Annotated in this window: 100 protein-coding genes; 42 read left to right on the top strand and 58 right to left on the bottom strand. The window is 72.5% G+C overall.

Features of this window, described 5'->3' with window-relative positions; all coding sequences use genetic code 11:
• Window positions 1–101: 101 nt before the first annotated feature.
• The 3 genes from ACLBYG_RS12775 to ACLBYG_RS12765 all read left to right on the top strand — a co-directional run bounded on the left by ACLBYG_RS12775 (window position 102) and on the right by ACLBYG_RS12765 (window position 3205).
• A complete protein-coding gene (locus tag ACLBYG_RS12775; protein WP_447681692.1) occupies window positions 102–1511 on the top strand; it encodes an MFS transporter in 1410 nt (469 codons plus the stop codon).
• Window positions 1512–1587: 76 nt separating this feature from the next.
• Window positions 1588–2139, top strand: coding sequence for a Uma2 family endonuclease (locus ACLBYG_RS12770; RefSeq protein ID WP_447681691.1), 552 nt, complete (start codon window positions 1588–1590; stop codon window positions 2137–2139).
• Window positions 2140–2191: 52 nt separating this feature from the next.
• The gene (locus ACLBYG_RS12765) at window positions 2192–3205 is read left to right on the top strand and encodes an adenosine kinase (RefSeq protein ID WP_447681690.1); all 1014 of its coding nucleotides are present in this window, start codon (window positions 2192–2194) and stop codon (window positions 3203–3205) included.
• Between the two features lie 54 nt (window positions 3206–3259).
• Here ACLBYG_RS12765 and ACLBYG_RS12760 read toward each other — a convergent pair whose 3' ends face one another.
• Complete coding sequence (locus tag ACLBYG_RS12760) at window positions 3260–4885, bottom strand: methyl-accepting chemotaxis protein (RefSeq protein WP_447681702.1); 1626 nt, start codon at window positions 4883–4885, stop codon at window positions 3260–3262.
• On the opposite strand from ACLBYG_RS12760, the gene ACLBYG_RS12755 reads away from it, so the two are divergent.
• Window positions 4794–5060, top strand: a complete 267-nt coding sequence (locus tag ACLBYG_RS12755) for a hypothetical protein (RefSeq protein WP_447681704.1) — start codon at window positions 4794–4796, stop codon at window positions 5058–5060. The two genes, ACLBYG_RS12760 and ACLBYG_RS12755, sit on opposite strands and share 92 nt — an antisense overlap.
• 71 nt (window positions 5061–5131) lie before the next feature.
• On the opposite strand, the gene ACLBYG_RS12750 is transcribed toward ACLBYG_RS12755, so the two are convergent.
• From ACLBYG_RS12750 to ACLBYG_RS12715, 8 genes are all read right to left on the bottom strand, one after another.
• Window positions 5132–6103, bottom strand: coding sequence for an NADPH:quinone oxidoreductase family protein (locus ACLBYG_RS12750; protein WP_447681689.1), 972 nt, complete (start codon window positions 6101–6103; stop codon window positions 5132–5134).
• Window positions 6104–6158: 55 nt separating this feature from the next.
• A complete protein-coding gene (locus ACLBYG_RS12745) occupies window positions 6159–8246 on the bottom strand; it encodes an ATP-binding protein (protein WP_447681688.1) in 2088 nt (695 codons plus the stop codon).
• Window positions 8247–8466: 220 nt separating this feature from the next.
• Complete coding sequence (polA, locus tag ACLBYG_RS12740) at window positions 8467–11625, bottom strand: DNA polymerase I (RefSeq protein ID WP_447681687.1); 3159 nt, start codon at window positions 11623–11625, stop codon at window positions 8467–8469.
• A 22-nt stretch (window positions 11626–11647) separates the two neighbouring features.
• Window positions 11648–12007, bottom strand: coding sequence for a HepT-like ribonuclease domain-containing protein (locus ACLBYG_RS12735; protein ID WP_447681686.1), 360 nt, complete (start codon window positions 12005–12007; stop codon window positions 11648–11650).
• Window positions 11988–12284, bottom strand: coding sequence for a nucleotidyltransferase family protein (locus ACLBYG_RS12730; protein ID WP_020092532.1), 297 nt, complete (start codon window positions 12282–12284; stop codon window positions 11988–11990). Before ACLBYG_RS12730 ends, ACLBYG_RS12735 begins: the two co-directional genes overlap by 20 nt.
• Before the next feature lie 60 nt (window positions 12285–12344).
• Window positions 12345–13826 carry a UdgX family uracil-DNA binding protein gene (locus tag ACLBYG_RS12725; RefSeq protein ID WP_447681685.1) on the bottom strand — a complete coding sequence of 494 codons (1482 nt, stop codon included), beginning with the start codon at window positions 13824–13826 and terminating at the stop codon, window positions 12345–12347.
• Window positions 13826–15037 carry a putative DNA modification/repair radical SAM protein gene (locus ACLBYG_RS12720; protein WP_447681684.1) on the bottom strand — a complete coding sequence of 404 codons (1212 nt, stop codon included), beginning with the start codon at window positions 15035–15037 and terminating at the stop codon, window positions 13826–13828. Before ACLBYG_RS12720 ends, ACLBYG_RS12725 begins: the two co-directional genes overlap by 1 nt.
• Before the next feature lie 76 nt (window positions 15038–15113).
• Window positions 15114–15650 (bottom strand): regulatory protein RecX, encoded by a 537-nt coding sequence (locus tag ACLBYG_RS12715; protein ID WP_447681683.1) that lies wholly within the window; start codon window positions 15648–15650, stop codon window positions 15114–15116.
• A 224-nt stretch (window positions 15651–15874) separates the two neighbouring features.
• Between ACLBYG_RS12715 and ACLBYG_RS12710 the strand changes: the two genes are divergently transcribed.
• From ACLBYG_RS12710 to grpE, 3 genes are all read left to right on the top strand, one after another.
• Entirely contained in the window at window positions 15875–17293 is a 1419-nt protein-coding gene (locus tag ACLBYG_RS12710) for a TAXI family TRAP transporter solute-binding subunit (RefSeq protein WP_020092536.1), read from the top strand.
• Between the two features lie 51 nt (window positions 17294–17344).
• Window positions 17345–20137, top strand: coding sequence for a [protein-PII] uridylyltransferase (locus tag ACLBYG_RS12705; RefSeq protein WP_020092537.1), 2793 nt, complete (start codon window positions 17345–17347; stop codon window positions 20135–20137).
• A 103-nt stretch (window positions 20138–20240) separates the two neighbouring features.
• Window positions 20241–20855 (top strand): nucleotide exchange factor GrpE, encoded by a 615-nt coding sequence (grpE, locus tag ACLBYG_RS12700; protein ID WP_026604829.1) that lies wholly within the window; start codon window positions 20241–20243, stop codon window positions 20853–20855.
• Window positions 20856–20873: 18 nt separating this feature from the next.
• On the opposite strand, the gene ACLBYG_RS12695 is transcribed toward grpE, so the two are convergent.
• The 3 genes from ACLBYG_RS12695 to ACLBYG_RS12685 form a co-directional block, all read right to left on the bottom strand.
• On the bottom strand, window positions 20874–21245 hold the full coding sequence (locus ACLBYG_RS12695; RefSeq protein ID WP_056526870.1) for a hypothetical protein: 372 nt from the start codon (window positions 21243–21245) through the stop codon (window positions 20874–20876).
• A gap of 185 nt (window positions 21246–21430) precedes the next feature.
• On the bottom strand, window positions 21431–22168 hold the full coding sequence (locus ACLBYG_RS12690; RefSeq protein WP_447681682.1) for an outer membrane protein: 738 nt from the start codon (window positions 22166–22168) through the stop codon (window positions 21431–21433).
• A 35-nt stretch (window positions 22169–22203) separates the two neighbouring features.
• Window positions 22204–22332: a hypothetical protein gene (locus ACLBYG_RS12685; protein ID WP_020092541.1), complete on the bottom strand. Its 129-nt coding sequence runs from the start codon at window positions 22330–22332 to the stop codon at window positions 22204–22206.
• Between the two features lie 474 nt (window positions 22333–22806).
• Between ACLBYG_RS12685 and ACLBYG_RS12680 the strand changes: the two genes are divergently transcribed.
• Window positions 22807–23652 carry a DUF6502 family protein gene (locus ACLBYG_RS12680; RefSeq protein WP_447681681.1) on the top strand — a complete coding sequence of 282 codons (846 nt, stop codon included), beginning with the start codon at window positions 22807–22809 and terminating at the stop codon, window positions 23650–23652.
• An 11-nt stretch (window positions 23653–23663) separates the two neighbouring features.
• Window positions 23664–24998, top strand: coding sequence for a DUF5666 domain-containing protein (locus ACLBYG_RS12675; RefSeq protein ID WP_447681680.1), 1335 nt, complete (start codon window positions 23664–23666; stop codon window positions 24996–24998).
• A gap of 172 nt (window positions 24999–25170) precedes the next feature.
• Here the strand turns inward: ACLBYG_RS12675 and ada are convergent, their stop codons facing one another.
• Window positions 25171–26235: a bifunctional DNA-binding transcriptional regulator/O6-methylguanine-DNA methyltransferase Ada gene (gene ada, locus ACLBYG_RS12670; protein WP_447681701.1), complete on the bottom strand. Its 1065-nt coding sequence runs from the start codon at window positions 26233–26235 to the stop codon at window positions 25171–25173.
• A gap of 179 nt (window positions 26236–26414) precedes the next feature.
• On the opposite strand from ada, the gene ACLBYG_RS12665 reads away from it, so the two are divergent.
• Window positions 26415–27401, top strand: a complete 987-nt coding sequence (locus ACLBYG_RS12665) for an alginate O-acetyltransferase AlgX-related protein (RefSeq protein WP_447681679.1) — start codon at window positions 26415–26417, stop codon at window positions 27399–27401.
• A gap of 145 nt (window positions 27402–27546) precedes the next feature.
• Here ACLBYG_RS12665 and ACLBYG_RS12660 read toward each other — a convergent pair whose 3' ends face one another.
• Window positions 27547–28293 carry a YebC/PmpR family DNA-binding transcriptional regulator gene (locus tag ACLBYG_RS12660; protein ID WP_056526849.1) on the bottom strand — a complete coding sequence of 249 codons (747 nt, stop codon included), beginning with the start codon at window positions 28291–28293 and terminating at the stop codon, window positions 27547–27549.
• A 229-nt stretch (window positions 28294–28522) separates the two neighbouring features.
• Between ACLBYG_RS12660 and ACLBYG_RS12655 the strand changes: the two genes are divergently transcribed.
• Both ACLBYG_RS12655 and ACLBYG_RS12650 read left to right on the top strand, forming a co-directional pair.
• On the top strand, window positions 28523–29563 hold the full coding sequence (locus ACLBYG_RS12655) for an SDR family oxidoreductase (RefSeq protein WP_091679417.1): 1041 nt from the start codon (window positions 28523–28525) through the stop codon (window positions 29561–29563).
• A 34-nt stretch (window positions 29564–29597) separates the two neighbouring features.
• A complete protein-coding gene (locus ACLBYG_RS12650) occupies window positions 29598–30572 on the top strand; it encodes an MBL fold metallo-hydrolase (protein WP_447681678.1) in 975 nt (324 codons plus the stop codon).
• On the opposite strand, the gene ACLBYG_RS12645 is transcribed toward ACLBYG_RS12650, so the two are convergent.
• From ACLBYG_RS12645 to ACLBYG_RS12630, 4 genes are read right to left on the bottom strand one after another with little or no spacing between them, the layout of a single operon-like run.
• Entirely contained in the window at window positions 30533–31321 is a 789-nt protein-coding gene (locus ACLBYG_RS12645; protein WP_447681677.1) for an HAD-IA family hydrolase, read from the bottom strand. The two genes, ACLBYG_RS12650 and ACLBYG_RS12645, sit on opposite strands and share 40 nt — an antisense overlap.
• Window positions 31315–32001 carry a ribulose-phosphate 3-epimerase gene (gene rpe / locus ACLBYG_RS12640; RefSeq protein ID WP_091926234.1) on the bottom strand — a complete coding sequence of 229 codons (687 nt, stop codon included), beginning with the start codon at window positions 31999–32001 and terminating at the stop codon, window positions 31315–31317. The genes ACLBYG_RS12645 and rpe overlap by 7 nt, the downstream gene beginning before the upstream one ends.
• A 20-nt stretch (window positions 32002–32021) precedes the next feature.
• A complete protein-coding gene (locus ACLBYG_RS12635; RefSeq protein ID WP_091926233.1) occupies window positions 32022–32882 on the bottom strand; it encodes a phosphoribulokinase in 861 nt (286 codons plus the stop codon).
• Between the two features lie 23 nt (window positions 32883–32905).
• Complete coding sequence (locus tag ACLBYG_RS12630; RefSeq protein ID WP_447681676.1) at window positions 32906–33961, bottom strand: class 1 fructose-bisphosphatase; 1056 nt, start codon at window positions 33959–33961, stop codon at window positions 32906–32908.
• 182 nt (window positions 33962–34143) lie between these two features.
• Between ACLBYG_RS12630 and ACLBYG_RS12625 the strand changes: the two genes are divergently transcribed.
• Together ACLBYG_RS12625 and ACLBYG_RS12620 are read left to right on the top strand one after the other, a co-directional pair.
• Complete coding sequence (locus ACLBYG_RS12625; RefSeq protein ID WP_447681675.1) at window positions 34144–35091, top strand: LysR family transcriptional regulator; 948 nt, start codon at window positions 34144–34146, stop codon at window positions 35089–35091.
• On the top strand, window positions 35088–36332 hold the full coding sequence (locus tag ACLBYG_RS12620; protein ID WP_447681674.1) for an NAD(P)/FAD-dependent oxidoreductase: 1245 nt from the start codon (window positions 35088–35090) through the stop codon (window positions 36330–36332). The genes ACLBYG_RS12625 and ACLBYG_RS12620 overlap by 4 nt, the downstream gene beginning before the upstream one ends.
• 336 nt (window positions 36333–36668) lie before the next feature.
• Here the strand turns inward: ACLBYG_RS12620 and ACLBYG_RS12615 are convergent, their stop codons facing one another.
• From ACLBYG_RS12615 to ACLBYG_RS12605, 3 genes are all read right to left on the bottom strand, one after another.
• Window positions 36669–37910, bottom strand: coding sequence for an MFS transporter (locus tag ACLBYG_RS12615; RefSeq protein ID WP_175556284.1), 1242 nt, complete (start codon window positions 37908–37910; stop codon window positions 36669–36671).
• Between the two features lie 81 nt (window positions 37911–37991).
• Complete coding sequence (locus ACLBYG_RS12610; RefSeq protein ID WP_447681673.1) at window positions 37992–38906, bottom strand: amino acid ABC transporter substrate-binding protein; 915 nt, start codon at window positions 38904–38906, stop codon at window positions 37992–37994.
• Window positions 38907–39023: 117 nt separating this feature from the next.
• Window positions 39024–39659 (bottom strand): glutathione S-transferase family protein, encoded by a 636-nt coding sequence (locus tag ACLBYG_RS12605; protein ID WP_447681672.1) that lies wholly within the window; start codon window positions 39657–39659, stop codon window positions 39024–39026.
• Between the two features lie 196 nt (window positions 39660–39855).
• Here ACLBYG_RS12605 and ACLBYG_RS12600 point away from each other — a divergent pair, with 196 nt between their 5' ends.
• The 4 genes from ACLBYG_RS12600 (at window position 39856) to ACLBYG_RS12585 (ending at window position 44366) form a co-directional block, all read left to right on the top strand.
• Window positions 39856–40236 (top strand): response regulator, encoded by a 381-nt coding sequence (locus tag ACLBYG_RS12600; RefSeq protein ID WP_020092557.1) that lies wholly within the window; start codon window positions 39856–39858, stop codon window positions 40234–40236.
• A 72-nt stretch (window positions 40237–40308) separates the two neighbouring features.
• Window positions 40309–42282 (top strand): AI-2E family transporter, encoded by a 1974-nt coding sequence (locus ACLBYG_RS12595; protein WP_447681671.1) that lies wholly within the window; start codon window positions 40309–40311, stop codon window positions 42280–42282.
• A gap of 132 nt (window positions 42283–42414) precedes the next feature.
• A complete protein-coding gene (locus ACLBYG_RS12590; RefSeq protein ID WP_447681670.1) occupies window positions 42415–44034 on the top strand; it encodes a hybrid sensor histidine kinase/response regulator in 1620 nt (539 codons plus the stop codon).
• Window positions 44035–44051: 17 nt separating this feature from the next.
• Complete coding sequence (locus ACLBYG_RS12585) at window positions 44052–44366, top strand: hypothetical protein (protein WP_012320505.1); 315 nt, start codon at window positions 44052–44054, stop codon at window positions 44364–44366.
• Window positions 44367–44416: 50 nt separating this feature from the next.
• On the opposite strand, the gene ACLBYG_RS12580 is transcribed toward ACLBYG_RS12585, so the two are convergent.
• Together ACLBYG_RS12580 and ydiJ are read right to left on the bottom strand one after the other, a co-directional pair.
• Window positions 44417–45319, bottom strand: a complete 903-nt coding sequence (locus ACLBYG_RS12580; RefSeq protein WP_447681669.1) for a ketopantoate reductase family protein — start codon at window positions 45317–45319, stop codon at window positions 44417–44419.
• An 8-nt stretch (window positions 45320–45327) separates the two neighbouring features.
• Window positions 45328–48411 (bottom strand): D-2-hydroxyglutarate dehydrogenase YdiJ, encoded by a 3084-nt coding sequence (gene ydiJ / locus ACLBYG_RS12575; RefSeq protein ID WP_447681668.1) that lies wholly within the window; start codon window positions 48409–48411, stop codon window positions 45328–45330.
• 124 nt (window positions 48412–48535) lie between these two features.
• Between ydiJ and ACLBYG_RS12570 the strand changes: the two genes are divergently transcribed.
• The 6 genes from ACLBYG_RS12570 (at window position 48536) to rpmG (ending at window position 53976) form a co-directional block, all read left to right on the top strand.
• Window positions 48536–48874 (top strand): hypothetical protein, encoded by a 339-nt coding sequence (locus ACLBYG_RS12570; protein WP_447681667.1) that lies wholly within the window; start codon window positions 48536–48538, stop codon window positions 48872–48874.
• Window positions 48875–49011: 137 nt separating this feature from the next.
• Window positions 49012–51333 carry a ribonuclease R gene (gene rnr, locus ACLBYG_RS12565; RefSeq protein WP_447681666.1) on the top strand — a complete coding sequence of 774 codons (2322 nt, stop codon included), beginning with the start codon at window positions 49012–49014 and terminating at the stop codon, window positions 51331–51333.
• A 23-nt stretch (window positions 51334–51356) separates the two neighbouring features.
• On the top strand, window positions 51357–51821 hold the full coding sequence (locus tag ACLBYG_RS12560; RefSeq protein WP_447681665.1) for a DUF983 domain-containing protein: 465 nt from the start codon (window positions 51357–51359) through the stop codon (window positions 51819–51821).
• Window positions 51778–52521, top strand: a complete 744-nt coding sequence (locus ACLBYG_RS12555) for an NUDIX hydrolase (protein ID WP_447681664.1) — start codon at window positions 51778–51780, stop codon at window positions 52519–52521. The genes ACLBYG_RS12560 and ACLBYG_RS12555 overlap by 44 nt, the downstream gene beginning before the upstream one ends.
• 50 nt (window positions 52522–52571) lie before the next feature.
• Window positions 52572–53702 (top strand): MFS transporter, encoded by a 1131-nt coding sequence (locus tag ACLBYG_RS12550; protein WP_447681663.1) that lies wholly within the window; start codon window positions 52572–52574, stop codon window positions 53700–53702.
• A 106-nt stretch (window positions 53703–53808) separates the two neighbouring features.
• The gene (gene rpmG, locus ACLBYG_RS12545) at window positions 53809–53976 is read left to right on the top strand and encodes a 50S ribosomal protein L33 (protein WP_020092568.1); all 168 of its coding nucleotides are present in this window, start codon (window positions 53809–53811) and stop codon (window positions 53974–53976) included.
• 390 nt (window positions 53977–54366) lie between these two features.
• On the opposite strand, the gene ACLBYG_RS12540 is transcribed toward rpmG, so the two are convergent.
• The 5 genes from ACLBYG_RS12540 to ACLBYG_RS12520 form a co-directional block, all read right to left on the bottom strand.
• On the bottom strand, window positions 54367–55284 hold the full coding sequence (locus ACLBYG_RS12540; protein WP_020092569.1) for a LysR family transcriptional regulator: 918 nt from the start codon (window positions 55282–55284) through the stop codon (window positions 54367–54369).
• Between the two features lie 76 nt (window positions 55285–55360).
• The gene (locus ACLBYG_RS12535; RefSeq protein WP_447681662.1) at window positions 55361–57022 is read right to left on the bottom strand and encodes an OFA family MFS transporter; all 1662 of its coding nucleotides are present in this window, start codon (window positions 57020–57022) and stop codon (window positions 55361–55363) included.
• Window positions 57023–57239: 217 nt separating this feature from the next.
• Window positions 57240–57926 (bottom strand): metal ABC transporter permease, encoded by a 687-nt coding sequence (locus tag ACLBYG_RS12530; RefSeq protein ID WP_447681661.1) that lies wholly within the window; start codon window positions 57924–57926, stop codon window positions 57240–57242.
• A gap of 311 nt (window positions 57927–58237) precedes the next feature.
• The gene (gene acnA / locus ACLBYG_RS12525; RefSeq protein WP_447681660.1) at window positions 58238–60937 is read right to left on the bottom strand and encodes an aconitate hydratase AcnA; all 2700 of its coding nucleotides are present in this window, start codon (window positions 60935–60937) and stop codon (window positions 58238–58240) included.
• 436 nt (window positions 60938–61373) lie between these two features.
• Window positions 61374–62192, bottom strand: coding sequence for a hypothetical protein (locus ACLBYG_RS12520; protein WP_447681700.1), 819 nt, complete (start codon window positions 62190–62192; stop codon window positions 61374–61376).
• 129 nt (window positions 62193–62321) lie between these two features.
• Between ACLBYG_RS12520 and ACLBYG_RS12515 the strand changes: the two genes are divergently transcribed.
• On the top strand, window positions 62322–63722 hold the full coding sequence (locus ACLBYG_RS12515) for a leucyl aminopeptidase family protein (RefSeq protein WP_447681659.1): 1401 nt from the start codon (window positions 62322–62324) through the stop codon (window positions 63720–63722).
• 117 nt (window positions 63723–63839) lie between these two features.
• Here ACLBYG_RS12515 and ACLBYG_RS12510 read toward each other — a convergent pair whose 3' ends face one another.
• From ACLBYG_RS12510 to ACLBYG_RS12500, 3 genes are all read right to left on the bottom strand, one after another.
• Complete coding sequence (locus ACLBYG_RS12510) at window positions 63840–65012, bottom strand: M20 aminoacylase family protein (RefSeq protein ID WP_020092575.1); 1173 nt, start codon at window positions 65010–65012, stop codon at window positions 63840–63842.
• Window positions 65013–65111: 99 nt separating this feature from the next.
• Complete coding sequence (cueR, locus tag ACLBYG_RS12505) at window positions 65112–65573, bottom strand: Cu(I)-responsive transcriptional regulator (protein WP_056526064.1); 462 nt, start codon at window positions 65571–65573, stop codon at window positions 65112–65114.
• On the bottom strand, window positions 65570–68044 hold the full coding sequence (locus ACLBYG_RS12500; protein WP_447681658.1) for a heavy metal translocating P-type ATPase: 2475 nt from the start codon (window positions 68042–68044) through the stop codon (window positions 65570–65572). Before ACLBYG_RS12500 ends, cueR begins: the two co-directional genes overlap by 4 nt.
• 174 nt (window positions 68045–68218) lie before the next feature.
• On the opposite strand from ACLBYG_RS12500, the gene ACLBYG_RS12495 reads away from it, so the two are divergent.
• Entirely contained in the window at window positions 68219–68830 is a 612-nt protein-coding gene (locus ACLBYG_RS12495) for a glutathione S-transferase family protein (RefSeq protein ID WP_447681657.1), read from the top strand.
• Here ACLBYG_RS12495 and ACLBYG_RS12490 read toward each other — a convergent pair.
• From ACLBYG_RS12490 to ACLBYG_RS12440, 11 genes are all read right to left on the bottom strand, one after another.
• Window positions 68812–70083, bottom strand: a complete 1272-nt coding sequence (locus tag ACLBYG_RS12490) for an ATP-binding protein (RefSeq protein WP_447681656.1) — start codon at window positions 70081–70083, stop codon at window positions 68812–68814. The two genes, ACLBYG_RS12495 and ACLBYG_RS12490, sit on opposite strands and share 19 nt — an antisense overlap.
• 19 nt (window positions 70084–70102) lie before the next feature.
• On the bottom strand, window positions 70103–71191 hold the full coding sequence (locus ACLBYG_RS12485; protein ID WP_447681655.1) for a lysylphosphatidylglycerol synthase domain-containing protein: 1089 nt from the start codon (window positions 71189–71191) through the stop codon (window positions 70103–70105).
• Window positions 71192–71343: 152 nt separating this feature from the next.
• Window positions 71344–71973 carry a uracil-DNA glycosylase gene (locus tag ACLBYG_RS12480; protein WP_447681654.1) on the bottom strand — a complete coding sequence of 210 codons (630 nt, stop codon included), beginning with the start codon at window positions 71971–71973 and terminating at the stop codon, window positions 71344–71346.
• Window positions 71963–72721, bottom strand: a complete 759-nt coding sequence (locus tag ACLBYG_RS12475) for a PIG-L deacetylase family protein (RefSeq protein ID WP_447681653.1) — start codon at window positions 72719–72721, stop codon at window positions 71963–71965. Before ACLBYG_RS12475 ends, ACLBYG_RS12480 begins: the two co-directional genes overlap by 11 nt.
• A gap of 40 nt (window positions 72722–72761) precedes the next feature.
• Complete coding sequence (locus tag ACLBYG_RS12470; RefSeq protein ID WP_091679479.1) at window positions 72762–74000, bottom strand: glycosyltransferase family 4 protein; 1239 nt, start codon at window positions 73998–74000, stop codon at window positions 72762–72764.
• A gap of 85 nt (window positions 74001–74085) precedes the next feature.
• Window positions 74086–74958, bottom strand: coding sequence for a sugar phosphate isomerase/epimerase family protein (locus ACLBYG_RS12465; RefSeq protein ID WP_447681652.1), 873 nt, complete (start codon window positions 74956–74958; stop codon window positions 74086–74088).
• Complete coding sequence (locus ACLBYG_RS12460) at window positions 74955–76556, bottom strand: YcaO-like family protein (RefSeq protein ID WP_447681651.1); 1602 nt, start codon at window positions 76554–76556, stop codon at window positions 74955–74957. Before ACLBYG_RS12460 ends, ACLBYG_RS12465 begins: the two co-directional genes overlap by 4 nt.
• Before the next feature lie 226 nt (window positions 76557–76782).
• The gene (locus ACLBYG_RS12455; RefSeq protein ID WP_447681650.1) at window positions 76783–77778 is read right to left on the bottom strand and encodes a Gfo/Idh/MocA family protein; all 996 of its coding nucleotides are present in this window, start codon (window positions 77776–77778) and stop codon (window positions 76783–76785) included.
• Entirely contained in the window at window positions 77778–78959 is a 1182-nt protein-coding gene (locus tag ACLBYG_RS12450) for a class I SAM-dependent methyltransferase (protein WP_447681649.1), read from the bottom strand. Before ACLBYG_RS12450 ends, ACLBYG_RS12455 begins: the two co-directional genes overlap by 1 nt.
• Before the next feature lie 44 nt (window positions 78960–79003).
• Window positions 79004–79933: a hypothetical protein gene (locus ACLBYG_RS12445; RefSeq protein WP_447681648.1), complete on the bottom strand. Its 930-nt coding sequence runs from the start codon at window positions 79931–79933 to the stop codon at window positions 79004–79006.
• 222 nt (window positions 79934–80155) lie between these two features.
• Entirely contained in the window at window positions 80156–81346 is a 1191-nt protein-coding gene (locus ACLBYG_RS12440) for an inositol-3-phosphate synthase (RefSeq protein ID WP_447681647.1), read from the bottom strand.
• Between the two features lie 349 nt (window positions 81347–81695).
• Between ACLBYG_RS12440 and ACLBYG_RS12435 the strand changes: the two genes are divergently transcribed.
• From ACLBYG_RS12435 to ACLBYG_RS12405, 7 genes are all read left to right on the top strand, one after another.
• Complete coding sequence (locus ACLBYG_RS12435) at window positions 81696–82952, top strand: transglycosylase SLT domain-containing protein (RefSeq protein ID WP_447681699.1); 1257 nt, start codon at window positions 81696–81698, stop codon at window positions 82950–82952.
• Window positions 82953–83246: 294 nt separating this feature from the next.
• Window positions 83247–83483 carry a DUF6894 family protein gene (locus tag ACLBYG_RS12430; RefSeq protein ID WP_020092591.1) on the top strand — a complete coding sequence of 79 codons (237 nt, stop codon included), beginning with the start codon at window positions 83247–83249 and terminating at the stop codon, window positions 83481–83483.
• Between the two features lie 141 nt (window positions 83484–83624).
• Window positions 83625–84686, top strand: coding sequence for an MBL fold metallo-hydrolase (locus ACLBYG_RS12425; RefSeq protein WP_447681646.1), 1062 nt, complete (start codon window positions 83625–83627; stop codon window positions 84684–84686).
• A 153-nt stretch (window positions 84687–84839) separates the two neighbouring features.
• The gene (locus ACLBYG_RS12420) at window positions 84840–86459 is read left to right on the top strand and encodes an ABC transporter substrate-binding protein (RefSeq protein ID WP_354455615.1); all 1620 of its coding nucleotides are present in this window, start codon (window positions 84840–84842) and stop codon (window positions 86457–86459) included.
• A gap of 98 nt (window positions 86460–86557) precedes the next feature.
• Window positions 86558–86803 carry a hypothetical protein gene (locus ACLBYG_RS12415; RefSeq protein WP_091926210.1) on the top strand — a complete coding sequence of 82 codons (246 nt, stop codon included), beginning with the start codon at window positions 86558–86560 and terminating at the stop codon, window positions 86801–86803.
• Window positions 86804–86997: 194 nt separating this feature from the next.
• Window positions 86998–87411, top strand: coding sequence for a histidine kinase (locus ACLBYG_RS12410; protein WP_042675620.1), 414 nt, complete (start codon window positions 86998–87000; stop codon window positions 87409–87411).
• Window positions 87412–87748: 337 nt separating this feature from the next.
• Window positions 87749–88063 carry a hypothetical protein gene (locus tag ACLBYG_RS12405; RefSeq protein WP_447681645.1) on the top strand — a complete coding sequence of 105 codons (315 nt, stop codon included), beginning with the start codon at window positions 87749–87751 and terminating at the stop codon, window positions 88061–88063.
• 58 nt (window positions 88064–88121) lie between these two features.
• Here ACLBYG_RS12405 and pcaD read toward each other — a convergent pair whose 3' ends face one another.
• The gene (gene pcaD / locus ACLBYG_RS12400) at window positions 88122–88919 is read right to left on the bottom strand and encodes a 3-oxoadipate enol-lactonase (RefSeq protein WP_427508669.1); all 798 of its coding nucleotides are present in this window, start codon (window positions 88917–88919) and stop codon (window positions 88122–88124) included.
• Between the two features lie 89 nt (window positions 88920–89008).
• The gene (locus ACLBYG_RS12395) at window positions 89009–89281 is read right to left on the bottom strand and encodes a DUF2061 domain-containing protein (RefSeq protein ID WP_020092598.1); all 273 of its coding nucleotides are present in this window, start codon (window positions 89279–89281) and stop codon (window positions 89009–89011) included.
• A 207-nt stretch (window positions 89282–89488) separates the two neighbouring features.
• Between ACLBYG_RS12395 and ACLBYG_RS12390 the strand changes: the two genes are divergently transcribed.
• A complete protein-coding gene (locus ACLBYG_RS12390; RefSeq protein ID WP_091926206.1) occupies window positions 89489–89758 on the top strand; it encodes a hypothetical protein in 270 nt (89 codons plus the stop codon).
• Here ACLBYG_RS12390 and ACLBYG_RS12385 read toward each other — a convergent pair.
• Window positions 89745–90125, bottom strand: coding sequence for a hypothetical protein (locus tag ACLBYG_RS12385; protein WP_447681644.1), 381 nt, complete (start codon window positions 90123–90125; stop codon window positions 89745–89747). The genes ACLBYG_RS12390 and ACLBYG_RS12385 overlap by 14 nt on opposite strands.
• Window positions 90126–90239: 114 nt before the next feature.
• Between ACLBYG_RS12385 and ACLBYG_RS12380 the strand changes: the two genes are divergently transcribed.
• Window positions 90240–90668: a DUF1810 domain-containing protein gene (locus ACLBYG_RS12380; RefSeq protein ID WP_447681643.1), complete on the top strand. Its 429-nt coding sequence runs from the start codon at window positions 90240–90242 to the stop codon at window positions 90666–90668.
• A 4-nt stretch (window positions 90669–90672) separates the two neighbouring features.
• On the opposite strand, the gene ACLBYG_RS12375 is transcribed toward ACLBYG_RS12380, so the two are convergent.
• Both ACLBYG_RS12375 and ACLBYG_RS12370 read right to left on the bottom strand, forming a co-directional pair.
• A complete protein-coding gene (locus ACLBYG_RS12375; protein WP_447681642.1) occupies window positions 90673–93132 on the bottom strand; it encodes a PBP1A family penicillin-binding protein in 2460 nt (819 codons plus the stop codon).
• A gap of 160 nt (window positions 93133–93292) precedes the next feature.
• Window positions 93293–93955, bottom strand: coding sequence for an HdeD family acid-resistance protein (locus ACLBYG_RS12370; RefSeq protein ID WP_447681641.1), 663 nt, complete (start codon window positions 93953–93955; stop codon window positions 93293–93295).
• A 194-nt stretch (window positions 93956–94149) separates the two neighbouring features.
• Here ACLBYG_RS12370 and ACLBYG_RS12365 point away from each other — a divergent pair, with 194 nt between their 5' ends.
• Window positions 94150–95427: an HlyD family secretion protein gene (locus ACLBYG_RS12365; RefSeq protein ID WP_447681640.1), complete on the top strand. Its 1278-nt coding sequence runs from the start codon at window positions 94150–94152 to the stop codon at window positions 95425–95427.
• The gene (locus ACLBYG_RS12360) at window positions 95424–97088 is read left to right on the top strand and encodes a DHA2 family efflux MFS transporter permease subunit (protein ID WP_447681639.1); all 1665 of its coding nucleotides are present in this window, start codon (window positions 95424–95426) and stop codon (window positions 97086–97088) included. Before ACLBYG_RS12365 ends, ACLBYG_RS12360 begins: the two co-directional genes overlap by 4 nt.
• Window positions 97089–97156: 68 nt before the next feature.
• Here ACLBYG_RS12360 and rimM read toward each other — a convergent pair whose 3' ends face one another.
• Genes rimM through ACLBYG_RS12335 form a run of 5 tightly spaced genes read right to left on the bottom strand, consistent with a single transcriptional unit; the run spans window position 97157 to window position 100375 of the window.
• Entirely contained in the window at window positions 97157–97852 is a 696-nt protein-coding gene (rimM, locus tag ACLBYG_RS12355; protein WP_447681638.1) for a ribosome maturation factor RimM, read from the bottom strand.
• Between the two features lie 12 nt (window positions 97853–97864).
• Window positions 97865–98227, bottom strand: coding sequence for a 30S ribosomal protein S16 (rpsP, locus tag ACLBYG_RS12350; protein WP_020092607.1), 363 nt, complete (start codon window positions 98225–98227; stop codon window positions 97865–97867).
• Window positions 98228–98234: 7 nt separating this feature from the next.
• Window positions 98235–98567: a chorismate mutase gene (locus ACLBYG_RS12345; RefSeq protein ID WP_012320554.1), complete on the bottom strand. Its 333-nt coding sequence runs from the start codon at window positions 98565–98567 to the stop codon at window positions 98235–98237.
• A complete protein-coding gene (gene ffh / locus ACLBYG_RS12340; protein WP_447681637.1) occupies window positions 98564–100138 on the bottom strand; it encodes a signal recognition particle protein in 1575 nt (524 codons plus the stop codon). Before ffh ends, ACLBYG_RS12345 begins: the two co-directional genes overlap by 4 nt.
• 18 nt (window positions 100139–100156) lie before the next feature.
• Complete coding sequence (locus ACLBYG_RS12335; protein ID WP_026604841.1) at window positions 100157–100375, bottom strand: glutathione S-transferase; 219 nt, start codon at window positions 100373–100375, stop codon at window positions 100157–100159.
• A gap of 299 nt (window positions 100376–100674) precedes the next feature.
• On the opposite strand from ACLBYG_RS12335, the gene ACLBYG_RS12330 reads away from it, so the two are divergent.
• Both ACLBYG_RS12330 and ACLBYG_RS12325 read left to right on the top strand, forming a co-directional pair.
• Complete coding sequence (locus tag ACLBYG_RS12330; RefSeq protein ID WP_447681636.1) at window positions 100675–101304, top strand: ATPase; 630 nt, start codon at window positions 100675–100677, stop codon at window positions 101302–101304.
• A gap of 426 nt (window positions 101305–101730) precedes the next feature.
• Window positions 101731–102768, top strand: coding sequence for an aromatic ring-hydroxylating oxygenase subunit alpha (locus ACLBYG_RS12325; protein WP_447681698.1), 1038 nt, complete (start codon window positions 101731–101733; stop codon window positions 102766–102768).
• A gap of 7 nt (window positions 102769–102775) precedes the next feature.
• On the opposite strand, the gene ACLBYG_RS12320 is transcribed toward ACLBYG_RS12325, so the two are convergent.
• Window positions 102776–103510, bottom strand: coding sequence for a class I SAM-dependent methyltransferase (locus tag ACLBYG_RS12320; protein ID WP_447681635.1), 735 nt, complete (start codon window positions 103508–103510; stop codon window positions 102776–102778).
• A 75-nt stretch (window positions 103511–103585) separates the two neighbouring features.
• On the opposite strand from ACLBYG_RS12320, the gene trmD reads away from it, so the two are divergent.
• Both trmD and ACLBYG_RS12310 read left to right on the top strand, forming a co-directional pair.
• Window positions 103586–104350 (top strand): tRNA (guanosine(37)-N1)-methyltransferase TrmD, encoded by a 765-nt coding sequence (gene trmD, locus ACLBYG_RS12315; protein WP_132367184.1) that lies wholly within the window; start codon window positions 103586–103588, stop codon window positions 104348–104350.
• Window positions 104351–104701: 351 nt separating this feature from the next.
• Window positions 104702–105871 carry a phosphoserine transaminase gene (locus ACLBYG_RS12310; RefSeq protein ID WP_447681634.1) on the top strand — a complete coding sequence of 390 codons (1170 nt, stop codon included), beginning with the start codon at window positions 104702–104704 and terminating at the stop codon, window positions 105869–105871.
• A gap of 215 nt (window positions 105872–106086) precedes the next feature.
• On the opposite strand, the gene ACLBYG_RS12305 is transcribed toward ACLBYG_RS12310, so the two are convergent.
• The 3 genes from ACLBYG_RS12305 to tesB all read right to left on the bottom strand — a co-directional run bounded on the left by ACLBYG_RS12305 (window position 106087) and on the right by tesB (window position 109206).
• Window positions 106087–107586, bottom strand: coding sequence for an ammonium transporter (locus ACLBYG_RS12305; RefSeq protein WP_091679542.1), 1500 nt, complete (start codon window positions 107584–107586; stop codon window positions 106087–106089).
• A gap of 81 nt (window positions 107587–107667) precedes the next feature.
• Window positions 107668–108006, bottom strand: a complete 339-nt coding sequence (locus tag ACLBYG_RS12300; protein WP_010683623.1) for a P-II family nitrogen regulator — start codon at window positions 108004–108006, stop codon at window positions 107668–107670.
• 300 nt (window positions 108007–108306) lie between these two features.
• The gene (gene tesB / locus ACLBYG_RS12295) at window positions 108307–109206 is read right to left on the bottom strand and encodes an acyl-CoA thioesterase II (protein WP_091976800.1); all 900 of its coding nucleotides are present in this window, start codon (window positions 109204–109206) and stop codon (window positions 108307–108309) included.
• A 98-nt stretch (window positions 109207–109304) separates the two neighbouring features.
• Here tesB and ACLBYG_RS12290 point away from each other — a divergent pair, with 98 nt between their 5' ends.
• Window positions 109305–110570, top strand: a complete 1266-nt coding sequence (locus ACLBYG_RS12290; protein WP_447681633.1) for an FAD-dependent monooxygenase — start codon at window positions 109305–109307, stop codon at window positions 110568–110570.
• Window positions 110571–110601: 31 nt separating this feature from the next.
• Here ACLBYG_RS12290 and ACLBYG_RS12285 read toward each other — a convergent pair whose 3' ends face one another.
• The gene (locus tag ACLBYG_RS12285; protein WP_447681632.1) at window positions 110602–111555 is read right to left on the bottom strand and encodes a phosphatase PAP2 family protein; all 954 of its coding nucleotides are present in this window, start codon (window positions 111553–111555) and stop codon (window positions 110602–110604) included.
• Window positions 111556–111629: 74 nt separating this feature from the next.
• Window positions 111630–112676, bottom strand: coding sequence for an acyltransferase family protein (locus ACLBYG_RS12280; RefSeq protein ID WP_447681631.1), 1047 nt, complete (start codon window positions 112674–112676; stop codon window positions 111630–111632).
• Window positions 112677–112714 lie beyond the last annotated feature (38 nt).

The following is a 112714-nucleotide window of genomic DNA, read 5'->3' as shown; positions in this document are numbered from 1 at the left end:
CGGCTCCGCCGCGCGGCCCGCGTCGCGCCCCCTTGCGCGCTGCACGCTTCCGCGGCACTGCGCCGGCGGGGCGCCGCGGCGCCGAGACGAGGCTCACCGGCATGGCGACGCGTACGGCAGTCCGGGCTTCCGACGAAGGTCTCGATCCCGGCGCCATCCTGGCCCGTCTCGACCGGCTTCCGGCGACGCCGACGGTCTGGCGCCTCGTGATGCTGCTCGGGCTCGGCTTCTTCTTCGAACTCTACGACCTGCTGTTCACCGGCTACGTCGCGCCGGGGCTCGTCAAGGCCGGGATCCTGACGCCGACGACTCCGGGCCTGTTCGGTGCCAGCGGCGTCGCGAGCTTCGTCGCGGCCCTCTTCACCGGCCTGTTCATCGGCACCATCGCCTGCGGCTGGCTCGCCGACCGGTTCGGCCGGCGGGCGATCTTCACGTGGTCGCTGCTGTCCTACACCGCCGCCAACGTGGTGATGGCCTGCCAGAGCGACGCCTTCGGCCTCAACCTCTGGCGCCTGATCGCGGGAATCGGCCTCGGCCTGGAGATGGTGACGATCGGCAGCTACCTGTCCGAGCTGGTGCCGAAGGCGATCCGGGGCCGGGCCTTCGCCCTGTGCCAGGGCATCGGCTTCACCGCCGTGCCGGTCGTGGCGTTCCTGTCCTACCTGCTGATCCCGGCGGCACCCCTCGGCATCGACGGGTGGCGCTGGGTGGTGCTGATCGGCGCCTCGGCGGCGATCGTGGTCTGGTGGATGCGGGCGGGCCTGCCGGAGAGCCCGCGCTGGCTCGTCGAGCACGGCCGTCTGGCGGAGGCCGAGGCGGTCTTGCGGCGGCTGGAGGCGCGGATCGCGGCCGAGCACGGCGGCGCGCTTCCCGCACCGGCCGCGCCGGAGCCGGTGCAGCCGCGCGGCGCGTTCCGCGACATGTGGGTCCAGCCCTACCGGCGCCGCGCCCTGATGATGGCGGGGTTCAACGTCTTCCAGACGGTCGGCTTCTACGGCTTCGCCAACTGGGTGCCGACCCTCCTGGTTGCCCAGGGCATCACGGTGACGTCGAGCCTCGCCTACACGGCGCTGATCGCGCTCGCCGCCCCGGTCGGGCCCTTGATCGGCCTCGCCATCGCCGACCGGTTCGAGCGCAAGCACGTCATCGTGGCCGCCGCCCTCCTCTACATCGCCTGCGGCCTGGCCTTCGCGCAGACGCGGGACGTCACCGTCATCGTGGCGCTCGGCATCGGCCTGACGCTGGCCTCGAACGTGATGTCGTACAGCTTCCACGCCTATCAGGCCGAGCTGTTCCCCACGGGCATCCGGGCCCGGGCGGTCGGCTTCGTCTATTCCTGGAGCCGCTTCTCGGCGATCTTCACCGGCTTCGTCATCGCGTTCGTGCTGCGGGAGGCCGGGACGCCGGGCGTGTTCCTGTTCATCTCGGCGGCGATGCTGGCCGCGGGCCTGCTCGTCGGGCTGCTGGGTCCCCGGACGCGGGACGTCGCGCTGGAGAAGATCGCGGGGTGAGGCCCGTGAGGAGCACAGCTCCCGGCAAGCCGAATCCGTGCTAACCTCGGGCATGGTCGCTCAGCCGAGATCCCGGATGACGGTCGACGAGTTTCTCGCCTGGGCCGAGGGGCAGCCGGGGCGCTTCGAGCTGGTCGATGGCGAGGTGTTCGCGATGTCACCGGAGCGGGCCGGACATGCGTTGGTCAAGTTCGCAGCACAGACAGCCCTGAATCGCGCGATCAGAGCCTCCGGTGTCGTCTGCCACATGATGCCCGACGGCATGACGGTCCGCATCGACAGCACGACGACGTTCGAACCGGATGCGCTGGTCTATTGTGGGCCCCGGATGGATCTCGATGCCGTCGAAGTGCCGGATCCCGTCATCGTCGTCGAGGTTCAGTCGCCGGGCACACGCGCGGTGGACTCGGGCCTCAAACTGACCCGCTACTTCGGTCTGGAGAGCGTCATCCACTATCTGATCGTGGATCCGGTGAAGCGCCTCGTCATCCATCACCGCCGCGCGCAGGGCGGCCTGATCGAGACCCGCATCGCGACCCGGGAGACGCTGGACCTGACGCCCCCCGGCCTGCGCCTGCCCGTGCCCGAGCTGTTCGCCGACCTCGCGCCCGCCGACGACGGCGCTTGATCCGATCCGAGGCGGATGCCACAGCGGCGCGAACGCGAATCAGGACGCCCGGATGACTGCACCCCTCGATCTCCTCGTGCTCGGCAACGCGATCGTCGACGTGATCGCCCGCACGGACGACGCCTTCCTGTCGACGCAGGGCGTCACCAAGGGCGCGATGCAGCTCATCGACGAGCCGCGGGCCGAGGCGCTGTTCCAGGCGATGGGACCGGCGACGATCGTGTCGGGCGGCTCGGGCGCCAACACCGCGGTCGGCGCGGCGCTCCTCGGGGCCAAGACCGGCTTCGTCGGCAAGGTCCGGAACGACGAGCTCGGCGGCCTGTTCAGCCACGACCTCAAGGCGACCGGCGTCGACTTCGCCGTCCCGGCCGCCGCCGAGGGGCCGGCCACCGCCCGGTGCTTCGTGCTCGTGACGCCGGACGGCGAGCGCACGATGAACACCTATCTCGGCGCCTGCCAGGGGCTGTCGCCCGACGACGTCGACAAGGCGCTCGTGAGCTCGGCCCGCGTCGTCTATCTCGAGGGCTACCTGTGGGATCCGCCGGCCGCCAAGGACGCGTTCCGCAAGGCCGCGCAGCTCGCCCATCAGGCGGGCAACGCCGTCGCGCTGACCCTCTCTGACGCGTTCTGCGTGGGCCGCTACCGCGACGAGTTCCTGGGCCTCGTGCGGGACGGCAGCATCGACATCCTGTTCGCCAACATGGCCGAGCTGCAGAGCCTCTACGAGACCGAGGATCCCGAGGCCGCCGTGGCGGCCCTGCGCGACGAGCGCAACGCCCGCGGCCGGCACCTGCTCGGCCTCGTCACGCGCTCGGCCGACGGCGCCCTGGTGGTCCAGGGCGGCGAGGTCCGGGCCGTCGAGGCGAGCCCGGTCCAGACCGTGGTCGACACGACCGGCGCGGGCGACCTGTTCGCCGCCGGCTTCCTGGCCGGGCACGCCCGCGGGCTCGACAACGTCGCCAGCGCCCGCCTGGGCACGCTCGCGGCCGCCGAGGTCATCCAGCATATCGGCGCCCGCCCGCAGGCGGACCTGGTCGGCCTGGCCAAGGCGCGCGGGCTCCTCTGAGCCGGCGCGCCGGGCGTGCGGCCGGAGGTCCGCGACCGCGCCGATCCGGCGCACTCAGGCCGCGCGGACGGTCGCGAGGAAGCGCGTCACCTCGTCCCTGAGGTGGCCGGACCGGTTCGACAGCTCCGAGGCTGCCGTGAGAACCTGATCGGCCGCCGCTCCGGTCCCCTTCGCCGCGTCGGCGACGCCCGTGATGGTGCTGGTGGCGTCCGCTGCCCCCTGGGCGGCCTGGGAGACGTTGCGGACGATCTCCTGCGTCGCGGCGCCCTGCTGCTCCACGGCGCTGGCGATCCGCGTCGCCACCGCGCTGAGTTCCTGGACCCGACCGCCGATGCGTCCGATCGCCGTGACGGCGTCGCCGGTGGAAGACTGGATCCGGGCGACGTGGCCGCCGATCTCGTCGGTTGCCCGCGCGGTCTGACCGGCCAGTTCCTTGACCTCCGCGGCCACGACGGCGAAGCCGCGGCCCGTCGCGCCGGCCCGCGCCGCCTCGATCGTGGCGTTCAGCGCGAGGAGATTCGTCTGCTGGGCGATGGTCGAGATCAGGGTCACGACATGACCGATCTGGATCGCCGCCCCGTTCAGCTCTTGGACCAGATGCGCGGTCGCCTCCGCGTCCGCGACCGCCGACTGTGTCAGTTCCGTCGAACCCGCGACCTGGCGGCCGATCTCCTGGACGGAGGCGCCGAGCTCCTCGGCCGCCGCCGCCGCGACGCTGACGGTGCTGGCGGCGCGTTCGGCCGCGCTCGCCACCCGGATGGAGCGATCGGCGGTGTCGGCGGCTGCCTCGTTCATGGCCGAGGCCGTGTCCTGCAGCGCGGCGACGGCGGCCGAGACCGTGCCGATGATGCCGCCGACCGTGCCCTCGAAGGCGTCGGCGATCCGGTGCATGCCGCTCCGCCGCTCCGCCTCGGCCGTGGCGCGGGCCTGTGCGGCGTCGTGCTCGAGCGTGCGCGCCCGGATCAGGCCGTCTTTGAAGACCTGGACGGACGCCGCCATGACGCCGATCTCGTCCCCGCGCTCGGAACCGCCGACGGCCGCGTCGAGGTCGTCGGCCGCGAGCCGACCCATGGTTCCGGCCAGGGACCGGATCGGGCGGGCGACCCGGTGCCAGACCCACCAGACCGCCGCGCCGGTCATGAGCAACCCGATGACCGCGAGCGCGACGGTGACGGACCACGCCGTCCGGAACGCGTCCTCGGAGCGCTGGACCGAGACGTTCGTGCCCTCGGCGGTGACCTGGGCGAGATCCGCCAGGGCATCGAAGGCGGCCACGAGCGGCGGGCGGGCGGGCGCGATGGCGTCGCGGGCCGCGTTCCGGTCGCCGCGCCTGAGCGGGGCGAGGATCGCCTCCTGGTCGGTGCGATAGACCTTCCACCGCCCCTCGAACGCGTCCCAGAGCGCGCGCTCCCGGGGCGTCGTCGCGCGCGCGCGATAGCTCTGGAAGGCCTCGGGGATGGACTGATCCATCTCGACGAACTCGGCATCGAGGGCCCGGTTCTCACCGTCGTCGACGGCGATCACCTTGCGGATCGTCGTCGTGTGGTACCGCAGCATCAGGAATCGAATCGTATGGAGATCGTTGTCCTTGCGCACCCAGACGTCGCGGGTCTCCACGGCGGCGGCGTTGATGGCCTGTATCTGCATCAAGCCGACGGCCGAGCTTGCCAGGAAAAGCAGAAAGCCGACGATCGAGGGGAGTATCAGCTTCGATACGATACTTTTTCGCAGTCTCATCTCGGGCACCACAGAGGACGACACCGTCGCGTCGGGATGCATGAAGATGAAAGACAGATTTTTCCGCAACCTCTACTGCGGCAGCGATCTGCGCCGCAGATCGGCGCGGAACGCATAGCGCGTCGCCCGCCGACGCCGCGCTGCGGGTCGCGCGCCGATCCGGGCTGAGGCGGGCGGCCGCGCCCCGGGTCAGGGCCGCAGGAGAACCTTGCCCACCGCCGCGCGGCGGGTCAGGAGGCCGAAGGCCTCCGGGTACTCCGCCATCGGATAGACGCCGTGGACCTGCGCGGTGAGCCTGCCCGCGGCGACCCAGTCGAGGAGCCGGCGCTGATCGGCCCGGTGCGCCTCCGGCTCCCGGTCCAGGAAGGCGCCCCAGTGGACGCCCTGCACGTCGAGTTCCTTGAGGAGCATCAGGTTCAGCGGCAGCCGCGGGATGGCGCCGGCGGCGAAGCCGATCACGAGGAAGCGCCCGCGCCAGCCGAGCGCCCGCAGGGCCGGCTCCGCGTAGGCGTCGCCGACCGCGTCGTAGACCACGTCGATCCCGCCGCCCGAGATCCGGCGCAGCTCGTCCTTGAGCGTCGCCGGGTCGTAGACGACGCCCGCCTCGGCGCCGTGGGCGCGGGCGACCGATAGCTTCTCCTCCGAGGAGGCGCAGGCGATCACCCGGGCGCCCATCAGCCGGCCGAGCTCGACGGCGGCGAGGCCGACGCCCCCGGAGGCGCCGAGGACCGCCAGCCACTCGCCGGGCCGCAGGCGCGCGCGGTTCGCCAGGGCGTGCAGCGAGGTGCCGTAGGTGATGGTCAGCCCGGCCGCCTGCTCGTCCGGCACGGCGTCCGGCACCGGCGTGAGCCGGGCGGCGTCGAGGGCGATCAGCTCCGCGCAGCAGCCGTGCCCGGCATGGACGATCACCCGGTCGCCCACGGACACGCCCGCGGCGCCCTCGCCCAGCGCCTCGACCACGCCGACCCCCTCGCCGCCCGGCGAGAACGGCAGGGTCGGCTTCACCTGGTAGCGCCCGGCGGTGATCAGCGTGTCGAAGAAGTTCAGGGCCGCCAGCCGCATCCGCACCAGCGCCTGCCCGGGGCCCGGCACCGGGTCGGGCCGCTCGACGATCTCCAGATGCTCCGGCCCGTCGAGCTTCGTGCACAGCAGCGCCCGCATGGCGTCCCTCCTCCCCGGCGTGTCCCGGCCGATCAGGCCCGAACCGACCGTGCGGTCAAGCCGTTCCGATCATCTCGCGGATGCGGGCGCCCAGCACCTCCACCACGAACGGCTTGGTGATGACCTGCATCCCGGCCTCGAGGGGCCCGTTGCCGAAGACCGCGCTCTCGGCGTAGCCGGTGACGAACAGGACCTTGAGGCCCGGGCGCGTGAGCCGCCCGGCCTCGGCCATCTGGCGCCCGTTCATGCCCCCCGGCAATCCGATGTCGGACACCAGCAGGTCGATGCGCACGTCGGATTGCAGCACTTTGAGGCCGGCCGCGCTGTCGGCGGCCTCGATCGCCGTGTAGCCGAGATCCTCCAGCACCTCGGTGACCAGCATGCGCACGGTCGGCTCGTCGTCGACCACCAGCACGGTCTCGCCCGGCGCGGCCAGCGGCGGCGCGCCGACGGCGGCGTGCGCGTCCTCCTCGGCGACCGCGCCGCGGTGGCGGGGCAGGTACAGGCAGACCGTCGTGCCCCTGCCGACCTCCGAGTGGATCCGCACCTGGCCGCCGGATTGCTGCGCGAAGCCGTAGATCATCGACAGGCCGAGGCCGGTGCCCTGCCCCAGGGGCTTCGTGGTGAAGAACGGCTCGAACACCTTGCCGACGATCTCCGGCGCCATGCCGCTGCCGGTGTCGGTGACGCACAGCGACAGGTACTGGCCCGGCGGCATGTCGTGGCGCCGGGCGGCGCGCTCGTCGAGCCACGCATTGGCGGTCTCGATCGTGATGCGGCCGCCCTCCGGCATCGCGTCCCGGGCGTTGATGCACAGGTTGAGGAGCGCGTTCTCGAGCTGCGGCGGGTCGACCAGGGCCGGCCAGAGGCCGGGCGGCGCCACGACCTCGACCACCACGGCGGGGCCCACGGTGCGGCGGATCAGCTCCTCCATGCCGGCCACCAGCCGGTTCACGTCGGTGGGCTTCGGGTCGAGGGTCTGGCGACGCGAGAAGGCGAGCAGCCGGTGGGTCAGCGCCGCGGCCCGTTTCGAGGCCCCCTGCGCGGCGTTGATGTAGCGGTCGACGTCCATGACGCGGCCCTGGCCGAGCCGGGTCTGGATCAGCTCCAGCGAGCCGGAGATGCCGGCGAGCAGGTTGTTGAAGTCGTGGGCGATGCCGCCGGTCAGCTGGCCGACCGCCTCCATCTTCTGTGACTGGCGCAGGGCCTCCTCGGCGGCGGCCAGGGCGTCGGCGCGCTCGCGCTCCGCGGTGAAGTCGCGGCCGACGGCGTTGATGACGCCCTCCCCCGGCCGGGCCGCCCAGCTGATCCAGCGATAGCCGCCGTCCCGGTGGCGGTAGCGGTTGTCGAAGCGCGCGAGGCTCGACCCCGCGGAGAGCTGGCGCGCGCCCTCGACGGTGCGGTCGAGATCGTCCGGGTGGACGAAGGCGATGAGCTTGGTTCCGATCAGCTCGTCCGGGCCCCAGCCCAGCACCTCGGTCCAGGCCGGGTTCACCGCGGTGATGGTCCCGTCGAACAGGCAGCGCAGCATCATGTCGGACGAGAGCGTCCACAGGGCGTTGCGGTCGGCCGTGCGCTCCTCGACCTGCTGCGCCAGCGTGGCGTTGAGTTGGCGCAACTCGGCCAGGGCGGCCTCCAGCCGGCCCTGGCTCTCCTTGAGGGCGGCGTCCGCCAGGACCCGGCCGGTGGTCTCGTTGGTGAGGATGAACAGGCCGGCGACCCGGCCCTCGGCGTCGAGAACCCGCGAGTACGAGAAGGTCCACCACGTCTCGCGCGCGCCCCGATCGGTGTCGAGCTGCCACGGCAGGTCGACGAAACGCTCCGGGCGGCCCGCCATGGCGGCGTCGATGATCGGTTTGGCCTGATCCCAGGCATCGGCCCAGACCACGTCGAACCGCTCGCCCATCGCCCAGGGCAGCCGCGGACCGAGCAGCGGGAAGTAGGTGTCGTTGAAGAAGAAGTGGAGGTCGGGCCCCCAGGCCAGGATCATCGATTCCGGCGAGTTGAGGACGAGCGACAGGGCCGCGCGGAACTCCGCCGGCCATGTCTCCGGAAGCCCCAGGGGATGACCCGACCAGTCGCGCGCGCGGATCATGCGCGCGGCCTCACCGCCGCCGGAGAGGAAGGGGAAGGAGTCGGTCACGGGCTCTGAGCAATGCAGGTCATGGGCGTACGGCGTATGACCGTCTTCGGCGGCATCTCCAAGATGCCCGGTCGCGGTTCGACGACGTCGTCTCAGCGCGCCGCCGTCCTCGCGGGCGGAGCGAAGCGACCCAGGGCTACGGGACGTCGGAAAGCGCGGCGCCGGCTGGATCGCCTCGCTCCGCTCGCGAAGACGGCCGGCTGAGCCTCGGTCCGACTCGTCAATGCGCCTCCTGCCAGTTGCCCGCCGCGTTGGCCTCGACCACCAGCGGCACCTTCAGGGTCAGGGCCGGCGCCGGCGCCTCCTCCATGACGCCGCGGATGATCGGGATCGTCCGCTCCACCTCGTCCTCGGCCGCCTCGAACACCAGCTCGTCGTGCACCTGCAGCAGCATGCGCGCCCTGAGCTTCTTCGCGGCGAGGGCCGCCTCCATCCGCGTCATGGCCCGCCGGATGATGTCGGCGGCCGAGCCCTGGATCGGCGCGTTGATCGCCTGCCGCTCGACGCTGGCGCGCTCGGATGGGTTGTTGGAGCGGATCTGCGGGTAGTGGCACACGCGGCCGAACAGGGTCGTGACGTAGCCCTTGTCGCGGCAGCTCTTCTTGGTGGTCTCGATGTAGTCCCGGATGCCCGGGAACTGCTCGAAATACTGCTTGATGAACGCCGAGGCCTCCTCGCGGCCGATGCCGAGCCGGTCGGCGAGGCCGAAGGCCGAGATGCCGTAGATGATGCCGAAGTTGATGGTCTTCGCCCGGCGCCGCAGGTCGGGGGTCATCGCCTTGAGCGGCACGCCGAACATCGCCGAGGCCGTCGCCGCGTGGATGTCGATCCCGTCCTCGAACGCCTTCCGGAGTTCCGGGATGTCGGCCATGTGGGCCAGCAGCCGCAGCTCGATCTGCGAGTAGTCGGCCGAGATCAGCCGGTTGCCGGGCGCCGCCACGAAGGCGCGGCGGATCCGGCGACCCTCCTCGGTGCGGATCGGGATGTTCTGCAGGTTCGGCTCGGAGGAGGACAGCCGCCCCGTGGTGGTCGCCGCCAGCGAGAACGAGGTGTGGACCCGCGCCGTCTCGCGGTCGGCATGGGCCTGGAGCGCGTCCGTGTAGGTGGATTTCAGCTTCGAGAGCTGCCGCCATTCCAGGATCTTCTTGGGCAGCTCGTGGCCCGCCTGGGCCAGCTCCTCCAGCAGGGTCGCGGGCGTGGCCCACTGGCCCGACGGCGTCTTCTTGGCCCCCGGCAGACCCATCTTCCCGAACAGGATGTCGCCGATCTGCTTCGGCGAGCCGACCGAGAATTTCTCCCCGGCATCCTCCTGGATCTCTTCCTCCAGGCGGACGAGGATCTGCGAGAAATCCCCGGACAGGCGGCTCAGCATCTCCCGGTCGACGCGGATGCCGCGCTGCTCCATCCGGGCGATCACCGGCAGCAGGGGCCGCTCCAGGGTCTCGTAGACGGCGACCCGGTGCTCGGCCACGAGGCGCGGCTTCATCATCCGCCACAGGCGCAGGGTCACGTCGGCGTCCTCGGCCGCGTAGGCGGTGGCCTTGTCGATGGCGACGCGGTCGAAGGTCACCTTGTTGCGGCCGGTGCCGGCCACGTCCGAGAAGGTGATCGGCTGGTGGCCGAGGTGCCGGCGGGCCAGCTCGTCCATGCCGTGGCCGCCCTTGCCGGCGTCGAGCACGTAGGAGATCAGCATCGTGTCGTCGAACGGCGCGACCTCGATGCCGTAGCGGGCGAGCACCACCCAGTCGTACTTGAGGTTCTGGCCGACCTTCAGGACGCCGGGGTGCTCGAGGAGCGGCTTCAGCCGGGCGACGGCCTCCTTCAGGGGGATCTGGCCCGGCACCGGCTCGACCACGTCGGAGGGCGCGGCGCCCTCGCCGAACAGGTCGGTGGCGTCCGCCTGCACCTTGGCGGCCTGGACGTGGGCGAGCGGGATGTAGCAGGCCCGGCCGGTGGCGACCGCCAGCGAGACGCCGACGAGGCCGGCCCTGTGGGCATCGAGCGAGTCGGTCTCGGTATCGACCGCGATCACGCCGGCCTCCTCGGCCTCGGCGATCCAGGCGTCGAGCTGCTCCAGCGACGAGACCGTCTCGTAGGCGGCGGTGTCGAACGGCGCCACGGATTCCGCGGCCCGGGCCGCCACCACGTTGCCGGGCGTCGCCTCGACGGGCGCCCGGGGCTTGGCGGGCGCGTCCGGCAGGTCGAGATCGGCGAAGGGATCGATCTCGCCGCCCTCCGGCGGGGCGGCGCCCGGCGGTCGCTCGGCCCCGGCGGCCGCGGTCTCGGGATCCGGCGGCACGGAATCGCCGAAGAACGGCACCGCGTCGCTGCCGCCGGCGGCGTTGCCGTAGCCGTGCGGCCGGGCGCCCGGCAGGAGGCGCGGATCGGGCTTCACCGCCTCGGGATCGACGTGCAGCATCTGGGCGATGCGGCGCGTCAGCGTGTTGAACTCCATCGCCTTCAGGAAGCCGACCAGCTTCTCGGGATCGGGCTGGGGCACGCCGAGGTCGTCCAGCGGCACCGGGACGGGCACGTCCTCCATCAGCGCCACGAGCCTGCGCGACAGCTTGGCCTGATCCACGTTGGCGAGCAGCGTCTCCCGCCGCTTGGGCTGCTTGATCTCGCCCGCCCGCTCCAGCAGGGCCTCGAGGCTGCCGAACTCCTTGATCAGCGCCGCGGCCGTCTTCAGGCCGATGCCGGGCACGCCCGGCACGTTGTCGGAGGTGTCGCCGATGAGCGCCAGCGCGTCGCCGATCTGGTTCGGCTGCAGGCCCTCCCACTTGGCGACGATCGCCTCGACGTCGAGGTTGCGCTCGGGCCGGTAGCCGGGCTTGCCCTTGGCACCCGACTCGAAATCGTAGAACCGCACCTGCGGCCCGACGAGCTGCATCAGGTCCTTGTCGGACGAGACGATGATGACGCCCGCGCCCCGCGCCTCGGCCTGGCGGGTGTAGGTGGCGATGAGATCGTCGGCCTCGTAGCGCTCCAGCTCCACCGCGTGCAGGCCGAAGGCGCGCACCGCGTCGCGCATCAGCGGCATCTGGCGCTTCAGGTCGTCTGGCGCGTCCGGGCGGTGGCCCTTGTAGTCGGGGAACATCTCCTTGCGGAACGAGCCCTCCGACTTGTCGAAGACGATCCCGAGATGGCTCGGCATGGTGCCGGCGGCGCCGTCCTGCAGGAACTGCGCGATCTTGGTGCAGAACAGCCGCACGGCGCCGGTGGGCAGCCCGTCGGAGGGGCGCGAATTGTACTTCTGGTCCTGGTTGATCGACTGGAAATAGGCCCGGAAGATGAAGGACGAGCCGTCGACCAGGATCACCTGATCGCCGGGTCCGACGGGCTTGGTCTCGGGGCTCGAGTCGGGCTTCGAGTCGGTCATGGGCTCAGGCGGCTCGGGGCGATCAGGAGTCGGGCGCGCGGGCGATTTCGGCGCGGCAGGCCGCGACGAGAACGGGCAATTCGTGGTGGACGGTGAGCCAGACGATGTCCAGCGTCACCCGATGATAGCTGTGGCGATAAAAGTTCCCCGCATCCGCGATCTGACGCCACGGCACGGCGGGATATCGGGCTCTCGTCTCGGCGCTCAATCGGCGGCTCGCCTCCGAGATGATCTCCAGGCAGCGCACGATCGCGAAGTGGGTGCGTTCGTCTGCCTCGAACGTCTCGAGCGTGAATCCCGCCACGAAGCGGGCAACGCGCTCCGCGTTGGCGATCATGTCGGCGCAGGCGGCCCGCTCGCGTTCAGAAGGCGGAAATGGCATCGCGCTCCGCGTGCGTGCGAACCCGATCCTTCAGGGCCGCCCGATCCGCCACGTCGACCCGGATCGGAAAGAGATCATCGATGAAGTGGCACAGGCCGACATAGCCGAAGAGACCGCCCACGACGGACACATCGATCTCGATCATCACGTCGAGATCGCTGTCGGCCCGCGCCTCCCCCCGGGCAACCGAACCGAACAAGGCCGCGTGCAGCACGCCGCGGCGGCGCAGTTCCGCCTCGTTGGCGCGCAGGATGTCGAGGGCGGCGAGCTTGTCCATGGCGGCGGGACCGGAGGGAATCGGCGGCCGTCAGCATAGCAGAAGCGCGGCAGAGGAGGATCAGGCCGCCAGCTCGCGCCCGAGCGCCTCCACCCGGCGCAGGTCGTCCACGAAGGCCGCGTAGGCCTCCGCCTTCGCCTCGTCCGGCAGCCGGAGCAGGTAGGACGGGTGGACCGTGATGAAGCCCTGGAATCGGTTGTCGTGCCGGTCGAAGCGGAACGGGCCGCGCGCCCGGGTGATCGGGATCGCCTTGCCGGTCAGCGCCAGCACGGCGGTCGCGCCGAGCGCCACGACGAGCTTCGGACCGACGAATTCGAGCTCCCGGTCGAGCCACCACCGGTAGTGGCTGACCTCACCGGCTGTCGGCTTCTGGTGGATGCGGCGCTTGCCGCGCTCCTCGAACTTGAAGTGCTTGACCGCGTTCGTCAGGTAGCTCGCGCCCCGGTCGATCCCGGCCTCCGCCATGGCGCGGGAGAGCAGCTGGCCGGCGGGCCCGACGAAGGGCCGGCCCTGCCGGTCCTCCTGGTCGCCGGGCTGCTCGCCCACGAAGGCCACCGTGGCACCGACCGACCCCTCGCCGAGCACGGCCTGGGTGGCCCCCGGCACCAGCGGCTCGGTCCGGCGGATGATCGCGTTCAGCTCGTCGAGGCTCTTGGGATCCTGGTCGGCCATGGCGGCGACGGCCCGGGCGGGTTCGCGGCGTGTGGGCATGGTCGGCTCCCTCTCGATCATGGCTACGGTGCGCCCGGCCGCCGCCCGGACCAGGGCGGGGATCGCGGCCGTCTCGGGCATGTTGTGCCAGTACTTCTTGGGCATCTCCGCCCGCATGGCCTTCAGGTTGGTGCGGGCCGGGTTGAACGTGCTCTCGTAGTAGGTCTGCCAGCCCGCCTCGAAGCCGTCGCCCTCGGGGAGCTGCGCCCGGTCCCCGGCCGGCCCGAAGGTCAGGGTCTCGGTGTCCCAGTGGGCGGATCCGTCGGGGGTCAGGATCGACCAGCGCATCCCGCGGAAGCGGTTCACGAAGAACGGCGCCGCCGCCTCGAGGATGTGGTGGTCCGGCTCGAACCACGCGACGTAGCGCTCGCCGTCCGGTCCCTCCGCCCGGCGGAAGCGCAGGAAGGCGTGCATCTTGTGGAGGTCGCGCCCGATCGCCTTCGCCATCCGGTGCAGGCGGTGGACCAGCGGGTCGCTGCCGACCTCCATCAGGTGGCGCTCGCCGCGGCAGACCCGCCAGACCAGCGCGTAGAGCAGGCCGTAGCGCTCCGGATCGCGGTGAGGGATCACCTGCGGGATCAGGCTGGCGACGGCCTTCGGCAGGACGAGCGGCGCTCCGGCGGCCGGCTCCCCGTCGCCGCTGAACAGGCCGGGCGAGTCCGTCACCGACCACGTCACGGCTCCGGGCGCGACGCCCTGCGCGACGAGGCTCCGGACGGCCTTGCGGAAACCGTCGAGATCGGCGCCGGGGCGCAGCGTGACGGCGCGCGCCGACCGTGGATCCGCCCCGTCACCGCGGGGCGAGGGACGCGGCGCGTGCCCCGCCCCCATCAGAACAGGCTCAGCTGCGCCGCGGGCTCGACCAGCCGCGCCCGGAGGTCGAGGCGGTCCGTGAGCGCGACGGGGCGATGATCGGCGGCGACGAGGAACGGCCGCGCCCGCTTCAATCCGGAGGTCAGCCGGGCGACGTCGTCGAGGCGCAAGGTCGCGTGGCGGCGCGCCCGGATGATCTTGTCGACCGCCCGCGCCCCGAGCCCCGGCACCCGCAGCAGCCATTCCCGGTCGGCGCGGTTCACGTCCACGGGGAACTTGTCCCGGTGCTTGAGCGCCCAGGCGAGCTTCGGGTCGATGTCGAGGGCCAGCATCCCGCCCTCGGAGGCGTCGGCCACCTCGTCGGGGGTGAATTCGTAGTACCGGAGCAGCCAATCGGCCTGGTACAGGCGGTGCTCGCGCTGGAGCGGCGGCGGCTTCGGCGGCAGGATCGCCGACCCGTCCGGGATCGGACTGTAGGCGGAGTAGTAGACCCGCTTCAGCCCGACGCTGCCGTAGAGGAGCGCACTCTTGCGGATCAGGGCCTCGTCGGTGGTGGCGTCCGCGCCGACGATCACCTGCGTCGAGTGGCCGGCCGGCGAGAAGCGGCGCTTCTCGGCCTTGGCCTGCACGATGCGCTCGCCGATCTGCGCCATTGCCCCCTGGATCGCGGCGCCGTCCTTCTCGGGCGCGAGCCGCTCCAGGCTCGCCTCGGTCGGCAGTTCGACGTTGATCGAGAGCCGGTCGGCGTAGAGACCGGCCTCCTCGATCAGCCAGGGGCTCGCCTCCGGGATCGACTTGAGATGGATGTAGCCGGCGAAGCCGTGGTCGCGCCGGAGCGACTTCGCCACGCGGGTCAGCAGCTCCATCGTGTGATCCGGCGACTTGATGATGCCGGAGGAGAGGAACAGCCCCTCGATGTAGTTGCGCCGGTAGAAGTTCAGGGTGAGGTTCACGACCTCCTCCACGGTGAACTTCGCCCGCCGCACGTTCGAGGAGCGCCGGTTCACGCAGTAGGCGCAGTCGAACAGGCACCAGTTCGTCAGCAGGATCTTGAGGAGCGAGACGCACCGCCCGTCGGGCGTGTAGGCGTGGCAGATCCCGGCCCCGGTGGTCGATCCGAGCCCGTCCTTGCCGGCCGCCCGCTTCGGCGCGGCCGAGGAGGCGCAGGAGGCGTCGTACTTGGCGGCGTCCGCGAGGATGCGCAGCTTCTTGGCCAGGGTCTCGTCCATCGAACAGACAATGAACAACGCGGCCGAAGGTGCAAGGCCGGCGCGGCGTTCACCCCGGGCCGCGATGCCGCACCCGTCACGCGGGCTCGTCGGATTCGCCCGGATCCCGGTCGACCACACGGCGGGCGAGGCCGTAGGCGAAGCCGGCCCGGGCCAGGGCGGCGAGGTCGCGGTCGCGGTGCGTCGCCCGCTGGTCCGGGCGGCGATACGGTCCCAGGCGTCGCCGCTTGGCGTAGGCCTGGGCGGCCTGCTCCTCGATCGCGTCCGCCTCCCCATCCGGCAGGGCTTCGCGCTCCGCCAGCATGGCGGCCTCCACGACATCGCGCGGGACCCCCTTGGCGGCGAGCTTGGCCGAGACGCCGCGGGTCGAGGTGCCGCGACGCCGCAGGGTGGCGAGGCGGGTGTCGGCGAAGCGCGCGTCGTCCACGAGGCCGGCCGACAGCGCCCGCGCGACGGTCGCCGTCACGAGGTCGGCGAAGCGTTCGGGATCCTCGCCCCGGGCCCGCGCCCGCTTCTGGACGCGGCGCGCGAGCGTCCGGCGCAGCATCTCGGTCGAGGCGCTGTAGCGCTCCAGATAGTGGAGCGCCGCACGCTCCAGCCAGGCCGGGCTCACGGGGCCGGGCGGCTTGATCTCGCGATCGCGACCTTCTGGCGCGGATCCTGCAACGAATGGAGATTTCACCGGTTCTTCACGATCTCGACAGGTTTGCGTTCCATGACTCGGGTATGGAACGCGCGCAACGCGACAGGCTCGGCCATGGCCCGAACCACCGTTCTTCGCCCGGCACTCCGCAGGGCCGATGGCGCCTGCGGCTGCACGGCGCGGCGGCCGTACTGATGCGGCGCGAGTGGCTCCTGGTCCTGGTGGCCCTGGGGCTCGCCGCGGCCGCGGCCGCGATCGTCTACCTGTCGCGCCCGAACACCCTGACGGTGGCGGTCGGCCCCCAGGACGGGCCCGAGGCCGCGCTGATCGAGGCCTATGCCGGCGCCCTCGACCGGGCGCGGGAAGACGTCCGTCTCAAGGTGGTGCGCTACGGCGACGTGCGCGACAGCGCCCTGGCACTCCAGCGCAACAAGGCCGACCTCGCGGTGGTGCGGCCGGACGTGTTCCTGCCCGAGAACGGGCTGACCCTGGCGATCCTGCACGACGAGGCGCTGGTCATCGCGGCGCCGGAGGCGGCCGATCTCGACGACGTGCCGGCCCTGGCGCGCAAGCGGCTCGGCATCGTGGTCCGCCACAGCGCCGACCTGTCGTTCCTCACGAACCTGCTCTCCTTCTACGACCTCGTGCCGGACATCGTGGGCGAGGACGCGCCGGAGGCCGGCCACGCCGCCGAGGCGGAGCCCGGCCACGTGGTCGTGGTGCCGCTGAAGGTCGGCGACGTCACGGCCGCGCTCACCGAGAAGCGGGTCGACGCGGTGGCGGTGATCGCGAGCCCGGCCTCCAAGCCGGCGGCCGCGGTCGTCCGCGCCGTCGAGCTGGGCGCGCCGGACCGCAAGATCGGCTTCGTCTCGATCCCGGACGGCGACGCGATCTTGCAGCGCTTCCCCGAGCTGCAGTCGGTGACGATCCCGGCCGGCACCTTCGGCGGCCGCCCGAAGCGGCCCGACGAGGAGGTCAAGACCGTCGGCGCCTCCTATCGCCTGATGGCCCGCGGCACGGTCAGCCGCGTCGCGGTCGCCTCGGCGACGCAGCACCTGTTCGAGTGGCGCTCGCGGCTCGCCTCGACCGCGCCGGTGGCCAAGCTGATGAAGGCGCCGGACTTCGACACGACGGTGGCGGCGACCTCGGCGCGCCTGCCGAACCACCCCGGCGCCGTCGACTATTTCGAGCGCGAGCAGCAGACCTTCCTCGACCGCTACGAGGACTACATCTACCTGTTCGCCTTCTTCGGCGGCACGATCGGCTCCGGCTTCGCGTGGCTCGGCCAGCGCCTCGCCCGCAAGCGCCGGGAGCGGGTCGATTTCGTCCTCGACCGGCTCCTCGACATCATGCGCGAGGTGCGCGCGGCGACCAGCGCCGCCGAACTCGACGCGATCGCGATCGAGACCGACGGACTGGTGGCGGACGTGGTCTGCTACGCCCGCGAGCGCAGCATCGACGCGCGCACGGTCAGCGCGCTGATCCTGGCGGTCGACGGCGTCCACGCGGCCATCGCCGACGCGCGGCGGCAGACGAGCGAGACCGAGCCGCGGGCGGCGACCCGCAACCGCACGGCGCGGCTGCTCGCCCTCGATCTGCCGGCCGCGGAGTAGCGGCGGGCGCCGCATGGCTGGCGGCTTAGGGATATCATGCTAACGGGAACCATGTTCGATCCCGTCGCCGCCCTCGACACGGTTCTCGAGAACCTCGACCGCGAGGCCCGCGAGCCCACGAAGCTCCGGGCCGCGCTGGTGCCGCAGCTGCGCCGGGTGATCGAGGAGGGCCACCGGGCCGCCGAGGCGCAGCTCCTCGAAGACCGCAACGGGCTGCTGTGCGCGCAGACCCTGTCGAATCTCACCGACGCGGTGGTCCGGGCGATCCACGACGCCGTGGTCTGGCGGCTCTATCCCAACGACAACCCGTCGACCGGCGAGCAGCTCGCGGTGGTCGCCACCGGCGGCTACGGCCGGGGCACGATGGCGCCGGGATCGGACATCGATCTGCTGTTCCTGCTGCCCTACAAGCAGACCGCGTGGTCCGAGAGCGTCGTCGAGGGGATGCTCTACGTCCTGTGGGACCTGAAGCTGAAGGTCGGCCACGCCACCCGCTCGGTCGAGGAGTGCCTGCGCGAGGCGCGGGCCGACATGACGATCCGGACGGCCCTCCTGGAGGCGCGGTACCTGTTCGGCACCCGGGTGCTCTACGAGGAGCTCGTGACGCGCTTCGACGCCGAGCTGGTGGTCGGGTCCGCCGCCGAGTTCGTCGAGGCGAAGCTGCGCGAGCGCGACCTGCGCGTCTCCAAGGCCGGCACCTCGCGCTACCTCGTCGAGCCCAACGTCAAGGACGGCAAGGGCGGCCTGCGCGACCTCAACACGCTGTTCTGGATCGCCAAGTACACCTACCGGGTCCGCGACCAGATCGAGCTCGTCAGCGCCGGCCTGTTCACCCCGGAAGAGTACGCGCTGTTCGAGCGCTGCGAGGAGTTCCTGTGGCGGGTACGCTGCCACATGCACTTCGCCACGAAGCGCGCCGAGGAGCGCCTGTCCTTCGGTCTGCAGCCGCGGATCGCCGAGCGCTTCGGCTACGAGGCCCGGGGCGGCCTCTCCGGCGTCGAGCGCTTCATGAAGGCCTATTTCCGCATCGCCAAGGATGTGGGCGATCTCACCGCCATCGTCTGCGCCGAGCTGGAGGCGCGCCACGCCAAGCGCACGCCGGTTCTCGACCGCTGGATCGGCCGGTTCCGCGACCGGTTCCGGGCGACCGCCATGGAGGCGGAGGATTTCTGGATCGACCACGGCCGGGTGAACCTGCGCGCGGAGGACGCCTTCGAGCGCGACCCGGTCAACCTCATCCGGCTGTTCTGGCTCGCCGACCGGCACAACCTCGCGATCCATCCGGACGCCAAGCGGCTGGCCAACCGGTCCCTGCGCCTCGTCAACCCGTCGCTGCGCGTGGACCCCGAGGCGAACCGGCTGTTCGTCGAGATCCTGACCTCGCGGAACGCGCCGGAGGAGGCGCTGCGCGAGATGAACGAGGCGGGCGTGCTCGGCCGCTTCATCCCGGATTTCGGCCGCATCGTCGCGATGATGCAGTTCAACATGTACCACCACTTCACGGTGGACGAGCACCTGCTGCGCACGGTCGGCGTGCTGGCGGACATCGAATCGGGCCGGGCCCAGGAGACCTACCCGCTGGTCTCGCGCCTCGTGCACTCGATCCACAACCGCACCGCGCTCTACGTCGCGATCCTGTTGCACGACATCGCCAAGGGCCGCCCGGAGGACCACTCGATCGCCGGCGCCGCCATCGCCGAGAAGCTCTGCCCGCGCTTCGGCCTGAACCAGGCCGAGACCGAGACGGTGCGCTGGCTCGTGGAGCACCACCTGCTGATGTCGATGACCGCGCAGAGCCGCGACCTCTCGGATGCCAAGACGATCGAGCGCTTCGCCGCGAGCGTGCAGAGCCTGGAGCGGCTGAAGCTCCTGACCATCCTGACGGTGGCCGACATCACCGCCGTCGGCCCCGGCGTCTGGACCGCCTGGAAGGGCACCCTGGTCCGCACCCTGTACGACGAGACCGAGGTCTACCTCTCGGGCGGCCATTCCGAGATCGCCCGCACCGACCGGGTGCGCCTCGTGCAGATGGGCCTGCGGGAACAGCTGCCCGGCTGGGGCTCGGAGGAGTTCGACGCCTACGCGGCCCGCCACAGCCAGGCCTACTGGCTCAAGGTCGACGGCACGCGCCAGCTCAAGAACGCGATCTTCCTGCGCGACGTCGTGCGCGACGGGCGGACCAGCGCGACCGACGTCGCCCTCGATCCCGTCCGGGGCGTGACAGAGATCACGGTCTACTCGCCGGACCATCCCCGCCTGCTCGCCATCGTCACCGGCGCCTGCGCGGCGGCCGGCAGCAACATCGTCGACGCGCAGATCTTCACCACCACGGACGGGTTCGCCCTCGACACGATCTTCATCTCGCGCGCCTTCGAGCGGGACGACGACGAGCTGCGTCGGACCAAGCGCATCACCGCGGCGATCGAGCGGGCGCTGAAGGGCGAGATCAAGATCGCCGACCTCGTGGCCGACAAGCACCCGCCGACCAGCACCCGTGCCAAGACCTTCCCGGTGCCGCCGGACGTCATCATCGACAACGCCTTGTCGAGCCGGGAGACCGTGGTGGAGATCACCGGCCTCGACCGGCCGGGCCTGCTCTACGAGCTCACCACGGCCTTCAGCCGGCTGTCGCTCAACATCACGTCGGCGCATGTGGCGACGTTCGGCGAGCGCGCCGTGGACGTCTTCTACGTCACCGACCTCACCGGCACGCGGGTGACGCAGCCTGACCGGCAGGCCGCGATCCGGGCCGCCGTGATGGACGTGTTCGCCCACGACGTCGCGACGCTGAAGGCCGAGGGTCTGGAGGCGCTGGTGGCAGCGCCGCCGCCGCGCGAGGCGTGAGCGTACGGGTTGATTTCGCGGCCCCGTGGCCAGATATCAGCGCCGATTCCATCATCCCTCACCGATTCCCGCCCACGACTGAAACGTGATGACGAGCAACGACATGCCCCAGGATGACCAGCGCCAGACCACGGTCGAAGCCGGTGCCGGCGCGGCCCAGGATCCCGCGCCCGCGGGTCAGGGCAGCGAGTCGGCCACCGTCGATCCGGTCGCGGAGGCCCTGGCCCTGCTGACCGCCGAGCGCGACGAGCTCAAGGACCGGACGCTGCGCACCCTCGCCGAGATGGAGAACCTGCGCCGCCGGACGGAGCGCGAGGTCGCCGACGCGCGCGCCTACGCGGTGACCAACTTCGCCCGGGACGTGCTCAACGTCGCCGACAACATCCGCCGCGCCCTCGACAGCGTCCCGGCCGACGCGAAGGCCACGGCCGACGGCGCCCTGAAGGGGCTGATCGACGGGATCGAGCTCACCGAGCGCGACCTCGGCAAGACCCTCGAGCGCCACGGCGTGAAGATCGTCGAGCCGCAGGGCCAGAAATTCGACCCGAACCGCCATCAGGCGATGTTCGAGGTGCCGAACGCGGAGGTTCCGGCCGGCACCGTCGTGCAGGTCGTGCAGGCGGGCTACGTCATCGGCGAGCGCGTGCTACGCCCGGCCCTGGTGGGCGTCGCCAAGGGCGGCCCGAAGGCAGCCGCCAACCCGGCCGACGCCGCCTGAGCTGTCCCGCGGTGCGCCCTACTGGCAGGGCAGCGCCGCGGCGAAATCCGAGATGAACTGCGCGGTCTGGCGGGTCTGGGCCGGCGCGGCCGGATCGCGGGCGACGAGCCCCGCCTCGACGCGGAGGCGGCCGTTGCAGGCGCAGGTCGGCAGCGTTCCCGCGGCCGGCTCGGGCGAGCACGCGTCGTGGTGCGCGCAGGCGAGATCCAGCGCGTCGATCGGCGGGTAGCCGGGCCCGCGGCTGCCGGGGCCGCAGAAATTCCCGTAGATCAGGATGGCGCCGCGCCCGTCGGGCCCGGGCGGCACGATCTCCTGCGCCCGCGCCGGGACGGTGCAGGCCGCGAGCGCGACGGCGAGCAGCATTGTCGTGAGGGAGGTCGAGCTGGGCATGCTCACGGCCGATCCTGTCGGAGAGAATCCGCGGTCCCGCGGGGCTGCACCCGCGCGGTATCCGGCCTCACCGACATCCCTCGGCCGTGGACAGGCTCGCGCGGCCGACAGATTCGCGAAGCCGAATGCAGGGCATTGCGACCCAGCTTGACCGCTCCGTCAAGCTATCGTTCAACGAATATTGCTCAGAATCGGTAATTCACACCGGCCCGAACCACCGCAAAACCGGAGTCCTGTTTGCCGGCACCATAAAACGCGGGAACACTGGCGTTGTAGTACGTGGCGGCGTTCGTTCCGCGGCCGAGATGGAGGTAGAGCGCCTCCACCTTGGCGGAGAGCTTCTCGGTGAAGGCGTACTCGATGCCGCCGCCGGCCGCGTATCCGGTCCGGTCGGTCGACGGCAGGGTGTAGGGGTAGGCGCCCGCGTCCGTCGCGCGCGCCCCGCCGCCGTAAGCGAAACCGCCGGTCCCGTAGACGAGGACCCGGTCGAACGCGTAGCCGAGCCGGGCGCGGACCGTGCCGAAATAGTCGAGGCTCGGTCGGACGCTGTAGTACGGCGTGGTGCCGAGATAGGCGGCGTCCGCCTTGGCGAAGGCCGCGCCCTGGATGTCGGCCTCGACGCCGACGACGACGCCGGAGCCCGGCGTGAACTGGTAATTGTAGCCGATCTGGCCGCCGCCGGCGAAGCCGCCTGACCGGCCGCCGCCCGTGACGGCGCCGTAGGTCGGGTCGGTGAAGCCGCCGCTCCCGGTCGGGAACGCGTATCCCGCATTCACGCCGGCATAGAAGCCCGTCCAGGTGAAGACCGGGAGCGACGGCAGTGGCGGCGGCGGCGCGCGGCGGGGCAGGTCGGCCGCCTGGGCGGCGAGGGCCAGGCAGCCGCATGCGGCGCCCGCGAGGGCTGCGGAGGTTCGTGCGTTCATGGAAATCTCGTTCGGCGCGCGGCGGAGCCGCGGGATCAGAGGGCCAGGAGGAGCAGCCCGACGACGGTCACGGACAGGATCAGGCAGAGAGCGAGATCGAGAATGGCCGCTCCACCGCAGGTCGGCGCGGTTCGTGCGCGGTCGATACCGGACAGGGCGATCACGAGCGGACCTCGCGGTTCTCTTCCGTGCGTGCCGCGACCCTCACGGTTCTCGCGGCGCGTCGGGGCCCGACGGCGCCCGAGGGTGCCGCCGCCCCGCCTGAGGGGGTGGCGGGAGCGGCGGCCTGCGGCGCCCTCGGTGAACCGGCGCGGTGGACCGTTTCCGCGACGGCGACCCCGAGGACGGGCAGCGTGAGCGCGGCGACGACGCAGACGAGGCGTCGGAGCCGCGGAAGGGGATCACTCAGGCTTGCCCGTCGCGCCTGGGCGGCGGGAAGCGTGAGCGGCGGCAGGGGCCTCGCCACGAGCGTTCGCGTATCAATCGTCATCGGCCGGCCCCGCATTTCGTGGGAAATTTGACCACGAAGCCGTTTTACGTGTGCAAAAATCCCACGTCAACGCGAAATCGAGGGACGAGCGTGCGCCTTCGCACGCGGTGGGATTGTGTCCCACAGCATGAGCCGTCACGATGCGGCCATGTCTGACACTGCCGATACCCCGCGGGAGGGCGCCAGCCTGCACGCGCCGCTGGCGCGGCTGCTGCGCCCCCTCGTGCGCCTGCTCGTCGCCCGCGGCATCACCTTCCCGGCGCTCACCGACCTGCTGCGCGAGCTCTACGTGAACGTCGCCGAGTACGACTTCGCCCTCGCCGGCAAGGAGCAGACAGACAGCCGCGTCTCCCTGCTCACCGGCATCCACCGCAAGGAGGTCCGGCGCCTGCGGGGCGCCGGTGCTCCGGTCAGCGCCGTCCCGGCGGTCGTCTCCCGCACCAGCCGGATCATCGCCCGCTGGATCGCCGACCCGGCCTTCACCGACGCGCAGGGCCAGCCCCTGAGACTTCCGCGGACGGCCGAGGGCGGCGCATCCTCGTTCGAGTCGCTGGTCGCGGGCGTGACGCGGGACCTGCGGCCGCGCGCCGTCCTCGACGAGTGGCTCGATCGCGGGCTGGCCTTCACGGATCCGCAGGACCGGATCGTGCTGGCCGAGGCCGCCTACGTACCGAGGGGCGACGGCGCCGAGGGGCCCCAGCTCTACTATTTCGGCCGCAACCTGCACGACCATATCGCGGCCGCCGTCGCCAACATCTTCGGAGACGCGCCGCGCTTCCTCGAGCGGGCGGTCCACTACGACGGGCTCTCCAAGGACCTCGCGACCCGGCTCGAGGCGCGCGCCCGCGAGATCGCCATGGAGGCGCTGCAGCAGGCCAACCGGGAAGCGCACGCCGCCTGCCAGACCGATCCCGGCGGCACGCATCGCTGGAACTTCGGCCTGTACGTCTACACCGAAGCGGCGCCGCCGGCGCGGCGAGCGGACGAGCGGTGAGAGGCCGGCCGGTGCGTGCCACGCTCAACCGCCGGTTCGTCCTGCGCCTGCTCGCGGGCGCCGCGACCGTGCTGCCCGGCACCGTCCGGTCGCAGGAATCCCCGCGCGATCAGGGCATCGGCGGGACCGGCATGATGCGGACCGACGCGCCGAAGAGCGGGCCCCTCGGCGAGGGCGACCGCGGCATCGGCGGCACCGGCGTGATCGGTACGATCCGACGCTTCGGCTCGATCGTCGTCAACGACCTGCGCATCGCCTATCCGCCCGAGGTGGAGGTGCATATCGACGGCACGGCCGCGAAGGCCGCCGACCTGAAGATCGGTCAGGTCGTCCACGTGGTGGCGCGGCCCGAGGGCGGCGGACTCGCCACCGGACGGATCGACGTCACGAGCGAGGTGGTCGGGCCGGTGGAATCGGTCGCGCCGGGGCGGCTCGTGGTGCTCGGCCAGAGGGTCTCGACCACGGGTCTCGGCGGCGCGTGGCGGCCGGGCGCGCGGGTCGCGGTGAGCGGGCTGCGCCGGCCCGACGGCGTGATCGTGGCGAGCCTGATCGAGCCGCGGGACACCGGTCCCGACCGCGTCGCCGGGCCGGTGCGGCGGGTCGCGGGCGGCCTCGGGATCGGCGGCCTCCGCCTCGCGGGCGCCGACGCCCTGCCGCCGGGCCGGCGCGCCCTGGTGACGGGCCGTGCGGCGAACGGCGTGCTCACCGTGACCAACGCCGCGCAAGTCGGCCTGCCCTTCCCGCCGGGTCTGAAACAGGTCTCGATCGAGGCCTATATCGGCCGGGATAGCGGCAGGCTCGACGTCGGCGCGGGCTACGCCGTCGCGGGTCGTCCGGGCGCGCAGGTTCCGCGCACCGGGAGCGTGCGGGCGGTGCTGACCGCGGCGATCGCGCGGGACGGGGACCTGACGGTGGAGCGGCTGCGGATCGAGGACCGCATCGCGCCCGAGCCGCAGCGGCCGGACGCCCCGCGGTTCGAGCGGGAGCGCGACCGGCTCGACCTCCGCAACCTCCCCGACGAGGCGCCCGGCCGCTTCGGCGCCGAGCCCGGAGGCCGCCAGGGCGGCCTGGGCGGCATCGGCGAACCGCGCGGCCCCGCGATCGACACTCGGCCGGGGGGCGCGGTCGTCCCCGGATCGGAGGGCACCGGCGGATTCGGAGCGCCGCGCGGCGGCTTCGGCGGCACGCCGCCGGCAGGCCCCGGGGCGTTCCCGGGCGGCCCCGGGGGCTTCGGCGGCTCGCCCGGGGGCCCCGGCCCGGGCCCGGGCGGAGGCGGCTTCGGCGGCGGTGGTTTCGGCGGCGGCGGTTTCGGCGGGCCTGGCGGTCCTGGCGGCGGCCGGCGCTAGAGCCGCGCCCGGTCGGGACGACAATGTAGCCGGGCCCGTGCCGGGCGAGGCGCGGGTCCCCCCTGCGGGAGAGGGGTGTGGGGCGGCTGTCTCGACCGGATCGGCCTTCGTCCCGCACCGTCGCAACGCTTCGGAGGCGGCTCTAGAGCAGACCGCGCGGGACGGAGGGACTTCAGCCCTCCGCCTCCCGGTCGAGCAGCGCGCGCTTGCGCGCGACGCCCCAGCGATAGCCCGACAGGGCGCCGTCCGAGCGGACGACACGGTGGCAGGGGATGGCCACCGCGACGGGGTTCGCCCCGCAGGCCTGCGCGACCGCGCGCGTCGCCGTCGGCAGGCCGATCGCCCGGGCGATCTCCGCGTAGGTCGCGGTGGATCCCACCGGGATCTTGCGCAGCGCCGTCCAGACCCGCTGCTGGAACGCCGTGCCGCGGATGTCGAGGGGCAGGTCGAGGCCGGTGCCCGGCGCCTCCACGAGCCCGATGACCCGCGCCATCCAGCCCTCGAAGGCCGGGTCGCCGCCCTCGATCTCCGCGGCGGGGAAGCGGTCCTGGAGATCGTGCAGGAGCGGCTCGGGCGCGTCCCCGAGGAGGATCGCGCAGACGCCCGCCTCGGTGGCGGCGACGAGGATCGCGCCGAGGCTGCAGGCGCCGATGCCGAACCGGATGCGCAGGCCCGCGCCGCCCGTCCGGTAGGCGGCGGGCGCCATGCCGAGGCGCGGCGCGCCCGCCGCGTAGAACCGGCTCGCGGCAGCGTAGCCGGCCTCATACAGCGCCTCCGTCACCGAAGCGGCCCCGGGCAGCCGCCGCGCCACGGCGGCGGCACGGTGGGCTGACGCGTAGGCTCTGGGGGTCACGCCGGTGGCGTCCTTGAACACCCGGTGGAAGTGGTAGGCGCTCAGGCCGGCGGCGCGGGCGAGCGCGGCGAGGGACGGAACCGTCTCCGCCGTCTCGATCAGGCGGCAGGCGCGGGCGACCGCCTCGGCCCGGCGCTCGGCGAGGGCGGGCTCGTCCGGGCGGCAGCGGCGGCACGGCCGGAAGCCGGCAGCCTCGGCCTCGGCGCAGGTCCGGTGGAAGCTGACATTCTCGGGCCGCGCCGCGCGCGCGCCGCAGCTCGGGCGGCAGTACACGCCCGTGGTGCGGACCGCGTACACGAAGGTGCCGTCGGCCCGCGGGTCGCGGGCGGCGAGGGCGGCCCAGCGCTCGGCATCGCCGGGGTCTGTGGCGGGAACGGGGCTCATGGCGGCCGCACTATGCGGCTTGGCGCGGGCGTTGAGGAGGGGCATGACGGGGCCTGCCGGGTGGTGGATGACGCGTGCGGCACTCTGTCGGTCCGCCGCCGCTCCGGCATCCCGCGCCTTGCGGCCGAATTCGACATCCGGCGGCCGCCGGAACGGGCGACCCGCCTCACGAGTGCGCCATGGCTTCGAGCACGCCCGATCACATCCATGTCGGCCAGGACGGCTGGCTGTTCCTGAAAACGGGAACGAACGACGTGCTCGGCCAGTATGAGCGGCCGGAGGAGACGACCGAGCTGATCTGGCAGTGGCGCAGCCTCGTGACGACGCGGGAGCGGCGCCTGCGCGCCCAGGGGATCCTGTACCGCCACGTCGTCGCCCCGGAGAAGCTGATGATCTACGATCACCGGCTCGACGGGCTCACCATCCGGCCGAGCGCGTCGCCGGCCTACCGCCTCCTCCACAGCGAGCCGCCGGCGGGCCGCTTCCCGGGTCCGGTCGGGCTGTACGCGGCCTGGCGCCGGCGGAAGCGCTGGCGGCAGACCTGCGTCGATCTGGTGACGCCGATGCGGGCGCAGCGCGACGCGGCCGACCTCTACTGCCGGACCGACACCCACTGGTCCGCCGACGGCTGCTATCTCGCCTACGCGGAGATCTGCCGGGCGCTGGGCGCCGAGCCGCGGCAGGACCTGCGGGACCGGCCGTCCTTCGAGACCGACCACGACGGCGATCTGGGGAGCGCCTTCGATCCACCCCGGCGGGCGCGCTCGCGCACCGTCCTGATGCAGCAGGACGCGGTCCGGACCTACGGCAGCCCGATCGTCGAGGCCCGGGAGAAGGCCGGCCTGCTGCACACGCTGCATGTCGGCGCGCACGTGATCTACGGGAACACCGAGGCCACCGACCCGCGCCGGCTGGTCTTGTTCGGCGATTCCTTCTCGCACGTCATGCCGTACATGCTGACGATCATGCTGGCCGAGACGTTCCGCGAGGTGCACTTCGTCTGGAGCACCTCGCTGGACTGGCCGTATATCGAGCGCGTCCGGCCCGACATCGTGCTGACCGAGGTGGCCGAGCGCTTCATGGTGCAGCTGCCCGACGACACCTTCTCGGTGGAGCGCTACGCGCAGGACCGCTTCGGGGCCGAACTCGCGGCCGCGGGCGCCTGACGGGCGAGCCCAGAACTCCGGAGGGCGAACACGCCGCCTCCCGACTTCGCCATTCCGGGATTGCCGAGCGGGATCCGGAGCGCGAGCGGGCGCCCGGCATGGCTGCGACCGGAACTGTCCGTTCCCGGCTCGCCGGCCGTACCCCTCACGCCTGCAGCTTGGCCACCAGCGCGTCCGACAGGGCGAAGTTCACGTAGACGTTCTGGACGTCGTCCTGATCCTCGATCACCTCGACGAGGCGGATGAGCTTCTCGCCGGTCTCGTCGTCGACATTGATGGTGTTCTGCGCCTTCCAGATCAGGCCCGTGCGCGCGGGCTCGCCGAAGCGCGCCTCGAGGGCCTTGGTGACCTCGCCGTAGGAATCCTGGGCGCAGATGACCTCGTGTCCGTCCTCGCCGGAGCTGACGTCGTCGGCGCCGGCCTCGATCGCCGCCTCCAGCATCGTGTCGGCGTCGGCCACGGAGGCCGGGTAGGCGATCACGCCGACGCGGTCGAACATGAAGGCGACGGCCCCGGTCTCGGCGAGGCTGCCGCCGGACTTGGTGAAGGCCGAGCGCACGTCCGAGGCGGTGCGGTTGCGGTTGTCGGTCTGTGCCTCGACGATCAGCGCGGCGCCGCCGGGCCCGTAGCCCTCGTAGCGGATGTCCTCATAGTTCTCGCCGTCGGCGCCGGCGGCCTTCTTGATGGCGCGCTCGATATTGTCCTTGGGCATGTTCTCGGCGCGGGCCGCCAGGATCGCGGCGCGCAGGCGCGGGTTCATCGCCGGGTCGGGCGTGCCGAGCTTGGCCGCCACCGTGATCTCGCGGGCGAGCTTGCCGAACACCTTCGAGCGGACCGCGTCCACCCGGCCCTTCCGGTGCATGATGTTCTTGAACTGCGAATGGCCTGCCATGACGGTTCGGACTTTTGTTCGTTGGCGCGGGCGGGCGTGCGGGACCCCGCCGTCGCGGCTGTGAGGTCGCGCCGTATATAGGCCGCCGCCTTCGGACGAAGCAACGCGGCCGCTGCCGGTCGGCGCGACACGGGCCGACACGGCCCCGCGGGCTTCGCAATCCCGTGACCGCGGAAAAAGTCGCCGTCTCGGGCGTTGGCGCTGGACTTCACGCGCAGCTGGGAACCCGATGTCGAGCCGGAACGGACGCAGCACGGTCATGGTCACGGGCGCGAGCGCCGGCGTCGGCCGGGCTGTCGCCCACGAATTCGCTCGGCACGGCTGGAACGTGGGGCTGATCGCGCGCGGCCCGGCGGGGCTGAGGGGCACGATCCGCGATGTCGAGCGGGCCGGCGGCCGGGCCCTGGCCTTTGCGGCCGACGTCGCCGACGCGGAGGCCGTCGCCCAGGCCGCCGACGCGCTAGCCGAGGCGTTCGGCGGCATCGACGTCTGGGTCAACAACGCGATGGTGACGGTCTACGCGCCCGTTCAGGAGACGAGCCCGGACGAGTTCCACCGCGCCACCGCGGTGACCTATCTGGGGCAGGTGCACGGCACGCTGGCGGCCCTCCGCCACATGGTCCCGCGCGACCGGGGCACGATCGTGCATGTCGGCTCGGCGCTCGCCTACCGGTCGATCCCGCTCCAGGCGAGCTACTGCGCCGCCAAGGCCGCCGTGCGGGGCTTCGTCGATTCCCTGCGCAGCGAGTTGCTCCACGACCGCAGCCGAGTCCGCCTGACGATGGTACAGCTTCCGGCCGTGAACACGCCGCAATTCGACTGGGCGCGCTCGCGGCTGCCACGCAAGCTCGAGCCGGTGCCGCCGATCTACCAGCCGGAGGCCATCGCCCGGCACGTCTTCCGGGCGGCGCACGACGCGCCCCGGGAAATGTGGATCGGGGCCTCGGCCTGGAAGGCGATCATCGGAAACATGCTGATCCCGGGCTGGATCGACGGCTACCTCGCCCGGCACGGCTATCGCGGAGAGATGACCGGCGTGCAGGCGCAGAAAAACCGACCCGACAACCTCTACGACCCGGTGGACACCGATCCCGGCGCCCACGGCCGCTTCGACTCCCGCGCGACCAGCGACGTCGCGGCGGCCGACCCGCGCTGGCTCAAGTTCGGGATCGCGGCCGCGCTCGGCCTCGTGGCCGGGACGATGCTGTTCGCCACCGAGGCGCACGGGCGGGCGGACGCCCGCGCCGATCGCCGGCCGGGCCGACGCTAGGACACGGGCCAACGCGGGTTTCAAGGAGGATCCGATGCCGGGCACGAACCGTCGCGATCTGGTGCGGGCCGCGCTCGCCGGAGGGGCCGTCCTGGGTCTCGGCGGCCGCGCCCGCGCCACCGCACCCTTCGGCGGAGCGCAGGCGCCGGGCTTCTACCGGACACGTATCGGCAGCTGCGAGGTCACGATCCTCAACGACGGGGCGCGCAGCTTCCCGATGCCGGACCGCTTCGTGCGCAACGTTCCCCGGGACGAGGCGCTCGGCGCCGCGCGGGCGGCCTACATGCCCCCCGGCCAGGTGACGGTGCCGTTCAACCCGACGCTGATCAACACGGGCGCGAAGCTCGTCCTGATCGATACCGGCAACGGCCCGGTGCCGGGCGCGCCCGTCGGCCGCCTCGCGGCGAACCTCGCGGCGGCCGGGATCAGGCCCGAGGACATCGACCTCGTCCTGCTCTCGCACCTCCATCCCGACCACACGAACGGCCTCAAGCGGGCGGACGGGTCCCTCGCCTTCGCGAACGCCGAGATCCGGGCCGCCGCACCCGACTGGGCGTTCTGGATGAGCGACGCCAACATGGCCCGCGCCGCCGACCCGGTGACGCAGGGCTACTTCGCCAACACCCGCCGGGTGCTCGGCGACCTGAAGGACCGGATCGGCACCTTCGCGTGGGACGAGGAGATCGTGACCGGGATCACCGCCCTCGCCGCCCCCGGCCACACGCCGGGGCACACGGCCTTCGCGGTCGCCTCGGGCGCGGACCGTCTGCTGATTCAGTCCGACGTGACCAACATCCCGGCCTTCTTCCTGCAGCACCCGGACTGGCACGTGATGTACGATCACGACGCCGATCAGGCGCAGGCGACGCGCCACCGCTTCTACGACATGGCCGCGTCCGAGAGGGCCCTCGTGGTCGGCTACCACTTCCCTTTCCCGTCGCTCGGCCACGTGGAACGGGACGGACCGGGCTACCGGCTCGTGCCCATCGCCTGGACCGGCGTGCTCTGACCGTCCTGGGATTCGTGCCACCGGATCAGGGAGGCCAGATCCACGACCCCGCCCGGCCATTCGACGCCCGCGAGGTGCCGGTGCGGCCGGTCCGGCTCGCCGAGATCCGAGACGGCCGAGAAGGCGCCGTCGAGCCGGTGGCTCTCGGTGTAGCGGCTCCGGGTCGCCAGCACCGGCAGCCCGGCGGCTCGGGCCGAGCTGATGCCGGCGGCCGAATCCTCGAAGGCCACCGCCTCGGAGGCCGGAATCTCCAGGCCGGCGAGCGCCAGCAGGAACACGTCGGGGGCGGGCTTCTTGCGGCTCGCCTCGTCGCCGGCCGCGATCACGTCGAAGGGCGCGGCGTCCGGCGGGAAATTGGCGGCGAGGAGCCGGTCGACGTTCGGGCGGCTCGTCGTGGTGGCCACCGCGAGCCGGATTCCCGCGGCCCGGGCCTCGGCGATCAGCCGGGCGATCCCGGGGCGCAGCGGCAGGCCGTTCCGCGCGACGAGGTCGCCGTAGGCGCGCGTCTTGATGGCGTGGATCTCTGGCGCGCGGGCGTGGAGCGCGGCGGCTTCCGCCGGGTGCTCGGTGTCGATGTAGTGGCCGAGCCGCTCCTTCCCGCCCATGACGGCCAGCAGGTCGGCGTAGAGCGCCTCGTCCCACCGCCAGGGCAGGCCGAGCTCCGCGAAGGCGCGGTTGAACGCCTGCCGGTGCAGGTCCTCGGTCTCGGCGAGGGTCCCGTCGACGTCGAAGATCAGCGCCCTCAGCACGACAGGTCGCGACCGGAGGCGCCCTCCGCGCCCTCGCGGATCGCCGCGATTCGCTCGGCGTAGGCGCCCGGGCCGCCGCTGAAGACCGCGTTGCCGGCCACGAACGTGTCGGCGCCGGCGCGGCTCGCGACCTTGACCGTCTCGGGGTCGATCCCGCCGTCGACCTGGATGCGTATGTCCCGGCCCGCCACCATGGCGCGCACCCGCGCCACCGATTCCATGGCGCCCTTGATGAAGCTCTGGCCGCCGAAGCCGGGATTGACGGTCATCACCAGCACGAGATCCACGAGGTCGAGCACCGGCTCGACCATGGCGGCCGGCGTGCCCGGGTTGATCGCCACGCCGGCGCGCTTGCCGAGGTCGCGGATGGTCTGGAGCGAGCGGTGGATGTGCGGCCCGGCCTCGGCGTGGACCGTGATGCCGTCGGCCCCCGCCTGCGCGAAGGCCGCGAGGTACGGATCGGCCGGCGCGATCATCAGGTGCACGTCGAAGTACTTCTGCGTGTGCGGTCGGAGCGCTTTCACCACCGGCGGCCCGAAGGTGATGTTGGGCACGAAATGCCCGTCCATCACGTCGAGATGGATCCAGTCGGCCCCGGCCGCGTCCACGGCGCGGGTCTCTTCGGCCAGCTTCGAGAAGTCGGCGGACAGGATCGACGGGGCGATGACGGGTGCGAGCATGGGAGGCTTTCGGGATCGGCTCAGGCCAGCCGGCGGCGGCGCTCGACGAGCTGCATGATCATCGGCGTCAGGATCAGCTGCATCGCCAGGTCGAGCTTGCCGCCGGGGATCACGATGGAGTTGGCCCGGCTCATGAAACTGTCGTGAATCATGGAGACGAGATACGAGAAGTCGATCCCCTTCGGGTCCTTGAAGCGGATCACGACCATCGACTCGTCGGCGGTGGGGATCCAGCGGGCGATGAACGGGTTCGACGTGTCGACCGTCGGCACCCGCTGGAAGTTGATGTCGGTGAACGAGAATTGCGGGCAGATGGTCTGCACGTAGTCGGGCATGCGCCGCAGGATCACGTCGGTCACCGCCTCGGTGGAGTAGCCGCGGAACGAGCGGTCCCGGTGCAGCTTCTGGATCCATTCGAGGTTGATCACCGGCACGACGCCGATCTTCAGGTCGGCGTAGCGGGCGATGTCGACGTCCGGGTCGGCCACGCAGCCGTGCAGGCCCTCGTAGAACAGGAGGTCGGAATCGGGCGGGAACGTCTCCCAGTCCGAGAAGCTGCCCTCCGGGATGCCGTAGGCCTGCGCGTCGTGCTGGTCGTGGGCGTAGTGACGGGTCCGGCCCGTCCCGGACTCGGCGTAGCTGCGGAACACCGCCTCCAGCTCCGGCAGGAGGTTGGCCCGCGGCGCGAAGTGGGACAGCGTCGGCTCGTTCGCCATCATCGCCCGCATCGTGTCGCGGTCGAAGGCGTGGAAGCCGTCACCCTCGATGAAGACCGCCCGCACGTCCTCGCGGCGGAAGATCTGCTCGAAGGTGTTGCGCACCGAGGTGGTCCCGGCCCCGGAGGAGCCGGTCACCGAGATGATGGGGTGCCGCGCCGACATGCCTTTACGACTTCACGGTGCGGCTATGACCGCATCAGGCCGCGCTGGCCGAAGAGCGGCGAGCGGCCGGCATCGGGCTTGCCGCCGGCATAGTAGGTGGCGACGCACGCCACTTCCTCGGTGGAGCCGCAGACCAGCGGCGCCCGCTCGTGGATCCCGGTGGCCACGAGGTCGAGGATCCGCGTCTGGCCGTCGGTCGCCGCGCCGCCGGCCTGCTCGACCAGCATGGCCACGGGCGCGACCTCGTAGAGCAGCCGCAGGCGGCCGCGGGCGTAGTTCTTCCGGGCGTCGCCCGGGTAGAGGAACACGCCGCCGCGGGTCAGCACGCGCTGGATGTCGGCCACCAGCGAGGCGAGCCAGCGCATGTTGTAGTCCTTGTCGCGCGGCCCCTCGGTGCCGCGCTGGCAATCCTCGATATAGGCCTTCACCGGCGCGTCCCAGTGCCGGGCGTTGGAGGCGTTGATGGCGAATTCCTTGGTGGAGGCCGGCACCGACATCGCCGGGCTCGTCAGCTTGAACCGGCCCTCGGCGCGGTCGAGCACGTAGGACTGGGTGCCGTCACCGAGCGTCAGGATCAGCGCCGTGGCCGGGCCGTAGGTGACGAAGCCCGCGGCGATCTGCGTCGAGCCGGGGGTGGTGAACGAGGCCAGCGGGTTCGCCGGATCCTTGATCGATGGCCTGATGCCGAAGATCATGCCGACGGCCATGTTCACGCCGATGTTGGAGGAGCCGTCGAGGGGGTCGATGGCGACGGCGAGCGGGGCGTCCAGGTTCAGACGCATCACCTCCTCGGCCTCCTCGGAGGCGACCTCGGCGACCGGGGCGCCCCGCAGCGCCGCGGTCACGCTCTCGTGAGCGATGACGTCGAGGGCCTTCTGGACGTCGCCGTCGCTGTTGTGATCGCCGGCCGCCGCGAGGTCGCCACCGAGCGCGCCGCGCCCGATCCGCTCGCTGATCTCCACCGCCGACCGCGCCACGGCCGCGACCACTGCGGCGGCGTCCTTCAGCGCCGGATTGGCGTCCACGGCCTGCACCAGGCAGGTCTCGAGGGGCGTCCCGATCGCCGCTGATATTGCCATCGGCCTACTCCTCCTGCTCGGATCCCGTCCGCGGGGATCGCGCGTTCCGCGCCGGCTCTGTAGCGGCCGCTTGGCTGCCAAGATAGCGGTCTCTGTCTCCGGATCGACAGGAACCCGCGGCGGGGCCTTCAAGATTTCTGTGCGATCTTGTGCCATAGGACGAAAAAAACGAGATGTCCGCCATGCGCAACCTCTCCCTCAAGCAGCTTCAGGCGGTCGCTGCCGTGGCCCGCCTCGGCACCATGACCCGGGCTGCGCAGGAGCTGAACGTCACCTCGGCCGCCCTCTACGCGCGCATCCGCCAGCTGGAGGAGGAGGCCGGGCTGCTGCTGTTCGACCGGACGCCGGGGGGCCTCAAGCCGACGGATGCCGGCCGCGAGATGCTCTGGGCGATCGACAGCATCAACACGGTGCTGGAGACCTGCACGGACCGCCTGCGCACCCTGCGCGGCGCGGAGGGCGGGCGCGTGGCGCTCGGCGTCGTCTCCACCGCCAAGTACTTCGCCCCGCAGGTGATCGCGGGCTTCGTCAAGAAGCATCCCGGCGTCGAGATCAGCCTGTCGGTGCGCAACCGCGGCCAGACCGTGGAGGCGCTGCGCGGCTACGAGATCGACTTCGCCCTGATGGGCCGCCCACCCCGGGACTTCCCGATCGAGGCCGCCACCTTCGGGCCGCACCCGATCGTGCTGATCGCGCCGCCCGGCCATCCCCTGGCGGGCCGGACCGACCTGAACCGCGAGGACCTCGCGGACCAGCCGTTCTTCCTCCGAGAAGAGGGCTCGGGCACCCGCATGGTCTTCGAGGAGTTCATAAGCGGCGTCCTGGTCAAGCGGGCGCCGCTGGACATCGACACCGGGTCGAACGAGACCATCAAGCAGGCGGTGATGGCCGGGCTCGGGATCGCGCTGCTCTCGGTGCATTCCGTGGCGGCCGAGCTGGAGAGCGGGCGCCTCGTCCTCCTCAACGTCAGGGGCCTGCCGATCCGGCGCGACTGGTACGCGGTCCGGCGCGCCGACAAGGTGCTGGGCCCGGCCGCCTCCGCGGTCTGGTCCTACCTGATGTCGGAGGGCGCGCGCTGCCTGCCGGGCGTCGCCCAGAGCGGTCTGGTGCTGGCGGGAGCCAAGGCGTGAGCGCCGCTGCCGGCGTCGTCGTGGCCGGGGCCGGGCAGGCCGGCTTCCAGCTCGCCGCGTCCCTGCGGGAGGGCGGGTTCCGCGACCCGATCACCCTGGTGGGCGACGAGACCGCCCTGCCCTACCAGCGGCCGCCGCTCTCGAAGGCCTACCTGGCCGGCAAGACCGACCGGGATGGCCTGTTCCTGCGCCCGCCCGGCTTCTTCGCCGAGCACGCCATCGCGCACCGCCCGGGGCTCCGCGCCGTCGCGATCGACCGGGACGCGCGCCGCCTGCAGCTCTCGGACGGCACCGACCTCCCCTACGACCACCTCGTGCTCGCCACCGGCGCGCGCAACCGCCCCCTGCCGGTCCCGGGCGCCGAACTCGCGGGCGTGCGCCAGCTGCGCGGCCTCGCGGATGCCGACGCCCTGAAGGCGGCGGTCGCCGAGGCCCGGGCGATCGTGGTCATCGGGGCCGGCTTCATCGGTCTCGAATTCGCCGCCGTCGCGGCCGCGCGCGGCCTCCCGGTGACGGTGATCGAGGCGGCCGAGCGGCCCATGGCCCGGGCGGTCTCGTCCGAGATGGGCGAATTCTTCCGCCGCGCCCACGCCGCAATGGGCGTGCGCTTCGCCTTCGGGACGGGCGTGACGGCGATCGTCGGGCGGGACGGCCGCGCCACCGGCGTCGCCCTGGCGGACGGCAGCGAACGCGCGGCCGACCTGGTCCTCGTCGGGATCGGCGTCCTGCCGAACCGGGAGCTCGCCGCGGAGGCCGGCCTGCCGGCCGAGGACGGCGTGCGGGTCGACGCGTTCCTGGCGACGCCCGACCCGACCATCTCGGCGATCGGCGACTGCGCCCGCTTCCCCATCCCCTTCGCTCACGGGGTGACGCCGGACGGGACGGTGCGGATCGAGTCCGTGCAGAACGCCATCGACCAGGGCCGCTGCCTCGCGGCCCGCCTCACCGGCAAGCCCGCCGCCTACGGCGCGCTGCCGTGGTTCTGGAGCGACCAGGGTCCGCACAAGCTGCAGATCGCGGGCCTGTCGGGACCCGGCGATGCCGGCGTCGTCCGCGGGACCGGCGACGCCTTCTCGGTCTTCCGCTTCCGCGACGGGCGCCTGAGCGCGGTGGAATCCGTCGACCGCGCGGGCGACCACATGATCGCGCGGCGCCTGCTCGCGGCCGGGACGCCGCTGACGCCCGACCAGGCGGAAGATCTAGGCTTCGACCTCAAGGCGCTGGCGATGGGGCGGGTCTGAGAGCTGCTCCGCGTCATCGCGAGCGTAGCGAAGCGACCCAGAGCAGCGCGACATCGGGAGGCGTGGCGCGACACTGGATTGCTTCGCTGCGCTCGCAAGGACGACCTCGCGCGGTTCAGACTAGCTCTCGGAAAACCATGGAACGGCTGGACGCCGCTCTGAATCGTCCGAGCACCATGCCCTTTCCCGGGCGCCTGGAGCACCAGCGGAATGCGACCCGGGATCCAGCGCGAAACGTCGCGAAGCGTCGATATGCGGTGCCGCTTTCGCGGCGCTTCGTGTGCTGGTTCCCGGATCGCCTTCCACTGCGTTGCGGGCGTCCGGGAAAAGGCGCGCTCAGCCGGTAAACGGGACTGGTCCCGGCTTCTGCCGCAGGGCGATGGCGGTGGCGATCCCGAGCGCCAGGATGGTGACGGCGCATCCGAGCAGCGCCCCGAGCTGGCCGAAGCGGAGCAGCGCCTGCCCGATCACCGCGACGCCGAGCGCCTGGCCGCAGAAGAACGAGAAGGCGTGGAGTGCCACCGCGGAGGCGCGGGCCTTGGGCGCGACCTCGGTGACCTGCGTCTGGTAGGTGTTGTGCAGCATGTAGAAGCCGAGGCCCATGGCGGTGAGCGCGGCGCAGTCGACCTGCCAGGAGCCCGCGAGCCCGACCACGGTGAGCGACGCGCCGCAGATCAGGCCGCCGCCGATCAGCATCCGCGGCAGGCCGAGCAGCCGGACGAGCAGCCCGACCAGGGCAGAGTAAAGCAGGCCGCCGACCGCGAACCCCGCCAGAACCAGCCCGGCCTCGCGCGGGCCGCCCTCCCCCCGCGCCTCGATCAGCGGGGCGAGGTGCGGGAACACGCCGAAGATCGCGATGGCCTCGATGAACACCGCCGAGAACAGCACCCGCGCCCGGGGATTGCCCAGGATCGTGCGGTAGCGCGTCACCGCCTCGCCAAAGGCGGGGCGGCGGGCCGGGGCCCGGCCGGCCCGGTCGAAGCCGAGGACGGTCGCCGCGCAGGCCAGGGCGGCCACCGCGGCGGTGACCGCGAAGACGCCGCGCCAGCCGATCGCCGCCTCGATCAGGCCCGCGAAGGTCGAGCCCGAGAGCTGGCCGAGGATCACCGCCACGAGGAAGCGCCCGATCGCCACCTGGCGGCTCTCCATCGGCACGCGGTCGCCCAGGAGGGCCAGCGAGAGCGGGATGCAGCCGCCCGCGGCCGCCCCCGCCAGCATGCGCAGGCCGAACAGGCTGCCGATATCCGGCGCGACGCTGCACAGGGTCAGCGCCACGGCGAGCACCGCGAGGCAGGTGCTCATCACCCGCTCCTTGCCGAGCGCGTCGCCGATCGGGCCGAGCACCGGCTGAATGAACGCGTAGGGCAGCGCGAAGGCGGTGGAGAGGAGCGCCACCGTGTGGGCGTCGCTCGCGAGATCCCGGGCGAGCACGCCGACGAGGGGCTCGACCGAGCGGAGCGCGAAGGTGCTGCCGAACCCCGCGCAGGCCAGCACGACGATCAGGCGCGGGATCGACGTGGCCGGCGGCGCGGCGACGGCCGCGCTGGACGGGAGAGCCGGCTCTGTGCTGTCGGTCATGGCACGCTTCGCGACGCGGGCGGGATCAGACCCGCGGCATCGCATCTCCCTCGCCCGAGCGGAACCCCGCCGCGCGACAGATCAGTGCGCGTAGAACGCGGGATCCGAATTGTCGGTCGGGTGCGCGAAGGCCCAGCGCAGGGCCGACGACAGCGGCACGTTGTAGTTGAGGCCGCGCGGCGGCACGGGCTTCAGGAACCAGCGGTCGTAGAGCACCGTGATCTCGGGGCTCCGGTAGAGATCGGCCGTCGCCCGGTCGACCACCGCCTTGAAGGCCGGGTCGTCCTTGCGCAGCATGATCCCGTAGGGCTCCGGATTGGACAGGGTCTCCTCGCTGACCGCGTAGGCGGCGGGCTCCTTGGACTGGGCCGCGACCACGCTGAGCTGCACGTCGTCCATGACGAAGGCCGAGGCCCGGCCGGTCTCGACCATGAGGAACCCCTCCGGGACGTCCTTGGCGGCGATCACCGTGATGCCGAGCTTGCGCTCGTTGTTGGCCTTGATCAGCATCAGGATGTTGGTCGAGCCGGCGACCGACGAGACCGTCTTGCCGCGCAGGTCGTCCAGGCCGGCGATGTGCTGGTCCTTGCGGGAGACGAAGCGGGTCGCCGTGAGGAAGTGCGTGTTGGTGAAGTCCACCTGCTTCTTGCGCTCGGCGTTGTTGGTGGTCGTCCCGCACTCCAGATCGATCGTGCCGTTGGTCATCAGCGGGATGCGGGAGGAGGAGTTGACGAACTCCATCCCGACCTCGAGGCCCGGCATCTTCAGTTCGCGCTTCACCGCGTCGGCGATCCTCAGGCAGATGTCGACCGCGAAGCCGACGACCTTCTGGTTCTGGTCCAGGTAGCTGAACGGGGTCGCGGTATCGCGCACGCCGAGGACCAGCCTGTTGCTGTCGTGGATCTTCCTGAGGGTTCCGGTGAGATCGGCGGCCCGCGCGGCCCCCGCGGGGGCGCCGAGGAGGAGCGCGGCGATGAGGGGAGCGAGCAGACGCATGGGCCGACGGGTTCCGGTCGCGCGAGGGGCCGTCCGCGGGGTGCGCCGGCGGCGGGAGACCGGACCGCGCGCCGGGGCCGGCCCCCGGCGCGAGCCCCAGCAAGAGTCCGGCCGCGGTCAGGTCGACGCGGCCGCCTGGTGCGCCTCGGCGAGCTGCGCGTCCGCGGCCGCGACCTTCCGCGAGGCCGGGCGGGACCGGATGCGCTCCACGTAGGCCGCCAGCACCGGGTCGGGCGCGACGAGGCCGAAGCCCGTCGTCCAGCCGAGGGCGCCGCCCCACAGCACGTCGGCGGCGCTGAAGCGCGCGCCGAGCAGGTACGGGCCGGGCGTCAGGGCCTCCTTCACCCGGGCGATGACGCTGTCGTAATCGGCGTAGGCCGACATGGCGCGCGGGCCCGGCTCCCGCTTCAGGTACCGGTCGATCACCGCGGGCTCGAAGCAGGAGCCGTAGAACACCATCCAGCGCAGGTAGGTGGCCCGGTCGGACTCGGTCGGTGCCGGGGCGAGCCCCGCCTCGGGGAACAGGTCGGCGAGGTAGAGGTAGACGGCCGCCTGCTCGGTCACCAGGGCGTCGCCGTGGCGGATCGCCGGCACCTTCGCCATCGGGTTCACGGAGCGATAGGCGTCCTGGAGGTGCTCGCCGGCGCGCATGTTGAGCGCGTGCAGCCGGTACGGGACCCCGAGTTCCTCGAGCAGCACGCGCACGCCCGACGAGCGGGTGTTGGGCGAATGATAGAGCTCGATGTCAGGCATAGTGGTTGTCCCGCCCCGTCCGAGGATTGTCGATTCGTTGGCGTCCACGCTCTTACCCGCGGACCAACGGGTCAACCGCGGACCGGAGCGCCACTTCCTCAGGGACCGGAATCGCGGCAGGAACGTTGGGCGATTGTGCGTTGCCGCGCGTTGGGCTTCCGACCGGCACGACGCGAGCCGGGGGTTACGAGTTCTGATGGCGAAGATACTGCTGGTCGAGGACCACGAAGAGATCTGGGATTTCCTCTCGCGCCGCCTCAAGCGGCGCGGCTACGAGGTGATGCTCGCGCATGACGGCGAGGCCGGCGTCCGGCAGGCGCGCTCGGGCCAGCCCGACGTGATCCTCCTCGACATGAACCTGCCGGTCCTCGACGGCTGGTCGGTCGCCCGGACGCTGAAATCCGGTACCGACACCCGGGCGATCCCGATCATCGCGCTCACGGCCCACGCCATGTCGGGCGACCGCGACAAGGCCATCCAGGCCGGCTGCGACGACTATCACCCGAAGCCCGTCGATTTCTCGAAGCTGCTCAGCCAGATCAGCGCCGCCCTGGGCGAGACCGCGCAGGCGAGCTGACCCGGCAGCGGACGCGCGACCTGCGGCCCCGAGATCTGCGGCCCCGAGACCTGATGTGAGTGGAGCGTGTCCGTGAGCGAGGATCCCGTCACTGCCCAGCGCCTGCGGCAGGGCCTGCCGATCTTCGTGGCGCTGGCGTCGCTCCTCCTCGTGGTCGCCACGATGGCGGCCCTCTACCTCGGGCGCGAGATCCTCGTGCCGGTGACGCTGGCGATCCTCTTGAGCTTCGTCCTCGTGCCGGCGGTGCGGATGCTGCGGCGGCTGCGCGTGCCCCGCGCGCCCGCGGTCCTGCTCGTCGTGGTGATCGTCTTCGGCGCCCTGTTCGGCATCGGCAGCCTGATCGCCAGCGAGGCGTCCCAGCTCGCCTCCGACCTGCCGCGCTACACGCAGGTGATGCGCACGAAGATCAAGGATCTGCGCGGGGCGACGGCCGGGACCGGCACGCTCTCGCGGATCGTCGACATGGTGCAGGATCTCAGCGCCACCCTGCAGCCGCCGCCGGCCGCGGAGGTCCGCGGCGAGCCGGGATCGCGCACGCACCCGCTCACGGTCGAGCTCACCCCCGCCCGCGCGAGCGTCGTCGACACGCTTCAGACCTTCGCCGGCCCGATCCTGCACCCGCTGGCGACGACCGGCCTGATCCTGATCTTCACGATCTTCATCCTGCTCCAGCGCGAGGACCTGCGGAACCGGGCGATCCGGCTCGCCGGCGGCTCGGGCGACCTGCGGCGCACGACGGCGGCGATCGACGACGCCACGAGCCGGCTGAGCCGGTTCTTCCTGGCCCAGCTCGCCCTCAACATCGCCTTCGGGCTGGTGATCGGCATCGGCCTCTGGCTGATCGGCGTGCCGAGCCCGACCCTCTTCGGCGTGCTCGCCGCGATCCTGCGGTTCGTGCCCTATATCGGCGCGGCGATCAGCGCCCTGCTGCCGCTGATCCTCGCGGCCGCCGTCGATCCCGGCTGGAGCATGGTGATCGCCACCGCGGCCCTGTTCCTCGTGGTCGAGCCGATCTGCGGCCACGTGATCGAGCCGCTGCTCTACGGGCACTCCACCGGCCTCTCGCCGGTCGCCGTCATCCTGGCCGCGACGATCTGGACGTTCCTGTGGGGCCCGATCGGCCTCGTGCTGGCCACGCCCCTCACCGTCTGCCTCGTGGTGCTCGGCCGGCACGTGGAGCGGCTCTGGTACCTCGACGTGCTGCTCGGCGATCAGCCCGCCCTGTCGCCGCCCGAGATCTTCTACCAGCGCATGCTGGCCGGCGACCCGGTCGAGGCGATCGATCAGGGCTGGCAGTTCCTGAAGGAGCGCGCCCTCGTCACCTACTACGACGAGGTCGCCCTCGCGGGCCTCCTGCTGGCGCAGGAGGATCTGTCCCGCGGCACACTGGATCGGGAACGGCAGGCGGAGGTCGGTGCCGCGATCGGGACGGTGGTGGACCGCCTCGGCACGGCGCCGGTCGGGCGCCGCGCCCGGCGGGGATCCGGCCGCGGCCCCGACACCGAGACCGCGGCGGCGCTGGCCGCCGTCGGGCCCGACCGGCAGGTGGCCGGCATCGTCCTCGAGCGCGAGGATCTCGCGCCCAACTGGCGCGGCGAGACGCCGGTCCTGTGCGTGTCGAGCCGCGGCCCGTTCGACGAGGCGGCGACGCTGATGCTGAGCCAGATCCTCGCGCGCCACGGGCTGGCCTCGCAGATCCTGTCGATGGCGGCGATCCGCGCCGGGGAGCGGCCCGAGAACCCGGACGCGCTGGCGCTGATCTGCTTCTCCTACCTGGAGCCGGTGAGCCTGTCGCAGATCCGGTTCACCGTCCGGCAGGCCCGGGCCGCGGTGCCGGGTGTCCGCATCCTGGTCGGCTTCTGGCGCGAGCGCGATCCCGCGACCCTGGAGCGCCTGCGCCGAGCGACCTCGGCGGACTTCCTGGTGACGTCGCTGAACGAGGCGCTGTCAGCGGTGCTGGGCGCCTGCCGCGAGGCCGCGCCGCCCCGGCTCGTCCCGGTCCCCGTGGGCGCGCCTTCCGAGGCGGCGCGGCCGGCCGCGGCATGAGCCCTTCGCGCGACACCGCCGCTGGGGATACAAGGTCGACTTCGGCCGTCCGGCCGCTAGTCTCGCGCACGCCTCGCGTGATCGACCGCGCGCAGAGGTCTTTCCCGGCCAGGAAGGTGACGACCGCCTCGCATGTCTGAGACGCCAGAAACACCGCCCTCCGGGCCGAGTCCGCCGATCCGGGACGGCGCCCCGAGCGACATCACCGATCGCAAGAGCGACATCTTCTTCGCGGCCGTCGAGACGACGCGGATGCCGATGATCGTCACCGATCCGCGCCAGCCCGACAACCCGATCATCTTCGCCAACCGGGCGTTCCTGGCGATGACCGGCTACACGCCGGAAGAGCTGATCGGGCGCAACTGCCGCTTCCTCCAGGGTCCCGACACCGACCGCGAGAGCGTCGCGCAGGTCCGCGCGGCGATCGCCGAGAAGCGCGAGTTCGCCACCGAGATCCTGAACTACCGCAAGAACGGCTCGACCTTCTGGAACGCCCTGTTCGTCTCGCCGGTCTACAATGCCGACGGCGAGCTCGTGTACTACTTCGGCTCGCAGCTCGACGTCTCGCGCCGCCGCGACGCCGAGGAGGCGCTGGGTCAGGCCCAGAAGATGGAGGCGCTCGGCCAGCTCACCGGCGGCATCGCGCACGATTTCAACAACCTGCTGCAGGTGATCGTCGGCTACGTCGACATCCTGGCGGCCGGACTGGAGAAGCCCGACGCCGACCGCGCGCGGCTCGGCCGCGCCACCGAGAACATCCGGCAGGCGGCCGAGCGCGCCACGACGCTGACGCAGCAATTGCTGGCCTTCGCCCGCAAGCAGCGGCTGGACGGCCGCGCGGTCAATCTCAACACCCTGATCGAGGGGATGGGCGAGATGGTCGCTCGCTCGGTGGGCGAGACCGTGAAGGTCGAACTCGACCTCGCGCCCGATCTCTGGAACTGCCGCGTCGACCCGACCCAGGCCGAGGTCGCGATCCTGAACGTGCTGATCAACGCCCGCGACGCGATGCCGGAGGGCGGCACCGTCCGGATCTCCACCGAGAACAGCGAGATCGCCGCGCGCGGCCGGGAGATCGGCCCGCTGCGCGACGGCCGCTACGTCAGCATCGCCATCAAGGACAGCGGCACCGGCATCCCGCCCGCCGTGCTCGCCCGGGTGATGGACCCGTTCTTCACCACCAAGGAGGAGGGCAAGGGTACGGGTCTCGGCCTGTCGATGGTCTACGGCTTCGCCAAGCAGTCGGGCGGCGCCGCGCAGATCGAGTCGGCGGTGGGGTCCGGCACGACGGTGCGCCTGTCGTTCCCCGCGACCGACGGCGACGTCAACGCCCCCGCGAAGGTCTCGCTGCGGGCCGTGGACCGCCAGGGCACCGAGACGATCCTGATCGTCGACGACCGCGAGGACGTGGCCGAGCTCGCCCGCACCATCCTGCGGGACTTCGGCTACACGACGCTGGTCGCGAGCAACGCCCGCGAGGCGCTGGAGATCCTGGATTCGAGCGGGAAGGTCGATCTGCTCTTCACCGACCTGATCATGCCGGGGGGCATGAACGGTGTGCTCCTGGCCCGCGAGGCCCGGCGCCGCCAGCCCAAGCTCAAGGTGCTGCTCGCCACGGGCTACGCGGAGGCGAGCCTGGAGCGAACCGATATCGGCGGCTCGGAGTTTGATCTCCTGAACAAGCCCTACCGGCGCACGGAGCTGGTCCGCCGCGTGCGCGCGATCCTCGACGGTCCGACCGGGGTGGGCTGAGCTTCGGGAGACGGCCCATGTCCCAGGGCGACAAGTCGAAATACACCGACAAGCAGAAGCGCAAGGCCGAGCACATCGCCGAGTCGTACGAGTCCCGCGGCGTGCCGGAGAAGGAAGCGGAGGCCCGGGCCTGGGCCACCGTCAACAAGGACGACGGCGGCGGCAAGAAGCCGGGCGGATCGGGCCGCGGCAAGGCCACCGGTCACCCGGCCGCCCACAAGGGCGGCGCGTCCGGCGGCAAGGCCTCGGCCGGGCGGACGGCCGCGGAGCGCTCCGCCTCCGCCCGGAAGGCCGCCGCGACCCGCAAGGCCAACGCCGCCGCTCGGGCCTGACGGCCCGTCGCGAGCCGGGCCGCCGGCCTCCGGCCGGTGCGGGGCCGATCTCAGTCCCGCCGCTCGGCGAGCTTGACCAGCGCGTGCAGCAGCCGGTTCGCCGGCGTCGGGATCCCGTGCGCCGCGCCCCGGCGCACGATGGTGCCGTTGAGGTGGTCGATCTCGCTCGGCCGGCCGCGGGCCAGGTCCTGGGCGGTGGACGAGCGCTGTCCGGCCATGGCGGTGCTGAGCGCCATCACGTCGTCGAGGATGCCGGGCGACACGGACACGCCCTCGGCCTCCGCGACGCGCGCGCATTCCTGGACGACGTCCGCGATGACCGCGGCCACGCCCTCGCCCTCCACCAGGCGGCCGTAGGGCAGCTGCGTCAGGGCCGACAGGGCGTTGTAGGCGCAGTTGATGATCAGCTTCGCCCAGAGCGCGTCGACGGCCTTCGCCGAGACGGTGGTCGGGATGCCGGCCGCCGCGAACGCGGCGGCGACGCGCCCGCTCGTCTCGGACGCGCCGAGGATCAGGTCGCCGCGCCCGTTGTGCCGGACGTGGCCGGGGCCCGCCATCGCGGTGGCGACGTAGACCGCCACCGGCACCACCGGCCGGCCCAGCACGGCGGCGAGCCGCTCGGCGTTGTCGACGCCGTTCTGGAGGCTGAGGACCGTGGCGGCCGGATCGAGGTGGGGGGCGATCATCGCGCCCGCCGCCTCGGTGTCGCCCGACTTCACGCAGACCAGCACGAGGTCGGCGCCCGACACGCCCGCCCCCGTATCGGTCGCCCGGACGGGCACGGAGGCCGTCCCGGCCGCGCTCTCCAGCACGAGACCGTCCTTCTCCACCGCCTCGACCAGGGCGGGACGGCCGATCAGCGTCACCGCGTGGCCGGCCCGCGCCAGGAGGAACCCGTAGTAGCAGCCGACCGCACCGGCCCCCACGACGGCGACGGTCGTGGCGGGGCTCACGGCGGGGCTCACGGCGCCACCGCGGCGGCGCGCTCGGGATGGAAGGGCGCCGCGCCCGCCTCAGACGCGCGGACATGCTCCAGCAGCGCCTGGGCCGGGTGCCGCAGCCGCACGCCGTCGACCAGCTTGGCCTGGGAGCGGCAGGAATAGCCGTCCGCCAGCAGGGTGCAGCCGGGCGCCTCGGCGACGTGGCGGGCCCAGCTCAGGCCGTAGATCGCCTCGGAGGTGGCGCGGTGGCGCGCCTCGTGGCCGTAGGTCCCCGCCATGCCGCAGCAGCCGGCGGCCGGCACCTCGAGCCGCAGGCCGAGATGGGCGAACACGGCCTGCCAGTCCCGCACCGCGCCCGGCGCGTTGGTGCGCTCGGTGCAGTGGGGCAGCAGCCGCATCGTGCGCCCGCCCTGCCCCGGCGCGATCCGGTCGAGCCGGGCGGCGAGCCATTCCTGCAGGAGGTGGACCTTCGGGAGATCGCCGCCCAGCGCCTGCGCGTACTCGGACCGGTAGGTCAGCGTCATCGACGGGTCGATCCCGACCAGGGGCACGCCGTGCCCGGCGAGGTCGCGCAGCATCGCGGCGTTCGAGCGGGCGACGGCGGCGAACCGCGCCAGGAAGCCGTGCACGTGCAGCGGCTTGCCGTTCGGCCGGTAGGGCACCAGCCAGGGCCGGAAGCCGAGGGCGGCGAGGAGGTCGCAGCTGTCGGCCACGACTTCCGCGTCGAAATGGCTGGTGAAGGCGTCCTGCACCACCAGCACGGACCGCGCGCGCTCCCGCGGGTCCAGCCGGGCCAGGGCGTCCGGGGACGCGACGGCGACGCCGCGTTCCGCCAGCCGCGCCGCGAGCGCGACGGGCGACAGGGCCGGGATCGCCACCAGCCCGGCCCGGGCCAGGATCAGCCGGGCCAGCGAATTGGCCAGGACCGCGTTGAAGAGGCGCGGCGCCCGCGCCGCCAGGGGCAGCAGCGGCTCCAGCGCCGCCACGAGATGGTCCTTCAGCGGCCGCGCGTAGCGCGTGTGATAGAGCGCCAGGAACTTCGCCCGGAAGGTCGGCACGTCGACCTTGATCGGGCAGGACCCCGTGCAGGACTTGCAGGCGAGGCAGCCGTCCATCGCCTCCTTGACGGCGTGGGAGAAGTCGTCGGCCTCGGACCGGCCGCCGAGGCGGCTCCGCAGGGTCGCCGCCACGTCGGAGAGCCACCCGGCGCGCTGCCGCGCCAGCTCGGCGGCCGGGTCGACCCCGGCCACCGCCGCGCGGCGCAGCCACTCGCGCATCAGCGAGGCGCGACCCTTGGGCGAGTGGCGCCGCTCCCGCGTCGCCTTCCACGACGGGCACATGGCCTCGTCCGCGTCGAAGCTGAAGCAGGCGCCGTTGCCGTTGCAGTGGAGCGCTTCGTCGAAATCCTCCCGGACCGGCGCCGGGATGGTGCGGTCCCGCTCGCCCCGGCGCGGCACGCCGTCGATCCGGGTCAGGTCAGCGCCCCTGGCCGAGGCGATCTTGCCCGGGTTCATCCGGTCGTCCGGGTCGAAGGCGCGCTTGACCGCCTCCAGCGCCGGCATCAGCGGCCCGAACGTCTCCGGCACGAATTCCGAGCGGAAGCCCTTGCCGTGCTCGCCCCAGAGCAGGCCGCCGTACTTGGCGGTGAGCGCGACCACCCCCTCCGTGACCTCGCGGATCAGACCGTTCTGCGCCGGGTCCTTGAGGTCGATGGCCGGCCGCACGTGCAGCACGCCGGCATCGACGTGGCCGAACATGCCGTAGCGCAGCCCCTTGCCGTCGAGGAGCGCGCGGAACTCCGCGATGAAGTCGGCGAGCCGCTCCGGCGGGACCGCCGTGTCCTCCACGAACGGGATCGGGCGCGCGTCGCCCTTGGCGGCGCCGAGCAGGCCCACCGCCTTCTTGCGCATGGTCCAGAGCCGCTCGATCGCGTCGCCCCGGGCGATGGTGAAGCCGAGGCGCTTCGTGTCGGTGCCGCGCTCGGCCTCCAGCATCCCGGTGAGCCGCGCGAGGGCCGCCTCCACGGTCGCGGCGTCGTCGCCGACGAACTCCACGAGATTGATGCCGTCCACCGGCCGCCCGGCCGGATCGTCGGGGAAGAAGGCCCGCACTTCGGCCCAGATCGGGTCCTTGCGGGCCAGCGCCAGGACCGTGGAGTCGATCGTCTCAACGGAAGCGGCGCCGAACGGCAGCAGCGCCTGCGCGTCGCGCAGCGCCGCGTCGAAGTCGATGTACGAGAGCGCGACCAGCACGGCGGCCTTGGGGATCGGCAGCACGTTCAGCCGCGCCTCGGCGATCAGCGCCAGCGTCCCCTCGGAGCCGCAGATCACGCTCTTGAGGTCGAACCGGCCGCCCGCGTCGCGCAGATGCGCGAGGTCGTAGCCGGTGAGGCAGCGGTTGAGCTTGGGGAAGCGCTCGGCGATGAGCGCGGCGTTCTCGGTGACGACGGCGTCGACGGTGCGGTGGATGGCGCCGACGCGGTCGTCGCGGCCCTTGGCGGCGTCGAGCCCGGCCGGGTCCAAGGGCTCGGCGGTCCAGACCGTGCCGTCGGTGAGCACGCAGGTCAGCGCGAGGACGTGGTCCCGGGTCTTGCCGTAGAGGCACGAGCCCTGCCCGCAGGCATCGGTCGAGATCATCCCGCCGATCGTGGCGCGGTTCGAGGTGGAGAGCTCCGGCGCGAAGAACAGGCCGTGCTTGGCGAGATCCCGGTTGAGCTGGTCCTTCACCACCCCCGGCTCGACCCGGACGACGCGGTTCGCGACGTCGATCTCCAGGATGCGGTTCATGTGCCGCGAGGTGTCGACCACGAGGCCGTGGCCCAGCGACTGCCCGTTGGTGCCGGTCGCCCCGCCCCGGGGCCGGATCACGATCTCGGCGAAGCGCGGATCCGCGAGGAGCTTGGCGACGCGCACGAGGTCGTCGCGGGTGCGCGGAAAGGCCACGGCCCCCGGCGCCACCTGGTAGATCGAGTTGTCGGTGGAAAAGACCGTGCGGTCGGCGTCCGAGAGCGTCAGGTCGCCCTCGAAGCCGCGCAGGCGCAGCTCGGCGCAGGCCGCGGCGTAGAGCGGCACGGCCTCGGTGTGGCGGGTCAGGACCGGGATCATCCGCGCCTTCTACACCCGGCGGATCGCGGGAGACCATCGGCGACGGGACGGCGCGCGCTGGCATCCGGCTTGCCACGCACCCGCGACCTCCTGCGACCTCCCGCAATCTCCGGAACGGATGCCCATGAACGCGAGCCTCGAACGGGTCAGGGATGCCCTGGCCGAGCTGATCAAGGCCGCCCTCCTCTCGGACGACGGCCTGAGCGACGCCTGCCGCGCGGCCGGCCGCGCCAGGCTCGCCGCCCTCGCGGGCGATCCGCCCGAGCCCGAGAGCCTGCGGATGGACGGCGCCTGGACGCTCGCCGTCCAGGCGGCGGAGAGCCCGGAACTCGCGCCGCTGGAGGGACGGGTGAACCTGACCCTGCCGCGCGCCTGCCCCTTCACCCTGGACGAGCTCCTCGCACCCGACCTCGACGTGGATCAGGCCGTGGCGCGCATCCGCAAGGGCGCCTCGACCGGCTGATCGCGCCTGTTGAGGAGTGCCGGCACGGCGTTGCCGCGCGCGGGCCGGACACCCATGTTAGCCTCACAGGACCGACGCCTCGGTCCCGCGCCCGCACGCGGGTCCCGTCTATCGCAGAACTCTCCGGCACCCCCCTTTTGGCACGACGCACCACCGCCCCGGCGGCCGAGCCCGCCGCTCCGCAGCCCTTCCCCACCCGTGAGCAGATCCTCGCCTTCGTGGCCGAGTCGAAGGAGCGCGTCGGCAAGCGGGAGATCGCCAAGGCCTTCGGCATCAAGGGGGCCGCCAAGATCGACCTCAAGCGCGTCCTCAAGGAGATCGAGGAGGACGGCGCCCTCGACCGCGGCCGCGGCGGCCTCGCCCCGGCGGGCCACCTGCCGCCGGTCGTGCTGGCCGATATCCGATCCCGCGACCGCCACGGCGATTTCCTGGCGATCCCGGTGGAGTGGACCGGCACCGGCAAGCCGCCCGCCATCGTGCTGACCCAGCCGCGCGGCCCCCGCAAGGGCAACCGCCCGGCCCCGGGCATCGGCGACCGCGCCCTGATCCGGGTCGAGCGCGACGCGGAGGGCGGCTACACCGGCCGGGTCGTCAAGGTCATCGGGAAGAACAAGGCCGAGATCATCGGTGTCTACCGGGCCGGCGCGCAGGGCGGCCGGATCGTGCCGGTGGAGAAGCGGGCGCAGGGCCGCGAGATCCTGATCCCGCCCGGCGAGGAAGGGCAGGCCCGCGACGGCGACCTCGTCAGCGTCTCGCTGGAGCGCGAGACCCGGTTCGGCCTGCCGAAGGGGCGTGTGCGGGAGCGGCTCGGCTCGCTCGGTTCCGAGAAGGCGGTGAGCCTAATCGCCCTGCACCTCCACAACATCCCGCACGTCTTCGCCGACGCGACCCTGGCGGAGGCCGATTCCGCCAAGCCCGCCACCCTGAAGGGCCGCGAGGACTGGCGCGACCGGCCCCTCCTGACCATCGACCCGCCGGACGCCAAAGACCACGACGACGCCGTCATGGCCGAGGCCGATCCCGACCCGGCCAACCCCGGCGGCTTCATCCTCACCGTCGCCATCGCGGACGTGGCCGCCTATGTCCGGCCGGGCTCCAGCCTCGACCGGGAGGCGCTGGAGCGGGGCAACTCGGTCTACTTCCCCGACCGGGTCGTGCCGATGCTGCCCGAGCGGATCTCGAACGACCTCTGCTCGCTCCGCGAGGGGGAGGACCGGCCGGCGCTGGCGGTGCGCATGGTCATCGCCGCCGACGGCGAGAAGCGCCGCCACGCCTTCCATCGGGTGATGATGCGCTCCCGCGCCAAGCTCGCCTACGCGCAGGCGCAGGCCGCCATCGACGGGCGGCCGGACGACGCGACCGGGCCGCTGCTGGAGACGGCGCTCCGCCCCCTCTGGGCGGCCTACGCGGCCCTGCGCGCGGCCCGCGACCGCCGCGGGCCGCTGGCCCTCGACCTGCCCGAGCGCAAGGTTCTCCTGAGCCCCGAGGGCGCGGTCGACCGGGTGATCGTGCCGGAGCGCCTCGACGCCCACCGGCTGATCGAGGAGTTCATGATCCAGGCGAACGTCGCCGCCGCCGAGACCCTGGAGCAGGCCCGACAGCCCCTGATCTACCGCGTCCACGACGAGCCCGCCCTGGAGAAGATGCGGGCGCTCGGCGAGGTCCTGGCCTCGGTCGGCATCAAGCTGCCCAAGGAGGGGGCGCTGCGCCCCGCCCTGTTCAACCGGATCCTCGCCACCGCGGCCGAAACCGAGCACGGGGTGTTCCTCAACGAGGTGATCCTGCGCAGCCAGGCCCAGGCCGTCTACGCGCCCGAGAATCTCGGGCATTTCGGCCTGAACCTGCGCCGCTACGCGCATTTCACCTCGCCGATCCGGCGCTACGCCGACCTGATCGTGCACCGGGCGCTGATCACCGCCTGCCGGCTCGGCTCGGACGGGCTCGCGAGCGACGTCTCCCTCGGCGAGCTGGCGCAGTTCGGCGAGCAGATCTCGGCGGCCGAGCGCCGCGCCATGGCGGCCGAGCGCGAGACGATCGACCGCCTCATCGCCCACCACCTCGCCGACCAGGTCGGCGCGACCTTCGCGGGCCAGATCGCCGGCGTCACCCGGGCCGGCCTGTTCATCAAGCTCGACGAGACCGGCGCGGACGGCTTCGTGCCGGTCTCGCAGCTCGGCGCCGACTATTTCCGCCACGAGGAGGGCCGCCACGCCCTGGTCGGCGAGCGCACCGGGGAGACGTTCCGCCTCGGCGACCGGGTCGAGGTGCGGCTCGTGGAGGCCGCGCCGGTGGCCGGGGCGCTGAGGTTCGAGCTGCTCAGCGAGGGCCGGACCCGTTCCGGCGCCCGGTCCGCGGGGCCGGGGAAGAAGTCCGGCGGGCGGCCCTTCAAGGCCGCGCCGCCCGGCCGCCCCGCCGGCATCCGCAACACCGGGTCGCGCCACCGCGGCTCGCGCCGCTGACCCGGGCGGTGTACAGGCAGGGGATGGCCGCCGACGCGATTCCCGAGCGCACCCGCCTGATCCCCGCGATGGCCCGGGGCTTCGTCGGCCGCTGCCCGCATTGCGGCCAGGGCCGGATCTTCGGCCGCTTCCTCAAGGTGCGGCCGGAATGCGACGTCTGCGGCCTGGAGCTGCACCATCACCGGGCCGACGACCTGCCGCCCTACGTGGTGATCTTCATCGTCGCCCACATCGTCGGCTACCTGATCCTGGAGACCGAGAGCGCCTACGAGGTGCCGCTCTGGGTCGAGATGGGCGTCTGGCCGGTCTTCACCCTCGTCTTCGCGCTGGCCCTGCTCCAGCCCGTGAAGGGCGCCGTCGTCGGGCTGCAATACGCCCTTGGCATGCACGGCTTCGCCACGCTACCGCGGAGCCGCCCCGCAGCGGGGCTTGAGGAGACGCGCCTTGCCGGAGCCGCAGCGGGAGCCCCCGATCGTCACAGCTCCTGAGCGGAAGCCCGCCGCGGCGCGCCTGCGGCCGCGCGACGCCGCGACCATGATCGTGATCGACCGGCGCGGACGGGGCGGCCCGAAGGTCCTGATGGGCCGGCGCAACCCGAACCTCGCCTTCATGCCGGGCAAGTTCGTCTTCCCGGGCGGCCGGATCGAACTCGGCGACCGCCACATGCCGGTGGCCGGGGCGCTCCCGGACTACGCCGAGGCGGCGCTGACCCGGCAGGTGTCCCGGCCCCCGCACCATCTCGGCCGGGCGCTGGCGCTCGCCGCGATCCGCGAGACCTACGAGGAGACCGGTCTGCTCCTCGGCACGACCGAGCACGGTGCGCCCGAGGACGTCCCGGCGGGCTGGGAGGGGTTCGCCCGGCACGGCGTCCTGCCCGACCTCGAGGCGCTGCACCTCGTCGCCCGCGCGATCACCCCGCCGAAGCGCGTGCGCCGCTTCGACACGCGCTTCTTCACCGTCGACCGCCGGATGGTGGCGGCCGAGGAGCCGGGACGGGTCGAGGCCGACGCCGAGTTCACCGAACTCGCCTGGGTCCGGCTCGACGCGGCCCGCAAGCTCGACCTCCCCTTCATCACCCGCGCGATCCTCGACGAGCTGGAGGCGCAGATCGCCGCCGATTTCGCGCCCTACCGCATGATCCCCTTCCACTACGAGCGCTACGGGCGGCGCGAACGGGTGGCCTTGTGAGCGGTCCGGACGGATTGCAGGACGGGCGGCGGGGGATCAGTTCGGAGGACGTGGCGGCGATCTCGGCGGCCGTGACCTGCGTCACCGTCGTCGGCATCGGCCTCAGCCTGTCGATCCCGCTCCTCTCGATCGAGATGGAGCGGCGCGGCGCGTCGAGCACGCTGATCGGGCTCAACACCGCGGTGGCGGGCATCGCCAGCATCTGCACGGTGCCGTTCGTGCCGCGCCTCGCCGCGCGGGTCGGCGTCGCCCCCCTGCTCGGACTGGCGCTCCTCGTCGGGGCGATCAGCCTCGCGCTGTTCCCGCTGCTGCCGGGCATCGCCCTGTGGTTCCCCCTGCGCTTCGTGTTCTCGGCGACGCTCGGGGCGCTGTTCGTCCTCTCCGAGTACTGGATCAACGCCGCCGCCCCGCCGGAGCGGCGCGGCTTGGTGATGGGCATCTACGCGACCGTCCTGGCGACGGGCTTCGCAGTCGGTCCGCTGCTGCTGGCCCTGGTCGGGACCGAGGGGCTGGCGCCCTACGCGACGGGGGCCGCCCTCATGCTGGCCGGCGGCCTGCCCATCGCCCTGGCCCGCGGGCTGTCGCCGACGATCGAGACGGGCTCCGGCCGCGGCATCCTCGGCTACGTCCGGCTCGCCCCCGGCGCCCTGGCGGCGGCCCTGGCCTACGGGGCGGTGGAGACCGGCATCTTCGCCATCCTACCGCTCTACGGCCTGCGCCTCGGCTACGACGCGCAAGGGGCGGCCGGCCTCGTCAGCCTGATCGCGCTGGGCAACGTGCTGTTCCAGATCCCGTTCGGCTGGCTCGCCGACCGCCTCGACCGGGGCGCGGTGCTCCTCGGCGCGGGCCTCGCGGGGGCGGCGGGCTCGGCCCTGATCCCCCTCGCGGCCGGCCATCCGGCGGCGTTCGGCGCGCTGCTCCTCGTCTGGGGCGGCATCGCCGGGACCCTCTACACGGTCGGCCTCGCGATGCTGGGCGACCGCACGCCGCCGAACGATCTCGCGGGCGCCAACGCGGCCTTCGTGGTGCTCTACAATGTCGGGTTGATGCTGGGGCCGCCGGTGATCGGCGGCGGGCTCGACCTCGTGCCGCCGAACGGGTTCGCGCTGGCGCTGTTCGCCCTGTTCCTGGCCTTCGCCGGCTGGCTCGCCGCGACGGAGCGCCGGCGCGTCCGCTCTTGACCTGCCGGGCCCGATCGGGCATTCACCCGCCCGTATTCGGCCGGGCCCTCCCGGCCATTTGCGTTTCGCTCACGCGGAATGCCGCACCCTGCAGGAGCGCCGCGCCATGGCCAAGGCCGTCACCGTCAAGATCAAGCTCGTCTCCACCGCCGACACGGGCTATTTCTACGTCACCAAGAAGAACTCCCGCACGCAGACCGAGAAGCTGACGATGCGCAAGTACGACCCGGTCGCGCGCAAGCACGTCGATTTCAAGGAAACCAAGATCAAGTAAGGCCGCGGGCCGCTTCGCGGCCTGACCGCCCACGGGAAGCCGCTCCGGAGACGGGGCGGCTTTTTCCTTGCCCGGCGCGTTCCCGCGCACGGCGTCGCCGGGATCTCCCGAACCGCGACCTGACCGGCCGACAGCCCGGCGCCAGCACGACTCGTTAACCGTCGCTCGTCCCGGACGCTGCCCGACCCGCCGGCCGATCACCGGCCCGCGTTCTCGGCCAGCTCGGCGGTTGGAGGGCGGGTTCGATGCAGCGGATCCTGCTGGCGATTCTCATCACCGCGGCAATCCTCGCGCTCTGGCGCGTCCTGACGCTGCCGGTGTACGCGCTCCGGGCGACCCGCGGCTTGCTCGCGGAACGCCGCGTTCCGGCCCGCGCCCGGAGCCGACCGCTCAGGAAGGGCCCGGCGCGGCCAGATCCGGATCGAGCGTCCGTGCCAGGGACCGCGCGATAGCCACGAGCGCCGTCACCATCGGCGTGGACGGCTCGCGCCGCGGGGCGACGAGGCCGATCGTGTGCTCCAGGTCGGGTGCGGTGATCGGGATCGTGCGCACGCCCTCCATGGGGCCCAAGGCGTCGACTAGGATCTCCGGCATGATCGAGGCCCAGCGCAGGGTGCGCACGTGGGTCAGCAGCACGATCATCGAGTTCGACTCGAGGGTCGCGGCGGGATCCGCACCCGCCTCGCGGATCTGCTGGTCGATGATCCGCCGGTTCTGCATGTTCGGCGTGAGCAGGCAGAGGGGCAGGCGGCTGGTCTCGGCCCAGGTGACGCTGGTGCGACCCTCGAAGGGCCCGCCGATCGCCGTCACGAGGCGGTAGCGCTCCCGGTAGAGCGGGACGGAGATCACCCGCCCGAGGGGCTCGTTGTCGAGGTAGGTCAGGCCCGCATCCGCCTCCAGGTTCTCGATCAGCGAGAAGATGTCGGCGGAGGTGGCCGATTCGACCGTCAGCCGCACGTCCGGGTGCCGCTCGCGGTAGGGCGTCGTGAGGTTCACGATCATCGGCAGCGCCGTGGGGATCGCGGCGATGCGGAGATGGCCGGTCAGGCCCCGGCGCAGGCCCGTGACCTCCTCGTGCATGGCCCGCGCGTCGGCCACGATGCGCCGCGCCCATTCGAGGACCCGCTCGCCCTCGGGGGTGAAGCCCTGGAAGCGGGAGCCGCGCAGCACGAGCTGCACGCCGAAGCGATTCTCCAGCTGCTTCACGCCGGCCGAGAGGGTCTGCTGGGTCACGCCGCAGGCTTCGGCGGCGTGCCCGAAATGCTGCTCGCGGGCGAGCGCGAGCAGGAAGTCCAGCTTGTCGATCACGACGAAGGCATCCCGGCACGGCGAGGCGCCGGAAACCTAGCGGCCCGCCGAGCCCGCCACAACCGAGCGTGCCCGCTCAGCGGAACAGGATGAACGCCTTCGACAGGGTGATGCCGATGCCCCAGACGATCGGGATGCCGACCACCGCCCAGGCCAGCGCGGCCCCCGCGCTGAAGCCGCCACGGCCGATCCCGAAGGAGCCGGACGGCCCCGAGGCCGTGGCGCCGGCGCGGACGTCCAGGGAGGCCCGCTCGGAATCGGACATGAACCAGCGTTGCGCCAGGGGCCGGACGAGCAGGTTGCAGAGGAAGCCGACCGCCAGGAAGCTCGCCAGCACGTACATGGTCCGGCCGTAGAGATCGGCCCCCTGCACGCCCGCGGCGACCTGCGCCTCGCGGATCTTGGTGATGACGAAGGGCCCGACGATGCCGGCCATCGACCAGGCGGTGAGCAGGCGCCCGTGGATGGCGCCCACGAACTGCGTGCCGAACACGTCGGCGAGATAGGCCGGCACGGTCGCGAAGCCGCCGCCGTACATGGACAGGATCACGCAGAAGATAGCGACGAACAGCGCCTGCGAGCCGATGCCGGCGGCCCAGGGCGCGGCCGCGTACAGGAGGCCGCCCAGGGCGAAGAAGATCGCGTAGGTGACCTTCCGCCCGATGCGGTCCGACATCGAGGCCCAGAAGAACCGGCCCAGGATGTTGAAGAGTGAGAGCAGGCCGACGAAGCCGGCCGCGATGGCCGCGACCTGCGCCTTCTGGCCGGCGTCGAGGGCCGAGAAGCCGGTGCCGGGCAGGCCGATCAGCTCGCCGCCGAAGATCTCCTGGAGCATCGGCGAGGCCAGCGCCAGCACGCCGATGCCGGCCGACACGTTGAGGAACAGGACGAGCCAGATCATCCAGAACTGGACGGTCTTGTGGGCGTCGCGCAGGTGGACGTGCCCCGAAGCGATCATGGCGTTCTTGGCGGCCAGGCTGGTCCAGCCGTCCGGGCGCCAGCCGGCCGGCGGCACCCGGTAGCCGAACGCCCCGCCCAGCATGAACAGGATGTACCCCACGCCCATCACCGCGAGGGTCTGCCAGACGCCGGCCGAATCGGCGGTCCGGAAGCTCTTGATCAGGCTGTCGGCCAGGGGCGAGCCGATCATCGCGCCGCCGCCGAAGCCCATGATCGCCATGCCGGTCGCCATGCCGCGCCGGTCCGGGAACCACTTGATCAGGGTCGAGACCGGCGAGATGTAGCCGAGCCCGAGGCCGATGCCGCCGATCAGGCCCATGCCGAGCCAGACCAGCCAGAGCTGGTGGATGTAGACGCCGAAGGCGCCGATCAGGAAGCCGCCGCCCCAGCAGAGGGCCGCCGCGATGCCGGCCTTGCGCGGTCCGGCCCGCTCCAGCCAGCCGCCGAACAGGGCAGCCGAGAGACCGAGCACGACGATGCCGATGGAGAAGACCGTGACGAGGTCGCTGACCCGCCAGTCGCAGGTGGTGGTGAACAGGGCCGTCATCACGCCCATGTCGGGGCAGGCGGCGGGCGCCGGCTTGCCCACGGAGAGCGCCCGGGTCAGCGGCAGCCAGAACACCGACAGGCCGTAGGCCATCCCGATGCAGAGATGGATCGCCAGCGCCGCCGGCGGCACCAGCCACCGGTTGAAGCCCGGCTTGGCGACGATCCGCTCGCGCGACAACAGACTCGGCGTTCCCTCAGGCGCGATCGCGCCTGCCACTCCAGCACCCATGATGGACTCCTCCGCCGCGGCCTCGTTGGCGGGCCTCGCGGCGGCGGACGATGCGCGATTTGTGTGCAGGGTGCCAGCGCGCGACACGCTGAGACGTCGATTTTAATCCAGTCCGGCGCCGACTGTATGCGGATTCCTCGTCAACGCGCCGTCCGGAGGCCGTATGGACCGCCGCTGCGGGCGCCGGTCTGTCCGGCGCCCGCAGCGGCTGCCGCCCTCACATGGGCGGGGTCAGGCCGTCCTTGCCGACCGCCACGAGCTTGCCCTCGGCCTTGCTGCCGTCCTTGGCGACCACGGCGAAGACCTTGGAGCCGGGCGTCAGGATCGCCTTGTCGGCGGGCTCGAAGGCCACGATCGGCGCCGAGGCCGGCACCACGATCTCCTTGGAGCCGTCCTTGCCGTAGCTCACCGTCAGCGTGCGCTCGCCGCCCGAGGCCGCCTTGTCGGCCTTCACGGTGCCGTTCGTCATCGCGCTCTTCACCTTCGGGGCGTTCGACGACTCGGCCTTCACGGTGCCGTTGGTCATCGCGCTCTTCACCTTGGCGCCGGCGCCCGCGGTGTGGTCGGTGATCGCATCCCAGCCGTAATGGCCCTCGCCCGTGCCGCGCATCGATTCGGGGAAGAGCACGACCTCGAGGGCGGTCATCGGGTTCTCGCCCTTGGTGGCGGTGCCGATGAAGACACCGTCCTTGATCGCGTCGAGGCTGGACGGGACAACCCAGGCGAACTTGGCGCCGCTCACGTCGACGGTCTCGGTCTTGCCGTCGTCGGTCTTGATCGTGACCGTGCCGCCGTCGGCCTTGTCGACGGTCCCGCGGACGCGCTCGACCTGCGCGGCGAAGGCCGCACTCGACAGCAGGGCCGTCAGGCCGGCGGCGACGAGTGTCTTACTGAGGTGCTTCATCGGGGTCCCATCCTGGCTTCAGGAGCCGGGTTATGGGGCGGCCCGCGCGCGAAACAAGGTTGCGCGCAAGCGAAACGACCTGCTCGGCGACAGAAGCGAGGTTGTCAGTCACCACCGTCTTTGCGAGCGGAGCGAAGCAATCCAGCCGGCGCAAGGACTTCCTCCGTCGCGTTGCCCTGGATCACTTCGCTGCGCTCGCGATGACGGGGTGGCGCGTCGGACGACGGCACCGACCGAAAACGAGTCAGGCGGCACCCGGTGGGCGCCGCCTGATTACCGCGCGGGCAGCGGGGACGCTGCCCTCCGAAGGCTCACGCCGCGAGCGAGCGCAGCACGTAGGGCAGGATGCCGCCGTTGCGGAAGTACTCGAGCTCGTCGAGCGTATCGATGCGGCAGGTCAGCGGGACCTGCTTCACCGAGCCGTCGGCGGACTTGATCTCCGCGGTGAGCGTCTGGCGGGGCTTCAGCTCGCCGGCGAGGCCCTTGATGGTGACGGTCTCGTCACCCTTCAGGCCCAGCGACTGCCAGCTCGTGTCGCCCTGGAAGACCAGCGGCACCACGCCCATCCCGACGAGGTTCGAGCGGTGGATGCGCTCGAAGCTCTCGGCCACCACGGCGCGGACGCCGAGCAGCTTCGTGCCCTTCGCCGCCCAGTCGCGCGACGAGCCGGTGCCGTACTCCTTGCCGGCGAAGATCACGAGCGGCGTGCCCTGTTCGGCGTACTTCATCGCCGCGTCGTAGATGAACATCTTCTCGCCGGACGGCTGGAAGTGCGTCCACCCGCCCTCGACCACGCCGCCGGAGGCGTCCTTCACCATCTGGTTCTTGATGCGGATGTTGGCGAAGGTGCCCCGCATCATCACCTCGTGGTTGCCGCGCCGCGTGCCGTACTGGTTGAAGTCCTGCACGCGCACCTGGTGCGACTGCAGGTACTCGCCGGCCGGCGAGGCCGCGCGGATGTTGCCCGCCGGCGAGATGTGGTCGGTGGTGATCGAGTCGAGGAACAAGCCGAGGATGCGCGCACCCTCGATGTCCTCGACGGGCTTGGGGGTCTTCTCCATGCCGACGAAGTAGGGCGGGTTCTGCACGTAGGTGGAGCCGGGGTTCCACGCGAAGGTCTCGGCCTCGGTGACCTCGACGTCCTTCCAGTTCTGGTCGCCGCCGAACACGTCGGCGTAGCGGGACTTGAACAGCGCCGAGGTGATGTTCTCCTCGATGAACTGCTGCACCTCGGCCGAGGACGGCCAGATGTCCTTGAGGTAGACCGGCTTGCCGTCGGAGCCCTGGCCGAGCGGCTCCGTGGTGATGTCGATCTGCATCGAGCCGGCGAGCGCGTAGGCGACGACCAGCGGCGGCGAGGCGAGGTAGTTCGCCCGCACGTCGGGGTTCACGCGGCCCTCGAAGTTGCGGTTGCCCGAGAGCACCGCCGCGGCGACGACGTCGTTGTCGTTGATCGCCTTCGAGATCGCCTCCGGCAGCGGGCCGGAATTGCCGATGCAGGTCGTGCAGCCGAAGCCCACGAGGTTGAAGCCGAGCGCGTCGAGCGGCTCCTGCAGGCCGGACTTCTCCAGGTACTCGCCGACCACCTGCGATCCGGGCGCGAGCGAGGTCTTCACCCACGGCTTGGAGCGCAGGCCCTTGGCGACGGCGTTGCGGGCCAGCAGGCCCGCGCCGATCATCACCGAGGGGTTCGACGTGTTGGTGCAGCTCGTGATCGCGGCGATCACCACGTCACCGTGCCCGATGTCGAAGTTGGTGCCCTCGACCGGGTAGCGGCGCGCGAGGTCGGCGGCCTTCTTGAACTCCGTCTCCATCGAGGACGCGAAGCCGGACTTGGCGCCGTCGAGCAGCACGCGGTCCTGCGGGCGCTTCGGGCCGGCGAGCGAGGGCCGGACCTGGCCCATGTCGAGTTCCAGCGTGTCGGTGAAGACCGGGTCGGGGGTCTGGGCGTCGCGCCACATGCCCTGCGCCTTCGCGTAGGCCTCGACCAGGGCGATCCGGTCGTCGGAGCGGCCGGTGACCTTCAGGAAGTCGATGGTCTTCTGGTCGACCGGGAAGAAGCCGCAGGTCGCGCCGTACTCAGGGGCCATGTTGGAGATCGTGGCCCGGTCGGCGACCGCCATGTCGTCGAGGCCGGGGCCGTAGAATTCCACGAACTTGCCGACCACGCCCTTCTTGCGCAGCATCTGGGTGACGGTGAGCACGAGGTCGGTGGCGGTGGTGCCCTCGGGCAGCTTGCCCGACAGCTTGAAGCCCACGACCTCGGGGATCAGCATCGACAGCGGCTGGCCGAGCATGGCCGCCTCGGCCTCGATGCCGCCGACGCCCCAGCCCAGCACCGCCATGCCGTTGACCATGGTGGTGTGCGAATCGGTGCCGACCAGCGAATCGGGATAGGCCACGTCGGAGCCGTTCTCGGACTTGGTCCAGACGGTCTGCGACAGGTATTCCAGATTCACCTGGTGGCAGATGCCGGTGCCCGGGGGGACCACCGAGAAGTTGTCGAAGGCCGACTGGCCCCACTTCAGGAAGGTGTAGCGCTCGCCGTTGCGCTCGTATTCCAGGGCGACGTTGTCGGCGAGCGCCTTCGGGGTGCCGAACTCATCGACGATCACCGAGTGGTCGATGACGAGATCGACCGGCACCAGCGGGTTGATCTTCTGCGGATCGCCGCCGAGCGCCACCATGGCGTCGCGCATGGCGGCGAGGTCGACCACCGCCGGGACGCCGGTGAAGTCCTGCATCAGCACGCGGGAGGGGCGGAACGCGATCTCGACCTCGGCCTTGCCCTTCTGGTCGAGCCAGGCGACGGCGGCCTCGATGTCGGCCTTCTTGACTGAGCGGTCGTCCTCGTACCGGAGCAGGTTCTCCAGGATCACCTTCATGGAGAAGGGCAGCGCGGCCGCCGAGGCGAGGCCGTTCTTCTCGGCCGCGGGAATGGAATAGTAGGTGTAGGTCTTGCCGCCGGCTTCGAGCGTCTGGCGGGCCTTGAAGCTGTCGAGTGAGGGCACGGCTGGTTCTATCCTCGCTGCGGGTTGTCGAACACGCGCAGGCAAGACCTGCGCTACGAGATCCGTGTTCGGCCTGTGTAGCGCCCGACGGGCGCGCGCCGCCCCGGGAGTGCCCGGGCAGGACGATGCGCGGGGGCGATTTGGACGCCCGTGATGCCGCGCGGCGCAGCCGCGGAGGGATATAGAACTTTTCGAATCTGGCCGCTACCGGGTCGTCATGACAGGTGCGTTTTCCTGTCGGGGACCGTGGCGGCGACTGGGCGCGCGCCGCGGAGGCCTGCGCGACTCGCGCATCTCCAGCGGGCATCGACGGTGGCGGCCGAGCGCGACAGGCCCCCTCTCCCAAGCGGGAGCGGAGAGCCGCACGGCTGTTGCCGGTGCTGCTGCGTACGTCCGCGAGCCCGCAGAAGGGCGGGAGTCGCGTGGCGCGGGCGCCCTACCCTTGCCCGGGCACGCCCGCGACGGACAGGGCCTTCGATCGATTCGGCTGGGCCGCGAGCCTGCGCAGGGACGCGACGTTCGTGGCCGCCTCCTCGGCGCTCATGTCGCGGCGCAGGACGGCCTCGGCATCGGCGAAGTGGCCCTTGAGGCCGAGCACCATGGCGAGGTTGGCCCGCACCCGCGCGTCGGCGCCGGGCTGGTCGGCGGCGAGGCGCAGGGTCTGCTCGGCCTGATCGAGGTTGCGCGACAGCGCGTAGGACAGGCCGAGATTGGACAGGAGCGAGGGCTCGTTCGGGCGGATCTTGAGGGCGGCCTCGTAGAAGCCCTGGGCGCGGGCCTGCTCGCCGAGCTGGGCGGAGGCCGAGCCCTGCGCCGACAGGATGCGCCAGTCGGGATTGGCGGGCGTGTGCGCGTTGGAGAGCACGTCGATCGCCTCGCGGAAGCGGCCCGCCTCGACCAGCGACTTTCCGTAGGCACCGAGCAGGGCCTGGTCGCGCGGGTTGCGCAGGGCGGCCTGCTGCAGCACCGCCGAGGCCTGGCCGATCTGGTCGGTGGCCCGCAGGGCGCGGGCGTAGGCCATCGCCGTGCGCCCGTCGGCGGGGTCGGCGTTGTAGCGCTCGGCCAGCCGGTCGATGTCCTGCCGCGAGGGCGCCGCGGCGGCCGCGGACGGCCCGCCGAGGGGGCCGATCGACCCGGTCGTCTCGGGCGAGCGGGTGTTGCAGCCGGCCAGGCCCAGCGCGACGACGGCGGCCGCGAGGGCGGCGCGGCGTCCGGGGCGTGCTTGGGATCGGGTGACCCGGAACAGGGCCGTCATCATGGTGCGCTCCGCCGGCATCGGGACCGGACGCGATGGCACGCGCTTCACGCTCCCGGCCGGCCGGTGATAGAGCGTTAACCCTAATCACCGGTTAAGCCGCCGGTCCGGGCGGCACGCGAGAGGCACATGACCCAGGCCGAGATTCCGGCGACGACCCGCGGGCTCCTGCCCGGCGACACCCAGGCCGTACCGGTGACGCTGGTCACCACCGGGGGCTGGGCGGCGGTCGAGTCCGGCCTGGAGCCCGCCCAGCGGAGCTTCGCCAGGGCCATCGGCTTCAAGCCGAAGGCGGGCAGCCTCGCGCTCCTGCCCGGCCCGGACGGCGGCCTCGCGCGGGTCCTGTTCGGCCTCGGCGATCCGGAGGCCGCGGCCTACGACAGGCTCCTCGCCGGCAAGCTGCCGGGGCTGCTGCCGGAGGGGACCTTCCGCCTGGACAACGCCCCCGAGCCGGCCGAGGCCGCCCTCGCCTGGCTGATGGGGAGCTACCGCTTCGGCCGCTACCGGTCCGGCGGCGGCACGAAGGCCCGGCTCGCGGCGCCCGCCGGCATCGACGCGGCCGAGGTGGAGCGGGTCGCCGCCGCGGTGGCGCTGGGCCGGGATCTCGTCAACACGCCGGCCAACGATCTCGGGCCCGCCGAGATCGAGGCGGCCGCCCGGGCGGTGGCCGCGCGCCACGGCGCCTCCGTCGCCGTCACGGAAGGCGCGGCCCTCGCCGAGGGGTACCCGCTGATCCACGCGGTCGGCGCCGCGTCGCCCCGGGCCCCGCGGCTGATCGACCTGACCTGGGGGCCGGCGGACGCGCCGCGCGTGACTCTGGTCGGCAAGGGCGTCGCCTTCGACACCGGCGGCCTCGACCTGAAGCCGTCGGCCGCGATGCTGCTGATGAAGAAGGACATGGGCGGCGCCGCCGCGGCGCTGGCCGCCGCCGACATGGTCATGGGCGCGGGCCTGAACCTGCGCCTGCGCCTGCTGATCCCCGCGGTGGAGAACGCGGTCGCGGGCAACGCCTTCCGCCCCGGCGACGTGCTGCCGAGCCGGGCCGGGCTCAGCGTCGAGATCGGCAACACCGACGCGGAGGGCCGGCTGATCCTCGCCGACGCGCTCGCCCTCGCGGACGCGGATTCCCCCGACCTGATCCTCGACTTCTCGACCCTGACCGGCGCGGCCCGGGTGGCCCTCGGGCCGGACCTGCCGGCCTTCTTCACGGAGGACGACGCGCTGGCCGAGGCGGTGGCGCGGGCCGGCTGGGCGGCGATCGACCCGGTCTGGCGCATGCCGCTGCACGCGCCCTACGCGAGCCTGCTCGATTCCAAGGTGGCCGACCTCAACAACGTGTCGGGCGGACCGTTCGCGGGCGCGATCACCGCGGCCCTGTTCCTGCGGCGCTTCGCGCCCAACACGAAGGCGCACGGCCATTTCGACCTCTACGGCTGGAACCCCTCCGCCAAGCCCGGCCGGCCGGAGGGCGGCGAGGTCCAGACGGCGCGGCTGACCTACGCGCTGCTCAAGGCCCGCTACGGCGGCTGATCGCCTCCCGTCGTCGCGAGCGCGGCGAAGCGATCCAGTCGGCGCCCCGCTGACAGATGTCGCGCAGCCCTGGGTCGCTTCGCTGCGCGCGCGATGACGGTGCGGCTGGGGGCACGCTCAGGCGGTGCGCGGCAGCCCGGTCTCGATCAGGCGCGCCCACAGGGAAGCCCCGTACGGCGCGGCCGCGTCGTTGAAATCGTAGTGCGGGTGGTGGAGCGAGGCGCTGTCGCCGTTGCCGATGAACATGTAGGCGCCGGGACGGCGGGCGAGCATGTAGGAGAAGTCCTCGGCGGTCATCATCGGCGCCACCGTCCGGTCGACGTTCTCCTCACCCACCAGGGCCTCGGCGACGCCGGCCATGAAATCGGTCTCGGCGGGATGGTTCTCGGTCACCGGGTAGCTCGCCCCGTACGCGACCCCGCCCCGCGCGCCGAAGCCGCCGGCGATCTCGGCCACCAGGGTCTCGATCCGCGCCTTGATCTCGCCGCGCACGGCCTGGGACAGCGTGCGCATGGTGCCGCGCATGGTGACGGTCTGCGGCAGGACATTGAAGGCCTCGCCGGCCTCCAGCGCGCAGACCGAGACCACGGCCGACTGCACCGGGTCGAGGTTGCGCGACACGATGCTCTGCAGGGCGATGATCACGTGGCTCGACACGAGCACGCTGTCGACGGCGTTCTGCGGCAGGGCCGCATGGCCGCCCCGTCCCTCGATCGTGATCGTGAAGCGATCGGTCGAGGCCATGATCGGCCCCGGCCGGATCGCGAAGGTGCCGACCGCCATGCCGGGGATGTTGTGCATCCCGTAGACCGACTCGACCCCGAACCGCTCCATCATTCCGTCGTCGACCATCGCCTCGCCGCCGCCGCCACCCTCCTCGGCGGGCTGGAAGATCAGCACGGCCGCCCCGTCGAAATCCCGGGTCTCGGCGAGGTACTTGGCGGCGCCGAGGAGCATGGTCGTGTGACCGTCGTGGCCGCAAGCGTGCATCTTGCCCGGCACGGTGGAGCGGTAGGGCAGGTCGCGCACCTCTTGGATCGGCAGGGCGTCCATGTCGGCGCGCAGGCCGATGGCACGGTTGGAGCTGCGTCCCCGGCCGCGGATGACGCCCACCACCCCGGTCCGACCGATGCCGGTGACGACCTCGTCACAGCCGAAGGACCGCAGCGTCTCGGCGACGAAGCCGGCGGTGCGGTCGACGTCGTAGAGCAGCTCGGGATGGGCGTGCAGGTCGTGCCGCCACGCCGTCATCGTGTCGGCGAAGGCGCGGATCCGTTCGAGGACGGGCATCGGGGCGGGGCTCTCGTGGCCTTGGCGGGTGGGCCGGACCAGCAAAGCCGGGGCCAGAGCCGCCGTCAACGGCCAAGCTCGGTATCCGCGGCGCCCCGCTCACGCCGCACCCCGCCCCGTGATCCCGCGCCCGCGCCGCCGCGGCGCGGGTGGATGGTCGCCCGCGGCGAGGTCGTCCAGGATCGGGCAGTCCGGCCGCGCGTCGCCGCAGCAGGCCTCCGCCAAGTGCTCCAGCGTCCGGGCCATGCCCTCCATCTCGGCGATGCGGCGGCGCAGATCGGCGATCTGCTCCTGCGCGATCGCCTTCACCCCGGCGCTCGGCCGGGCGCGGTCGCGCCAGAGCGCCAGGAGATCCGCGATCGCGTCCACGCTGAAGCCGAGGTCGCGGGCGCGGCGGATGAAGCGCAGCGTGTGCAGGTCCGCCTCGCCGTAGTGGCGGTAGCCGGATTCGGACCGGGCGGCCGGCGGCAGCAGGCCGGTCGCCTCGTACCAGCGGATCATCTTGGCCGAGACGCCGGTCCGGCGCGCCGCCTCGCCGATCGTGAGGGTCGCCGCGCTCATGCCGGCCTCGCGGCCAGCGCCGGCCCCTCGGCCGCCGCGGGACGCCCGCCGGCCCGGCGCAGCCGCAGGGCGTTGCCCAGGACGAACACGCTCGAGAAGGCCATGGCGCCCGCGGCCAGGATCGGCGACAGGGCCGGGCCGCCGAACGGCACCAGCACGCCGGCCGCCACCGGGATCAGCGCGGCGTTGTAGGCGAAGGCCCAGAACAGGTTCTGGCGGATGTTGGCCATCACCGCCCGCGACAGCGCCAGGGCCTCGACCAGGGCCTCCAGATCGCCCGACATCAGCACCACGTCGGCGCTCTCGACGGCGATGTCGGTGCCGGTGCCGATCGCCAGTCCGACATCGGCCTCGGCCAGCGCCGGCGCGTCGTTGATGCCGTCGCCCACGAAGGCCACCGGCCCGTGTTCCGCCCGGAACCGCTGGACCGCCTCGACCTTCCCGCCGGGCAGCACCCCGGCGGCCACGGCGTCGATGCCGAGGCTCCGCGCCACGCCGGCGGCGGTGACGGGATCGTCGCCCGTGACCATCGCCACCGTGAGGCCGCGCGCCTTCAGGGCCGCGACCGCCGCGCGGGCGCCAGCTTTCACGGGATCGGCCACCGCCAGGATCGCGGCGTGGCGGTCGTCGAGCACGAGGTGAATCGGGCTCCGTCCCGCGCCCGCCAGCGCCTCGGCCCGGGCAGCGAGATCCGGGTCGAGGGCGACGCCGAGGCGCTCCAGGTAGCGCGGCGCGCCGACGGCCACGGCCCGGCCCGCGACCCGTCCGGCGATCCCGAAGCCCGCCACCGCCTCGAAGCTGTCCGGTTCCGGCAGGTCGAGGCCGCGCTCGCGGGCCGCCGCCACGACGGCGCCGGCCAGCGGATGCTCGGAGCGGGTCTCCAGCGCGGCGGCGAGGGCCAGAACCGCGTCCTCCGCGACGCCCGCGGCCGGGACGATCTCGGTGAGCCGGGGGCGGCCCTCGGTCAGGGTGCCGGTCTTGTCGAGGGCCACCACCCGCACGTCGCGCAGGCCCTGCAGTGCGGCGCCGTCGCGGAACAGCACGCCGCGCGCCGCCGCGCGCCCGGTGCCGACCATGATGGCGGTCGGCGTCGCCAGTCCCATGGCGCAGGGGCAGGCGATGATCAGCACCGCGACGGCGTTGACCAGGGCCGGACCCAGCGCCGGGGCCGGCGCCAGCGCCAGCCAGGCCAGGAAGGTCACCGCGGCGATGCCGATCACCGCCGGGACGAACCGACCGGTGACGCGATCGACCAGCGCCTGGATCGGCAGCTTGCCGCCCTGGGCGCGCTCCACCATGGCGGCGATCTGCGCCACCACGGTGGCGCCCCCCACGGCCTCGACCCGCAGGTCGAGGCTGCCGCGGCCGTTGAGCGTCCCGCCGATTACGGAATCGCCCGGGACCTTGCGCACCGGCGCCGGCTCGCCCGTCACCATGCTCTCGTCGACGTGGCTGGTGCCGGAGACCACGGCGCCGTCCGCCGCCACCCGTTCGCCCGGACGCACCCGGACGACGTCGCCGAGGCGCAGGGCGTCGAGGGGAACCTCGGTCTCCGCGCCGTCGCGGACGACCCGGGCGGTCTTCGGCGTCAGGTCCATCAGCCGCGCGATCGCCTGGCCTGTGCGCCCCTTGGCGCCGGCCTCCAGCGTCCGGCCGAGCAGGATCAGCGTGACGATCAGGACGCTCGCCTCGAAGTAGAGGTGCGCCGCCCCGGCCGGCAGGAGGTGCGGAGCCAGGGTCGAGACCAGCGAGTACAGGTAGGCGGCGCTGGCCCCGAGGGCGACCAGGGCGTTCATGTCGGGATGGCCGCGCAGCAGGCCCGGAACGCCGCGCAGGAAGAAGCGCCGCCCCGGGCCGGCGAGGACCAGGGTGGCCAGCGCGGCCTGGACCAGGGCCGTCACGGGGCCTCCGTGCAGCGCGGGCAGGAGGTGGCCGCCCATGTCGAGGACCACGACGGGAACCGACAGCAGGGCGGCGACAATCAGATCGCGGCGCAGGGCGCGCCCCTCTTCCGCCTGACGGGCGGAAGGGTCGACCGGGTGGCCGGCCTCGACCGGCCGGGCCTCGTAGCCGGCCGTCTCCACGGCCGCCACCAGCGCGTCCATCGGCACCACCCCCTCGGGATGGCGGATCGCGGCCCGGCCGGCGGCGAGGTTGACGCTGGCGCCGGTCACCCCCGGCACGGCGGCCAGCGCCCGCTCGACGCGGCCGACGCAGCTCGCGCAGGACATCCCGTCCACGGCCAGCAGGCTCTGCGTCTCTGGGACGGGGTAGCCGGCATCCGCGAGCGCCGTCGCGACGTCGCCCGGGCTCGTCGCCCCGTCGAGGACGAGGCTGGCGCGGTGGGTGGCGAGGTTCACCGCCACGTCACGGGCGCCTGGCAGCGCCGCGAGGGCGCGCTCGACGCGGCCGACGCAGGAGGCGCAGGACATGCCCTCGACGGGGAGGGTCAGGGCGACGGATCTCGACATGGCGGTGGTCCGGTTGGAAGCATCCATGCCCGGTCAGATGGAGCTTCCCATGATGGGAAGGTCAAGGGTTCGCGGGCGAGGCTCCGGATCAGGCCGATCGATGCGGGCCGCGGCCGTTGTCGAATCGCGCCCGTCCGGCCAAGGTCGCCGCCCACCGGAGCGACGGGGAAACAGATGAGTGAGCCGCTGACGATCTACGGCGACCCGGGTTCCGGGAACTGCCTCAAGGTCAAATGGGTCGCGGCGCATCTCGGCATCCCGGCGGTCTGGCGCGACGTCGACGTCCCGGGCGGCGGGACGCGCCGGCCCGAGTTCCTCGCCCTGAACCCCGCCGGCCGCGTGCCGATCGTCGTCCTGCCCGACGGCACCGTGCTGTCGGAATCGAACGCGATCATCGTCTACCTCGCCGAGGGCTCCGCGCTGGTCCCCGCGGAGGCCCTGCCCCGCGCCCGGATGCTGCAGTGGATGTTCTGGGAGCAGTACAGCCACGAGCCCTACATCGCGGTCCGCCGCTACCAGCTCCACTACCTCAAGCGGGCGCCCGAGGATCTCGACCCGAAGCTCGCGGAGCGCGGCGCCGACGCCCTGCGGCTGATGGAGGACACCCTCGGGCGCTCGGCCTTCATGGCGGGCGAGACCCTGACCCTCGCCGACGTGGCGCTCGTCGCCTACACGCGCATGGCCCACGAGGGGGGCTTCGACCTGACGGATTACCCGGCGATCCGCGCCTGGGTCGGGCGGGTCGAGACCGGGCTCGGGATCGGCCCCTATACCGGGCCGGCCTGATCGGCCGCGAACCGAGGCGGCGCGGCGCCGTACTCGGGCAGGCTGACCCGCACGGTCGTCCCCTCGCCGGCCGCGCTCTCGATGGCGAGGCGGCCGCGGTGGCGGTTGAGGCTGTGCTTGACGATGGCGAGCCCCAGCCCGGTGCCGCCGCGGGCGCGACTCGAGGTGACGTCGACCCGGTAGAAGCGCTCCGTCAGCCGCGGGATGTGCTCGGGCGGGATGCCCGGCCCGTCATCGGCCACCGACAGGACGACGCGGCGCCCGAGGCGCGGGTCGTCCTCGCGGGCGAGCCCGACGCTGATCCGGCCGCCGCCGTACTTCACGGCGTTCTCGATCAGGTTCTCGATCACCCGCGCCAGCTCGTCGGCGTCGCCGGGGACCGCGTAGGGGCCCGCACCCTCCTCCAGCCGGATCGTGGCGCCCCGCGCCTCGGCGGGCGGGCCCTGGGCGTCGACCATCTGGCGGGCGAGCGCCCCAAGATCGACCACCGCGGTGGGGGCGACGTGCTCGCGCAGCTCGATCCGCGACAGCGACAGCAGGTCGTCGATCAGCCGCGTCATCCGCAGGGCCTGGACGCGCATGATCTCCAGGAAGCGCTCCCGGGCTTGCGCGTCGTCGCGGGCCGGCCCCTGCAGGGTCTCGATGAAGCCGATCAGGGTAGCGAGCGGCGTGCGCAGCTCGTGGCTGGCGTTGGCGACGAAGTCGACCCGCATCGCCTCCAAGCGCCGGGCCGCGGTGAGGTCGCGCAGGAACAGCAGCGCGCTGACGCCGGACCCGTCGGGCATCGGCAGGGCGCCGATCTGGACATCGAAGGTCCGCTCCAGCGGCACCCGGGTCGATAGCGCGACGCGGCGCGGGAGGCCTGAACTCAGCACCGCCTCGATGCCGTCGAGGACCTCCGGGTCGCGGAGCGCGAAGGACAGCGGCCGGGCCTGGTGGAGGGCCGGCAGGAGCGCCCGGGCGGCGGGATTGGCCTCCAGCACCAGGGTGCGCCGGTCGACCAGGATGACCGGGTCCGGCACGTGGGCGAGAAGCGCCTCGGCGACGGCGTGGCGCGGCGTGGTGGTGGCCGGGCGCGGCACGGGCGCCTCGCGGCCGCGCCCGCCGAGCCATCCGCCCAGGCAGACCGCCGCGAGGCCGATCAGGATCAGCGGGAGATCGAGCCGCCCGGCCAGGGCGGTGGCGAGCCCGAGCAGGCCCGCGGCGATCGCGGCGCCGGTCCAGGCGGGGGAGCTACGCAGGCGGCCGGACATGGCGGGCGCGGCCGGCCGCTCAGCGGTGCTCAGACTCGTCGTGCCACGCCCGGCCGGACGGGCCGGCCGTGCCCTCCGGAGGCCCAGGATCGCGGGCGCCGCCCGCGCGCTTGACGATCTCGTACAGCCCGAGCATCGCCAGGGCGGTCACGAACGGCACGACGTAGTAGCAGCCCCGGAACAGCAGCAGCGAGGTCAGCACCTCGTTGCGCGGCAGGCTCGACAGGGCGAGCAGGATCGTCGCCTCGAACACCCCGATCCCGCCCGGCGCGTTCGACGCGATCCCCAGCATGGCGGCGAGCACGTAGATCGCCAGGAAGGTGGTGAAGCCGAGCGTCGTCTCCTGCGGCAGCAAGACGTAGAGCACCGCCGCCGCCGCGCAGACGTCGCCGATCCCGACGATCATCTGGCCGATGGAGACCGAGGCGCCCGGCAGCTCCAGGCGCCACTGCTTGACGGTGATGCTGCGCTTCTTGGCCGAGACCCAGGCGAGGTAGCCGAGCACCAGGGCGAGCGCCGCGAGGCCGACGCCCTGGTTGATCCGGATCGACGTGAAGGCGAGGCCGGCGAGCTGGCCGGCCTCGATGATCAGGCTCAGGCCCAGCACCACGCCCATGCCGAGCCAGAAGGTGAAGCCGGCGATGACGGTGAGCGCGGCGATCTTGGCCGTCGAGAGCCCCTGCCGGGCGTAGATCCAGTAGCGGATCGTCCCGGCGGTGAGCAGTGGGAAGCCGAGAGTGAAACTCACCGCGTAGCTCGTGAAGGAGGCGAGCGCGGTGATCCGGTACGGCACCTTGATCTTGAGCTGGCGCAGGGCCAGCGCGTCGTAGCCGGTCAGGAACAGGTAGCTGATGCCGACGAACAGGAAGGCGAGCCCGAGCTGCTCGGCGGTCGCCGCCGCGATGGCGCTGCGCACCTCCGCCCAGCTGACGCTCTGCACGAGCTTCCACAGGACGCCGAGGGAGACGGCGAACAGCACGATGCTGGCCGCCGTGCCGATCCAGGCATAGCGGCTGCGCCGGCTCTTCCGCTTCGAGCCCGCTTCGGCATCGTGCTGGACCGGCTCGACCGGCTCGGCCGGGCTCCGGTGCTGTCCCTGAAAATTCATGCCGATCGGCGTCCGCCCTTCCGGCTGCGCGGCCCGGCCCGAAGGCCGTCAGCCCGTGCCGGAATCTCCCGGACCGCGGCCCGTTGCCCCGCATGTAGGCCGAACCGGGGCGCAAGGCCAGGGAAGGCAGGCCTGTGACGGGCGATCTATCCTCAGCTGGAGGTCCGATCGAGGATCGCGGCCGCTTCCGCGAGGCCGCGCCGGATCCGCTCCGGCACCTCCGGCGCGGTGCAGACATAGGTCGGGCTCGGGTGCGGCACCCGGATCACCGGAAGGTCGGGGCGGAGCGCCGCGAGGGCGGGCGCGGCCTCGCCGGCGAAGCGGCCGGCCAGCACCGCCACGGCGAGGCGCGGCAGCAGGTCGAGGAGCGGGGCCAGATAGGGCGCGGCCGCCGCCACCTCCGCCCGGCGGGGCGCCCGGTTGCGGGCGCCCTCGGCGTGGATGAGCCAGGGGACCGCGTTCCAGATCAGCGTGTCGGCCCGGCTGAGCCCGGCCTCGGCGAGGAAGCGGAACAGGTTCGCGGCCGTGCCGTTCGCGCTGTCGCGGGTGACGAAGCCGGTGCGCAGGACCGCCGGGCCGGGGGTCTCGAGGAGGAGGAGCATCCGCGCGCCGACGCCGCCGTCCAGGGGGTCGGGCGCCGGGACCGGGGCGCCGCGCTCGGCCGCGACGCGCGCCGCCAGCGCCCGGATCGGTGCGATGTGGGGGCTGTCGATCAGGGCGCGGCGGGCCGCGAGGGCTTCCGGATCGGCCAACGCCTTCGGCGCCCGCGGCTCAGCCGGCATCGAGGCCGGGGATCGCGGGGCCGAGGCGACCCGACCGGCGGAAGCGCTCGGTGCCCTCCTCCCGGGCGAGGCGCGCGTCGAGGCCGGCCACGCCGCCGAACTGGAAGCCGATCTGGCTGGCATAGGCCGCGCAGGCGGCGCGCTTCCGGGTCTGGGCCTCCGGGGCGAGGCGCATCGCCGGCTCGGCGAGGTCGGCGAACAGGTCGGCGAGGGGCGCCTTCGGGGCGGCCTCCCGCACCGTGTAGGGAAAGTCGCGCCACCACAGGATCGGCTGCGCCGGCGCGAGGCCGCGCAGCGCCCGCACGGTCTGGACGTGATCGACGTGCCCGCCGATCGCCTGCGGAGCCAGGAGGAGATCGGGACTCCCCGCGGCGATCAGCCCCGCAATGGCCGGTGCCAGCTCGGCCGCGACGCCGTCGTCGGCGCGCGTGTCGGCGAAGAGCTCCGGCGCCGAGCCGTAGCCCCGGTGCGGCGCCTCCCGGAACGGCAGGTGGACGGGCGGCGCGATGCCGAGCGCCGCGGCAGCCCGGACATCCTCGTCCCGGCGCAGGGCCATGTAGTCGACCTCCGGTCCGAGCCCTTTGTCCAGCTGGCAGGCGAGCGCGAAGCCCCTCGGCTCGGCGACGCTGCCGGTGAACAGGGTCGCCATCACAACGCGCCAGCCAGCTTGCGCGAGGCTTGCCAGGAGGCCGCCGCACGAGAAGGCCGCGTCGTCGAGATGGGGCGAGAGGGCGAGCGCGGTGGGCATGGTCCGGGGTGCGACGGTCTCGATGGGTTCCGACCCGCGCTCAGAGCAGGTGCGGCTCGGCGCGGAAGCGGCAGGTCGGATCGTGGGGCAGGTCCGGCGAGAAGCCGGTGGCCGGTCGCTCGCCGCGCACGCGGGCGTAGACGTCCATGATCTGCCGCCCGACCGCGTGCCACGAGTAGACGCGGCGGCACTCCTCCAAGCCGGCCGTCGCGATGCGGCGGCGCAGATCCGCGTCCGCGATGACCCGGGTGAGCGCGGCGGCCAGCGCCGGGACGTCGCCCGGGTTCACCAGCAACCCGTTCTCCCCGTCGCGCAGGCAGTCCGAGACGCCGACCGCGTGGCACGAGACGGTGGCGAGCCCTGCTGCGAGCGCCTCCAGGATCGTGTTGGAGAAGCCCTCCGCGTAGGTCGGCGAGACGAACACGTCGGCGCGGCGGTAGAGGTCGGGCACGGTGGCGTACTCGGCGTAGCCCGTGAAGGCGATCTCCCGCTCCGAGAAGGCGCGCTCGGCGGCGAGCGCCTTGGCCGGATCCACGTCGGGCCCGATCCCCGAGATGGTGGCGGCGAACGGCGTGCCCTGCGCGCGCAGGATCGCCAGGGCCTCGATGAAGTCGAGGACGCCTTTCCGGCGGTCGACCCGGCCGTGGTAGAACAGCCGCACCGGGCCCGGATGGGGCGCGGGCAGCCCGTCGGGCGTGCCCTGCGCGAACCGGTCGGTGTCGACCGCGCCGGGCACGATGGTGAAGCGGGCGGGGTCCGACCCGAGCCGCTCGCAGACCTCGTCCACGAAGGAGGCGCCGCCGATCAGCAGCGCGTTGGCGTGGGCCAGCACCTCGCACATGGCGACCCGGTGGGTCTCGCAGCAAGAGCCGACCCAGTGGCCGTCGCCGCCCTGGATCGAGACGACGCTCGGCACGCCGAGTTCGCGCGCGGCGAGCAGCACCGCCCAGCCGGTCGGGTAACCGTATTGCGCGTGCAGGATGTCGAAGGGTTGTCGGGCGTGCTCGCGGCAGATCGCGTCCACCATCGCGGCGATGTCGCGCTCGAAGTCGCCCGACGCCTGCTCGCCGAGCTGCTCCAGGCCGATCACCCGCACGCCCGGCACCGGCGGGGGCGGCCCGCCCCCGTAGACCCGGGTGCCGAAGGCGTCGCCCCGGTACTGCGAGATCATCGTGACGTCGTGGCCGGCGCCGACCAGCTCGCGCAGCAGGTTCTGCGCGTAGACGCTCATGCCCGATATCGCCGGGAAATAGCGGCGGCTGAGGAAGAGGATTCTCATCGCGCCGCACCTTCGCATTGACCGGGCGAGGCGCCGAGGCGCCCCCTCTCCCGTGCCCGATCCTCGCCTCGCCGCGGTTCGGCTCTCACTGCCATTGCCGCCGTGTCTCCTGCTCGCCGGCCAGGACCGGGCCGGGGCGCCGGCAGCCGCGGAGATAGTCCAGCGCCTGCGGGATCATCACGTCGGCCCGGTGGCTCTCGCGGGACAGCTCGACGCAGATCAGCTTGCCGAAGCCGACCTCCTCCAGGGCCTCGAGGACACCCGGCACGTCCATGTCGCCCTCGCCGAACGGCAGGTGAATGTGGCTGCCGCGCTTCATGTCCTCGATCGCCACGGTGCCGATCCGGTCGGCGAATTCCCGCACGGCCGCCGCCGGCTCGCGCTCGCCCGTGACGAGGCAGTGGCCGGTGTCGAGGGCGAGCTTCAAGCCCGGCACGGAGAGGGAAGCGTAGTCGTCGAGCGTCTCGATCAGCATGCCGGGCTCGGGCTCCAGGCAGGGCACGACACCGGCCTCGGCGGCGAACGAGGCGACCTCGTGCAGCCCCTCCTCCAGCCAGCGCCGGGCCTCGCCGGGATCGACGCCGGGCTTCGGAACGCCGGCCCAGAACGAGACCGCCTCGGCGGAGAGCATGGCGCCGATCTCGATCGCCCGCTTGAGGAAGCCGACCCGCCGGGCGCGGCCCGCGGCGTCGGCGGTCACCAGCGTCGGCTCGTGCTTGGCGGACGGATCGAGGAGGAAGCGGGCGCCCGTCTCGATGACGCAGGTCAGCTCCAGCTTCTCCAGCAGGCTCGCCACCCGGCCGGCTTCCGCCGCCCAGGTGTCGGCGAAGGGGTCGAGATGGTGGATGTCGAGGGTGAGCGCCACGCCGTCGTAGCCCGCCGCCTTGATCAGGTGGATCGCGTCGTCGAGGCGGTGGTTGGCCGCGCCGTTGGTGTTGTAGGCGAACCGGAGCGTCACGCCGCCCTCCCCTTCCGCTGGGCGAGGCGGAACGGCGCGTGGTGCGATTCCGGCTCGCGGTAGAGCGGATAGTGCCGCCCGACGATCCGCTCGGCCAGGGCCACGTCGAACAGCGGCTGGCCGCCGAACCGCTCCAGGGCTTCAGGAGTCAGACGCACCGGCCGCAAAGTCTCGCTCTCGGTGCCGAACTGGATGAGCGGATGGTCGCGGTCGATGAGCTTCTTCGTGTTGCGCTCGCCGATCCGGTAGTAGCTCATGGTCTCGACCTCGAGCCCCGGCACGATCGCCTTCACGACGCCGACCCCGCCGCCCGGCGGTGTGCAGTCGACGTAGAGCACGTCGAACCCGGCTTCGAGCAGCCGGTCGCAGGCGATCTTCCCCCGCGCATGGCCGTCGGCGGCCGGAGTGGAAGGCAACTCCGTAAATCGCTTGGTGCTGCGTTCGGAATAGACCGTGTCGGCCAGCACGCCGCGCAGGTCGGCCGCCGGCATCTCGATCCATTCGAGCATGGCCTGGAGTGCGCGGCTCTCCTCGAGGTCCAGGCTGGGCAGCGCCTTCTGGATGAAGGCGTCGACGTAGCCTGGCGGCGTCACCGTGGCGGCCATGTCGAGGGGACCGTGCCCGAAGGTCTTGCGCACCCGCGCGGCCTGGAACTCCAGCAGCGCCTTGCGGAGCGCCCGCTCCCGGTCCGGGTCGCAGGCCTCGCCGCAGGCCGAGAGGGCGATCGGCGCCGGGGTGCGCGCCGGGTCCTCGTCGTAGCCGACGACGTAGAGGTTGGTCAGCCCGAACTGGTCGGTGGCGAATTTCGGCAGCGCCCGGATGCCCAGCGCCTTCAGCCGGGCCAGCATGGCGGCGTTCTCCGGGCCGATGCCGTCGAGGTCGAGCATCACGCCCTGGTCGAGGGCCCGGAACAGCAGGCCGTTGCCGTCCCGCTGGAGCAGCTCCAGCACGCCGTGGCCCAGCGCGAAGGGCACGTCGGGCCCGGCGCCGAGGCCGTTGGTGATCAGGTTGGTGAAGGGCTTGTAGCCCTCCGACAGCTCGAAATAGTCGGTGGCGGCGACGTCGAGCGGCATCAGCACGATCTCGCCCGTGGCGTGGCGGATGCTCGGCGTCCACTCGAGCACCGTGTCGCGGTTCACCGGGGAGCCCGCGGGCAGACAGAGGGTCAGCGGGTCGGCGACCGACTTGGCGCCGTAGACGCGGACGAGATCGGTATAGCTCGCCCGCTCCTTCGCGCGGGGCAGCACCGCGAGGGACGGCGTCAGGTTCTCGGCGATCTCGGCCACGGCGCCGATCAGCGCCTCGTCGTCGGTGGCGCCGTAGCCGATCCCAGACGGCATCGCGCCCACGAAGAACGGGTCGTCGAGGAACAGGGCCACGAACCAGACCGGGATGCCGGTGCGATCGAGTGGCGCCAGCGGGAAGCCGACGACGCGCCCCTCCGGCAGCACGTCGAGATAGGCCCTGACCGGGTCGGGCAGGGTCTCGGGCAGGCCCTCGATCGGCCGCTTGGCGCCGAAACGGTAGGGGCGCGGCGCCTTGATCCGCTCGTGGCGGGCGCGGTCGTCCTGGTCGTGGAAGGCGTCTGCGTTGGTCACGTCGTGTTCCCGTCTTCCTCGAACCGTGCGCCGTGCCGTCGTCCCATTCACGCACCTCATCCCGAGGTGCCGTAGCGCAGCGGAGGCCTCGAAGGAGGGTTCCAGACGGCGCTGCGATCCCTGGAGCCCTCCTTCGAGGCCCGCTGGCGCGGGCACCTCAGGATGGGGGCGCGGGTGGGATGGATGGGATCGGGGCTCGGCGCTGTGTGATCCTGGCCTGTGCTCGCTACCCTTGCCCGTAGGCGCGGGCGACGAGCCGCATCGTGTGAAGGTCCCGGGACGCCGCGTACGCGGCCCGCTCCTCGGGCCGGCGCAGGGCCGAGCCGAAGGCGCGCACCTGCTCGGTGAAGGGCGAGCTGTCGGCGTCGAAGGCGAGCGGCTCCGTGCGGCCGCTCGCACCGTCGACGAAGGTCAGCGAGCCGCCGGCCGTCTGGCCCATCGTGTTCTCGGCGACGAGCAGGCCCTTCGTGCCGACCACCTCCAGGCGGCGGCGGGGCAGCGCGTCGGGGCAATTGTAGGCGACGTGCAGGCTCGCCAGTGCGCCGCTCCGCGTGCGCCCGATCAACAGGGCGCCGTCGTCGACGGCGTAATCCTGGGCCTTGGTCTGGGTGAGGGCCGCGAGGTCGGCGATCGGCTCGCCGAGCAGGTAATCCACGAGATCGAGCCCGTGCGGGGCGAGGTCCATCAGGGCGCCACCGCCGGCCTGGGCGGCGTCGATCCGCCAGTTCGGCTGGCCGGCCTCCGACCAGTCGCGCCCGAGCCAGCAGGCGTAGACGATCCGCACCGCCGTCACGGTGCCGAGCCGCCCGGCCTCGACCTGCCCGCGGATCGTCCGGTGGGCCGGGTGGTGCCGCTGGTCGAAGGCCGTGCCGTAGAAGATTTTCTGCGACTCGACGGCGTGCGCGATGGCCTCGGCGTCCTTGAGCGTCGCCGCCATGGGCTTCTCGCACAGGATCGCCTTGCCGGCAGCGGCCAGCGCCTCGACGGCGCCCCGGTGCAGGTGGTTCGGCGTCGCCACGTAGACCGCCTCGACCGCGGGCTCGGCGATCAGGCCGGCGAGATCGGCGTGGACGCGGGCACCGGCCCGCTCGGCGGCCGCGCGGCTCTCCGGGTTCGGATCACTGACCGCCACCAGCCGGTGCCCGGCCGCGCGGATGCCGGGCTCCATGTAGTCGCGGGCGACCCAGCCGTAGCCGACGATGCCCCAGCCGACCGCGTCCATCACCACCGCTCCGGCAGGTCGACGAACTCGCGCACGCGCACGCGCTGCGTTTCCGACGCATCGAGGCTTTCGTCGAAGGTCAGCGACTCCGGTCCCGGGGAGTGCAGCGGGTACGTGGCGCGGGGGGCGTACTCCGCCTCGTAGCGCTCCGAGGGCCAGCGGATGACGTAACCGCCGCCCTCGGGCACGTAGAGCGGGTTGAGCCGCAGCACGGTGCCGGGCTTCGGCAGGGTGAGGCCGTCGACCAGGGCGCGCGGCGCCGGGCGCATCCCGGGACCGCACACCACCGAGAACGCCTCGCAGCTTCGCAGGACGGCGGGGTCCTGCGGGCCCGGCGCCCGCGCCTCGACCAGCGCCCGGGTCAGCTCCGCGTCGTCGTAGACCAGGGCGTCGGGGAAGAACTCGGCGATCTCCTCCGCCGTCACCGCGCGTCCGGCAGAGAAGCCCGGGCAGTCGCGGTTGTGGATGTGGCTCAGCGCCAGCCAGCCGTCGTCGCCGGCGTTCTGGCGGAGGTTCTCGAGGAGCGCCGCCTTGTCGTCGAGGAAGTAGAAGGCGTCGTTGCAGACGACGAGGTCGACCGGCGCCCCCGGGATCGGCCAGTGGGGCGAGCCGGCGTCGAAGCAGACGAGCTGCGCCTTCTCGGCCACGACCCAGTGGCGCGCGACCCAGAGCTTGGCGAAGACCACGTCGGCGCCGGCGACCTTGCAGCCGCGCCGCTGCAACTCGCGCAGGTAGTGGCCGATGCCGCAGGCGAACTCGAAGACGCAGACGGGCTCGTTCCAGTGCGCCTCCAGCAGCGACAGGCCGGCCAGGAAGGTCGGGTCGCTCCAGCGGTGCAGGAAGTAGTCGCCGACGCGGCCCCAGCCGAGGAGCTCGACCGCCTCGCGGAGGGTCGCTTCGCGGCGCGTCTTGATCAGGCGGATGATCCCGGCGGGATCGGCCGGCGGCCCGTTCCACCAGTCGTCCTGATCGACCAGCAGCGCGGCCAGCGCCTCGTCGGGCTCGCCGGCGTCGAGATGGGCGAGCACCCGCTCGACCAGGGCCGCGCGGTTGATCCGCAGGTACGGGATGCCGTCGATCACGGGCCAGCGCGCGCCGGTCTCCGCGTCGCGCAGGGCGTGCGGGCCGTCGGCCTTCAGCGGGTTGCCGGTGTCCGGCGATCTGAGTTCGAACGGGATCATGGTTCTCGGGGCCGCCCGGGCAGATGGGCGACCGGGTCCGGCGATCAAGGGATGCGCATGTCGGCGAGGACACGATCGTGGAAGCCCTTCACCGGGCCGGCATGGACCAGCTCCCACTCGTCGAGCACCATCCCCATCGTGGTCGAGGCCCCCCGCAGGTGCTGGGCAATCTGGAGGACGCGGTCGATGCAGTCGGCCGCGTGGAAGGCGCGGCCCTCGGCGGTGGCGTCGTCGGGCAGCACCGCCCGGGCGCGCTCGACCTGGGCCCGCAGGGGCGCGTCGAGCTCGGCGAGCGCCCACGCGGCGGTGGTGGCCATGATCGGGCCGAGATGGTCGCCGAGCAGCATCTCGCCGGTGAAGCCGGCATCCGGCATGGCGGCGTTGTGGAAGTGGTGGGCCATCGCGGCCAGGAACACGGTGCCGGGATCGGCCCGGTAGAACGGGCTGAGGCAGACGCCGTAGACCGCCACGATCAGGCAGTGCTCGGCGTGGTTCTCCGGCGGCTCCAGCAGGATCCGGGCGCGGCCGGGGCAGGTGACGCCCGCCCGCGGCTGCTGCGCCAGGGCGCCGACGAAGCCCGGCAGCGGCCCGGGCCGGCCGGCCGGACGCGGCGCGAGCCGCGCGCGCAGGCGGTCGCGGAGGTCCGGATCGAGCTCTCCGGTGACGGCGTCGAACCCCGCCACCAGCACCGCGGAGGCGGCCTCGTCCGAGAGCCCCGCCGCGGTCAGGAAGGCCGCGTCGAGGTCGCAGAGGCGCGTCGCCGCCAGCGTGACGGCCGCGATGTCGAGCGCGACGTCGTCCGGCGCGGCGCCGCCGGTCAGCAGCCCCCACCCCTGCGCGAACAGCCGCTCGGCGATCGAGCCCGTACGGCCCGCGGAGCGGACACGCTTGAGGTCGTTCATCTCGACCAGAAGGTCGCGCAGTGCCTCGGGCGCTGCGGCACCGGATTGCGACGGGTGGTTCTCGCTGAGCATCGTTTCTTTCAGGCAGTCAGTCGCAGTTCGGACGGGGACCACATGCCGAACCGCCGACCTTGGGGCGTGAGCACGCGAATCCCCCTCCCCCTTGCGGGGAGGGGTCAGGGGTGGGGGTGGTGCAGAAGGCACCGCTCCGCCCGGTCCTGAACCACCCCCACCTCCAACTCCTCCCCGCAAGGGGGAGGAGAGTTTGCGCAGTGCTGAGACCTCGGCCTTCGTTCAGTGCACGCCCAGCCAGTCGTGGAGCATCTTCTCCTGCTTGCCGAAGGCGTGCTCCGGACCGTGGCCGTTCTTGACCATCGGCGCCTTGAAGAAGGTCGAGAGCTGCTCCTGCACGCCGCCGTCGCCGCGCTTGCTCGCGAGATCGAGGACGCGGGCGATCTCGATGACGAGCGGCGCGGCCAGGATCGAGTCCTTGCAGAGGAAGTTCACCTTGATCTGCATCCGCTGGCCCATGAAGCCGGTGACGTCGATGTTGTCCCAGGCCTCCTTGTCGTCGCCGCGCGGGCGGTAATAGTGGATGTGCACGAGGTGGTCCTCGACCGGGTAGCCGAGGATCGAGTCGAGCACCGTGCCCTTGGTGTTGAGCTTCGACTGCAGCGAGTTCGGATCGTTCAGGGCGAGGCCGTCGCGGTTGCCCAGGATGTTCGTCGAGAACCAGCCGTCGACGTGGAGGGCGCGCGCCTTGAAGGCGGGGGCCAGCACCGTCTTCATCATGGTCTGGCCGGTCTTGCCGTCCTTGCCGGCCACCGGGACGTTCAGCTCCTTGGCGAGGTCGAGGAGCGCCGGGACGTCGGCGGCGACGCTCGGGGTGAAGTTGGCGTAGGGGATGCCGCTCTTGATCGCCGCGTAGGCGTAGAGCATCGCCGGCGAGATCGCCTCGTCGCTCGAATCCAGGCCCTTCTCGAAGGCGGCGGTCGAGTTCAGGGTCGGGTCGCTGAGGTCGGGCCAGCGCTCCGTGGAGGCGAGGTTCACCACGACCACGTCGTCGAGGTTGCTCTCCTTCTGGAAGCGGCGGAGATCGTTGGCGATCACCGAGACCGCCTCGCGGTGGTCCTTGGCGACGATCCGGTTCTGACCGTCGATGTTCTTGCAGAACTTCGCGCTGCCGACCGCCGGCCAGGGCGTGATGCCCTTCAGGACCTGGGCGCCGTTCTCGATATCGTCCTTCGAGAGCACGCCGTGCCCGCTCGCCGCGGAGGCGAGGTCGTCGCCGTTCAGGTCCCAACCGCCGAAGACGAGGTCCTTGTAGTCGGCCATGCCGGCCACGGAGAGACCGGCGAGCGGCAGCCCGTCGAGACGGTTGGAGCCGGATTTGATCATCTCGATGCCGGCGATGGCGGTGGTGGCGACGGCGCCTCCCATGCCAACGAAGGCGACACCGACGCGGCGACCGGACTGCATGCTCATCGGAAACTGATGTCCTTGTGCGGACGCGGGTGGCGTCTTGAAGGGTCCGTCCTGGGACGGAAGTTCACCCCCCCGGGGCCGTACCTAACTGGCTCGGCGGTGCTCCGTTCCAACCCGAATGCGACAACATCGCCCCGCCGTCGTCCCGCGCGCGGCCGGTCGGCCGCCGGTCGGCGGCGTTAACGGGGCCCTAAGCGGGAGGGTTAACCCTTCCTTGACCGTGCCACGCTTGGATCACGGGGCCGTCCCATTCTGGTCACGGCCGGCGTCGATAGGGCCGCCGCTTCCAGAAAAAACCCGGCCGTCAGAGCCGGGCGGACGCAAGGACCGATCTAGAAGAGGACCAATGATGGGGGTTTTCCCGGAGCCGGCGCGTTGCGCCGACGACGTGAACCGACTCGTGCCGCAGACCCTGACCGGCACGGGGCATTTCGAGGATGAAGCCGTGGCGTGGCTGCCGCGGGCCGGGCGCGACGCAGGGCGCCGGTCACTTCGCCGCACCGGCCTCGGCCGGATCTCCGGGACGCTGGCCCTCGGGCTCGTCGCCGGGTTCGGCCTGCCGCAGGCCGCCTTCGCGCCCGCCTACTTCGCGCCGGCCGCCCAGGCCCACGACCGGGTCGACACCAGCCCGCGCGCCGCTCAGGAACTCGCTCAACGCGCGTTCGAGCCCGCGGTTCCCGCCGAGGCGCCCGCGGCATCGGCAGAGGCACCGGCACCGGCACCGACACCGGCGAAGGATGCCTGGAACGGCCTGCCCGTGCCGGAGCAGGAGCCCGCCACCACCGCCCTGATCCAGGACGACCTCGCGGCCCTGCCGCGGGTGACGCAGGAGCAGGACGCGGTCAAGTTCGGCGAGCGCAGCGTGCCGCGCAAGGTGGTCGACACGATCGTCAAGGCCTCCGACGAGGCCGGCGTCGATCCCGTCTACATGATGGCGCTGGCCGACAAGGAATCGAGCTTCGACACCGCGGCGAAGGCCGCGACCTCCTCGGCGCAGGGCCTGTTCCAGTTCGTCGCCCGCACCTGGCTGGAGATGATCCGCGACTACGGCGCGCGCTACGGGCTCGCCGAGGAAGCCGCCGCCGTGAAGGGCCGGGGCGCCGCGATCACCGTGACGGGCAGCATGCGCGCCCGGGTGCTCGGCCTGCGCAACGACCCGCGCGTCGCCGCCCTGATGGCGGCCGAGCTGATCAAGCGCGACCGTGACCGGATCGAGGCCCGGGTCGGGCGCGCGCTCACCACGACTGAGCTGTACCTCGCCCATTTCCTCGGCACCGCGAGCGCCGGGCGCTTCCTGTCGCTCTCCTCCGAGAAGCCCGACGAGGTCGCCGGCCGCGAGTTCCGCACCGCGGCGCGGGCCAATCGCGGCCTGTTCACCGAGAAGACGGGCGGCAAGCGCCGCAGCCTGACCGTGTCCGAGCTGCACGACCGGATCGACGGCATGATCGACCGGCGGCTGACCCGCTATCAGGGCGTGGCGGCGGTCGCCGAGGCGCTCGACAGGGCGCCGGCTCAGAGCGACGTCGCCGCCACCGAGGAGGCGGTTCCGGTGGCCGGCAACCGCCGCGTCGAGGTGACGGAGGCGCTGCCGCCGGACGGCGTGTGAGGACCGGATCGCGGCGCCGGCCTGCCTGAGCGGGCCGGCTCGCGGCTTCGGCCCGACGGATCCGCCGGCCGGGCGGCTCTCCCGGCCGCGTCCGCCGAGGAAGTCTCCCGCGCCGGGCCGCGCCGGCCCGCGGCGTCCCGAAACGCCGGGGCGGGTCAGGCGCGGCGCAGCGGGGCCGGAAGCGGCTTTCGCCCGACCGTCGAGCGGCCTCAAAGCTCAGCTTTTAAGGCACTGTTAACCATAGCAAGACCAATCCTGTCGGCAGACTACTTCTCTTAGAGATGCTTGGCGCCGATGCCCCGCTACTTCATCGACCTGCACGACGGCTCCCAGCCGATCCACGATGAGGTCGGCTTCGACCTGCCGGACCTTCCGGCGGCCCGCGCCAAGGTCACCCGGATCATGTCGGCGATCGCCCGCGACATGCTGCCGGAGGTCGAGCGCCAGGATTACGTGGCCTGCGTCCGCGACGGCGTCGGCAAGGTGGTCTACCGGGCGCGCCTGTCCCTCGCTGCCGAGATGGTGGAGTGAGCCGGCGCGCTCCGGCCGCCTGATGCGTCCCTGCAGACGTCGCTGAGCGACGTCCCTGAGACGGCGCCGAAACCGCCCTGAGGCTCCCCGCCGCGCCGCGGCAGTGCTTGACCGGCCCCCGGTTCCGGCCATCTCGGACCCATGAAACGGCGCAGCCTGCTCACGGTCGCGAGTGCGGCCACGGTCATGACGCTCGGCGGCGTCGGCTACGCCGCGCACCGGCGCGGCCGGAACCCGTACTACCGCGGCCCGACCTCCGACCATTTCGACGGGTTGCGGTTCTTCCTGCCCGGTCAGTCCACCGACAAGGCGCTCCCCGACGTGCTGCGCTGGCAGGCCAAGCGGCAGCGCGAGCCCTGGCCCAAGAGCTTCCCCAGCCCCTACCCGGCCGACCGGCCGCCGGAGCGCGTCGAGGGCCTGCGGGTCGTGCTGATCGGCCACGCGAGCTACCTCGTGCAGGTCGCCGGCCGGAACATCCTGATCGACCCGGTCTTCGCCAAGCGCGCGAGCCCGGTCCGCTTCGCCGGGCCGAAGCGCGTCAACCCGCCGGGCATCGCCTTCGCCAACCTGCCGCCGATCGACGCGATCCTGGTCACCCACAACCACTACGACCATCTCGACGGGCCGAGCCTCGCCCGGCTCTGGCAGGCGCACCAGCCGCTGATCGTGGCGCCGCTGGGCAACGACACGATCCTGCGCGGCTACGACGACACGATGCATGTCGAGACCCGCGACTGGGGACAGTCGGTCGATCTCGGCGACGGGCTGCAGGTCCATCTGACGCCCGCGAACCACTGGTCGGCCCGGGGCGTCAACGACCGGCGCATGGCGCTGTGGTGCGCCTTCGTGATCACCTCGCCCCGCGGCGTGCACTACCATGTCGGCGACACCGGTTTCGGCGACGGTGCCCTCTTCTCCGACGTGCGGGCGCGGTTCGGGCCGCCGCGCCTCGCGACGCTGCCGATCGGCGCCTACGAGCCGCGCTGGTTCATGCAGGCGCAGCACGTCGACCCGGCCGAGGCGGTGAAGGTCTTCGGCCTGCTCGGCGCCGAGCAGGCGCTGGGCCATCACTGGGGCACGTTCCAGCTCACGGACGAGGGCGTCGAGCGGCCCGCCGAGGCGCTGGCGGCGGCCCTCGGCGGGGCCGGCATCCCGGCCGAGCGCTTCGTCGCCCTGAGGCCCGGCCAGGTCTGGGAGGCCTGACCCCCGGGCTGTCCGGGGAACACCGGCGGCCATTGGGCACGATGCGTGCATCATTCTGTATGCAGCATGGGGTGGAGGCCCGGGCCGCGCTGCCGCGCGCCCGAGGGCGGGTGCCGTTCCGTGCGGCGCCCGCGCCTTCAGCCGAGAGACACGATGAACCCGATCAAGCCGACACGCCGATCCCTGATGGCCGGGGGCGTCGCCCTGGCGGCGCTGGGGGCGGCGGGCCGCGCCGGCGCGCAGGGCGCGGCCCCCGGCACCCTGACCTACGGCATCTCCATGACCGACCTGCCGCTCACGACCGGCCAGCCGGACCGGGGCGCGGGCGGCTACCAGTTCACCGGACTGACCCTCTACGATCCCCTGGTCGCCTGGGAACTCGACGTCGCCGACCGGCCGGGCAAGATGGTGCCCGGCCTCGCCACCGCCTGGGAGGCCGACCCGGCCGACCCCAAGGTCTGGACCTTCCACCTGCGGGAGGGCGTGGCCTTCCACGACGGGTCGGCCTTCGATGCCGACGCGGTGATCTGGAACTTCGACAAGGTGCTGAACAAGGAGGCGCCGCATTTCGACCAGCGGCAGGCGTCCCAGGTCCGCCCGCGCCTGCCCGGCGTCGCGAGCTACCGGAAGGTCGACGCCAAGACCGTCCAGGTCGTCACCAAGACGCCCGACAGCCTGTTTCCCTACCAGATGCTCTGGTTCCTGATCTCGTCGCCGGCGCAGTACGAGAAGGTCGGGAAGGACTGGGCGAAGTTCGCCTTCGAGCCCTCGGGGACCGGGCCGTTCCGGATGGGGCAGCTGGTGCCGCGGGTGCGCCTCGAGCTGCTGCCGAACATCGGCTACTGGAACCCGAAGCGGGTCCCGAAGCTCGCGAAGCTGACCCTCGCCTGCGTGCCCGAGGACCTCGCCCGGGTGAACGCGCTCCTGTCCGGCAGCGTCGACCTGATCGAGACGCCCGCGCCCGACGCGGTGCCGCGCCTGAAGGCCGCCGGCATGCGGGTCGTGGGCAACGAGACGCCCCATGTCTGGAACTACCACCTGTCGATGGTGGAGGGCTCGCCCTGGCGCGACCTGCGCCTGCGCAAGGCCGCCAACCTCGCCATCGACCGCGCGGGCGTCGTCGAGCTGATGGGCGGCCTCGCCCAGCCCGCCGTCGGTCAGGTCCAGGAGTCGAGCCCGTGGTTCGGCAAGCCGGGCTTCAAGATCCGGACCGACGTCGAGGCGGCGCGCAAGCTCGTCGAGGAGGCCGGCTACTCGGTGAAGAACCCCGTGAAGGCCACAGTCCTGATCCCGACCGGCGGCACCGGGCAGATGCTGTCGCTGCCGATCAACGAGTTCGTCCAGCAGAGCTGGGCCGAGATCGGCATCCAGGTGGCGTTCAAGACCGTGGAGCTGGAGGTGGCCTACACGGCCTGGCGCCAGGGCGCCGCGGATCCGAGCCTCAAGGGCGTCAGCGCCGGCAACATCGCCTACGTCACCTCCGACCCGTTCTACGCGATCCTGCGCTTCTACGATTCGCGGCAGATCGCGCCGAACGGCGTGAACTGGAGCCACTACCGCAATCCCGAGGTCGACGCCCTCTGCGACAAGGTGAAGGCGAGCCTCGACGTGGCCGAGCAGAACCGGCTGCTCGCGCGCATCCACGAAATCGTCGTGGACGATGCCGTGCAGGTCTGGGTCGTTCACGACACCAATCCGCACGCATTGTCGTCACGGGTGAAGAACTACGTCCAGGCGCAGCACTGGTTTCAGGACCTGGCGACGCTCGCCTGATCAGCCCGGATCTGTGTCGGCTCCGGGAAGAACGGGAGAACATCGGGAACGATCGGCGCGAGGACGGGTTGGACTGCGAACGCACGAAGGAGAGTCCCATGAAGACCCTGCTTGCCGGCGCCGTCCTGGCCGCCTCCCTGACGAGCGTCGTCCCCGCTGCGGCGCAGCGAATCGATATCGGTCCCGACGGGCCGAGCGTCGACCTGCGCTCCCGCGCCCAGCGGGAGCGCGACTTCCGCCGCGAAGAGTATCGGCGCGACCGCGCCTATGACGAGGATCGTCTCTACCGGCGCCAGCGGTTCGACGACGACCGACCGGTGACGCGGCGCGGCTACGGATACTGAATCACCGCGCGAATCGCCTGTCGGCGATTGTGCGCTCTCTTCGGGGGTCGGCTCGCGCCGGCCCCTTTTTCTATGCCGCGTCTCCGAAGCGCGGCCCGGGACAGCACGCAACCCACAGGGTCGAATTTCGCACTTGCGGCACGGTGAGTCGGAGACTAGGAAGATCGAGCATCAAATTTCGGGAGCATCTGGCAATGACCTCACGTTTCATCAGTGGCTTCGCGGCGGTCACCCTCGCGGTGTGCGGCCTCTCCGCTCCGGCCGCCTTCGCCAAGCCGATGAGCGGGGCGAGCGCCGTCAAGATGATCGACACCGACAACGACGGCACCGTCGACATGAAGGAAGTGGAGGCGGTGGCCTCGGCGACCTTCGACCGTCTCGAGAAGGACGCCGACGGCACCCTCGACGCCAAGGAGCTGAAGGGCCGCCTGAGCGCCTCCGGCGTGAAGCAGGCCGATCCGGACAGCGACGGCACCCTCGACAAGAAGGAATACCTCGCGGCCGTCGGCGAGCGCTTCAAGCTGGCCGACCCGGACAACGACGGCACCCTCGACGCCAAGGAGCTGAACTCCAAGGCCGGCAAGGCTCTCCTGGCCCTCATCAAGTAAAACCGTCCGCGCGCTCCTGATGGAGCGTGGATGAGCGAGGCCTCCGCGGCGCTGACCGCGGGGGCCTTGCTGCGTTCATGGCGACCCTGAACCTTCGCCCGGACGCGCCGATCCATGGGTCCTGCACGTAAAAGTTGTGGATCGCGGCGATTGTTCTGCGGGCTCCGGCCGCTCCCGCGCCGGCGGAACATCCGACACCCCGTCCGATACCCCGTCCGACACCCCGTCCGGCCGCCGCGCCGGCTGCGACGCTCGACCGCTCGCCGGGCGCGGTCGGAGGGAGTTGACGGTCCGCAACCTGTAGGTGCACCCTCGAGGTGGTTGAGGGACCAAGACGATGCGGAACGGCTCACCAGAGGACGAAGGCAACGCGAGACGCCGCGCGAGACCGGTCGCGCTGACCGAGGGACCGCACGGCGCGGCGGCGGCGGACGGACGCGACCGGATTGCCGAGAGCCGGCCGGAGCGCGCGGACGCGGAGCCGGCGGCAACGCTCGGCGATCTCGGCGACGCCCTGCTCGCGGCCTATCGGCTGGCCGAGCAGGACGGCGACGCGCTGACCGTGTCGCTGCTCGGGCAGGCGCTGCTGCGGACCGGGCGGCGCCTGGCGCGCGGGATGTCGCCCGCCGATGTCGGGATCGCCTGCCACTGAGGCGGCGCGCGGTCCCGGACGCTCGGGCGACTGACGGGACGGCGCCGCCGCGGCCCGCCTACGCGCCCGGCGCGGCGCGGTCGAGGAAGGCGCGCAGGTAGCCGCCGACCGCCTCGGCGCGCTCGACGGCGAGCAGGTGCGCCGCCCGGGGCAGCACGACGAGTTCGGCCTGGGCGATGCCGCCGCAGATCTCCTCGGCCATGGCCGGGGGCGTCGAGGGATCGTCGCGGCCGGCGATCACCAGGGTCGGCGCGGTGATGGCTCCGAGCGCCGGACGGAGATCCATGCGCCCGATCGCCCCGCAGCACACCGCGTAGCCGGCCGGATCGCAGGCCAGGAATCGCTCGCGGACAGCCCGCACCGTCTCGGGCGCGCGCTCCGCGAAACCCGGCGTGAACCAGCGCCCCAGCGTCGCCTCGACCACGGCCGCCGTCCCCTGGGCGCGCACGGTCGCGGCGCGCTCGTCCCAGCTCTGCAGGCTCGGCAGGAAGGCCGCCGTCGCCATCAGGGTGGCGCTGAGCGCGCGTCCGGGATCGGCGCTCGCCAGCGCCTGCACGGTCATCCCGCCGAGCGAGAGGCCGACGAGATGGGCGCGTCCGATGCCGAGGGCGTCCAGAAGGCCCGCGAGATCGCCGGCCAGATCCGCGATCGCGACCGGCCGGTCGCGCGTCTCCGACCCGCCGTGGCCGCGCGTGTCGTAGCGCAGCGTCCGGTAACGCCCCGTCAGCGCGGGCACCAGCGCGTCCCACATCTCCAGGGTCGCCCCCAGCGAGTTCGAGAAGGCGACGACCGGGGCGTCCTCCGGGCCCTCGAGGTGGTAGCGGAGGCCGAGTCCTCCGACGGTGATCTGCGGCATGCGGCTCTCTCCGGTTCGGGCTCTCGAGGATGTCGCGCCGCCGGGCGGCGGGGCGGAGCTGGCGGGCAACGCGGCCTCCCGGACGGATCTCAGGCGCGACCGAGGGGAATCAGGCCCCAGCCGCGCTCGTGGAGGTAGTACAGCACGGTCTTGGTCACGGTCTCGGTCGAGGCGATCGAGCCGGCGACCAGCACGCTGCCGGTGAACAGATAGGACAGCAGCAGCGTGTCGAGGCTCCCGACGACGCGCCAGCTCACGGCCTTGGCGATCGAGCGGAGGCGGCTCTCCCCGGCCGGGGGCGCGCGCGTCCGTGCGGGCTCGGGTGCGCGGGCATCGCGGGTTGGGACGTCGTCGGCGGGCATGCGGGGCTCCCTGCGGTCGATCCGAAACGCGCGCGGTGGCGCGGTCCATTATGGGGCGGCGCACCGGATGCTGCCCCGCCGGATCGCCCGGCGCGCGGATGACGATGCCGCGAGCCCCGCGCTCCGGAGGAGCGTCTTCAACATGGGTGAATGCGCGGGCGGCCGAAACGCTCGACAAGAGCGGTGCGAGCACAGAGGAGACCGGGGATGCACGAGCCTGCGATGGGCGACGCCGCGATCCGACCGGCGGAGTTCTGGGACACGGTCGGCGGCCTCGTGACCGCCAAGGTCGAGCCGGTGATCGGCCGAGCCGACAAGCAGCGTGGTCCCGTCATCGACTACCTGCGCGACCTGGAGGCCCTGGCGCGGCGCCAGTGCTCCAGCCGCGAGACGGTCCAGATCATCGCCTCGGGCCGGCGGCTCCTCGGGGACCGGAGCGAGATCGGGCCGTCGGACGGACCGTTCACCCGCGCCTGAGCCGGGCACCCGGCGGAGCCGCCCGCGCCATCCGCGACCGGACCAGATAGATCGCGGCCGCGACCGCCCAGGCCGCGCAGGTCGGCGCCACCCACTGCTGCAGGTTCGGCAGGGACCAGCCGTACAGGAACTCGGCGCCGAGATGCGCCTGAACGGCGTCCCAGCCCGCGTGCTTGAGGGCGTGTTCCCGCTGCCCGGCCTCGCGGCCGTAATAGTAGGTCGAGACCACGAGCGCCGCGACGCCTTCCGGTCGGGGACTGCGCAGCAGGAGCAGAACGGCCGCCATTCCGGCGGTCTCGGGGATCGCCGTCAGGGCGTGGCTCATCGCCGGGTTCGCGACCATGAAGGCGACGAGCGTTCCGAGCATGGGCGGCGCTTACACCAATCCCGGCGCGGCGTCAGCGGCACTCCGGCCCCGCGCCTGCATCCCCGGCGGCCGCCGCGCGGTTGACGGTGCGGGACCGGAACAACGGAGCCGCGCATGAGCGACACCTACGACCTCGGCCGCTTCGTCGCTGCGCAGGAGGGCGTCTACGGGCGCGCCCTGGCGGAGTTGCAGGCCGGCGACAAGCGCAGCCACTGGATGTGGTTCATCTTCCCGCAGATCGCCGGGCTCGGCGCGAGCCCGATGGCGCAGCGCTACGCCATCGGGTCTCTCGCGGAGGCGCAGGCCTACGCGGCGCACCCGGTGCTCGGCGGGCGCCTGCGCGCCTGCACGGCGGCCGTCAACGCCGTCGCCGGGCGCTCGGCCCACGCGATCTTCGGCTCGCCCGACGATCTGAAGTTCCGCTCCAGCATGACGCTGTTCGCCCGCGCCGTGCCGGAGGAGCCGGTCTTCGCCGACGCGCTGGCGCGCTACTTCGACGGCGTCCCCAACCCGCGGACGCTGGCGAAGCTCGGGACGGGCTAGGCCTTCACCGGCCCCACAGGCCGACCCGCTCGGCGCGCGCCTGCTCCTCCGCGCCCAGGAGGTCCGGCGGGGCGTCCTCGGAGGCGCGGGCGCCGCCCGCCGCCAGGATCAGCCCGGCGAGGTCGTCGCCCTCGATGCGGCAGCGGGCCGTGGCCCCGTCGGACAGGCCGGTGCAGACCACCTCGCGGCGGCGCAGGTAGCTGGCGAGCTGGCGGGCGAGATGGCCGCGCTCGCCGACCACGCCGAGGAGGCGCACGACCCGCCCGCGCAGGTTGAGGGTGCCGGTATCGATCACCTCCGGCACGCCGCGGATCTCGCCGGCCGCGACCGGTTCGGCCGCGGGCGCGGCGGCGGTCCGGGCCGGCTCGGCCCGCTCCGCCGAGGGGCGGGCCTTGCCCTTCGCGAGCCTCTCGGCGGCCCGCTGGACGAAGTCGTGGAAGATCCCGGCCGGCATCTCGCCGCCGAACATGCGGTTCATCGGGCTGTCGTCGTCGTTGCCGACCCAGATCCCGACCACGAGGTCGGGGGTCATGCCGACGAACCACGCGTCGCGGAAATCCTGGCTCGTGCCGGTCTTGCCGCCGATGATCTGGCCGGGCACCCGCGCTGCGCGGCCGGTGCCGGATTCCACCACCGCCTGCAGCGAGTCGAGCATCATGGTGCGCGGCTCCTGCGCCAGCATCGGGCCCGGGGCCGCGTCGGTGCGGACGTAGAGCGGCTGCGGCGCGGCTCCGCGGATCGCCTGGATGCCGTAGGACTGGAGCGGAGTGCGCCCGGACAGGACCGAGCCGTAGGCGCGGGTCATCTCCAGGAGGCTCACGGCGCCCGAGCCGAGGACGAGGCTCGGCACGTTGGGCAGGTCCGACTGGATCCCGAGCTTGCGGGCGGTGGCGATCACCGCCGGGATGCCGACATCCTGCCCGAGCTGGGCCGCCACGGTGTTGATCGAGAGCGCGAAGGCGGTCCGCAGGGGCACGGGCCCCCGGTAGCGGCCGTCGTCGTTCTCGGGCTGCCAGTCGCCGATCTGGACCGGGCGGTCGACCATCACGGATTCCGGCGTGTAGCCCTTCTCGTAGGCCGTCAGGTAGGCGAGGAGCTTGAACAGGGAGCCGGGCTGGCGCTTGGCCTGGACGGCGCGGTTGAACTGGCTGTCCTCGTAGTCGCGGCCGCCGACCATGGCGAGGATCGCGCCCTCCTTCGACAGCACCACCATGGCGGCCTGGCCGACCTTGCGGCGGGCGCCGTCCTTGTCGAGGCGGCGGGCCACGACGCCCTCGGCGAGGCTCTGCAGGTCGAGGTTGAGGGTCGAGCGCACCGTCATGTCGCCGTCGGTGCCGGCGAGGCGCTTCACGTCGCCCGCGATCATGTCGAGGAAGTAGTTGGTGCCGGGCGGCGCCTCGGGGGGCGATTTCAGGGTCACGCTCTGCTTGCGCGCGGCGTCGGCCTCGGCCTGCGAGATCGCGCCGGTCTCGACCATGGCCTGGAGCACCACGTCGGCGCGCTCCTTGGCGCCGCCGAGGTTGCGGGTCGGGGCGAGCTGCGAGGGCGCCCGCACCAGACCGGCCAGCATCGCCGATTCCGGCAGGTTCAGCGCCTTGGCGGGCTTGCCGAAGTAGCGCCGCGCCGCCGCGTCCGCCCCATAGGCGCCGGCGCCGAAATACGCGGAGTCGAGGTAGCCGAGCAGGATCGCGTCCTTGCTCATGGTCGACTCCACGCGCAGCGCCAGGAAGGCTTCCTGCACCTTCCGCCAGAGCGTCTTCTCCTGGTTGAGGGAGGTCAGGCGGACATATTGCTGGGTGATGGTCGAGCCGCCCTCGCGCACGCCGCCGCCGCGGAGATTGCGCCACGCCGCCCGGGCGAGGCCGCGCAGGTCGATGCCCCAGTGGCTGTAGAAGCGGCGGTCCTCGATCGCCACGATCGCCTGGGCGAGGTGCGGCGGCAGGTCGGCCGCGGTGAGCTTCTGGCCGCGGAAGCTGCCGCGGGTGGCGAAGACCCGGCCGTCGTCGGCCTCGACGGTGATCGCCCGCTGGCCGGTCTCGACCACGGCGCCGCCCAGCGGCGGCAGGCTCACGAAGGCCGCGAACAGGTAGATCGCCAGCGCCAGGGCCGGCAGCAGGACCACCAGGGCGGCGGCGAGCAGGGCCGGGTGCCGGCGGCCGAGGATCGGCCGGGAACGCCGGTTCAGGGCGCGCGCGTCCGTCTCCTCGACGGCGGGCGGGCGCTCCGCCGGTGCTCGTCGCGCCCGCGCCGCGCGCTCCGCCGCGCGGGCCGACAGGGCCCGGCCGGTCCGCGCGAGGCCGAGCCCGGCCGCGGCGAGGAGGGTCCGGAGATGGCGCGCGAGGTCGCGCGCGGCCCGCCCGGCCTCCCGGGCGGCGAGCCGCGGGTCCGGGGCGTCGGCGGCGGGGTCCGGCTTCGGCGGCTTCGGCCCGTCGGCCGGGGCGCGTTCCGGCGCGTCGGGCGTCATCGTGGTGCGTGTTCCGGGACCGGCCGATCCGGCCGACCGAGCCTTCTAAGCCGCATCGGTCGCGGTGTCCCGCAGCCGCGGGGTCGCGGGACGGGCGGCGCGTCGATCGCGCCGCCACCGTGTGGATCGGGCCACGGGGCCCGATCCGGTCCCGGCCGGCTCACCGGCCGAGCGGCGCTCCCGGACCGACGGCCCCGTGCTGGGCGCGCAGCTTGAAGGCCAGGATCAGCAGGAGGATGCCGAAGGCGAAGGTGTAGGAGCCGATCCACCACGTCAGCACCAGGGCCGACATGCCCGGGTTGATGAGCAGCGCGAGGCCGAACAGGATCGACACGACGCCGCCGAGGCCCAGCCACCAGCGCCCGTAATGAAGGTGCAGGCGGAAGGCGGCGGCGATCATCAGGCCGCCGGTGACCAGCGCCCACGCGGCGAGCAGCAGCACGAACGCCCAGACGGCGGCGGCCGGCACCAGGACCGCGGCGACGCCCACCACGATGTCGACGAGGCCCTCGACCAGCATGAAGCCCCAGCGCTCGTGGCGCTGCGCGGCCCGGACCGCGCCGACGACGGCGACGACGCCGTCGACGAGCATGTAGGCGGCGAAGAACAGGACCAGGGACAGCACGAAGGCGCCAGGCGCGATGAACGCGACCGCCCCGAACAGGACCGCGATGACGCCGCGCAGGGCGACGAGCCACCAGTTCCGCGCCAGGGCCGCACTCATGGCGTCGAGGCGCGCCGCGCCGACGAGCGGGATGCCGGAGGGGGTGGTCGCGGGGCCGGAACCGGGGCGGTTCGGCGTCGGGGATGGGCTGCTGGTCATGGCGAACTCCTGGGCCTTGAGGCCGGGAACGGCAAAGGTTCCGGGCGCAGAACGCCGCAGTGCGGCATGCGTTCCTAGGCGGGCTGATCCGCGCGTGGAACCTTGGGCCTGCGGCCGGCTTTTGCTGCCTGAGGCGGGCGATGCGACAAGCCTGGTCACCCCCGGGTGGCCGGCCCATCGGGCGACGACTTTCCATGTTCGACGATCAGCGGCACCTCTCCGAGGACGAGGCGCGCCCGCGGCCGGCCGACGGCCGGGCCGTCGCGCGCGAGCGCGACGTGCTCGATCTCAACCGCGCCGCGCCGGCCGCGGACCTCGAGACCGACCGCGAGACCGCGCGCAAGCCCGGCGCGGACGAGGCCGACGGCGCGCCCGAGGCGCAGGACGGGCAGGCCGACGACGACGCGGCGGATTCCGACGACGACGGGGACGAGGCGCGGCGCCCCAACGTCCTGCGGCGCCACCCGCTCGCGTTCCTGCTCGGCGGGCTCGCGGTCGTCGCGCTCTGCGTCGGCGTGTTCTTCTACTGGCTGCTCTACATGCACCCCTACGAGAGCACCGACGACGCCTTCGTCGACGCGCGCAGCATCTCGATCCAGCCGAAGGTCGGCGGCTACCTCGTGGACGTGCCGGTCACCGACAACCAGCACGTCGAGGCCGGCCAGATCCTCTTCCAGGTCTTCCAGCGCGACTACGACATCGCCCTCGACCAGGCGAAGGCGCAGGTCGCCGCCGACGAGGCCGGCATCAAGAACATCGACGCGCAGATCCAGGCGCAGTACGCCAACATCGAGGTGTCCAAGGCGCAGGTCGCCACCGCCGAGGCGGCGCTGAAGTTCGCCCAGGAGGACGCGGCCCGCTACAAGGACCTCGCCGAGCGCGGCTCGGGCTCGGTCCAGCAGTCGCAGTCGGCGACCTCGACGCTGCAGCAGCGGCAGGCGGCGGTCCAGAGCGCCAATGCCAGCGTGGTCGCCGCGCAGAAGCAGGTCGGCTCGCTCCAGGCCCAGAAGGCCTCGACCCAGGCGCAGCTCGGCCGCGACCGGGCGCAGGTCGAGCAGGCCGAGCTGAACCTCGGCTACACGACGGTCCGCGCCGTGCAGGCCGGCCGCGTCGTGCGGCTCACCGGCGGCGTCGGCCAGCTCGCCCAGGCCGGCCAGACCCTGGCGATGTTCGTGCCCGACGACATCTGGGTGACGGCGAATTTCAAGGAGACGCAGATCACCGACATGCGGCCGGGCCAGCCGGTGGACATCGAGATCGACGCGTATCCCGGCCGCAAGATCCAGGGCACGGTGGCCTCGGTGCAGCCGGGCTCGGGCACGGCCTTCAGCCTGCTGCCGGCGCAGAACGCCACCGGCAACTACGTGAAGGTGACCCAGCGCATCCCGGTCAAGATCGTGGTCAAGACCTGGCCGACGGACGTGTCGATCGGCCCGGGCATGTCGATCGTCCCGACCGTCACGGTGCGGTGAGCGCCGTGGCCGGTCAGGGAAGCGCGACCGCGCCCGGACGCAAGCCGGGCGCGGGGAAGGCGGGCGGAAGCAAGGCCGCGTCCGGCAAGGCCCCGGGCGGCCACAATCCGTGGCTGATCGCCGGCGTGGTCGCGCTGGCGACCTTTATGGAGGTGCTCGACACCACCATCGCCAACGTGGCCCTGAGATACATCTCGGGCGGCCTCGCGGTCGGTCCGGACGAGGCGGCCTGGGTGGTGACGAGCTACCTCGTCGCTAACGCGATCACGCTCACGGCGTCGAGCTTCCTGGCCAAGCGCTACGGCCGCAAGGCGTTCTTCATGTGGTCGGTGGCGCTGTTCACCGTCTCGTCGATCCTGTGCGGCTTCGCCTGGAGCCTGGAATCGCTGCTGCTGTTCCGGGTGATGCAGGGGCTCGGCGGCGGCGGCATGGCGCCGCTCGCGCAGTCGATCCTGGCCGATTCCTTCCCGCCGGCGAAGCGCGGCCAGGCCTTCGCGCTCTACGGGGTCGCCATCGTGGTGGCGCCGGTGATCGGCCCGACGCTGGGCGGCTGGCTCTCCGACAACGCCTCCTGGCACTGGTGCTTCCTGATCAACGGGCCGGTGGGCGTGATCGCCCTCGGGCTGATGTACTGGCTGATCGAGGACAGCGACGCGGCCAAGAAGGAGCGCCGCGCCCTGGTGCGCAAGGGCATCCGCTTCGACATCGTCGGCTTCGTGCTGGTCGCCCTGTTCCTCGGCTCGCTGGAGGTGATCCTCGACGAGGGCCAGCGGAAGGACTGGTTCGGCACCTCGACGCTGATGAACGTGTCCGGCGTGCTGGTGGTCGTCTCGTTCATCGCCATGATCCCGTGGCTGCTGACCCGCGAGAGCCCGGCCGTCGACCTCCGCCTCATCGGCAACCGGCAGTTCGGCTCGTGCTTCCTGGTAATGATGTTCACCGGGGCGATCCTGATCGCCACCACGCAGTTCATCCCGCAGATCACGCAGGAATATTACGGCTACACCGCCACCCTGTCGGGCCTCGTCCTCGGCCCGGGCGGCATCGTCACGGTGGTGATGATGTTCCTCACCGGCCGGATCTCGTCCTACGTCCAGCCGAAATGGCTGATCGCCACCGGCATGACCATCGTGGCGCTGGGCATGTACGACCTGACACGGATCGACGGCAGCACGACCTTCGCGTTCTTCGCGTGGTCGCGGGTCTATATCGGCATCGGCCTGCCGATGGTGTTCCTGTCGATCACCTCGGCCTCGTACGAGGGGATCCGCAAGGACCAGACCGACCAGGCCTCGGCGCTGATCAACGTCGCCCGCAACGTCGGCGGCTCGATGGGCGTCTCCCTGGCGCAGAACATCCTGGCCTACCGGAGCCAGTTCCATCAGAGCCGCCTCGTGGAGAGCGTCAACCCGGCCTCGCCGGCCTATCAGGAGACCATGCGGCAGGCGACGCAGTACTTCTCCGAGCACGGCTACGCCGGGATCGAGGCCCAGAACCAGGCGACGGCGTGGATCGGGAGCGTCCTCAGCACGCAGGTGGCCTACTGGGCCTATATCGACGTGTTCTGGGTGCTCGGCCTCGTCGCGGCCTGCGCGGTCCCGCTGGCCCTGAGCCTGAAGAGCGTCAAGCTCGGCGGCGGGGCGCCGGCCGGGGGGCATTGAGGGCGGTCGCGGCCAGGGCGCCGCCCGGACTCCAAACGCGCCGCCGGCGCGCGGACCGACCGCCGTCCCTAGCCCGGATCGTCGGCGGGCTTCTCACCCGGCGCCGCGAACAGGTCCTCCGGCGCGACCACGGTGACGCGGCGCTGCGCCACGTCGAGGACCGGCACGAAGGCCTTCGTGAAGGGCAGGAGCGCGGTGGCGCCGCCGTTCGGCGAGCGCAGTTCCAGGAGGTCGCCGCCGCCGTAATTCGGCACGGCCACGATCGTCCCGACGAGGGTCCCGGCCTCGTCCACCGCCGCGGCGCCGATCAGGTCGGCGGCGTAGACCTCGTCGTCGTCCTCGGGCGCGGCCAGACGGTCGCGGGGAACGTACAGGGCGACGCGGTTGAGCGCCTCCGCGGCGCTGCGGCCCGAGACGCCCTTGACCCGGGCGATCAGCATGTCGGGCGACGGGCCGGGGGCGGGACGCACGTCGGCGAGGGTCAGCGTCCGGCCGTCGGCCGTCTGGAGCGTTCCGTAGCCGGCGATCGCCTGCGGAACGCCGGTGTAGGATTTGAGCCGGACCTCGCCGGTGAGGCCGTGCGCCCGCCCGAACTCGCCCAGCAGGACGAGGTTCGGATCGGGCGGCGCGGGCCGGAGCGCCGGCTTGGGGGCCGGCGCCTTGGGCGAGGTCGCCGCGTCGGGCGCGATCTTGCCGATCGCCGAGCTCGTGCGGCCTCGGCGGCCGCCGTCGCGGGAGGTGGGACCTGCGGGGCGGCGCGCCATGACCGGTGCGCCTTACGCGGCGGCGTCCTCGGCGGGAGCGGCGGCCTTCTCGGCGCGCTTGGCGGCGCGCTCCTTGGCCTTCTCGCCCGGCTCGGCCTTCTGCGGGTTGTTGCGGGTCGGGCGCTTGGCGAGACCGGCCTGATCGAGGAAGCGCAGGACGCGGTCGGTCGGCTGCGCACCCTTGGCGAGCCAGCTCTGGATCTTCTCGTTGTCGAGCACGATGCGGGCCGGATCGTCCTTGGCCTTCATCGGGTCGTAGGCGCCGACCTTGTCGATGAAGCGGCCGTCGCGCGGGGCGCGGGCGTCGGCGACGACGATGCGGTAGTAGGGGCGCTTCTTGGCGCCGCCGCGGGTGAGACGGATCTTGAGGGCCATGGTCTGACTACTTTCGCTGTTGCTCGATCTGGGACTCGTGGTCCGCCTTGATCGATTGGTGGTGCCGAATGACTTCCTTGACCACGAAGGCCAGAAACTTCTCGGCGAAGTCGGGGTCGAGCTTGGCTTCGACCGCGAGCTTGCGGAGCCGGGCGACCTGACGGGCCTCCCGGTCCGGATCGGAAGGGGGGATCCCCTTTCGGGCCTTGAGCTCGCCGACCCGCTGCGTGCAGCGGAAACGCTCGGCGAGGAGGTGGATCAGCGCCGCATCGAAATTGTCGATGCTGTCCCGCAGGCGCGCGAGTTCGGGATCGACGGCCTGGGCCGCGAGCACGCTCATTTCTTCTTCCCCGGCATGAACCCACCGAGACCCGGCAGCTTCGGACCGCCGAGGCCCGGAAGTCCGGGAAGCTTGGGCATCCCGCCCCCGCCCAGGCCCGGCGGCATCGGCGGCAGCTTGCCGCCGAACTGCTTCTCGAGCTGCGCGATCTGCTCCGGCGTCGGCTCCGGCATGCCGGGCGGGAGGCCGGGCATTCCACCGCCCATGCCACCGCCCATCCCGCCGCCGCCCAGGCCGAACATCGAGCCGAGCGCCTGCCCGATCCCGCGCTTGCCCTGGCCCATCGCCTTCATCATGTCGGCCATGGTCCGGTGCATCTTCAGGAGCTTGTTGATCTCCGAGACGTCGACCCCCGAGCCCGCCGCGATGCGCTTCTTGCGGCTGTTCTTGAGGAGGTCGGGGTTCTTCCGCTCCTGCGGGGTCATCGACGAGATGATCGCCCGCTGGCGCTTGAACATCTTCTCGTCGAGGTTGGCGCCCTCGACCTGCTTCTTGATCTGGCCCATCCCGGGCAGCATGCCCATCAGGCCGCCGATGCCGCCCATCTTCTCCATCTGGGCGAGCTGCATGGACAAGTCTTCGAGGTCGAACTTGCCCTTGCGCATCTTCTCCGCGGTGCGGAGCGCCTGCTCGTGGTCGATGGTCTCGGCGGCCTTCTCGACGAGCGAGACGATGTCGCCCATGCCGAGGATGCGGTTGGCCACGCGGGCCGGGTGGAACTCCTCCAGCGCGTCGACCTTCTCGCCGACGCCGACGAGCTTGATCGGCTTGCCGGTGACGGCGCGCATCGACAGCGCCGCGCCGCCGCGGGAATCGCCGTCCATGCGGGTCAGCACGATGCCGGTGACGCCGAGCCGCTGGTCGAAGGCGCGGGCGGTGTTGACCGCGTCCTGGCCGGTGAGCGCGTCGGCGACGAGCAGCACCTCGTGGGGCCTCGTCGCGGCCTTCACCTCGGCGGCCTCGGCCATCAGGCCCTCGTCCACCGTGGTGCGACCGGCGGTGTCGAGCATCACCACGTCGAAGCCGCCGAGGCGGGCCGCGTCCATGGCGCGCTTGGCGATCTGCACCGCCGACTGGCCGGCGATGATCGGCAGGCTCTCCAAGCCGACCTGCTTGGCCAGCACCGCGAGCTGCTCCATGGCGGCCGGGCGGCGGGTGTCGAGGGAGGCGAGCAGGACCTTGCGCTTCTCGCGGTCGGAGAGGCGCCGGGCGATCTTGGCGGTGGTCGTGGTCTTGCCCGAGCCCTGCAGGCCGACCATCAGGATCGGCACCGGGGCGGGGGCGTTGAGATCGACGGTCTCGGCGTCGGTGCCGAGCATCGCCACGAGCTCGTCGTTGACGATCTTCACAACCATCTGGCCGGGCGTCACCGACTTGAGCACGACGGCGCCGACGGCCTTCTCCTTCACCCGGTCGGTGAAGCCGCGGACCACCTCGAGGGCGACGTCGGCCTCCAGCAGGGCGCGGCGCACCTCGCGCATGGCGGCGGTGACGTCGGCCTCGGTCAGGGCACCGCGACGGGTGAGCCCCGAGAGGATGCCGGAGAGGCGGTCGGACAGGCCTTCGAACATGTTCCTGACGCCCCGCCGTTACTGCTCGAGCCCGGCGCGCTCGACGCGGCGCGCCTGGAGGGCGGCCTCGAAGCCGCGCACGGCCTTGGCGAACTTGTCCCGGCAGTCCGGGTTGCAGAAGCCCACCACGGCGCCGTTGTAGAGCGTCAGCGAGTCCGCCGAGATCGGCTTGCCCGACCACGGGCAGGTCTCGTTGATCGCGTCCTCGATCTTCAACGCTTCTTGATCTCGCGTCATGCGGGTGCCTCGGCCGGCGGATCCCGTCCTCGCATATCGGCCAACGCCCATCGCGCCCGAGGGCGCGGACGCGCTGTCGGGCGTTGACCTCCGGCCTCGCGGGACCGGTCGGCTTGGCATCGGTCGATCTGCTACGGATCGGGAGGCCGGGGCGTAGCGGCAGCCGGCCGGAAAGTCAATTTTTCGGCCCGGCCGGCGCCGCGGCGGTGCCGACCGGGCCGCCGATCGGTGTTAACCTTTACCGATCGTTAAGCATGTTGGGATTGTCTTCGGGCCATATTCGATCAGGACGCCCGCCGATGTCGGAACCCGCCCGCTCTCACTCGCCGACCGAGTCCGGCAGCTTTCCCGCGACCGGTCCGCTCCGCGACTGGCTGACGGCGATGAAGGCCCAGGCGCCGGCCGAGGCCCGCGGCGATGCCCGGCCCGAGGAGTCCCAGTCGGAGGCGAAGCGGCCGCGCGGCGGGGAGGCGGCGTGGTCGCCCCGCGTCGTCCCGGCCCCCGAGGCGCCGCGCGCCGCCGCCGAGGATCCCGATATCGCCGAGCTGATGGCCGAGAACCTGATGCTGAAGGCCCGGCTCCGCGTCGAGGCCGAGCGGCAGGACGAGCTGCAGGCCATCCTGGCCGACGAGATCCGGACGCTCCGCGAGCATATCCGCGACGAGATCGGCTCCCTGGAGGATCTCCGGGCCGAGCAGGAGGACGTCCGTATCGAGCGCGAGGAGTTCCGCGGCGAGCGGGAGCGCTTCCGGGCCGAGCGCGAGGAGCTGCGCGCCGAGCGCGACCGGGCGATCGCCGAGCGGGACGCTCTGCGGGCCGAGCGGCTGACCCTGGCCGGCGAGCGCGATGCCCTGCGCGAGGAGCGCGACCTGTGGCGCGCCCGGACCGAGGCGCTGGCCCAGCCGCTGTTCCAGTCCCAGCGGCGCTGAGCGGCGCTGTGCGGCGGCGACCGCATGTCCGGCCCCTGAAACGCCGAAGGGCCACCCGAGAGGGTGGCCCTTCCATTGCCGAACCGTGTTGTCCGGCGGAACTGTCCCGAGATCGGGTCTCTGACGCGTCTTAGAGCGACGCGCCGGAGGCGACGGTCCAGGTCCGATGAGCCGAGACACACGGCTGATGACAATGAGACACTGGATCACCTCCTTTCGTTGGTTGCGGGTGAGGCGAAGGTAGGTGGCCGCGCCCGGCTTGTGAAGCCCCGCGCCTGCGCCCGTTTGTCCTCCCCGGCCCGGCGCTTCCCCGTCCCGGCGGCCGGGCGTATGACGGGCGCCCCGAGGTCTGCCCGAACCGCCTTGAACGCGCCCTTCGCCAACCCGCCGCGCCCTGCCGACGAGGCCGCGCTCGATCCCGACGCGATGCGCCAGCCGCTCGGCAACGCGTGGTACTGCGTCGGGCAGTCCCGGAGCCTCGGCAGGGCGGGCGGCCGCTCGGCCCTGCGGGCCGTGGCGCTGAACGGCGAGCAGATCGTCCTGGGCCGCGCGCCCGACGGCGCGCCCTTCGCGCTGCGCGACCGCTGCCCCCACCGCGGCATGGCCCTGTCGAAGGGCCGCTTCGACGGCGACACCCTGATGTGCCCGTTCCACGGCTGGCGCTTCGGCACCGACGGGCGCTGCCGCGACGTCCCGACCCTGTCGGAGCACGACGCCGCCGATTTCTCGCGCATCCAGGTGCAGCGCTTCCCCGCGCGGGAGAGCGCCGGCTTCCTCTGGGTCAACCCGCATCTCGGCCCGGCCGCGGGCGCGGTGCCGGAGGTGCCGGCGCTGGATTTCGAGCCGGCCGGCTCCCTCGTGGTCGAGCTGGAGGTCGAGGCCTCCTTCGACCTGACGACGCTGAGCCTCGTCGATCCCGGGCACGTCGCCTTCGTCCACGATTCGTGGTGGTTCCGGCCGTCGAAGCAGCTCCGCGAGAAGGTGAAGACCTTCCAGCCGGTGCCGCACGGCTTCGTGATGACGAGCCACGCCACCACGACGAGTTCGCCGGTCTACCGCCTGCTCGGCGGCGTCCCCGAGGTCGAGATCGAGTTCCGCCTGCCCGGCGTGCGCCTGGAGCGCATCCGCGCGGGGGCGAAGCGGGTGGCGAACTACACCTTCGCGACGCCGCTGACGCCGGACCGGACGCTGCTCACCAACGCCCTCTACTGGAGTATGCCGGCCCTGAACCTGCTCAAGCCGGTCGCGCGCCCGCTGATGCGGCAGTTCCTGACCCAGGACCAGCAGGTGCTCCAGCACGCGCAGGACGGGCTCGACCGCAAGCCCACCATGGTGCTGTTCGGCCAGGGCGACCTGCCCTCGCAATGGTATTTCCGGCTGAAGCGCGAGGCCCTGGAATCGGCCCGCGACGGGCGCCCGTTCGTCAACCCGCTGGAGCGCCGCGAGCTGCGCTGGCGCTCCTGAGGCGCCGCTACCGCGCCGTCGCGTCGTCGCGGCAGGGCCGGATCGTCTCCGGCCGTGGGCGCGCCTCCGGGGCGGGGGCCGCGAAGATTGCCAGGTAGGCCCCGTCCGCGAGCGGCCGGAAGCCGGTCTCGCGGTAGCCCGCGGCGGCGAGCTCGCAGCGCAGGAGCGCCGGCGGCGTGCCGTGCCGCGACGGGATCGCGTCGGCGTCGACGATCCCGACCCGGGCGCCCGGGCGCATCGCGGCGGCGAGGTTGTGGAGCAGGCCGAAGGGCTGGGTGATCTCGTGGTACATGTGGACGAGGATCGCCGCGTCCACCGAGGCCGGGGGCAGGCGCGGGTCGTGCGGCTCGCCGCGCACGACCGTGACGTTCCCGAGCGCCTTCACCCGGGTCTCCAGGGCCGCCAGGTAGGACGGCGTCACGTCCTCGGCGAGCACGCGGCCCCGCGGCCCGACCCGGGGGCTTAACCGCACCGCGTAGTAGCCGCTGCCGGCGCCAATATCCGCCACCGTCTCGCCGGGCGCGATGCCCATCCCCTCGGCCACCTGCTCGAACTCGCCCGCCCTGTCGCGCTCGGCCTCCGAGGACCAGCGCGGCGCGACGATCTCGGCCACGGGCCGGTCGGGCCTGGGGAAGGCGGCGGCGGGCGCGCCCGGGGGCGCCAGCGGCTCGGCGGCGCGGGCCGGGCCGGCCAGGGCAGCGGTGGCGGCAGCGGCCGCGAGGAGGGCGAGGGCGCGGATCATGGCCGACAACCCGCGGGGCGCGCCGACGGTGCCGGGCCCGTTGACCGTGCCGCACCCCGCGCGCCATCAAGCGCCATGACGCGCGCGGACACGCCCTGGCGGGCCACGATCCTCACCCTCTACCCGGAGATGTTCCCGGGCCCGCTGGGCGTGTCCCTGTCGGGCGACGCTTTGGCGCGGGGCGACTGGACCCTGGAGGCCCGCAACATCCGCGCGCACGGCCTCGGCCGCCACCGCTCGGTGGACGACACGCCGGCCGGCGGCGGGGCTGGGATGGTCCTGCGCTGCGACGTGCTCGGCGCCGCCATCGACGCCGCGACTTACGACGCCGCGACCGGGGCCGACGACCCGCGCCCGCGCCTGCTGATGTCGCCCCGCGGCCGGCCGCTCACCCAGGCCCGCGTGCGCGACCTCGCGGCGGGACCGGGCGCGCTGATCGTCTGCGGCCGCTTCGAGGGCGTCGACGAGCGCGTTATCGCCGGGCGCGGCCTGGAGGAGGTCTCGATCGGCGACTACGTGCTGTCCGGCGGCGAGATCGCCGCCCTGGTGATTCTGGACGCCTGCGTGCGCCTCCTGCCCGGCGTGATGGGCAAGGTGGAATCCGGCGTCGAGGAGAGCTTCGAGGGCGGGCTCCTCGAGTACCCGCACTACACGCGCCCCCGCGACTGGGAGGGCCGCGCGATCCCGGACGTCCTCTCCGGCGGCAACCACGCCGCCATCGCCCGCTGGCGGCGGGCGGAGGCCGAGCGGATCACCGCCGAGCGGCGCCCGGACCTGCGCCCCGGGGGCAGCCCCGGTCAGGCCGGCTCGAGGTCGATCACCGGGCCGTCGCGGTCGTAATCCGGCGGGTCGAGCCGCAGCGGCTGCGGCACCAGCCGCGGTGTCCGGCTCGCCTGCAGGAGGCGGGGAATTAAGGCCCCAATAACCAAGAGTAGAACGGACCAGACCGCCAATATCGCGGCGCTGTGGAAAGTCATCGGCGCACCTCAAACGCTACGCGGCACCTCATTAAGGCTAACGGGCCGGGATTAATCGACTGTTCCCCGCCGCCCGGGGCCGTGTCCCGACCGGGGGCAGCGCCGCGAAGACTGCCGCCGGGACGGGCGCTTGCAAGCCGGCCGGTTTCGGCGCATGCGCGAGCCGGGACGCGCCTCCCCCGGGAGCGCGGCCCTCTGCAAGGATGGATCCGCCATGACCAGCCGCCCCACGCAGCGCCCGCGCGTGCCCCACTTCTCCTCCGGCCCCTGCGCCAAGCGCCCCGGCTGGACCCCGGCCGCGCTGGCCGACGCCGCCCTCGGCCGGTCGCACCGCTCCCCCGTCGGCAAGGCCAAGCTCGGCCGGGCGATCGACCTGACCCGCGCGGTCCTGCAGGTGCCGTCCGACTACCGGATCGGCATCGTGCCGGCCTCCGACACCGGCGCCGTCGAGATGGCGATGTGGACGATGCTCGGGCCGAAACCCGTCGAGGTTGCCGCCTGGGAGGCGTTCGGCAAGGAGTGGGTCACGGACGCGTTGAAGCAGCTCAAGATCGCGCCGCGCATTCACCAGACGCCCTACGGGATCCTGCCGGACCTCGCGGCGATCGACACGAAGAACAGCGACGTGGTCTTCACCTGGAACGGCACCGCGGCCGGCGTGAAGGTGCCGGACGGCGACTGGATCGCGGCCGACCGCGAGGGCCTGACGATCTGCGACGCGACCTCGGCGGCCTTCGCCCAACCCCTGCCCTGGGGCAAGCTCGATGTCGTGACCTTCTCCTGGCAGAAGGTGATGGGCGGCGAGGCGGCGCACGGAATGCTAATCCTCTCGCCCCGCGCCGTGGCGCGGCTGGAGAGCCACACGCCGTCCTGGCCGCTGCCGAAGATCTTCCGCCTCACCAAGGACGGCAAGCTGATCGAGGGCATCTTCAAGGGCGACACGATCAACACGCCCTCGATGCTGGCCGTCGAGGACTACCTCGACACCCTGGACTGGGCCGAGCGGATCGGCGGCCTGAAGGCGCTGCACGTGCGGGCCGACGCCAACGCGAAGGTCGTCTACGACTGGGTCGCGCGCACGCCCTGGATCGCGCCGCTGGCCGCCGATCCCGCGACCTACTCGAACACGGGCGTCTGCCTCGTGATCGCCGATCCAGACGTGCTCGCCCGCGGCGACGCGGCGGTCTCGGCCTTCGCGGCGGGGATCGTCGAGCGCCTCGACCGCGAGGGCGTCGCCCTCGACATCGGCGCCTACCGCGACGCGCCGGCGGGCCTGCGGATCTGGTGCGGTGCCACCGTGGAGACCTCGGATCTGGAAGCGCTGACGCCCTGGCTCGACTGGGCCTTCGCGGAGGAGAAGGCGGCGCTGACGCGGGCGGCGTGAATACTTCGGGGTCGATGCCCGATCGCCGCCCCGCATCGTCTTTGCAAGCGGAGCGAAGCAATCCAGGGCTTCGCTCCGATTCCGGCCGCAGCGCTGCACTAGGTCGCTTCGCTGCGCTCGCGATGACGGCCTGACGCAACGGAAAACCCCGGTCCTCGCGGAGCCGGGGTTTTCTCGTTCGGGAGACGCGGCCCCGCGGGGCCGCGCCGTCCGTCTCAGTAGTTGTAGGCGCGCTCGCCGTGATCGGCGATGTCGAGGCCCTCGCGCTCCTCTTCCTGCGTGACGCGCAGGCCGATCGTCACGTCGACGAGCTTGTAGAGGATCGCCGAGCCGATGCCCGACCACAGCAGGGTCAGGCCGACCGCTTCCGCCTGGACGATGAGCTGGCTCATCATGTCGTAGGCACCGACGGCGAGCTCGCCCGGCTTCGAGGTGTAGTCGGGGATGCCGACGCCGCCGAGGTTCGGGTCGACCAGGATGCCGGTCGCCAGCGCGCCCAGGATGCCGCCGATGCAGTGGACGCCGAAGACGTCCAGCGAGTCGTCGTAGCCCAGCGCGTTCTTCACGGTGGAGCACATCACGAAGCAGACCACGCCGGCGACGAGGCCGAGCACGATCGAGCCCATGGGGCCGGCGAAGCCGGAGGCCGGGGTGACCGCGACGAGGCCGGCGACCGCGCCCGACAGCATGCCGAGCAGGGACGGCTTGCCCTTGAGGGCCCACTCGGCGAACAGCCACGCCACCGCGGCGCCGCAGGTCGCCACGAAGGTGTTGAGCATGGCGAGGGCGGCGGTGCCGTTGGACTCGAGGTTCGAGCCGGCGTTGAAGCCGAACCAGCCGACCCACAGCAGCGAGGCGCCGATCATCGTCATGGTCAGGGAGTGCGGGGCGAGCAGGTCGCGGCCGTAGCCGATGCGCTTGCCCATGATCAGGCAGCCGACGAAGCCGGCGATGCCCGCGTTGATGTGCACGACCGTGCCGCCCGCGAAGTCGAGGGCGCCCTTCTGGAAGAGGAAGCCGGCATCCTTGTTGACCGCGTCGAGGGCCGCCTGGGCGGTCGCCTTCGAGGCGTCGTCGGTGGCGGCGGCCAGCGCCTTCGCGGCGTTGCCGACGGCGTCGGGGCCGGCCCAGTACCAGACCATGTGGGCCATCGGGAAGTAGATGATCGTGACCCAGAGGATCGTGAACACCACCAGCGCGGAGAACTTCATCCGCTCGGCGAAGGCGCCGACGATCAGCGCGGGCGTGATCATGGCGAACGTCATCTGGAAGCACAGATAGGCGTATTCCGGGATCACGACGCCGTTCGAGAAGGTCGCGACCGTCGAGTTCGCGTCGACGCCCTTCAGGAAGGCCTTCGAGAGGCCGCCGACGAAGTCGTTGAGGCCGCCGCCGCTGGTGAAGGCGAGGCTGTAGCCGTAGAACACCCAGAGCAGGCCGACGATCGACACGATCGCGAACACCTGGGTCAGCACCGACAGCATGTTCTTGGTGCGCACGAGGCCGCCGTAGAACAGCGCGAGGCCCGGGATGCTCATCATCAGCACCAGGGCCGACGAGATCAGCATCCAGGCCGTGTCGCCCTTGTTGGGGATCGGCGAGGGCGGCGGCGAGGCGGCTTCCGGTGTCGGGGTCTGCGCGAGGGACGGCTCGATCAGGAGGGCGGCGATCGCCGCCCCTCCCAAGCCGAGCATGAGGGCATGACGAAGTTTCATGGGCACGTGGCTCCCGGTCTCAAGTCCGTAGTGTTTCAGGAGGTCTGGGGATCGGCGGGCCCGGGCGCACCGGGCCGCGGATCAGAGGGCGTCGGCGTCGGTCTCGCCGGTCCGGATGCGCACCGCCTTCTCCAGCGGCATCACGAAGATCTTGCCGTCGCCGATCTGGCCGGTCCGCGCGGCCCCCGCGATGGCGTCGATCACGCTGGACGTCAGGTCCGAGGCGACGGCGACCTCGATCTTCAGCTTCGGCAGGAAGCTGACGGCGTACTCCGCGCCGCGGTAGATCTCGGTGTGGCCCTTCTGGCGGCCATAACCCTTCACCTCCGTCACCGTCAGGCCGTGCACGCCGATTCCGGTGAGCGCGTCGCGCACCTCCTCGAGCTTGAACGGCTTGATGATGGCCATCACGATTTTCATGGGCGACGCCCCCTTCGAAGTCCTCGGGAACCGTTGCCGTCACCCGACCTGCGGGACGAGCCGACCCGGACCGTCCGCAGGCTCGGGATGACCCGCGGTCGAAGGCCGCTATTCAAGGACTATGCCAGACAAGCTTGGCCGGGAACATTTTAGCCGGTCGCCGTTTTGCCCATCGATTAGCCCGATGCGGCCAGATCGCGGGCAGGTTTGGTCGCGCCGCCGCACAAAGACGAGGCAATCTGCCCAATTCCGTGCATCTCGCCCCGTTGCGTGCCGGCAACACACGCGCGGCAACGCGATTTAATCCCGCGTCGGGCGGATCAGCCCCTCCTGAGCCACTGACGCCACGAGGTTGCCGGCCCGGTCGAAGATTTGGCCCCGGGCGAAGCCGCGGGCGCCGCCCGCGACGGGGCTGTCCTGCGCGTAGAGCAGCCAGTCGTCGATCTTCACGGGCCGGTGGAACCAGAGCGCGTGGTCGAGACTCGCGGCCTGGATCGTCGGGTCGAACACCGAGCGCGCGTGCGGGATCAGCGAGACGTCGAGCAGGGTCATGTCGGACGCGTAGGCCAGCACGGCCCGGTGGAGTGCCGGATCGTCCGGCAGCGCCGAGGCCGCGCGCAGCCAGACATTGAAGATCGGGTCCGGCGCCCGGCCGCCCGCGCCGGCGGGCAGATAGCGGTTCAGGTCGACCGGCCGCAACGCGATCGGCCGCTCGCGGCCGAAATAGGCGGCGATCGCCTCCGGCATCCCGGTGCCGCCGGCCGCCGCCAGGGCCTTGCCGTCGAGGAGCCCCTCGGGCCCGGCCACCGCCGGCATCGCCGGCTGGTGCGTTAGCCCCTCCTCGACGACCTGGTAGGAGACCGTCGTGGCGAAGATCGCGCGCCCGTGCTGGATCGCCTTGACCCGGCGGGTCGTGAAGCTCCGCCCGTCCCGGATCCGCTCGACCTCGTAGACGATGGGCGTGCGCGGGTCGCCGGGCAGCATGAAGTAGGCGTGGAGGGAGTGGGCGGGACGGTCGTCGGGCACCGTCCGGGTCGCGGCGACCAGGGCCTGCGCCACCACCTGCCCGCCGAAGACGCGCCGCCAGCCTGTCTTAGGGTTCTGGCCGCGGAACAGGTCGACCTCCAGGCGCTCCAGGTCGAGGATGGCGATCAGCTCGGCGACGGCGTCCGTCATCGCGTCGGTGTTGGCGTCGGTCATGACCCGCGGGGTTTCCGTTCGTTGCCCGCGTGCGACATAGGCTTTTCGGACGAACCAATCCACGCGTCCCGCGCGGGACCCCTAGGAGATCCGCCCCGATGACGGCCGAGACGCCTCGCCCCGGCAGCCGCAGCCTCCTGATCGCCGGCGGCGGCCTGCCCAGCCTCGCCCTAGCCCTCGCCCTGAAGCAGGCCCACGGGCCGGCGCTGGCCGTGACGGTGATCGACCCGGGCGCCGCCGACCCCGCTCGGCATCGCGGCCGCGCCTACGCCCTCGCGGCGGGCGGGCGGCGCATGCTGGAGCGCCTCGGCCTGTGGGCCCGGGTCGCCGACGCGGCCGAGCCGATCGGCGAGATGGTGATCAGCGACAGCCGCCTCGCCGACCCGGTGCGGCCGGTCTTCCTGACCTTCGGCCGCGAGGCGGACGCGGAGCGCGACGACGGCGAGCCCTTCGCCCACATGATCGAGGCCGAGCCGCTCGCCGCGGCCCTCGCGGAGGCCTGCCGGGCGGCGGGGGTCGCGATCGTCGCCGCCGGGGTCGTGCGCGCGGTGCCGGAGGGGGCCGCGATCCGCGCGGCGCTCACCACCGGCGAGACCCTGCGGGGCGACCTGCTGGTGGCCGCCGACGGCGCGCGCTCGCGGCTGCGCGAGGCGGCGCGGATCGGCTGGGTCGGCTGGTCCTACCCGCAGGTCGGGATCGTGGCGACGATCGGCCACGCCCGGCCGCACGAAGGCCGCGCCTTCGAGCACTTCCTGCCCGCGGGCCCGTTCGCGATCCTGCCGCTGCGGGACGGCGGCCACCTGGGGCACCGCTCCTCCATCGTCTGGACCGAGCGGTCGGACGACGCCGAGGCCCTGCTCTCCGGCGGCCCCGACGAGGTGCTCGCCGAGATCGAGCGCCGGTTCACCCTGGATCTCGGCGCGCTCGCGCTGGAGCACGGCCCCAGCCGTCACCCCCTCGCCTTCGGCATCGCCCGCGCCTTCCGCGCCGAGCGCCTCGCCCTGCTGGGCGACGCGGCGCACGTGATCCACCCGATCGCCGGCCAGGGCCTCAATCTCGGGCTCGCGGACGCCGCGGCGCTGGCCGAATCCGTGACCGGCGCGCTGCGCCTCGGCCTCGACCCCGGCAGCCCCGACGTGCTGCGCGCCTACGAGCGTGCCCGGCGCTTCGACAGCTTCGCCATGGCGGCGGCGACCGACGGGCTGAACCGGCTGTTCTCGAACGACGCCCTGCCGCTGCGGCTCGCCCGCGACCTCGGCCTCGGGATCGTGGACAGGCTGCCGGGGCTCAAGCGCTTCTTCATCGGCGAGGCCGCGGCCGCGCGCGACTCGCGGCCGCGGCTGATGCGGGGCGAGGCGCTCTGAGGCGCTCTGAGGCGCCCACGGGCCGCGCGCGTCAGGCCCGCCCGGGCGCGGGTCCGCCCTCGCGCGCTCCGGGGCGGAGCGCGTCCGCGGCCTGCCGCCGCCCGAGCGCCCGCGCGGCGCAGATCGCCAGGACGGCGATGACCAGCCCGGCGATCACGTCGACGAAGTAGTGGCCGCCGTCGATCGGCGTGGCGGCGATGAGGAGGACGTTGACGAGAAGGGCCGGGATCCGGGCCGCGCGCAGGTGCCAGAAGGCCCAGATGTAGAGGGCCCCCAGCGCCGCGTGGAAGCTCGGGAACGTGATGATGCCCTCGACGTGGTCGAGGGAGATCGTCCGGAGCGTGCCGTCGCGCAGGCCGGTCAGGTCCGCGACGTGGACGTAGGACGCGGCCGGGTGCAGGCTGGGGAAGTCCGCCGGGGACAGGCCCAGGAAGACGAAGTTGGCCAGGGCCGGCGTCAGCGCGGAGATCAGGACCGTCACCGTGCCGGCGAGGGCGAAGGCCAGGACGAAGTCCCGCAGGGCCCGCAGCCGACCGCTGAAGCCCAGCAGGATGACCGCCAGCATGGTCTGCAGGATCAGGCTCCGGTAGGCCAGCGAGAGCGCGAGCCCGAGCCGCGGATGGCCGTCCACGAAGGCGAGGTAGGCGCGCCAGTCCAGTCCGAGCCGCCGGTCCCAGGCGTCGAAGGTCGAATCCCAGAGTGGGCCGCCGGTGCTCGCGACCGTGTACGACAGCGCGGCCGCGCAGGCGCTGAAGGCGATGACCTGCGCCAGCGCGCTCAGCGTCGCGGCGATGCGCGGCTCGGGGCGTCGCGTGCGGTAGACCCGCGCAAGGGCCTCGAGTCCGCCGCAGGCCGCGAGGGTGACGAGGGCGCTGTCCCAGGCGAAGTGCAGCCCGGCGACCGCCATCCAGACGATCGTGGCGACCAGCGTGGCGGCGATGAGGGGCCACGCGCCGACGCCGCCGCGCGGGCGCTCAGCGAACATCGGGGCCCCTGGCGTGTGGCGCTGTCATCGAAGGTCTTGCGGCCGGAATGCCGGCGGATCGTCCCGCACAAGTCTTAAGGATCCGCCCCGGACAAGCCCGACCGCGCGCGACGCCGGCGCCCGGCGAGCCCGTCGACCAAGCCGTCGACAACGCTGTCGACCGCGCTGTCGGCGGCCGCGCGGACGGCCCGGATCGGCCCGCGCAGCCCGCGAGCCGCGATCAGGTGCAGGGGCAGGCCGATTGCGGCGAGCAGCATCAGGCCGTCCCACCGGTCCCAGGCGGGCCAGTGCGGCGCCAGGAGGAGGAAGACGCCGCTGACGATGTAGAGCTCGAAGCTCGCCCGCCCCAGCAGGCCGGCCGCGGCGCGCGGCGGCCCGCGCAGCCGGCCGGCGACCGCCAGCGCGAACGCCGAGCCCGCCACCGCCGTCACGGCGAACAGCGCCGGGTCGCCGTACTGCCCGGTCGCGACGTGGACGAAGTTCCGCGGCGCGCAGAGCAGGAGCACCGCGAGGCCGCAGGCGCCGAGCAGCGCCGACACGTCGAACGCCCGAGGCCCGAGCCGCAGGCCCGCGACGTAGAACGGCAGGGCGCCCACGAGGGCGTGGACCTGCCAGTACGGGAACGCCCGCGCGCTGCAGGTCCACGACAGGGCCAGGGCGCCGCCCGGGACGATCCAGTAGCCGCCCGGGAAGGTCGCCGCGCGCGCCGCGGCGTCGATCACCCGTACAAGCCCCAGGGCGACCAGGAACCAGAGCACGCCCAGACCGAAGTCGCGGCCGCACAGCGCGTCGCCCAGCGCGTCCCCGGGCGACAGGGTGCCGGCGAGGGCCTGGGGCACCAGCGCGAGGGTGCCGAACGCCAGCGTCACCGCCACGAGCCGCAGCGCCGAGCGGCAGGCTTCGCCGAGACTCGCCTCGCCCTTGATCCGGTCGACCATCCCGCAGAGCAGGAAGAAGAACGGCATGTGGAAGGCGTATATGACCCGCCAGACCGCGAGGGCCGGCCCCGGCTCGGGCCCCGACGGGCCGTAGAAGACGGGCTGCAGCAGGTGGCCGGAGAGGACCAGCAGCACGGCGAGACCGCGCGCGGCGTCGAGCTGCAGGTCGCGGGGTGGGGGCATCGGGTCGGTTCGCGGCGTCGGAGCGCCGATGATGCCGC

This window comes from Methylobacterium sp. D53M (assembly GCF_053345625.1).
Note: the sequence above shows the minus strand (reverse complement) of the source record. Positions and strands in the feature narration are given on the sequence as shown.

Coding starts and splice junctions, on each gene's coding strand:
- ACLBYG_RS12775 (WP_447681692.1), top strand. CDS start 102: ATGGCGACGCGTACGGCAGTCCGGGCTTCCGACGAAGGTCTCGATCCC.
- ACLBYG_RS12770 (WP_447681691.1), top strand. CDS start 1,588: ATGACGGTCGACGAGTTTCTCGCCTGGGCCGAGGGGCAGCCGGGGCGC.
- ACLBYG_RS12765 (WP_447681690.1), top strand. CDS start 2,192: ATGACTGCACCCCTCGATCTCCTCGTGCTCGGCAACGCGATCGTCGAC.
- ACLBYG_RS12750 (WP_447681689.1), bottom strand. CDS start 6,103: ATGCGGGCGCTGCTGTGCACGAAGCTCGACGGGCCGGAGCATCTGGAG.
- polA (WP_447681687.1), bottom strand. CDS start 11,625: ATGACCGACTCGAAGCCCGACTCGAGCCCCGAGACCAAGCCCGTCGGA.
- ACLBYG_RS12735 (WP_447681686.1), bottom strand. CDS start 12,007: ATGCCATTTCCGCCTTCTGAACGCGAGCGGGCCGCCTGCGCCGACATG.
- ACLBYG_RS12730 (WP_020092532.1), bottom strand. CDS start 12,284: ATGGACAAGCTCGCCGCCCTCGACATCCTGCGCGCCAACGAGGCGGAA.
- ACLBYG_RS12725 (WP_447681685.1), bottom strand. CDS start 13,826: ATGGGGGCGGGGCACGCGCCGCGTCCCTCGCCCCGCGGTGACGGGGCG.
- ACLBYG_RS12720 (WP_447681684.1), bottom strand. CDS start 15,037: ATGGACGAGACCCTGGCCAAGAAGCTGCGCATCCTCGCGGACGCCGCC.
- ACLBYG_RS12710 (WP_020092536.1), top strand. CDS start 15,875: ATGCGGCGCGAGTGGCTCCTGGTCCTGGTGGCCCTGGGGCTCGCCGCG.
- ACLBYG_RS12705 (WP_020092537.1), top strand. CDS start 17,345: ATGTTCGATCCCGTCGCCGCCCTCGACACGGTTCTCGAGAACCTCGAC.
- grpE (WP_026604829.1), top strand. CDS start 20,241: ATGCCCCAGGATGACCAGCGCCAGACCACGGTCGAAGCCGGTGCCGGC.
- ACLBYG_RS12695 (WP_056526870.1), bottom strand. CDS start 21,245: ATGCCCAGCTCGACCTCCCTCACGACAATGCTGCTCGCCGTCGCGCTC.
- ACLBYG_RS12690 (WP_447681682.1), bottom strand. CDS start 22,168: ATGAACGCACGAACCTCCGCAGCCCTCGCGGGCGCCGCATGCGGCTGC.
- ACLBYG_RS12680 (WP_447681681.1), top strand. CDS start 22,807: ATGTCTGACACTGCCGATACCCCGCGGGAGGGCGCCAGCCTGCACGCG.
- ada (WP_447681701.1), bottom strand. CDS start 26,235: ATGAGCCCCGTTCCCGCCACAGACCCCGGCGATGCCGAGCGCTGGGCC.
- ACLBYG_RS12665 (WP_447681679.1), top strand. CDS start 26,415: ATGGCTTCGAGCACGCCCGATCACATCCATGTCGGCCAGGACGGCTGG.
- ACLBYG_RS12660 (WP_056526849.1), bottom strand. CDS start 28,293: ATGGCAGGCCATTCGCAGTTCAAGAACATCATGCACCGGAAGGGCCGG.
- ACLBYG_RS12655 (WP_091679417.1), top strand. CDS start 28,523: ATGTCGAGCCGGAACGGACGCAGCACGGTCATGGTCACGGGCGCGAGC.
- ACLBYG_RS12650 (WP_447681678.1), top strand. CDS start 29,598: ATGCCGGGCACGAACCGTCGCGATCTGGTGCGGGCCGCGCTCGCCGGA.
- rpe (WP_091926234.1), bottom strand. CDS start 32,001: ATGCTCGCACCCGTCATCGCCCCGTCGATCCTGTCCGCCGACTTCTCG.
- ACLBYG_RS12635 (WP_091926233.1), bottom strand. CDS start 32,882: ATGTCGGCGCGGCACCCCATCATCTCGGTGACCGGCTCCTCCGGGGCC.
- ACLBYG_RS12630 (WP_447681676.1), bottom strand. CDS start 33,961: ATGGCAATATCAGCGGCGATCGGGACGCCCCTCGAGACCTGCCTGGTG.
- ACLBYG_RS12625 (WP_447681675.1), top strand. CDS start 34,144: ATGCGCAACCTCTCCCTCAAGCAGCTTCAGGCGGTCGCTGCCGTGGCC.
- ACLBYG_RS12615 (WP_175556284.1), bottom strand. CDS start 37,910: ATGACCGACAGCACAGAGCCGGCTCTCCCGTCCAGCGCGGCCGTCGCC.
- ACLBYG_RS12610 (WP_447681673.1), bottom strand. CDS start 38,906: ATGCGTCTGCTCGCTCCCCTCATCGCCGCGCTCCTCCTCGGCGCCCCC.
- ACLBYG_RS12605 (WP_447681672.1), bottom strand. CDS start 39,659: ATGCCTGACATCGAGCTCTATCATTCGCCCAACACCCGCTCGTCGGGC.
- ACLBYG_RS12600 (WP_020092557.1), top strand. CDS start 39,856: ATGGCGAAGATACTGCTGGTCGAGGACCACGAAGAGATCTGGGATTTC.
- ACLBYG_RS12590 (WP_447681670.1), top strand. CDS start 42,415: ATGTCTGAGACGCCAGAAACACCGCCCTCCGGGCCGAGTCCGCCGATC.
- ACLBYG_RS12585 (WP_012320505.1), top strand. CDS start 44,052: ATGTCCCAGGGCGACAAGTCGAAATACACCGACAAGCAGAAGCGCAAG.
- ydiJ (WP_447681668.1), bottom strand. CDS start 48,411: ATGATCCCGGTCCTGACCCGCCACACCGAGGCCGTGCCGCTCTACGCC.
- ACLBYG_RS12570 (WP_447681667.1), top strand. CDS start 48,536: ATGAACGCGAGCCTCGAACGGGTCAGGGATGCCCTGGCCGAGCTGATC.
- ACLBYG_RS12560 (WP_447681665.1), top strand. CDS start 51,357: ATGGCCGCCGACGCGATTCCCGAGCGCACCCGCCTGATCCCCGCGATG.
- rpmG (WP_020092568.1), top strand. CDS start 53,809: ATGGCCAAGGCCGTCACCGTCAAGATCAAGCTCGTCTCCACCGCCGAC.
- ACLBYG_RS12535 (WP_447681662.1), bottom strand. CDS start 57,022: ATGGGTGCTGGAGTGGCAGGCGCGATCGCGCCTGAGGGAACGCCGAGT.
- ACLBYG_RS12530 (WP_447681661.1), bottom strand. CDS start 57,926: ATGAAGCACCTCAGTAAGACACTCGTCGCCGCCGGCCTGACGGCCCTG.
- ACLBYG_RS12520 (WP_447681700.1), bottom strand. CDS start 62,192: ATGACGGCCCTGTTCCGGGTCACCCGATCCCAAGCACGCCCCGGACGC.
- ACLBYG_RS12515 (WP_447681659.1), top strand. CDS start 62,322: ATGACCCAGGCCGAGATTCCGGCGACGACCCGCGGGCTCCTGCCCGGC.
- ACLBYG_RS12510 (WP_020092575.1), bottom strand. CDS start 65,012: ATGCCCGTCCTCGAACGGATCCGCGCCTTCGCCGACACGATGACGGCG.
- cueR (WP_056526064.1), bottom strand. CDS start 65,573: ATGAGCGCGGCGACCCTCACGATCGGCGAGGCGGCGCGCCGGACCGGC.
- ACLBYG_RS12500 (WP_447681658.1), bottom strand. CDS start 68,044: ATGTCGAGATCCGTCGCCCTGACCCTCCCCGTCGAGGGCATGTCCTGC.
- ACLBYG_RS12495 (WP_447681657.1), top strand. CDS start 68,219: ATGAGTGAGCCGCTGACGATCTACGGCGACCCGGGTTCCGGGAACTGC.
- ACLBYG_RS12490 (WP_447681656.1), bottom strand. CDS start 70,083: ATGTCCGGCCGCCTGCGTAGCTCCCCCGCCTGGACCGGCGCCGCGATC.
- ACLBYG_RS12485 (WP_447681655.1), bottom strand. CDS start 71,191: ATGAATTTTCAGGGACAGCACCGGAGCCCGGCCGAGCCGGTCGAGCCG.
- ACLBYG_RS12480 (WP_447681654.1), bottom strand. CDS start 71,973: ATGCCGGCTGAGCCGCGGGCGCCGAAGGCGTTGGCCGATCCGGAAGCC.
- ACLBYG_RS12475 (WP_447681653.1), bottom strand. CDS start 72,721: ATGCCCACCGCGCTCGCCCTCTCGCCCCATCTCGACGACGCGGCCTTC.
- ACLBYG_RS12470 (WP_091679479.1), bottom strand. CDS start 74,000: ATGAGAATCCTCTTCCTCAGCCGCCGCTATTTCCCGGCGATATCGGGC.
- ACLBYG_RS12455 (WP_447681650.1), bottom strand. CDS start 77,778: ATGGACGCGGTCGGCTGGGGCATCGTCGGCTACGGCTGGGTCGCCCGC.
- ACLBYG_RS12450 (WP_447681649.1), bottom strand. CDS start 78,959: ATGATCCCGTTCGAACTCAGATCGCCGGACACCGGCAACCCGCTGAAG.
- ACLBYG_RS12445 (WP_447681648.1), bottom strand. CDS start 79,933: ATGCTCAGCGAGAACCACCCGTCGCAATCCGGTGCCGCAGCGCCCGAG.
- ACLBYG_RS12440 (WP_447681647.1), bottom strand. CDS start 81,346: ATGAGCATGCAGTCCGGTCGCCGCGTCGGTGTCGCCTTCGTTGGCATG.
- ACLBYG_RS12435 (WP_447681699.1), top strand. CDS start 81,696: ATGGGGGTTTTCCCGGAGCCGGCGCGTTGCGCCGACGACGTGAACCGA.
- ACLBYG_RS12430 (WP_020092591.1), top strand. CDS start 83,247: ATGCCCCGCTACTTCATCGACCTGCACGACGGCTCCCAGCCGATCCAC.
- ACLBYG_RS12425 (WP_447681646.1), top strand. CDS start 83,625: ATGAAACGGCGCAGCCTGCTCACGGTCGCGAGTGCGGCCACGGTCATG.
- ACLBYG_RS12420 (WP_354455615.1), top strand. CDS start 84,840: ATGAACCCGATCAAGCCGACACGCCGATCCCTGATGGCCGGGGGCGTC.
- ACLBYG_RS12415 (WP_091926210.1), top strand. CDS start 86,558: ATGAAGACCCTGCTTGCCGGCGCCGTCCTGGCCGCCTCCCTGACGAGC.
- ACLBYG_RS12410 (WP_042675620.1), top strand. CDS start 86,998: ATGACCTCACGTTTCATCAGTGGCTTCGCGGCGGTCACCCTCGCGGTG.
- ACLBYG_RS12405 (WP_447681645.1), top strand. CDS start 87,749: ATGCGGAACGGCTCACCAGAGGACGAAGGCAACGCGAGACGCCGCGCG.
- pcaD (WP_427508669.1), bottom strand. CDS start 88,919: ATGCCGCAGATCACCGTCGGAGGACTCGGCCTCCGCTACCACCTCGAG.
- ACLBYG_RS12395 (WP_020092598.1), bottom strand. CDS start 89,281: ATGCCCGCCGACGACGTCCCAACCCGCGATGCCCGCGCACCCGAGCCC.
- ACLBYG_RS12390 (WP_091926206.1), top strand. CDS start 89,489: ATGCACGAGCCTGCGATGGGCGACGCCGCGATCCGACCGGCGGAGTTC.
- ACLBYG_RS12385 (WP_447681644.1), bottom strand. CDS start 90,125: ATGCTCGGAACGCTCGTCGCCTTCATGGTCGCGAACCCGGCGATGAGC.
- ACLBYG_RS12380 (WP_447681643.1), top strand. CDS start 90,240: ATGAGCGACACCTACGACCTCGGCCGCTTCGTCGCTGCGCAGGAGGGC.
- ACLBYG_RS12375 (WP_447681642.1), bottom strand. CDS start 93,132: ATGACGCCCGACGCGCCGGAACGCGCCCCGGCCGACGGGCCGAAGCCG.
- ACLBYG_RS12370 (WP_447681641.1), bottom strand. CDS start 93,955: ATGACCAGCAGCCCATCCCCGACGCCGAACCGCCCCGGTTCCGGCCCC.
- ACLBYG_RS12365 (WP_447681640.1), top strand. CDS start 94,150: ATGTTCGACGATCAGCGGCACCTCTCCGAGGACGAGGCGCGCCCGCGG.
- rimM (WP_447681638.1), bottom strand. CDS start 97,852: ATGGCGCGCCGCCCCGCAGGTCCCACCTCCCGCGACGGCGGCCGCCGA.
- rpsP (WP_020092607.1), bottom strand. CDS start 98,227: ATGGCCCTCAAGATCCGTCTCACCCGCGGCGGCGCCAAGAAGCGCCCC.
- ACLBYG_RS12345 (WP_012320554.1), bottom strand. CDS start 98,567: ATGAGCGTGCTCGCGGCCCAGGCCGTCGATCCCGAACTCGCGCGCCTG.
- ffh (WP_447681637.1), bottom strand. CDS start 100,138: ATGTTCGAAGGCCTGTCCGACCGCCTCTCCGGCATCCTCTCGGGGCTC.
- ACLBYG_RS12335 (WP_026604841.1), bottom strand. CDS start 100,375: ATGACGCGAGATCAAGAAGCGTTGAAGATCGAGGACGCGATCAACGAG.
- ACLBYG_RS12330 (WP_447681636.1), top strand. CDS start 100,675: ATGTCGGAACCCGCCCGCTCTCACTCGCCGACCGAGTCCGGCAGCTTT.
- ACLBYG_RS12325 (WP_447681698.1), top strand. CDS start 101,731: ATGCGCCAGCCGCTCGGCAACGCGTGGTACTGCGTCGGGCAGTCCCGG.
- ACLBYG_RS12320 (WP_447681635.1), bottom strand. CDS start 103,510: ATGATCCGCGCCCTCGCCCTCCTCGCGGCCGCTGCCGCCACCGCTGCC.
- trmD (WP_132367184.1), top strand. CDS start 103,586: ATGACGCGCGCGGACACGCCCTGGCGGGCCACGATCCTCACCCTCTAC.
- ACLBYG_RS12310 (WP_447681634.1), top strand. CDS start 104,702: ATGACCAGCCGCCCCACGCAGCGCCCGCGCGTGCCCCACTTCTCCTCC.
- ACLBYG_RS12305 (WP_091679542.1), bottom strand. CDS start 107,586: ATGAAACTTCGTCATGCCCTCATGCTCGGCTTGGGAGGGGCGGCGATC.
- ACLBYG_RS12300 (WP_010683623.1), bottom strand. CDS start 108,006: ATGAAAATCGTGATGGCCATCATCAAGCCGTTCAAGCTCGAGGAGGTG.
- tesB (WP_091976800.1), bottom strand. CDS start 109,206: ATGACCGACGCCAACACCGACGCGATGACGGACGCCGTCGCCGAGCTG.
- ACLBYG_RS12290 (WP_447681633.1), top strand. CDS start 109,305: ATGACGGCCGAGACGCCTCGCCCCGGCAGCCGCAGCCTCCTGATCGCC.
- ACLBYG_RS12285 (WP_447681632.1), bottom strand. CDS start 111,555: ATGTTCGCTGAGCGCCCGCGCGGCGGCGTCGGCGCGTGGCCCCTCATC.
- ACLBYG_RS12280 (WP_447681631.1), bottom strand. CDS start 112,676: ATGCCCCCACCCCGCGACCTGCAGCTCGACGCCGCGCGCGGTCTCGCC.